Origin of the sequence: Mammaliicoccus sp. P-M59 (assembly GCF_022386135.1) — a bacterium.
Classification (GTDB): Bacteria; Bacillota; Bacilli; order Staphylococcales; family Staphylococcaceae; genus Mammaliicoccus; species Mammaliicoccus sciuri_A.
Map to the genome: position 1 here is coordinate 1 of NZ_JAJNJJ010000002.1, position 115,343 is coordinate 115,343.

Below are 115,343 nucleotides of genomic sequence, written 5' to 3' on the forward strand. Positions count from 1 at the left end.
GTTCTGGCTGCTCTGGTTGCTCTGGTTGTTCTGGTTGCTCTGGTTGTTCTGGTTGCTCCGGTTGTTCTGGCTCTTCTGGTTGCTCTGGTTGTTCCGGTTGCTCTGGTTGCTCCGGTTGTTCCGGTTGTACTGGCTCTTCTGGCTTCACAGGTTTGTTACCATTACCGTCACCTTTTTGCCAATCATATTTTAAAAGTTTTTTACCAGACCATGTAGTACCTTCTGGTGCAGTTGAATTGTTTGAAAAATAAAATTCATCCATACTTTGTTGTTGTTTAATATTATCCGCAAGTAAAACTGGGACTGCTACTGTATAACCATAACCTTGCTCTACATCCATAGAAACAGTAACTTTCCCTTTAGAGCAAACGACTTTTATGTTGTATTTATCCGCATCTTTAATTGTATTTACGAGCGTATAGTTATTTTTAGCAACACCATAGTGTAAATTTAATCCATACTTTTCAATTGCTTCACAGTTATAATATGCATCTGGATAATTTTCAGAAATGAATTCTACAGTATGTCTGCCTGACTCCTTAAATTGAGGCGTTGAATACATATGTAAAATATCACTTACCCCTTCTTTATATTCTTGAACTGGCGTAAGAGATTCTGTATATCCAGTATATGTACTTACTTTAAGATTTAATGTATTATTTGTTGATACAAAATTATCATTAATCAATAATCCAACTTCTCGAGAAGTGTTGTTTTCCCAAATTGGTGAAGTTGCTTTTGTAACAATATTTAAGTTTGCATTTATGTCAGTATGTGTATCAAAGTAATTATCAGCAGTAAATATTAATTTGTTGTTCTCATAATTAACATTTCCTAATAATTCCCCTTCTTTATCATAAACATCTAACATCTTTGATCCACTATACTTATTCATATAATCTGGTAGCTTTATTTCAAACTTATCTCCAGGCTTTGCATTAGGATTAAATGTCATATTTAAAGCTAGATTAATATTTGTATTGTAATCAATAGTACTTCCATTCTCAGGAGATAACATCTTAACACTAATGTCTTGAATAATTGATTGATTGTCTGTTTCTGCTGAAGTTGCAGTCATTCTATCTGTATTTTCATTACGTTCATTATTTGAATCTGTATTTGCAGTTTCATTTGGTTGAGTGATATTTGATTCCATGTTTTCTTCTGTTGTATTTGAAGTTTGATTGCTGTTTGGCTGTATTTCTTCTGTTGTTGCTTCATTTACACTTTCTGATTCTGTATTTTTATCATCATTTTGCAAGCTTTCTTTATTTTCCGCTTCGTTAGTGTTAGTGTCTGTGTTTTCCGTCATGTTGTTTGCGTTATTTATAGGATTTTCTTCACTCGTTGTACTTTCTTCGGTCATAACATTTTCAGTAGCATGATCATTCTCAGCTGCTTGCGCTTCTTGATTGACCCCTAAAAATATTAGTACCCCTAATAATACTGATCCTGTGCCAATAGAGTACTTTCTAATACTAAACCTTTGTTTATTAATTTTCCTTTCCACCTTAACTTCCCCATCCTTTTATCAAAACGTAAAATATGAAGTTTGCTTTGTAAATGATGTAAATATACACAATAAACTTCAGAAAAATTATACAATACATTTTGTAAAATTTTCAAGTACTTTTTATATAATTTTATAAGAATTCGATATTTTATTTAATATTTACGTTACAGTTGTTTTATTTATAAATAATTGTATGAATAAAAAATGTTAACAATGTAAAAACAAATATTTCCGTATATTAATTTAGTTTTATTCAAAGAATCTTGCTTATACACTATTTATTTTTATCGTATTAATTTAGCTTTATTAATATAGTTCTTATATTATTTTCCTACTATCCTTAACTACAAAATCAACAGTATAAGATTATTTTTTTAGTTTTTTAAAATAGTTATTTTAAGTGGAATTAAAGAACACTCACAACTAATTGGACACTCTAGAATTATCGTTATTTGTCACCCATTCATTAAACGCTTACAATATAATATGAATCTAAATGTGTACTTGAAATGTGGTGGGATTATTGTTAGAAAGACATGTGAAATTAATGAGGCTATTACTTTTAAATCGTGATAGTTATTTAAACGGGACTGAAATAGCTGACTATTTGAATGTTTCAAATAGAACGGTAAGAAGCGATATTAAATATATTAATAGTGAAATTAAAGATGTCATTATCAGTATTAAAGGACGTGGTTATCAATTAAATCACGAGTTATATCAAACTGAAGAGATAGAATCCATTCTGAATCAATATACGGAAAAGAATGGTCAAACGCTTATCAAAATGGCTTATCAATTATTAATGTATAAACAATCTGTTACGCTTGAACAATTATCTGAAGACTATGCTTTAACGAAGAATGAACTCATCGATCATCTAAATCAAATTCAAGCTTGGTGTGAATCATATGACGTTGCAATTAAACTTGTTAAAAGAAAAGGCGTTACGGTAAGTGGCAATGAAATGGATATTCGCAACGCTATTCTTCATTTAAACCAACTCTCTACAAACAATGTTAAGGTAGAGGACTTCATTTTGAATGAAATCCCAAAAGCGCATAGCGAATTAATGATGCATATTATGGAACAACATTTAGAGCGTAACCATATTCAAACTTCAAAAGTACATATTAAACAGTTGCTCGTACACCTGATCATTATTTTCAAAAGAATCCACGATACAACAGAACAATGGGATATTAATCAAGAGGCATTGGCCATTTCCCGGGCAATTATAGAAGACATTAATAGACAGCTTAAATACACTTTAAGTGATGAAACAGCGAAGTTATTTTCATTTTTTATTAGCTATTATTTTGATAAATATGATCTTGGCTTCAAACAAATATTTATTCAAAGTTATATTGAACGTTTAATTTATCAAATGAATGCCAAAGTCGGTATAGATTTTATGCAAGATGCTGTACTTCGTGAAAATGTTTATTCACATTTCAGCAGAACATATTTGCGTATCGTTAAGAACGTTTATATTAACAATCCACTTACAGAGGATATTAAACAGCAATACCCGTTTGTGTTCAACGCATTATATGAAACGGTTCATTTATTGGAAGAAGATGCACAACTTAATTTAAGTGAAGATGAGATAGCCTTTTTAGCGTTGCATTTTCAATCATCAATAGATCGTAATGTACAAGATCAATTTAATGTGGTTATTACTTGTTATTATGGACTTGGTATTTCAAGCTTGTTAGAAGCAAAAATTCAAAAGTTAAACCATAAAATTAATATTACGGATACGATTAAACTTGAAGACGTTTCAACTTACCCATTTTCTAATACGGATATACTCGTTACAACACACGAAATTGATATGACACATATCCCTAGTAACGTACAAGTTGTTCAAGTATCGCCTTTATTTTCAGAAGAAGATGCACATAAATTTCAAACCATTTTAAATCAAAAGCAAAACCCTATTTTAAATAACGACGCATTATTGCCTATCGACTTTCTATCGGTACCAATCGAAACAGACATACATTCTACTGTCGATATATTCCAACATGCGGAACGTTTGCTTAATCAACAACATGCAATATCAAGTGGGTATATTGAAAGTGCATTAGAAAGAGAGAAGTTCTCATCAACTTATATTGGAAATGGCATTGCTATTCCACATGGCGACCCTACTAAAGTCTTTAAGTCACATGTACTAATGTTTAGACTCCAACAAGATATATCATGGAAACAACATAAAGTTCATTTAGTATTCTTCTTATCTATTGCAGACAAAGATAAACAAGTAATGAAGAAAATCATACACAGTATTGCTGCATTAACAGAACAAGATGTTAAACATTTACTAAAATTAGAAGATGAACCATTCAAACAATATATTATTGATTGTTTTAAAGAATAATTGCCACTACTAACGGCAATTATTCTTTTTTATGTTTCAGTGAATGCGTTTACAATTGAATTAAGAAGGAGCTGACGTTATGAAAATTTTAGCAATTACATCTTGTCCAAACGGGATTGCACATACTTATATGGCTCAAGAAAAATTAGAACAAGCCGCAAAAGAAATGGGCATAGATATTAAAGTAGAAACACAAGGTGGTGTCGGTGCAGAAAATGTTCTGACATCAAAAGAAATTAGAGAAGCGGACGGTATTATTATCGCTGCTGACAGACAAGTCGATTTATCAAGATTTGACGGGAAACGATTAATTAACGAAAGTGTTAGAGAAGGTATTCACAACCCTAAATTATTAATTCAACGCATCATCGATCAAGATGCGCATATTCATCATGAAAAAGGTGGCAATAAACAAACAGATGATGACGAAGATCAAAAAAGCGGTCTACAAATGGTCTACCAACATTTAATGAATGGTGTTTCATTCATGGTGCCATTTATCGTAGTCGGTGGTTTATTAATGGCCATTGCTTTAACTTTAGGTGGGCATACAACACCTGAAGGACTTAAAATTCCTGATGATTCATTCTGGAAATCTATTGAAAATATCGGTAGTTTAGCATTTAGCTTTATGGTTCCAATTCTAGCTGGTTACATTGCAGTTAGTATTGCTGATAAACCAGGTTTAGTACCAGGTATGATTGGTGGTGCAATTGCTGCTGATGGTAGCTTTTACGGAAGTGAAGCTGGTGCAGGATTCTTAGGTGGTATTGTTGCTGGTTTCTTAGCAGGTTATATTGCTAAATGGATTAAAAATATTAAAATTCCTAAAGCAATGGCACCGATTATGCCAATTATCATTATTCCTATTATTTCTTCAATTATTGTAGGACTTATTTTCATATTTGTTATCGGCGCACCGATTGCCAGTATTTTTGAAGGCTTAACAACATGGTTAAAAGGTATGCAAGGTACAAATAGTATTATCTTAGCGCTTATTATCGGAGCTATGATTGCATTCGATATGGGTGGTCCAGTAAACAAAGTTGCTTTCTTATTCGGATCAGCTTTAATTGCTGAAGGAAACTATGCCGTTATGGGTATGGTTGCAGTAGCTGTATGTACACCACCTATTGGTTTAGGTCTTGCTACTTTTATCAATAGACGTAAATTTAATAAAGGTGAAATTGAAATGGGTAAAGCATCATTTACAATGGGCTTATTCGGTATTACTGAAGGTGCTATTCCATTCGCCGCACAAGACCCATTACGTATTATTCCCGCAAATATGATTGGTGCAATGGTTGCAGCAGCTATTGCAGCTATAGGTGGCGTTGGCGATAGAGTTGCACATGGTGGTCCGATTGTAGCTGTACTTGGTGGTATCGATAAAATACTATGGTTCTTTATTGCTGTCATCATCGGAAGTAGTGTTACAATGCTTGTCACACTTTTATTAAAGAAAAAAGAAGCAACCGTTGCAACACCTGAAATGGAATCATCTAATAGTGGTATGACAACATCATTTATGGGATTAGATGAAGATGATAACAATCAAAAAGAATCATCAAATGATGAAACTCAGACAGAATCAGAACAAGTCTTTCACGAAAAAGTCATCACAATAGAAGACGCTGAAATGTCTCGAGATGACGCAATCGATAAACTAATTCACAATTTAAAACATCACAACTTTATAGACGATGAAAAAGCGTTAAAAGAAGCTGTATTGAAACGCGAATCAGAATCAACAACAGCAATTGGCATGAATGTAGCCATCCCACACGCTAAATCAAACTTTGTCAAACAGCCTGTCGTAGCTGTTCTAAATAACAAACAAGGTGTTGAATGGGAAAGTTTAGATGAAACACAACCTAAGATCATCTTCTTAATTGCTGTACCAAATGATAGTAGCGACACACACTTGAAGTTATTACAAAGACTGTCACGTACGCTTATGGACGATGATACTAGAGAAAAATTAATCAACGCTGAAAGCACAGAAGCTATTTATAACATTTTGAAAGAAATTTAATTTAAAAATCCTGGAACGAATTTGTTCCAGGATTTTTTTATGTCTGATATACCTAACTGCATTGCTCTATTTCGTGATACTTCTCACCTATCTTGCGTGCCGCTTCTCTTCCACCCATAATATTTCTAGCGAAAGGTCCCAATTCTAAATCAGCTAATCCACCTGATACGAATAAATTCGGCAACCATTCTAAATGTTTACTGATTTCAGGATACCCACATTTATTGAGTGGTGCTTCATACTCATGAATTAAACGATTTAATATCGGTTGAGTTAATAAAGTATTATCAAACCCTGTTGCCAATAATATATGGTCATAATCCATATGTTTCCCATCAACTGTTATGATTTGATGATTGTTAATATAATCTAATTCATTGAGATGTATCGTTAGTCTGCCCTTTTTCACATATTTCTTTAATCTAATGAATAACTCTTGTGGCATCGAACCTTTATGACGTTCTTTTAAGACAATATCCATCTTCTCTTCTGGATCTATTACTTTTGAAAAGCTTGCCATATTTTTAGGTCCTAACCACCCTGGATCAGCATCAAAATCATGAATTTCTAACGGCTTGTTCGTCCATAAATGCACATGCTTTTCATCATCATGATAAATTAATTTTAATGCTAAATGTGCTGCTGATATCCCACTTCCAACAACATGAGAACTTTCATTAAATTGAATATTTGCATCTTCAAAAATATGTTGTACATCTGGTGCATGCTCATACATTTTTGGAATCTTTGGCTTATGGTTACAACCAGATGCGATGATGACATTCTGTGTATAAATCATCTCCCCCGATTCTAATACGACACACCAATTATCTCGATATTTCTTTATATCTACTGCAGTATCTTTAACATGACATTCATGTAATCGGTAATATTCAACTTGTTCTGCTGTATGGTCCATAAACATATCTCTTTTCGGTCTCTTATACTTACCATAAATGCCACCTGCATAATCCATTTTCTTAAAATATTGTTTTAAATGAAAAGGATTAGGGTGAACATGGTGTACGATTGGAGATCTTAAATAAGGCATACTAATATTTTGCGTTCGATGATCAAATTGATGACAGAACACATCGTGCGGGTCAATAATTGTTAAGTCTTTATTTTTTAATCCTTTAACTTTTAATTCTAATGCTATCGTTATCGCGTGGATACCACCACCTACTATCGTCCACTTCATCTTATCACCTTTATTCTTTTTAAATCGTAATCAGTACGTTTTATATCATAACCGATTTTACCTATCGTTTGCAACTGAACATTTATACAAACTTGACATCGATTATTAAAAACTATACATTGATAGTAATTAAATAGATGCACTAGGGGTGTTTTTTTAACTGAGATGAGTATGAACTCGAACCCTTTGAACCTGAACTAGATCGTACTAGCGTAGGAAAGTGTTTGTGAAAAGAATTTATAGGGATGACTATGCCCTTTTTATAAATATCTTTGTTTTTACACAACTTTCTTACGAGAAGGTTGTGTATTTTTTTATTTAAAATTCTATATGGGAGTGTTACATATGACAAAGACAATTTTAGTAACAGGTAGTAGTAGAGGATTAGGCGCAACAATCGCACGTACATTAGCATCTGAAGGACATCAAGTCATCATTAATTATCATAATAGTAAAGCGTTAGCAGAACAGTTAGTTGCTGAAATCGGTGCAGAACAAGCGATTGCTATTCAAGCGGATGTGACAAATCGTTCTGAAGTTGACCAGTTAATTGACGAAGGTACGAAACATTTTGGAAAAATTGATGTCGTTGTCAACAATGCTTTAGTTAACTTTAAATTTGACCCAGTAAAACAAAAAGCATTCGTCGATCTTGCATGGGAAGACTATCAACAACAAATTGATGGCACATTAAAAGCAGCATTTAATATCGTGCAAAGTGTTGCACCACAATTCATTGAAAGAAAACAAGGTGCTGTCATTAGCATCGGTACGAACTTATTCCAAAATCCTGTCGTACCTTATCACGAATATACAACTGCGAAGGCTGGTTTAATTGGTTTCACGCGTAATATCGCTGCTGAATTAGGTCAATACGGCATTACAGCCAATGTTGTTTCAGGTGGCTTACTCAAAACGACCGATGCCAGCTCTGTAACAACACCTGAAGTATTTGACTTAATTGCTCAATCAACACCTCTTAAAAAAGTCACTTCACCACAAGATGTCGCAAATATGGTGAGCTTCCTTGCTTCTGATAAAGCAAGTGGTATAACTGGCCAAAATTATACTGTAGATGGCGGCTTAACAATGAACTAGAATTCCAAAAGAGAGATAAGGAGAATAGAAATGCGTAATTTAAGAAGTGATCAACTCAATATTGGTGTCTTATTATATGGCTGTGGCCATCATCAAGCTGCATGGCTTATGGAAGACTCCTCTATCGAACAGATTGGTGATATCTCTTATTATCAATCATTAGCACAACTATCAGAAAGAGGTTTATTAGATGCCGTATTCTTTGCAGATAATCAATCATTCCCTGCAAAGTCAGATAGCGAATTACCTACATTCTGGTTAGATCCAATTGTGAATTTAACTGCTATATCACAAGTTACACAACATATTGGTCTAGTTTCAACAATATCAAGCTCATTTTCAAATCCTTATACTGCTGCTAGGCAAATTTTAACGCTCGATCATGCGACGAATGGTCGTGTTGGTTGGAACTTAGTAACATCTATGACAGATATAGAAGCTCAAAATCATAGTATGAAAGCTTTACCTCAGCATGATGCTAGATATCATAAAGCTCAAGAATTTGCTGAATTGATGGACAAACTATTTACATCTTGGCATAAAGAAGACTTCGTTCATGACCGTCATAACAATAAAGTGATTAATCATGAGCATGTGCATGCTTTTCATCATTCTGGCGATTATTTCCAAGTAAATGGACCTTTATCGACACCAAGTAGCCCACAAGGGAAACCTGTCGCTATGCAAGCTGGTGCATCCAAACAAGGTATTGCATTAGCCGTCAAACATGCAGATGCAGTTTATTCAGTTTCATGGAATTTGAAACAAGCGAAAGCTTATAGAAATAAATTAAATACGGCCATCAGCGAAAGTGATACACCTGAGAAATATATTAAAGTCTTCCCAGGATTAGTTACTTATGTTGGCGAAACACGAGAAGAAGCACTGCTCAAAAAAGAAAAATTAGATAAAGCTTTACCAATTGAAAATGCCATCAAACAATTAAGTACGTTTGTTAGACAAGATTGTTCGAAATGGGCATTGGATGAGCCTGTCCCAGAACTGCCACCTGTAGAAGCGTTCGATGGTCCAGTAGGTAGATATGAAACAATTTTAGAAATTATAGAAGATACCGACCCTACAGTGAGAGAATTATTAGGTTATCTCAATGCAGGTGGTGGGCATCTCACATTAATAGGAACACCTGAAGAAATAGTAGATGAAATGGAGCTTTGGTTTAAGTCTGGTGTTGCAGATGGCTTTAATTTAATGCCACCTACCTTACCACATAGTCTTGAAGATTTTGTAACATACATCGTTCCAGAATTACAACGACGTGGACTCTATAGAGAAGCTTATTCAAGTCAGACATTTAAAGAACTTTTAAATGTCCATTAAAAAATCAAATAAGATAAATAAATGACAACAACAACTGAAATAGAACTAAACAATGTAGACATGAAGACTAATTCTGCAGCTAAAGCTGGATAATTATCATATTCTTGCGCAATAACTGAACTGTTCACGGATGTTGGCATCGCTGAAGCAATAAATAATGTTTGTGCGATAATGCCATCTAACCCCATGCATTTTATGATGACAAATGCGATGGCTGGTCCAACAACTAATCTTATAAAGATATAAATATAAGAAGATGACCATTTAAAATTAAGTTTAATATTGGCAATTTGTGCACCGAGAAGAATTAAAGCAATCGCAATCATAGCATCAGACAAATAACTGACAGTCGTCCACATGAACTCAGGAATTGGAATATGATTATAATTTAAAATAATAGCAAGAACGAGTGCATATATAATAGGCATCTTAAAGTAATTGAGTAATGCTTTAAGTTTACCTAATTGAACAGATTGAATTGCGAAGACACCATATGTAAACGTGAAGACATTTTGTAGCGTTAATACAATGACTTGTGCAGACATTGCGAGTGGATCACTTTTAAATACAATATCATTTAACGGCGCACCGTAGTTACCAGAATTAAAGAAGAGTACACTGTTTGTTAAAGTCGTCTCTTTACCCTTATCTAAATTTTGCATTTTGGCGATAGCAAAAGCGACGATATATAGAGCAATTATGTATATGACGAAGAATACGATGATTAATAATAATAAATTTACTGCTAACTCAGCTTTGTAAAACTTCGCAAAAATAAATCCAGGCACAAACACATTGATATTTAATTTTGCGAGCGTACGTAAATCAAGTTTCACACGCTTTTGAAGCACATAACCTAACGCTGTCATTAGAAAAATCGGTGCAACAACCGTTAGTAAAATATTGAGCATTTCAGACAAAAAGACACCCCCACGATGTTTAAGATAAGTTTTTGATAGTAATATCATAACATTCTTAGAAAATCGTTGGGGCGTCTTTTTAAAATTGCAAATAATCGTGTGCTGTATGTGAGAGAATGATACAGGATTTGAATCATGTTATGGGTTGGATGTGGGATAGAATTGGGTTTTTGTGGAACTTGTGAGTTTACTAGGGTATTAACTCACATCTGCGGCAATCTTGTGTGTTTACTCCGAGTTTAACTCACATGTTTTGCAATCTTGTGAGTTTACTACCTCTTTAACTCACATCTTCGGCAATCTCGTGTGTTTACTACCTCTCTAACTCACATCTTCGGCAATCTCGTGTGTTTACTACCTCTTTAACTCACATCTCAGCCATTATACTCATTTCATCATTACTCAATTTATAAAATATACACTACGACTTCATGAACCTCTTTACTAAACCTCATCATTTATATAAAAAAGAAGAATCTTGGACAAAAATTCATTTGTCCAAGATTCATTCACACTAGTAAATATAATGGTTTCATTATATTTGTATATGCTCGTAATTGAATTATATCATGTCTTCCAATTACTACCAACTACTTACACTTACTACATTAAAATACAACAAATTTTATCATTATACATATTTGAATTTTTAGTAAATTCAGTTTATTTTATTGAAAACCATTTTCATTTGTATTATGATTTTATTTAATATGTTTTTTTAGAAATTATTTTAATCAACAAAGGAGCGTCAATCATGAGTGAAAATAGCAATCTTGTAACTTCTACACAAAATATAATTGAACAAGCTTTATATAAATTAGGGTACGATGAAGGTCTTTTTGAATTGATTAAAGAACCTGCTAGATTTTTAAGAGTTCGTATTCCAGTTAAAATGGACGATGGATCTGTAAAAACTTTTACAGGATATCGTTCTCAACATAATAGTTCAGTGGGACCTACTAAAGGTGGCGTCCGCTTCCACCCTGATGTAGATGAAAATGAAGTAAAAGCATTATCTATGTGGATGACTTTAAAATGTGGTCTCGTAAACTTACCTTATGGTGGTGGTAAAGGAGCCATTCAATGTGACCCTCATAGCATGAGTCAAAATGAATTAGAAAGATTGTCACGTGGATATGTTAGAGCAATTGCTCAAATCGTTGGACCTACTAAAGATATCCCTGCACCCGATGTATATACGGATGCTCAAATCATGTCTTGGATGATGGATGAATATAGTATTATGCATAAAGTTAACGCGCCAAATTTCATTACTGGTAAACCCATTTCATTAGGCGGTTCACTAGGTCGCGAACAAGCAACAGCTTTAGGTGCTGTAATTACGATTGAAGAAGCGGCTAAGCGTAAGCATATTAATATCGCAGGTTCAAAAGTTGTTATACAAGGATTTGGTAATGCTGGTAGCTTTATCGCTAAAATCCTTCATGATAAAGGTGCAAAAATTGTATGTATCTCAGAAAGTCGTGGTGCTTTATATGATCCAGAAGGTTTAGATATTGATCATTTATTAGAGCTTCGTAAAGAACACGGTAGAATCACACCTCTATTTGATAACATTATTCCGAACGATGATATATTTGGAATTGATTGTGACATTTTAGTACCAGCAGCTTTAGCAAACCAAATCACCGCACAAAATGCAGGAGATATTAAAGCAAGTATAGTAGCAGAAGCGGCTAACGGTCCTACAACACAAGAAGCAACACGTATACTGACAGAAAATGATGTCCTTTTAATTCCGGATGTACTAGCCAGTGCTGGGGGTGTAACTGTTTCATATTTTGAATGGGTACAGAACAATCAAGGACTTTATTGGTCTGAAGAAGAAGTGAATCAGTTATTAAAAACTAAGATTGTCGAAGCTTTTGACAAAGTATATGACATTTCACAAAAGAGAAAACTAGACATGAGATTATCAGCTTACGTTGTAGGTGTTAGACGTACAGCAGAAGCAACACGATTCAGAGGATGGGCTTAATAATTAGAATATTAAAGAAAAAAGCAGGAACCTCACTTGTGGTTCCTGCTTTTTACTATATTAACTATTCAAAATAGTGATGTGCTTTAAGGAATTTTTCTGCGATTATGGCGGGCTCTTCTTTTTTACCGTCTGCTTGATAATTCAATTCTTGCATTTTTTCAGTGGATACTTTCCCAACTAATTTTTCTATAGATTTTTTAGCTTTTGGATTATGTTTCAAATATTCATTTGTTGCTAATGGGCTGGCGTCATATGGTGGGAAGAAGTGACGATCATCTTCTAGTGTCACTAAATCATAAGCAGCTATTCTACCGTCTGTTGTATAACCAAGTGCTGCATCGATGCTTTTATTCTTCAATGCATCATATACAAGTCCGATTTGCATTGTTCTAATATCTTTAAATTCAAATCCGTATGCTTTTGAAAAAGCTGGATAGCCGTCCCCTTTTCTCTTAATCCATGTAGGGTCACTTGCTACTCTTAGTTCGTCTTTATGCTTTGCTAAATCTGAAACTTTTTTTAAATTGTACTTTTCAGCCGTTTCTTTAGTGACTGTAAATGCGAAGGTATTTTCAAATCCATATGAGTCAAAAAATGTTTGATCAAATTTCTTTTGAAAACCTGTTTTAACAGCTTTCTCAGCTTTTTTAGTATTTGTAATGGGTTCAGAGTTTAAAGCACCTACTAAATCAGTACCTGTATATCTTGTCGCGGATATTTGCGCATTATCATTTAATATCGCGTTATGTTCAATTACCGCAGAACCAAGATTATTTACAATTATCGGTTTTACTTGTCCTTTTGTATCATGCTCGATTTGTAAGCGAATCATATGCGCCATGATTTGAGACTCGCTTGTAGCAAGCGCCGTAATTTTCACTGTATCAGACGATGCGCCACCTAAGCCTGGTAAAGTACAACCGCTTAATAATAATGTACAAATTAAAATTAAAGTAAGTTTTTTAAATTTGATAACGATTCTCCTCCATTTTATGTATATTTGTATAGTATTATATTAGCATAAATTGATTGCCTTATTTTTCTACCATTTGGAAAAAGATTTTGAAGCGGATTGTATAACAATGTTTAGTTTATATTCAATTATACAACTGGTATAATGTGTATTAAGATAAAATATATCATTAAACATATAGACGCACGGAGGATAAATGAATGGACGACTCATTAAGAAGCAAAAGGAAGAATGAACATATTCAGCTGGCATTAGATACGTATTCACCAGTTAGTACTGATTTTGATAAAGTACAGCTTATACATCAATCCATTCCTTCTATTAATAAAAATCAAATTGATTTATCAGTAAAGTTTCCGCATTTCACTTTTAAATACCCTATTTATATCAATGCGATGACGGGTGGAAGTGAAAGAGCAGCAACTATTAACAAAGAGTTAGCTCAAATCGCTAAAGCTTGTAACATACCTATGGCAGTAGGTTCTACACATTCAGCCCTAAAAGACCCTAACGCTGAATCAAGTTTCACAGTAGTACGTGACGAAAATCCTGAAGGTCTAATATTCAGTAATGTCGGAGCAGATATTGAATATGCAAAAGCTAAGAAATCTATAGAACTACTAAATGCTGACGCCCTACAAATTCACGTCAATGCACCTCAAGAACTGATAATGCCTGAAGGTGATACTGAATTTGAAAATTGGCTAACAAACATTCAAGAAATTCAAGATAATATTGATATACCCGTAATCATTAAAGAAGTTGGTTTCGGTATGAGTGCTGAAACGATTCAAAAAGTTAAAGATATTGGTATTCAATATGTAGATGTTAGTGGTAGAGGCGGTACGAATTTTGCGGACATTGAAAATCAAAGAAGACCATTAAAAGATATGGCATTCTTAAATCAATGGGGACAAAGTACTGTTCAAAGCTTATTAGAAGCACAATTATTAAATGCAGATATTCACATATTAGCAAGTGGTGGCGTTAAAAACCCACTCGATGCCATTAAGTCTCTTGTACTAGGTGCAGAAGCTGTTGGCTTATCTGGATATGTTCTCAAATATTTAGATGCTTATGGCGTAGAAGATACAATTGAACATATGAAACAATTTATCGAACAAATGCATGTCATTGCTAATTTATTGAATGCATCAAACGTATCTGATTTAAAATCAGTCAGCTATGTATTGTCTCCAGAATTACAGACATATGTAGAACAACGCGCGAAATCAATTAAAGCTTAATCAGAAAAACAGCTTTTCCACTTCTCGAAAAGCTGTTTTTTATATGTTTATAATATCTTTTACATCATTCATATTTTCCGCAATTTAATATTCATTTTCATTGTAAGTTAAAAGTGATAATATTAAAGATATATATTAAACACATCTTTAAAGTACATGTGTACTTTTCTATATTGTACAACTTAAAGGAGAGATTATTATGGCTGATCAACATATACCATCTTTATATTATACGGAAGCTTCAAAAAGTGCTGTCCCACTACTTGCGCATGAACAACACTTGCAAACTGTAACAGCTGAACCTTGGCTCAAAATTTCTGATGAAGGTCTTCAATTAGAAGGTTTATGCTTTGATAGAAATCATAATCTATTCTTATGCGAAGTATTTGGCGGGACTATTTTCCGCGTTGATTTACCTGAGAAAAAAGTTAATACAGTATTTAAATCTGAGAAAACTAACCCGGCTTCTGTTAAAATACATAAAGACGGACGATTATATATGTCTTATTTAGGTGACTTCAAAAGTTCTGGTGGTATTTTTGCGACTGATGCAGACGGCAAAAATCCACAAAGTATCGTTTCAGATATCGATACAGAATATTGCGTTGATGATTTAGTATTTGATAGTAAAGGTGGATTCTACTTTACTGATTTTAGAGGATACTCTACAAATCCACTTGGTGGCGTATATTATGTTTCACCTGATCATCAAACAATTACACCGATTATTCAAAATATCGCAGTAGCAAATGGGATTGCATTAAGTACAGATGAACGTGTACTATGGGTAACTGAAACAAATGCGAATAGATTACATCGTATTTCACTAGAAGAAGACGGTGTGACAATTGAACCATTTGGTGCATCTATTCCATATCATTTTACAGGTCATGAAGGCCCGGACTCTTGTTGTATTGATAGTGATGATAACCTTTATGTTGCTATGTATGGTCAAGGTAGAGTACTTGTCTTTAACAAAAGTGGTTACCCTATTGGGCAAATATTAATGCCAGGTCGCGATCAAGGGCATATGTTAAGATCGACACATCCTGCATTTATACCAGGTACAAATCAATTAATCATTTGTGCCAATGATATAGAACGTGGTGGCGATTCTTGGTTATTTACAGCGAAAGGCTTTGCAAAAGGTCATAATAGCTATCAATTTCATTAAAAATTGTAATAATTACACATTAATTAGTTAAAGTTTTTGAATATATGGTGACAGAGCTTTATAATAATAAAGTGTTTAACAAAAATAAAATAAGAAATACTAAAGGTGATTGAAAATATGGCACAAATAGGATACGGGGAAGCAAATGGGAAAGTTATTTTAATAGGAGAACATGCTGTTACTTTTGGACAACCAGCAATAGCGATTCCATTTACAACAGGTAAAGTGAAAGTAACGATCCAGTCTCTTAACGCTGGTGATACTTCATATATTAATAGTGATGTATATGAAGGCACGTTACAAACAGCTCCTGAACATATTAAATCTGTTATTTCAAGATTTATCGATAAACATCATATCGAAGAGCCTATAAATGTTAAATTCGAAACAAATCTTCCCCCTTCAAGAGGATTAGGTTCCAGTGCTGCTATGGCTATCGCCTTTGTAAGAGCAAGTTATGATTATATAGGAGAGCCTCTTTCTGATGAATTATTAATAGAAGAAGCGAATTGGGCAGAACAAATCGCGCATGGTAAACCGAGTGGCATCGATACACAAACGATTGTCTCTAATAAACCAGTATGGTTCCAACAAGGAAAAGTAACAACTTTGAAACCACTATCCATAAACGGCTATATGGTCGTGATAGATACAGGTGTTCAAGGTTCTACTAAACAAGCAGTCGAAGATGTCCACCAATTATGTGATCATAACGAACAATATATGCAATATATAGAGCATATTGGTACGCTCGTATATGATGCTAATGAAGCAATCGAACATCATGATTTCACAAAATTAGCACACGTATTTGAACGTGCACAAGAAAATTTACGCAAGTTAACAGTTAGTCATGACAATATTGAAGCATTACTTGAAATAAGTAAATTACAAGGTGCAACTGCTGGTAAACTTACAGGCGGCGGCCGTGGTGGTAGCATGATTGTACTCGCTCAAAATCTCGACATTGCTGAAAAAATTGCAACAAGTGCTGAAAAATTCGGTGCTCATCATACTTGGATTGAAAATTTAGGAGGTTAACGAGATTGAATATGAGTGGTAAAGCCCGCGCGCACACAAATATTGCTTTAATTAAATATTGGGGAAAAGCCGATGAATCACTGATCATCCCCATGAATAATAGCTTATCCGTTACGCTTGATAAATTTTATACAGAAACAAAAGTAACATTTAGTCCTGAATATACGAAAGATACACTCGTTCTAAATGGTGAAGAAGTAAACGAAGAACAATCGAAGAAAATTTATCAGTTTATGAACCTTGTAAGAGAACGTAGTCAAACTTCACACTATGCTTATATTGAAAGTGTCAATTATGTTCCTACTGCAGCAGGTCTTGCTTCATCAGCAAGCGCATTTGCAGCCCTCGCTGCAGCTTGTAACGAAGCGCTTAACTTGAATATGTCTGATAAAGATTTATCAAGATTAGCTAGAAGAGGTTCAGGCTCAGCTTCTAGAAGTATTTTTGGTGGATTTGCTGAATGGGAAAAAGGTCATGACGATGAAACATCGTATGCACACGCAATTGATGCACAAGATTGGGAAGAAGATTTATCAATGGTATTTGTTGTCATCAATAACCAATCTAAAAAAGTATCTAGTCGTTCAGGTATGTCCCATACGAGAGACACATCTCGTTTTTACCAATATTGGTTAGATCATGTTGATGAAGATATTGCATCAGTTAAAGAAGCCATACGTAATAAAGACTTCAAACATTTAGGTGAAGTCATCGAAGAAAATGGCTTACGCATGCACGCTACTAATTTAGGTGCACAGCCACCTTTCACATACTTAGTACCAGAAAGTTATGAAGTTATGGATATTGTACATCAATGTAGAAAAGCTGGATATCCGTGCTATTTTACAATGGATGCAGGTCCAAATGTTAAAATATTAGTCGAAAAGAAAAACCAGCAATTTATAATAGACGCTTTACTTAAATCTTTTAATAAAGAACAAGTTATTGCGAGTGATATTACAAACACAGGAATTGAAATTATTGAGTAAGGAAGAGATATAATGATTCAAGTCAAAGCGCCAGGAAAGCTGTATATTGCTGGAGAATATGCAGTAACAGAGCCTGGATATAAATCTGTCTTAATTGCAGTTGATCGATTTGTGACAGCAACAATTGAAGATACGAATTCATCATCAGGATTTATCCATTCTAAGACTTTACATCATGAGCCGATTACATTTACAAGAGAACAAGACAAAATCATCATTTCTGATAATGATGCTGCAGATCAGCTTAAATATATTACACAAGCTATAGAAGTCTTTGAACAATTTGCTAAAAGTTCCAATGTAACATTAAGACATTATAACTTAACAATTGATAGTAACCTTGATGATGCATCTGGTCATAAGTATGGTTTAGGTTCTAGTGCAGCAGTATTAGTATCTGTTATCAAAGCTCTAAACGAATTCTATAACTTACAATTATCAAATTTATTTATTTATAAATTAGCTGTTATCGCTAATATGAAATTACAAAGTTTAAGTTCTTGCGGTGATATCGCAGTAAGTGTTTATACAGGTTGGTTAGTCTATAGTACTTTTGATCACGTTTGGGTCAAACAACAAATAGAAGAAACATCTGTAATGGACGTCCTTTATAAAAACTGGCCAGGCTTACACATCGAACCACTTCAAGCACCAGAGCATATGGAAGTATTAATCGGTTGGACAGGTTCACCCGCTTCTTCACATCATTTAGTAAGTGAAGTTAAACGCTTAAAAGCAGATCCAACAATATATACACAATTTTTAGATCAATCACAGAAATATGTCGAACAACTTATTAAAGCATTTAAGACAAACAATATACAAGGTGTTCAAGATACAATTAGAAAGAATCGTACTGTCATTCAATATTTAGATTCATTCGCTACAATTGATATCGAAACACGACATCTTAAAAAATTATGCGATATCGGAGAATCATACGGTGGCGCAAGTAAAACATCAGGAGCTGGCGGTGGCGACTGCGGTATCACAATTGTAGAAAACGATAGAAATAAACAAAAAATATACAATGAGTGGTCAAGCAATGGTATTAAGCCACTGAACTTTAGTATTTATCACGGACAATAAAATGAGAAAAGCTAGGACTTTGAACAAGTCCTAGCTTTTTTGTGGAATAATATATGGGGAACCGTGGGGAATGTTGCTAGTTAGGGCCGTCTTGCAATATTCGGGGCTTCTATGTTGCTAGTCATGCCCGTCTTGCAATATTCGGGCCTTTTATGTTGCTAGTCAGTCGTGTCTTGCAATATTCGCAGCTCCTATGTTGCTAGTCGTGCCCGTCTTGCAATATTCGGGCCTTCTATGTTGCTAGTCATGCTCGTCTTGCAATATTCACGGCTTCTATGTTGCTAGTCATGTCCGTCTTGCAATATTCGCGGCTCCTATGTTGCTAGTCATGGGCGTCTTGCAATATTCACGGCGGCTATGTTGCTAGTTAGGGCCGTCTTGCAATATGCGGCGGCCCTATTTATCTAGTTTGAGCAGTCTTGATAAATACAACGCCCCTATTTATCTAGTTTGATCAGTCTTGATAAATACAATGCTCATATTTATCTTGTTTGGTCTGTCTTGATAAATACAATGCTCATATTTATCTTGTTTGGTCTGTCTTGATAAATACAACGTCTCTATTTATCTTGTTTCGCCAGTCTTGATAAATACAACGCCCCTATTTATCTTGTTTGGTCAATCTTGATAAATACAACGCCTCTATTTATCTTGTTTCGCCAGTCTTGATAAATACAACGCCCCTATTTATCTTGTTTCACCTGTCTTGATAAATACAACTTCTCTGCCCCCATCTCTCATACCTCTTTATTTATATTTATTCATCATTTCTTGGGAAATGTGGCAATAATCGTCTGGGCATTTTGATAAACGGTCTTGGTGTTCTTCTGCGCTTCGTACATAATTCTCTAATGCTTTAACCTCAACTGCAATTCGGTCTGCATCGCTTCTATTTGCTATAAATTTACGTGCAGTTTCTAAATGATGATCTTCTTCACTATAGACTCCTGTTCGATATTTCAACCCAACGTCTTCACCTTGTTTGTTCACACTATATGGGTCTATAATTTCAAACAAGTATGCCATCAAATCTTCTACACTAACGATTGCAGGATCAAATACAGTCTTTACACATTCTGCATAACCATCGTAATCACCTTCAAGTGTACGGCTACTTCCATTCACTCTACCCGCTTCTGTCTTAACTACACCGGGTAACGTCTTTACAAAAGCTTGTACGCCCCATAAACAACCGCCTGCTAAATATATCGTTTCCATAGCCAACTCCCACTACACTTTTATATTAAGTGTTTTTGATTATTACAATTCTATTATTAAATCGATTTTTAAGATAGACTATATACTTAAACCATTTCAAATAGCGCCATCTATGTGAATATCTATCAAAGTAATTATACTCTTTAACCACTTTCCAACTTCCTGGCAAAATATCTTTTAACTCTGCGACATTATTATAACCAAACTTAAATAATGGTTTACTAGAAAGTTTAGAGACAGATGGATGATTATTTGTATGTTTAGTCATAAACTTTGAACAAAATTCAGAAGCAATTACTAAATGATGCTTATCAAATGACTGAGCAATCTCTTTATACAAAGCTTCAACTTCTACTTTCTCAAAATACATTAACACACCTTCAAATATTATTAAAATATCACTATCTTCTTTAAAATGTACATTACGTTTAACATCATCAATCCAAGTATAATCAAACATAGACTTATTAATCATTTTATAAAAATATGTTTCATTAAAAAATCGTCTTCTAAGATTTATACTTTCAGGTACATCAATATCAATCCATGGTATCTTGTTCAATTTCAAGCGACTGAGACGCGTATCTAGCCCGCATCCAATATTGATAATAAATGGATGATTAGAATCTTTAATAAAATTAATCACAATTTCATCTAAAATTTCTGTCCTAATACTAATACCAAGCTGCGTTAGCCAATCCACATATGTATCAAGCACAGGATTGTCTATTTCTTTTATTATTTTAACAGATAAAGGATCATTAATAATTGGCATATCACTTAAAGTCTCTTTTGCCTTAACAGCAATCGGTATTAGCATAGATTCTGGTATCCCTTTCAACTCCGACATATCTTATCCCCCACTAGAATTTTAAATTTATTATTACACATTGTAAAAAAATGTCAATTTAAACTTTGTTTTCTTTTGAAAAAGGTTATTTAAATTATGATAAAATACAAACAATAATTTAACAGACATAAAAGAGTTATTTTAATTTAGAAATCAAATTGGAGGTTTACTATGAAATTAATTGCATATAACGACAATTATTATAATAAAGTGCAGTCATATCAAATGGATCATTCACAACTTCAGTTTACAAAAACACCGAAAGAAAATATTGAACTGGCAGCACAAAATAAAAATAGACATTGCATATTGGGATTATCAGAAGATGACAAACTGGCTGTATTCTTCGTCTTGCATGAACATAGCGAATTTACAAAGTACTTTTCAACACCAGATGAATCCACAATTTTTGTAAGATCATTATCAACAGATAAACGCTATTTAAGACAAGGCTATGCAAAACAAAGCTTGCAACAACTCAATCATTACTTATTAGAACATATGCCACATATAAAACACATTGCACTCTTAGTAGATATTCCAAATCAAATTGCATATGAGCTATATATTAAATTAGGCTTTGTAGATACCGGCGTAGAAATAAATAACGATGGTGACTTAACAAAATTAATGGAGAAGGATTTATTCTCCCCTAATTCTTAACTCATTCTTAACTATCATTAAATAACTTTTAACTGCCTATTTTTTTGAAATTTATATATTATAATCAACTTATCAAATGATTGGAGATGGTTATATATGAAATTCAAAAAATTAATTCCTGTTACTTTATCTGCTGTTATTCTAGGTTTTGGTGCGGTTAGTGTTACTGATTCTCATCATGCTGATGCTAAAACACATTCTCAAAATGGATTAACGCTTCATGATGATACGCGCTTACCTTTCCATACTGATCAAGATTTAGCTGTTCTACTTAATAAAAATACTGACGCTTTAACTAAACAGCAACTTATTGATTATTTTAAATTATTAGGCTTTAAAAATGTAGGACAAGTTATTAAAACGGCAGAAAAACAAAATATCGATGTTTCAGCTTTTCATAAGTACAGAAATCATAAAGGCTGGAAATAATAATATCAGAAGTTGAATTTGGGAATGATTAAATTCCCTTTCAACTTCTTTTTGTTTTTGAATAACATTAATACTTAAAAACAATTAATTGTACATAACAACTAAACATTACCATACAATTTGAGAAATTTTACTTTTTTATTTAATCAAAGTTTGATAAAATCTTAATGCATAAATTAATTTAATGGAGGAATACAATATGGAAAATATAGAGAGACAAGAGTTATTACAAGATTTTAAAACTAAGCTTTTACGATTAAATACTAATTTTAAATTTCTATGTGGACATGTTGCTAATAACAATGGTTACTCATTAAATTACCTGAACTTATTGTATTTTATTAGTGAAAATGAAGGTATGACATTAGCTGGACTTGCTGAGTCTCAAGACATGGATAAAGGGAATTTAAGTCGTTTGTTAAATGGTCAAATTAAAGAAGGCTTCGTAGAAAAGAAAATGGACAAGGAAGACAATAGAAAGATTCATGTATTTATAACAGAAGTTGGTCGTGAAAAAATTAAAGAATTAAACAACATATGTATTAGCAATTTAGATCACTTACTAAAAATAATACCTGATGATGAATTTACAAGTTTCATTTCAACTTTAGATAAATTAGACAACCATTTCGGTAATTACGCGAAAGAAATTAAAGAAGGCGAATTACAAATTTAACTTTCTCAAAAAATAACAGTCAACATAACTCCATTTCCACCTCGAACTCACATTAAATGATAGATAAAAACGATTTCATATTATTTTACAAAATCAAACAATTGAAAAATGCAACTTTTTTGATACAATATAATGAGGATAAAAATGTGCATTCATATCAAAATTGTTCCATATCAACTAGATACATTCAAATTGACATATCATATAAATAAAAAAAGAGAATTAGAGGAGATAAGAAAATGGATTATAGAGTACTATTGTTTTATAAATATACAACAATTACTGACCCCGAAACTTTTGCAGCAGAGCATTTAGAATTTTGTAAAGACCTTGAACTTAAAGGACGTATTTTAGTAGCAACTGAAGGTATTAACGGTACACTTTCAGGTACGAAAGCTGACACAGATAAATACATGGAACAAATGAAAGCAGACGAAAGATTTGAAGGCATTACATTCAAAATCGACGAAGCAGAAGGACATACTTTCAAAAAAATGCACGTGCGTCCAAGACCAGAAATCGTAGCATTAGACTTAGAAGAAGATGTAGATCCTAGAGAATTAACTGGTAACTACTTATCACCAAAAGAATTTAGAGAAGCTTTATTAGAAGAAGATACAATCGTCATTGATGCAAGAAATGATTACGAATATGACTTAGGACACTTCCGCGGTGCAATTCGTCCAGATATTACAAGATTCAGAGATTTACCAGACTGGATTAAAGAGAATAAAGAACAATTTATGGATAAGAAAATTGTCACTTATTGCACAGGTGGTATCCGTTGCGAAAAATTCTCAGGCTTCTTATTAAAAGAAGGTTTCGAAGATGTTAGCCAATTAGAAGGCGGAATCGCAACTTACGGTAAAGATCCAGAAACTAAAGGTGAATTCTGGGACGGTAAAATGTACGTATTCGATGAAAGAATTAGCGTAGACGTAAACCAAGTTGAAAAAACAGTAGTCGGTAAAGAATGGTTCGACGGCACACCATGTGAAAGATACATTAACTGTAGTAACCCAGAATGTAACCGTCAATTCTTAGTTACAGAAGAGAACGAACACAAATATCTTGGTGCATGCTCACACGAATGTGCATCACACGAAAGAAACCGTTACGTAAAAGCACACAACATTAGCGAAGAAGAAAAAGCAAACCGCTTAGAAAACTTTAAAGCATTAGTATAATTAAACATCACTAAATAAACCCCCTTACTAGTCACGTAGTAAGGGGGTTTGGTGATGCCTATGGAAATTATGTTATGCATTTATTATATGCATCATTCCATAATTTGTAAATAAATATTTTTTTAACTCCTATTTATTATTTAAATAAATGCGAGATGACATTACGTTCTTGATCTGATTCTGCGTCCATATATTTATCAATGAGTCGTGTATCTATATTTGCGATTTCATTTAAAAATTTTGGACTTACTTTTAAGTCATTTAATAAAAATTCTGGTGTCATAACCTTCTCTTTAAAGTAAAAATTTAATAAACTATTTATTTTAACTGGTTTAGGTAACTTGATTTCCTCATCAAGTGGCTCTTTTCGTCTATAACCCTTTTTATTTACAGATTCCCAAAAATATCTATTTTGAGTTTCAGTCAATAATCCTAAATAATAAGCTCTCAATTCTATAGATTGTATCGAAACAAACCACTTTTCTTTTAATATTTTCATATGATCTGGATTAGATTTTTTAGTAAGCTTATTAAAATCCTCTATAAACTCAGCTTCTGGTAATAAGAACTCAGCTGCAAAGATATTAGCTTCATTTTCTAATTGTTTATACTCCGCTTGTGACAAATTATCAAACTGAATATGTCTGTGTAAAAGTATATGACATAGTTCATGCGCTATATCAAAATTCCTTCTTACAGCTATGCCTTTATTATTACCTAATATAATATATGGTATTTCGCGATTTGACCAAAAACTAAATGCATCTGCATCATTATCAATATTTTTTTCAAATATCATGATGCCTGATTTTTCTAAATTAAATAATAAATGATTATTACTATAATTTCCTAATAATTTTTCCCTACTTATACTTGCACATTTTTTTATAATTTTAATACGATCTAAATCCTCTAATGATTCTATCAAGTCATCCAACTCATCAATTAATGCTTTTATTTCCATTAATGGTGATTTAACATATGCTAGTAAATAATTGGTTAAATTCGATACATAATTAGCCTGATAATGTTGTTTGTTTAATAACTTAGTAGATACCTTATAGCTTACAGCTCTGAACGCAATCGTTTGTTTTTCAACAGATTTTTCCTTAAGTATCTTAGGTTGATCACTTATAAAATAACTTGTTTGTACATTAAATAAGTTTGACAATTCATATATCTTATTAATTTCAGGCATCATATTTTTCACTTCATATTGCCATATAGCTTGCTCACTTACACTAACCTTTTCAGCAAGTTCTTTCCGGCTATAACCATTAAGTGTTCGCACACACTCAAGATTGCTACCTATAAACATTCGTTTCACCTATTCCTTAATCCTTATTAGATTCATCTTCATCTTCTTCTGTTATATGTCTATATACTTGATCCTCAATATGATTAGACTTTACATGAGCATAAGCATCACTAATATACATTTCATTTTCTTTCTCTTTTCTAACCTCAATATAATCCTTATATCCTGCAACAATACCTTTTACAATTGAATCCAATAAATTAGAATTAATAGAAATCATATTATCACCTCTTGAAGTTTAAAATAATTATCTTCAATATACACTATAAAAACTGTAAATTCAAAGCATTTTATAAAGTGATATAAGATGTTTTCTATTAAAATTAAAGTCATTACGTATTAATTCTCATTATTTTAAACAAAAACTACTTTTCGTTTACTCCGCTTCATTTTCCCGTTTTGATCTACAAATTGATAATTCGTGAGTACAGTATTTGTCGTTTTGACCAGTTTAATATTATTAATGGTTGAAACTTTCTCTGTAATGGCAAAAAAGTTAAACATATATTTATACTTGCCTGAATCGTTTTTAAATTTCATATATCTTTTTTTATTTTTATTTACTTTATATACCGCAACGACTCTGCCATCACAAGGATGTATGCCGATAATATAATTGACTTTTTTAGCTACTTTTTCACTGATTTCTAATCGTGTAACGATTTCTTTTTTTATAGTTTTTGAAGTTGTTGAATACGTTAATGATGCTGGTATGTTATTTTCTTTACTATCTATGCGCAACTTTACAATGAGTATGTTATAGTGCCCTAGTTCATTAATATCAATATATTGAATATCTGTATGATGTTGGATTGTATTGAAATCTCCATATATTTTTGCATTAATTTCATCGTTGTCCACTTGAAATCCATTTGTATAATTATACATTTGATTATAGGATACAACCCCTCCATAATTGACTGGACTAAATACTGTATATTGATTGAGCATTGTCTTTACAGTGATTTGTGCTTCTCTTTCTGTTATATCCGTCATAAATACGACTGGTGTGATATACGATGAATTTTCGATATATGCCTTTGATTGTTTGTGACTATTGATGATAGGAATCTTATCAATATCCTGTGCAGTCAAATTTCCTTGGTGATACCCTATGTATAAAAGCGCATTTTGTTCATTATCCAGTAGTCCATATACGTAATACTGACTAAATGCTTTAATATTCTCCATTTGCAGTAGTATTTCATTGTCTTTATCACTTTGAATATTAAGTTTCTCAGGTACTTTAAAATTTTCATATAATGTTTCTGAAAAATCATCTTCATACTTCTGATAATATAATGAATCAAATCTCTCTAATAGCTTTATCCCGGAATTTCGTACATATACAACTGACTTTCTCGTATGCTCATATAATTCACTTGCAAGTAAATTTTGTACATAAAGTGACCTTAAAATTTTCTGTGTATATTTATCTATATCTTTTACTTCGATAAAAATTTTTCCTTCATTAATTTCTTGTTCAAATGTTACTTTATGTTTAAAGTGCTTATAATCTCCTTTAGGAATTTTGACTAATATTTTACTTCTATGATGTGGTATAGATCTAACTGATTTTAGTACAAAATAATGATGATAACTAAAATAAGTCCAAGCCGCACTTTTTAAATATTGTTTGATGCTATTCATCATACTTTCCACATCTCTATAGCGATCATAATAAACGCTATAAAGTGACTTAAGTGTCCCTTTTCTTTTATGATCACTAATACGAAATGTAATCCATTGATGTGATTCTGTATTGAGCAATGTTACATAATACGAATGCTTATTACTTGAGAATGTTAAAGATAATAATATCTCATCCGGTTTCAGCAAATTTTTAATTTCTGTTTCAAGAATTTTTGAAAATTCTTTGCTATGTGTATTAACAAAATCTTTACCGTATAACATATAAACCATCCCTCGTTTTAAACAATTATATATTAAGATTTTATTATTTCTTTATTTATATATCATAGCAAAATTTTTATATTAAATGTATGAATATTTATACTTTATTCCATAAACAAACTCAGAAATCCATAAATTAGATTTCTGAGTTTGTTCAATCTTAGATCATTCTATTAAAACGAAATAACGCCTATTATCCCAGCAACAAATATCATAAATACTGAGGAACCTATTGCCCATTTCATAACAACTTTTTGGTTTGTACCATAATCTATGCCTAACATACCTACTAATAAATAACCGGCAGCGTATAGTGGACTTAATACGTGTAATGGTTGTCCGAGTATTGAAGCTCTTGCCATTTCAGCTTTTGCTACTCCGAATTGTTGGGCAGATTCTGCTAAGATTGGCAAAATACCATAATAAAATGGATCATTAGCCATAAAGTATGTGAATGGCATACTTAATATTGCGGTAATAAGTGCGAAATGATTACCCATTGATTCAGGAATAACATTTACTAATGCTTTTGCCATCTCATCTACCATTTCTGTACCATTCATAACCCCTGTGAAAATTCCAGAAGCAAACACTAAACCTACAACTGCTAATACATTCCCTGCATGACGTTTAATTAATTCAGATTGCACTTCAAGACTTGGATAATTGATTAGTAATGCAGTCGCAAAACCAATCATGAATAATACTGGAATTGGTAAGAAACCTGTAATCAATGCGATTAGTAATAATATAGTTAAAAGTGCATTAACAATAACAATTTTTGGTCTTAATAATGCTTTTTCATCTTCATCTGTACCGTTAGAATTATGCATTTCATCAAGTGTTAAACTTAAATGATTTTTAATACCGACTCTTCTTCTTTCTTTAACACCTAATACGTAAGCTGCAAATACAGCGAATAATATACCAGCTATCATTACTGGAATAATCGGTGTAAATACTTCTTCAGTCGTTAACTGTAGAGAAGAAATCGCTCTTGCAGTTGGACCACCCCATGGCGTCATATTCATAACACCAATAGATAGCAATGCTAACGTTGATAATATGTATAAATTCATGCCCATTTTCTTATATAGAGGAAGCATAGCCGTAACAGTAATAATAAACGTTGTCGTGCCATCTCCATCTAACGCAACTAGTGATGCTAAAGCAACTGTTCCAATTGTAATCTTAACTGGATCACCTTTAACAGCTTTCATAATTGCTTCAATAACAGGATTAAATAATCCTGCGTCAATCATAACCCCAAAGTATAAAATTGCGAATACGAGCATAATACCCGTTGGTGCCACTGTTAAAAGTCCATCCACCATATATTCGCCTAATTTAGAATAGAATCCCCCAATCAGTCCGAAAACTGTTGGCACTATAATTAATGCTGCTAAAGCTGACATCTTTTTGCTCATAATGAGAATCATAAAAATGATAACCATTATAAATCCAAGTATTGCCAAATTCATGTTGTAGTACCCCCTCTATTGTATTTTATAATTGTAAGCGTTTTTATAAATATTCGCAATAGACTATTTTAAAAATTTTCAGAATATTAATAACCTTATTCTAATATACAAAAAAACCGTCCAATTTTTGGACGGCTTCTTTGCTAGATTTTACGATCTATTCAAAAGTTTATATAATTTATAAAATACTGGTCGGATAGGCTTAATAAAATCACCAATTAATTCTTCTACATGCCCATTAAATCCACTTTTGAATTTAATAACACCCGCATCTTCTGCGTTTTCTGTAAAATCACCCGTAATACCATAAAAGTTATAACGGTCTATATGGTGTTCTTTAGCAAATTTAATCATTTCCCATTGAAGTTTGTATGCTCCCATAAATCTATTAAATTTAGGATTAGATCCGCTAGATAAATAGTACACTTCATGGTCATTATAAATATAGAGTGCTGCTGCTAAATTAAGTATGTCACCTTCTATACCTCTTAAAATTTCGCTTTCTTTTATTTTTCCTTCAATACTATTTAGCTTTTTCTCATTTTCTTGCTTTCTCGTCTTATTCTTTTTAGAATTTGGACTTTCTTTTAAAGCTTCTTCGATACTTGTTCTTTCTATATTTAATTTTTCTTTCTCAAAAATCAAATTACTAATATAATCATTCAAGTCTATATAAGCAAGCTTTATACATGATTTACCTTTGTACATTTCTAGCATTTTTTTGAAATACGCTTCATCTCTAAAAGAAAAGCCGTGTTTTTCTTCTGCCATTTGAAATAAACTGTAAAATAAACTCACTTCTGAAACTGGTAACTCTCGTACTTTCACACCCATCTCTTCAGTCTTCTTAATATTTCGTCTTGTCTTATATTCCATATCATTTAAGACGTCATCTAGAGATTTATTTTTAAGATCTAATACCGAAATCCACCTAATTTGTCGTTTATCTGAATAACCTATGCTATATCCTTCATGCTTGTAACCGAGTTTATCCAAATTATGAATCAAAGCCCGATTATTATTCGACTTCAAAATTTCTCCACTATGATTTCTAATATTCTCAATAACATATGGATCTACAAGTACAAATAAACAATTTCTTTTTCTTAAATATTTAGTTAAATTCTCAAAGAAAAAATTAACAAGCTCTATATTGTTATAATCCATTACCGGACCTCTATGACTATAGAAATATTTAAAGAACTTTAAAGACTGTGCTTCTGTTAATAAACATGCAGCAATGATATTTTGCTGACTGTCTTTTACCCCAACTAAATGACAGTCGGCATTTGTAAGATTTCGATAATTATATTGTTCAGCCGATTGCGTATAATGCGAAAAATGCCCCTTCACAAATAAATCAAATTCCTCAACTTCCAAATTTACAAATTCCACAACAAATCCCCCCATAATTGTATATCTACTTACAATAATACACCAATTATGGAATTAAATGTAACTTATAATAAGATTATTCCACTTTAATATGTTTGATAAAAAAATCTAAACACTATTGTATTTTATATAAAAAACCGCCCAAATATTATTTGGGCGGTAATGTGATTAATTATTTAAAGCTAATTTAATATGTGCTAAATGATGTTCTTCATGCCATGATAATTTCGCGATTTTAAAAGCTACTGTTGTTTCACCATTATCTTCATGAATGAATGCGCGTTTCAGCTGTTCTTCAGACAAACTTCGTCCTACTGCAACAATCCGTTCGTTTATACCTTCTAACATTCTAAGAGAACATTCGATAGGTAATTCATTATCTGGTAATTCAATCCATTTTTCTTGATCAAATCCAACTATTGTCGGCTTTCTATCATCGGTTAAAGCAATCTTCAAACGTTGATACATATTCAATTGAGAATCGGCTATATGATGGACAAGCTGTCTAACTGTCCAACTACCTTCTCTATACTTTTTCTTTAATGCTTCGTCGTTTAATCCATCAACAACTTTTCTTAATCGATTTGCGTAGTTACCAATCTCATCTAACCACTGATTAATATCATTCATTGTTACTTTTTCAGGTAATTCTAATTCTCCAATCGGAAATCTTACATCCACAATAATCACCCTTTTCATTAGATTAAATTCATCTTTATTATAGGTTATATTTACGTTAAATGAAAATTAAACAGGACGCCTCGTAAAGTAATTGATTAATTTTCAAAAAAACAGGAACACCCATTGGCGTTCCTGTCATAAGATTCATATTTATTTTGTAATTTTCACTTTACCGACTGAGTTATCTTTACTTTTGGCTGACACTTCAAATTTCAGGCCATGATTCGGTAATAATACACCTGCATCTTTTTGTCCTTGGTTTGAGTAATCTTGACTATCATCGAATACAGGATTTTTCTTCGTTTTATTATCATGAAGTTTATAGCCGTCTTCGTTTTTCAATTTTAATTTAGGTTGGTGATCTAAACTGAATGCTGCGTCTCTAATTTGGAATTGTGTTGTTGCTGGATCATCAGCTACACCTTTTTTCTTCCAATTCAATGCATTTTGGTCAGCATCTACAACGCTTATGAAACCTTGTCCTTGGTGTGAACTTACGTTGTTATCTGAGAAACTCTTATCAACGTACCAAACTGTTAAACCTTTGTTGTAAGACATTGTTCCGCCACCGCGTTTAATGTGTTGTAATCCTTTATCTGGTCCTGTAAAGTTTCTCCATTGTAATAAATAGTAGTTCTCATCATATCTATTGCCATCACTTTGTTCAAAGCCTTGTAAATCAAATTTCGCTTTATTTTCTGCATTATCACTGAAGATTTTTTGTCCATCTTCTGAAGTTACTCTAACTTTATCGACAAACCAACCTGGGTTTGTTTCAAATTTATCTGTTACATATAAGAATCTTAATTTCACTTTTTTGCCATCGTATTTTGATAAATCAAATTTAGCATTTACATATCCTTCAGACTGACCATCAATACCATTGCCTTGGTTCTGACCACTCTCTGATGGATCATCATTGTTCGTAATATTACCTGCTACGTTTTCCCAATTTTGACCATCGTCTGTAGATACTTGAACATAACCATAGTCAAATCCTTGTTCTATATCATACCAAGTCTTAAATTTTAACTTACTTGATTTAGCAGAACTTAAATCTAAATCTGTTTCCATTGAATATTGTGAATCATCATCTGCGCCACTCCAGTATGCTTTCTTACCTTGAAATGGCTTTTGAATTAATGTGGATTTATCAGGGAGTTTAACTTTAATTGCATCATTGTTTGTTCCTTTAGTAGACGCTTCATCTATAAGTTCTGACGTTTCACCTTTAAATTCAGATGCATTGATTTCATTACCTGTTTGCCAATTACCACCATGTAATTGTTGAAGGATTTCTTTCATGTATGGATCAAATCCAGTCGGTTCAGTACCTGGAACAGTACCTGCCCAACTACCTGATGACATAATAGACCAGAATGAAACAGGTTCTCCTTTACCTGAATACTCGGTATCATATTCATCTGGTAATCCTAAATCGTGTCCAAATTCATGAGAGAACACACCGGCTGCTCCATCTTCAGGTTGAACTGTGTAATCAATTGCTGCTAATTTCCCATCAAATTGATCAAGCCCAGAATCAGTGCCTGGAATTGTATAAGGTTCACCTTTATCATCAATATCAAGTGACCATCTATGTGACCAAATAGCATCTGTTCCTAATTTACCGCCACCTGATTCTTCACCAGGTCCTGCATGTACAATCATAATGTGATCAATGATACCATCTTTCTCATCATAAACACCGTCACCATCAATATCATCACGATCCCATTGGTCATAATCGCTTAAATTAATATCTGGATCTTTCGCTGCTTGTTCTAACGCTTCTTTAATCAATTCTTTCGGTTTACCATCGCTGCCACTCTCGTCTGGCACATTTCCACCATAATAACTTGCAGGGTGTTTAGCTTTATACCAACCATGCACTTTTCCATCTATATCATAACTACCGCCAGATTGGTTTTTGTAATACTGTTTCATACTCATTAAATTCTCGCCATTTGGACCTTTATAGCCATTTTCTCCAAATACCATATCTTGAAAATGCGAAACTGGATAATCATCATAGTACATATCTGTTTCATCTTTCGTAATCGAACTATGTGGATAATCTGGAAATTCCATCGCTAATACTAACACTTTATCTTGTCGTACTTTACCTTTATATTTTTCTTCTTCAACATTATCAACACGTTTACCGTTGTTTTTCTTTTTATACATTTCTTTTTGATTCTTATTTAATGGTTCTAAACGCTTACCATTGTTCCCCTTGTTATACTTCTTATCAAAAAGTCCTTTATTCGGTATGTATTTTTGATGATATTGTTCACCTTTGCCATCCATATACTCTCTGATTTTTTCATTTTTCTGTTCAGGTGTTTCAGTTGATTCAATGACGCCTTCTTTTTCTAATGTTTCGAGTAACCTGTCTTCATTTGGTGCGACACTATTTGCAGATGCTTGAGTAGCAAATGCAGGTAGTGCAATTAGAGCACTCAATGAAGCAACTGATAACTTTTTCATAAATAAATTCACTTTAAAAAATCCCCCTTATCTATCTAATCTATATACATTATATACATATTCCCATAAAATAGTAGTAAGAATTCAAAAAATTCTAATTTTTCTTTTTAATATATCTAAATAATTTACCTCCGTATAATTTTACTTTATGAAAAATTATACGGAGGTATATTGTTAGTTATTCTATAATAAAATGATGTTCTTTCAAGTCCCTTACAGCATTGTCTAAAATCTTTTCAGTGTGTGCAGAAATTGTATGTAAATGAAGGTTATCTGTTAAATGTGCTAACATTTGTCCTTCAAACTTTTCCATTTCGCTTATAAATTTAGATAAGTCTTCGTACGTTTCAATCATTAAATCCGCTTTAATACTGCCATATACAGGATGATCAATTGCAACATCATCAATCATTGCCCCGTTATCCAATATAAGCTTTAACTCTTCTTCCATTCGGTCATTATCATGTTGGCAAACAATGACACGTTTATATCTTTTACCGCATTGTACATTATTAACAACATAACCACGACTTGTTGAATCAATATTATAATTTTGTGATTTCAATATAGAAATATCTTTCACAATAATCTGTCTCGAAACATCAAATTGTTGACTCAGTTGTTTACCGCTAATCGGTTCATCTGAAGATTCGAGTAATTGTAAAATTTGTTCTCTTCTTTTAAAAGGGTTATTCATTTCACTGATCTCCTCTTATAGCTGTTTTTAAATGGTGCAAACAAGTATCTATGTCATTTCTAGTCGTAAATTTTCCAATAGATAAACGTATATATTGGTCATACGTTTTCTCAAGTATTGAATCTATTTTAACTTGTAAACCACTACTTAACAATGCGCCATGACCACATGCAGTGCCTGTTGAAACACATATATTTCTATTCGACAAATATTGCATAATATATTGTCCTTCATATATCGGTGTTAATACTGCAATAATATGTGGTGCTTGCGCTTTGTAAACAATAGGTGTAAATGATAAGTCACTTAATTGTTCGATGAAGTATTGTTGTAAAGTATGCATCTCGTCAATACTAGGTGTTATTGATAATGCTTTTGTCATCGCGATAATACTTGGTGAATCTATTGTACCATTTTGTGTATACATTTCATGAAAATAATGTTGATTTAACGGCTTTACATATTCATGATTCATCATTAACACACCCGAACCTTTTGTACCGTGAAACTTATGTCCTGAAAAAGCGTATGAACTGAACAATTTTACATTAATATCATTTAATTTATGAACTGCTTGTACGCCATCAACATGCATTGGAATATTGTAATCCTGTGCAATTTGACTCAATGCTTCAACAGGTAATATGTATCCAGTCTCAGAATTAACATGTTGTGCAATGATGAGCACGACATCATCTGTCATGAAGTCAGTCGTATGTTCTAAATCTATTTCTCCATTATTGTCTAAAGGCAACATAATCATTTCAAATTTATCTTGATAAACTTCTAAAGCGGCATGTATAGAGGGATGTTCATAAGGTGAAACGAGTACTTTACCGGCCTCCATCTCTTTCAAAAAACTATGTATCGCAATTTCATTTGCATGAGAACCGCTTCTTGTATAAATCACTTCTTTATCTGTTGAAAAGTAATCCTTTATAAATTGTTTACACTCATCCAATAACTGTCTAGTATGTATACCACCTATATGTAAACTTTCGCTATTGTAATATGCTTCGCGCTGTATATCTTGATAGACATCCATCACTTGGCTATCAATCCTCGTAGTTGATGCATTATCTAAATAAATCAATTATAATCCCCCTCTTGTTATTTACGTTTCATTGTGTCAATATATTGTATATAAAATGATAACATATATGTAAAGTAAGGTGTAAACTTTGAGAAAAGTCATTGTAGTAGGTTCTGGCATCGCTGCATTAGCAGCTATACAGTCATTTAATGAGCAAACTGAAATTTATTGCATTACGAAAGATAAACTAAATCAACATAACAGTTCACTAGCTCAAGGCGGGATTTGTTGTTCTCAATACGAACATGACAATGGCCATGCGCATATTGTAGATACATATAAAGCTGGTAATGAACTTGGAGATATTGATGTCATACAATCCATCATCCAACATAGTCATTGTTATATCGAGCAACTCATTCAAAATGGATTGAATTTTGATACAGTTACAAATCAACAAGATTTAGATTTCGCGATGGAAGGTGCGCACACTCGACCACGCATATTACATATTGGTGGAGATCAAACGGGTAAATATTTAACGCACCATTTGATGAATCAATTATCATCCAAGCATATTAAGATTTATGAAGAAACTGAAGTAATCGATTTGTTGAAAGATACAGAACATGCTGTTTGTGGTGTACGTGCACTTGATAAACATGGACAACAACTTGATATCATAGCCCATGATGTCATTTTGGCTACAGGTGGTTACAGCAATTTATTCCCTACGCATTCCAGTGCGTCCAGTTCAATAAGTTCAGGTCATGTTATCGCGCATCATCACGGCATTCCGTTAAGACATATGGAAATGATTCAATTTCATCCCACTTTACTCGGTAAGCCCGGACAAACATACGGTTTAGTTTCTGAAGCAGTAAGAGGTCATGGTGGTATTTTAGTCAATAGCCTTGGGGATCACTTTATGAAAGATAAGCATCCTTTAGGCAGTCTCGCTCCTAGAGATGTGACAAGTAGAGCCATCTTTCAGCAACAACAACTTGGTCATCAATGCTTTATCAATATTGAACAGGTTGAAGCATTTTCTAATAGATTTCCAACGATTTATCAAAATGTCATTGAACATTTTCCAGATGAATATGCGCATCATCTCATTCCAATTACACCTGGTGCTCACTATACAATGGGTGGCGTAAAAACAGATATTTATGGTCGAACGAACTTGAGACATTTTTACGTTATAGGAGAAGCGAGTAATACGAATTTTCATGGCGCAAATCGTCTAGCCAGTAATTCCTTACTTGAAGCACTTGTTATGGGACACCTTTGTGGAGAAGCTATTCATCAATCTGAAATAAGAGATATTCATGTTAGTGAATCTGAGCAACGACTGATTCCTAAAATAAGTGATGAAGACTTACAAGGTCTTCGTCAACAAACTTTTAAAGTGTTAGGTATAGAGCGTAATGGTCCAGACATCACAGCTTACTTAAATTCAATACAAGATTGTCTAAGCAATGCGATGACTTTAGCTGAATGGACTCAATCAGATTGGCAGAAATATATAGAAGTAAAGACTTTAGAAATGATCTCAATATCAGCTTTAAGTCGTTCAGAATCACGCGGTGTCCACTACAGATTAGATTATCCAAATACTGAACCAACACTACAACATACTGATATCGAAATACTAATGGAGGATTCAATTCATGCTAAACAAGTTATACGTCCAAGAAAAACTCAAACAATTTTACCTTGAAGATAACCATTATGGTGATTTATCTTCAAGCTTATTCGATGCCACTCAACAAGGTACATTAACACTTTTAAGTAAATCAGAAGGCATATTTTGTGGTGAAATGATCATTCAAGAAAGTTTCAAACTGATTGATGATGCTATAACCACCACTTTGTTCGTTCAAGACGGTACATTCATAGAGAAGGGTCAGAAGCTCGCTGTTATTGAAGGTAGCATTTCGACACTCCTGACGATGGAACGCATCACTTTAAATTTAATTCAAAGAATGTCCGGTATCGCTACAGCTACACATGAAATCGTCCAAAAAGTTCAGCATACAAACGTCAAAATTGTAGATACGAGAAAGACAACGCCAGGATTAGGTATGTTCGAGAAACATTCAGTATTTATTGGTGGTGGCTATAATCACCGTCGAACGCTTAATGACGGATTAATGTTAAAAGATAACCATATCAGTTTCAGTCCATCGATTCGCGAACTTGTTGCTAAAGCTAAACAACATATCGGACCAATGGATAAAATTGAAATAGAAATTGAAGATGAACATAGTTTAGAGGAAGCCATTTTATCCAATGTGGATATCATTATGTTTGATAATTGCAAACCAGAATGGATAAAGGCACATATCGCGAAAGTGCCTGGACATATACAAACTGAAGCATCCGGTAACATCAATATTAAAAATGTCGTCGATTACGCTGAAACGGGTGTCGATTATATTTCTATAGGTTCGTTATTTTATGAGCAACATGCATTAGATATCTCTGCAAAGGTGGTTATATAAATGTTTAATCTTACAATTGAGAATGCCCAATCTATTCCTGAAAAGTACATTAAAATGTCTCATCAAGAACTTGAAGACAAAATTAAATCCATTAAAGCTTCATTAGGTGATCGTTTATTTATGCCAACGCATCACTATCAAAAAAATGAAGTTGCTCAATTTGCTGATATTATGGGAGATTCTCTTGAACTTGCACGTATTTGTAAAGAGAATACAAAGGCTCAATATTTTGTCTTTAATGGTGTGCATTTTATGGCTGAAACTGCCGACATCTTGACTGATGATAATCAAGATATTTACTTACCTGATTTATCTGCAGGTTGCTCTATGGCAGATATGGCAAATATTGAACAAGCGCTCCATGGCTATGATATATTAACGAATCGTTTAGGTGATAATATTCTCCCGCTTACTTATGTGAACTCGACTGCTGCGATCAAAAAATTCGTCGGAGAAAATGGTGGTTCTTGTGTGACAAGCGGTAATGCTGACAGCGTGATTCAATGGGCTTTAGATCAAGATAAACGTATATTATTTTTACCTGATCAACATTTAGGTCGTAATACAGCTTATAAATTAGGTATTAAACTTGAGGAAATGGCCGTCTGGGATCCAATACAAAAGAAACTAGACTTCGACGGTCGTGATGAAGATATTAGAATCATCTTATGGAAGGGACATTGTTCTGTTCATGAAAAGTTCTACCCCATTCACATTGAACAAGCGCGAAAAAAAGATCCAGACGTGAATGTTATTGTACATCCAGAGTGTCAATTTGATATTGTACAAATGGCAGACTATGCAGGTTCAACTAAATATATAATCGACAAAATAAAAAATGCGGCGAAAGGTTCTCATTGGGTGATTGGTACTGAGATGAACCTCGTACAACGTTTAAAAGAGACTTATACAGATATTACAATTGAATCACTTAATCCACTTATGTGTTCATGCTTAACTATGAATAGAATTGACTTACCTCATCTCGCATGGTGCTTAGATAAAATCATTGCCGGAGATCGATCAAATATTATTAAAGTAGATAAAGAAACATCGCATTTTGCGAAACAATCATTAGAACGCATGTTAAGTATCGTATAAAAAATAACCTTTCACCTACAATATAATCGAGGTGAAAGGTTATTTAATATTAAAATGGATTTCGATTGAGCCACTGACCGCCATCCATTGTGATACAATCGCCATTGATATAAGCCGCTTCATCTGAGAATAGAAATCTTGCTAATCCTGCAATTTCTTCAGGTTGACCCATTCTACCTACAGGAACACTATCTAATGTTTGTTGTCTGGCATCTTCAGATAACGTTAACTTCTTAGCACCACCTGTATTATCAATTGGTCCAGGTGCAATCGCATTAACCGTAATTCCGTATTTAGTTCCCCATTCAACTGCTAATGTTCTCGTCATAGCAAGTACACCTGCTTTGGCACTTGCTGAATGTATCACACCAGCACCAGCTGTCCAAGAATATGTTGCTACAATATTCAATATACGTCCTTTATGACCACTCTTAATCCATTCTTTACCTACTGCTTGCGAACAATAGAAAGTCCCATTTAACACAATATCTATAACTGAATTCCAACCGTTATACGATAAATCTTCTGCTGCACAAATGAAATTTCCTGCTGCATTATTGACTAATCCGTCTATTTTACCAAATGTTTTAATTGTTTCATCAACAGTATACTGAACACGTTCTGGATCACGTACGTCCATATCAATACATAATACTTGTCCTTCTTCTTGTTCCATATCCTTTTTCGCTTCTTCAAGTCTTTCAAGTGAGCGTCCAGTTATGACAACTTTTGCACCATCTGCTGCAAATCTCGTTGCCATCGCTTTACCCATACCACTGCTACCACCCGTTACAATGATCACTTTATCCTTCATATATATTCTCCTCATATTTACTATATTAAAATACTTGTATTTAGTAAGCGCTTACATATAGTGTACAATAAGTTGCAATAAAGGACAATTAAACAGAAGTTATACGCTACATCAAGCTTTAAAAACATTTATTAGTATAATAAATAGACCTTTGAACTTTATAAGCTCAAAGGTCTTTCAATATATTAATATCCTGAACCAACTTCTTCTCCATTTTCATCATACTCAGTCACTTTACCATCATCATCTATAATATAAGAACCTGCTAAATTGCCATCTTTATCTTCAAATGAGAAGCCCCATTTACCTTCGTCTGTCTTCTCAGGTTCTTTATACGTATACTTATCTGTATCTAACAGTGAACCTTCATATGATTCTACTTTATCAATAACATTGTCACGTGTTACTTTTTCAGAACTACTGTCATCATCTGAATCAGAACCATCATTCATAGAAGTTGATCCATTAAACATTTTCACAGTTTTTGCTATTTGTTCATCAGACGCATCATAAAGCTTAACGACTTTCGGATTATTTAAAATCTTTTCAGACTCTTGTTGAGAGTACTCATTATCTTCTAACCATCTTCTATCTTGGAAATGTGAAGGTACGTTATAAATAGAAATCGTACCATCTCCATTATTCTTATACACAACTTGTCCAGCAGCAGTAGGTGAACCTGCTAAAAGATACATACCTTTAGGATATTTCACAGTATTTGCTTTATTATATGGATTCAAATACTCACCCTCAAGATTATGAAATTGAAGATCTGCATTCATTTCACTTTCATCCATATTTCGATAGCTCGGTAAAGCCGTTAACCATACTTTCGCATAATATTCATCTCTATTCGTATTCTCGTTAGAAGTGTTGTTGTCTTGATTGGATTCATGATGATTACCATCATTAGATTCATCTTTATTCGAGTTATTATTTTCTGAACCATTAGACTGATTATCCTGTGATTCACTCTTTTGTGCATTTTCAGATGACTTGTCATCATTTGAATCTCCACCAATACTAATCGTACAACCACTCAACAACACAACCGACATAAGTACAAGACCAGAGAACAGTTGCTTCTTCAAAAGAATCACTCCTTTATTAATTTATAATATATTCGCTAAATAATTTAAAATAAGTTATATACATGTTCTTTACTATTGTAACAAATACGTTGTAAATTGAAATGTATACGGAGATATTTCACTTAAAAGAATGTGTTCCCAAAAGCCTTTTTATTTATGATTAAGCCTTCTTAAATTTATTAAATGCTGTATGTGCAATAATGATGACTGTAATCAATATTCCTACATATCCTACAAATGGATAAATGGTTGCAACTAATGAACCAAATGGCAATGTACCCCCTAGTATAAAGATAATGCCTAATACAATTGTAACGATGATATCAAATCTATTATTGATATAGCGCATCACTTCATTTTTAACGAGCCAATACATTGGCGCGGTTGTTGAGAATATACCTAAAACAATACAAATTGCGAAGAAGAGCGCAACGATTGCATGGATTGTACCACCTATATACAATACTGGCACTTCTAATTTAATGACATCATTATAATAAACGAGCATCGCAACAACCATCATAATAACCGTTAACATTAAACCAGATCCTCCACAAATTGCAGCAGCCACCGCTTCTTTTTTACTATTTGCTTCACTACCTAATTGTGTGAAAAATACTGTACCTGCTAGCATGTTATAACAGAAGAAGAGTATTGCCGATTGCCAAAAATGACTAGTCGGTTGTAAGTCTTTAGCTGCTTGAGGTAAATGATCAAATGATGGCAGGTTACCAACTTGTGTAATAAACACATATCCACATATAAAGACAGTTAATACAACGATGACAGGACCGATTAAACCAATAATATCAATCAATTTATTTAATCCTAGAATAACTGTAATCATTGCTAGTATGCCCATTCCTAAAAATCCTACAGAAGAAGGTAATTTGAAATGTTCAGATACAACTGCCCCTGTACCAGAAATCATAATCACCACAATACTAAATATGAATAATAAAGCGAAATACTCTATAATTCTCCCGAAAAAGTTACCACAATAAACTTTAAAAATATCGCCAGGCTGACTTAATTTCAACTCGTGACCTTTAACCATAATCATAGAACCTAATAAGCAAAATAGTACTGCAGAAATCAATGCACCAACTATCCCTACTGGTCCATATGACGCAAAAAATTGCATAACTTCCTGACCTGTTGCAAACCCAGAACCAATTAAATAAGCTATATATGCACCACTTAATTTAATAACATTTTTCCAACTGAATCCCATCTATATCACTCCTTACCATCCTTGGCCTTCGACCTTGTAATTGTTAAGTTGTCCTCGTTCTAATTCTTCAATTGTTTCTTCTAATATATTTAATGCTGTATTTAATTCTTCATCCGTAATCACTAATGGTGGTTGGAATCTGAGCACACTACCTGCTATAGCGATAATGACTACACCACGGTCAAAGCATCTATTACAAATTTTTAATGCGGCTTCAGAATCCTTTGTCTTGGATGATTTATCAGAAACAATATCAATTCCGATTGATAACCCTTTGCCACGTACATCTCCTACACAATCAAATCTTGTTGCCCATTCTTTCATGCGCTTTTTGGCAACTGCACCTTTTCTTTCAGTTTCTTGAATTAATTGCTCTTCTTCTAAAATTTCAATCGTGGCAAGTGCCGCCTCACAACAAACTGGATTAGCACCTGTTGTAAATAAGTGAGCTGGTGCATCCAGTGCTTCCATAATCTCTTTTCGACCTACAATGGCTGACATCGGCATACCACCTGCAATTGATTTGCCATAAGCAATAAGATCCGCTTCAATATTAAAATGTTCAATTGAACTAAACTTACCGGTGCGACCAAATCCTTGTTGAATATCATCTAAAGCAATTAAAATACCATGTTCTTTACACAAATCAGACAATGCTTCAAAATATCCTGGCACTGGCTCTAACAAACCGCCATCCCCTTGAAATGTTTCAATCATAATACAAGCTACTTCTTCTGGAGGCACATATTTTTCAAACATTTCTTTCAAAGGTGCAAGATATCCTTCAACAGTCTTCGGTTCATTTTCTTTGTACATACCACGGTAATTATCCGGATAAGGAATATGATAGAACCCTGGTAATAATGGACCAATTTTACGTCTCATATTCAAAGAAATAGTTGAAGCTGTAATCGAACCATATGTAGATCCATGATATGCATTTTCAAAACTAATAATATATGGACGTCCCGTATAGCCTCTTGCAAATTTAATCATTCCATCACAAGCATCAGAACCAGTTAAACCAAACAGAACTTGTTTCTCAAAATTACCTGGAGATAATTTACATAGCTTTTCAGATAACTTTGTAAGTGGTTCATGGTGCATATACGCTGGTGTGTAATGAACCATTTTAGAAGCCTGTCTTTGAATAGCTTCAACTACTTTTTTAGGCGTATGTCCTACATTTTGTGAACTAGCACTCGATAATAAATCAATATATTTCTTTCCTTCTACATCAATCAAAGTTGAGCCATGAGCTTCTTCAATGACTAATGGATAATAAGGAATACGCCCAGCTTTAGCAAAATATTGTTTATCCCTATTCATAACATCTTGTACTTTTCCCACAAAAATTCCCCTTTCCTTAAATAAAAATTCTTATTATTTAAGCATATTATCAATTAGAAACATCAAAGTAAATAAACATTTCGGAATTTTCTGACTTTTGTGTTAAAAAAAGGAGTAAATATACAATTTCAGCCACTTTAACATTACTTTTTCTTTTGAATAGTTATGTTTCCGAACTGTTTAAATCTCTTCACATTCCCTAAGTGACGGGTTTTTGTGCATATTTGTACGTTGTTTTTTAATTGATTGACAGTTATGTATGATTTTTTGCTTTATAGGGAATTTTTAACATAAATGGGTTAAGTTTATTTATACTTAATGTATCTTAAAAGGAAAGAGGTTTTGCAAATGGATATCGCTGGTGTTATTACAAGCATTATTGATTTAATCAAGACTTGCATTCAAACTTTCGGTTAATTTTCAGTTTTATTGCATTAAAAAGGCAGAGGAAATATTCAATCTTTTGATTGTTTCCTCTGCTTTTTTAAATATATAGTTGTAAAATACAAATGATTTTAGTTTAATGTTTTAATTTGAAAAGGTATTATTGATATAACTATATTCTTTCAATAGAATAAATGAAACACTCATTCTTAGTCCTAATTCTGGGAGGATTCTTATGAAAAAATTAATCATCGCCATCGTGATAGTAATCATCGCTGTTGGTTCAGGCGTATTCTTTTATGCATCTAAAGATAAGAAAATAAACGAAACAATTGATGCCATTGAAGATAAAAACGTTAAGCAAGTCTTCAAAAATAGTACTTACCAATCTAAAAACGATAATGGTGAAGTAGAAATGACAGACCGTCCTATTAAGATTTATGACAGTCTCGGCGTCAAAGATATCAACATTAAAGATCGTGATATCAAAAAGGTTTCAAAAGACAAAAAGCAAGTCACAGCAAAATATGAACTTCAAACGAATTACGGCAAAATTAATCGCGACGTAAAATTAAACTTTATTAAAGAAGATAAAGATTGGAAATTGGATTGGAATCAAAGTGTCATTATTCCAGGCATGAAGAAAAATCAATCTATCAATATTGAACCATTGAAATCAGAACGAGGTAAGATTTTAGACCGAAACAATGTAGAGTTAGCCACTACAGGAACAGCACATGAAGTTGGCATTGTTCCTAATAATGTTTCGACAAATGATTATAAAGCAATCGCTGAAAAATTAGACCTTTCAGAATCGTACATTAAACAACAAACAGAACAGGACTGGGTTAAAGATGATACATTCGTCCCTCTTAAGACTGTTCAAAATATGAATCAAGATACAAAGAATTTTGTTGAGAAGTATCATCTCACAACACAAGAAACAGAAAGTCGACAGTATCCGCTTGAAGAAGCAACAACGCACTTGCTTGGTTATGTTGGCCCTATTAACTCAGAAGAATTAAAGCAAAAAGCATTTAAAGGTTATAAAAAAGATGCCATCGTCGGTAAAAAAGGGATCGAAAAACTTTACGATAAAGAACTTCAAAATAAAGACGGGTATCGTGTCACAATTATTGATGATAATAATAAAGTGATAGATACATTGATTAAGAAAAAGAAAAAAGATGGCAAAGATATTAAATTAACCATTGATGCCAGAGTTCAAAAAAGTATTTATAACAACATGAAAGATGACTACGGTTCAGGGACTGCTATTCATCCACAAACAGGCGAATTGTTAGCACTTGTCAGCACGCCATCTTATGATGTTTATCCATTTATGAACGGTATGAGCGATGAAGATTATAAGAAATTAACAGAAGATGATAAAGAGCCACTTCTTAATAAGTTCCAAATCACGACATCACCAGGTTCTACTCAAAAAATATTAACAGCTATGATTGGCTTAAATAATAAGACGTTAGACGACAAAACAAGTTATAAAATTAACGGAAAAGGCTGGCAAAAAGATAAATCTTGGGGTGATTACAACGTCACAAGATATGAAGTTGTTAATGGTGATATCGACTTAAAACAAGCTATTGAATCATCGGATAATATCTTCTTTGCGAGAGTTGCACTTGAATTAGGAAGTAAAAAATTCGAAGAAGGTATGAAACGTCTAGGTGTTGGTGAAGATATCCCGAGTGATTATCCATTCTATAATGCACAAATTTCAAATAAGAACTTAGATAATGAAATATTGTTAGCTGACTCAGGTTATGGCCAAGGTGAAATATTGATTAATCCAGTTCAAATTCTTTCAATATACAGTGCATTAGAGAATAAAGGTAATGTGAATGCACCACATGTACTGAAAGATACGAAAAATAAAGTCTGGAAGAAGAATATCATTTCCCAGGAAAATATTAAATTGTTAACAGACGGTATGCAACAAGTCGTCAACAAAACACATAGAGAAGATATTTATAGATCATATGCCAACTTAGTTGGTAAATCAGGTACAGCTGAACTCAAGATGAAACAAGGTGAGACAGGACAACAAATAGGCTGGTTCATTTCATATGATAAAGATAATCCAAATATGATGATGGCTATTAATGTGAAAGATGTTCAAGATAAAGGTATGGCAAGTTATAATGCCGAAATATCAGGAAAAGTGTATGACGATTTATATGATAACGGCAAGAAAACGTATCGTATTGATAAATAAACAAACAGAGCAGCATCCAATTACGGATGCTGCTCTGTTTGTTATATCTTTAAAATATATTCATAAGAATCCTTGATATATATAGTAATGCAAGAATTAAACTACATATAAATACCATGCTCATATATTTTTTCTTTTTAGGCTTTGCTGCTTCTATTTCGTCTTTATTCTCTAGATATTCTAGCAATTCTTTCTCTATTTCCTCATTAATATCTTTGTCATGATTTTCACTCACAACTATCCCTCCACGACTACATGTTCATCTTTAAATTTATATTATTACAATTTCTGTAAAAGGACAATCTTTACTTTTGTTATTTATAAGTTATCAACATTAGTATCTTTTTTCAATTTGTGAGCACCTTCTTTGATTAATCGTGCGCGATAGTTTAATATATAATCAATCGCACACGATAGAAAGGAGTATTTTATGGATCACAATATGAAGCTAGCCAATCAAGTATGTTTCTCAGCATATAATGTAAGTCGATTATTTGCTCAATTTTATGAAAAAGAACTTAAGTCATTTGGTTTAACTTACTCACAATATTTAGTCTTACTTTCATTATGGGAAGAAAATCCTCAAACATTACATTCGATTGGTCAGAAATTGGACCTTTCAAGCAACACGCTTACCCCACTTCTTAAAAGATTAGAACAATCAGGATGGGTTACTCGACAAAAATCAGACCAAGACAAAAGACAATTAATTGTTTCATTAACTCAAAAAGGAAAAGAACAAAAACAACCTATTTATGATGCCATCTCTAAATGTATATCAGAAGAAATGGATTTAGAATTATACAAACAAACGAAAGACATTATGGATCAATTAGAAACAACTTTAAGAAAGCAATTAAATAAATAATATATAAAGGATGATAAACTATGAAAAAATTTGATGTTGTATTTATAGGTAGTGGCCATGCTGCATGGCATGCTGCGTTAACGTTAAAACATGCTGGCAAATCTGTAGCAATTATAGAAAAAGACACGATAGCTGGTACATGTACGAATTATGGCTGTAATGCCAAAATCTTACTTGAAGGACCTTATGAAGTTCTAGAAGAAGCTAGTCACTATCCTCAAATTATTGAATCTGATCAATTACATGTAAACTGGGAGAACTTGATGCAATATAAGAAAGCTGTCATTAATCCTCTTTCTAATACGCTTAAATCTATGTTTGAACAACAAGGTATTGAAGTAATCATGGGTGCCGGTAAATTAGTAGATGCTCATACAATTGATGTTGAAGGCACACCTATTCAAGCAGAGAACATCGTTATTGCCACAGGTCAACATAGTAATAAATTAGATATAGAAGGTAGTGCATTAACACATGATAGTCGTGACTTTTTATCTTTAGATAAAATGCCAAATAACATCACATTTATTGGTGCCGGTATCATTAGCATCGAATTCGCTTCAATCGCAATTAAATCTGGCGCTGAGGTTCACGTCATCCACCATACAGACAAACCATTAGAAGGCTTTAATGAAAAACATATCGCTAAATTAATTCATAAATTAGAAGCAGAAGGCGTACAATTCCATTTCAATGAAAATGTTCAATCAGTCCAACAAGCTGGCAACAGTTACAACGTTACAACAGAATCTGGACTTAGCATTGACACTGAATATGTACTAGACGCAACAGGTCGTAAACCAAATGTACAAAATATAGGATTAGACGAATTAGGCATTGAATATAGTGAAAAAGGTATTCGAGTTGATGATCATTTAAGAACAAACATACACAACATATATGCAAGCGGAGATGTATTAGATAAAACAATTCCTAAATTAACACCAACAGCAACATTTGAATCTAACTACATCGCGTCTCACATATTGGGCATCAATCCAAACCCTATTCAATATCCAGCAATACCATCAGTACTATACTCATTACCAAGACTTTCACAAATCGGTGTTACTGTTAAAGAAGCAGAAGATAACGAAGCATATACAATAAAAGACATACCGTTCGGTAAACAAATGGTATTTGAATATAAAAATGAAATAGAAGCAGAAATGACAATTATATTAAACGCAGACAAACAACTCGTAGGCGCAGAAATCTACGCAGACGACGCAGCAAACTTAATCAACCTACTCACATTTATCGTTAACCAAAAACTAACAGCCAAAGACCTTAATCAACTCATCTTTGCATTCCCAGGCTCATCAAGCGGCGTGCTAGATTTATTAAAAGTAGCAATGATGTAATATTAAAAAACAGAGGTAAGACTACCGCCACTAATACGGAAGACTTACCTCTGTTTTTGTTTTGGAAAATCACTTCACTTTTTTGGATAAAATGACATTTCTTCGTATATAAAGCGCTTACACAAATTGCTAAGATTTTTATATACAAAACTACACGGGGTGATTACATGCAATTTTTTGAAATTAACAAAATTCCTAACAAAGGAATTCCACTTTCAACTCAAAGAAAGTTATGGCTTCGACACTTTATGAAAGCTTTCTTTGTAGTATTCTTTACATATATGGCAATGTATTTAATTAGAAATAACTTTAAAGCTGCTCAGCCATTACTAAAAGAAGAAGTCGGTCTGACTACTTTAGAATTAGGATATATCGGGTTAGCGTTTAGTATTACATATGGGCTTGGTAAATCATTACTTGGCTATTTTATAGATGGTAAGAACACTAAGAAAGTTATTTCATTCTTACTTGTTTTAGCAGCACTTGCTGTTTTAATAATGGGCTTTACGCTTAGTTACTTTGGTTCTATTTTAGGACTATTCATTGTTTTATGGGGATTAAACGGTGTGTTCCAATCAGTTGGTGGTCCAGCTAGTTATTCGACAATCTCAAGATGGGCACCACGTTCGAAAAGAGGACGTTATCTTGGATTTTGGAATACTTCACATAATATCGGTGGTGCAATAGCCGGTGGACTTGCTTTATGGGGTGCACATACATTCTTTAATGGTAGTGTTGTTGGTATGTTTATCTTCCCTTCAGTCATTGCTTTAATTATAGGTATTGCAGGTTTATTCATTGGTAAAGATGATCCTGAAGAATTAGGTTGGAATCGTGCTGAAGAAATATGGGAAGAACCAATTGAGCAAGAAAATATTGATTCAGTTCATATGTCAAAATGGGAAATTTTCAAAACTTACATATTAAAAAATCCGGTTATTTGGATTTTATGTATTTCAAACGTATTTGTTTATATAGTACGTATAGGTATAGATAACTGGGCACCTTTATACGTATCTGAACATTTAGGATTCGGTCAATCTGACGCTATCAATACCATATTCTATTTTGAGATTGGTGCACTTGTTGCTAGTTTATTATGGGGATATGTTTCCGATTTACTAAAAGGACGTCGCGCTGTCGTAGCAGTTGGTTGTATGTTTATCATTACATTTGTAGTTATACTTTATACAAATGCTACAAGTGTTGCTATGGTTAATATCGCTTTATTTGCATTAGGTGCATTAATCTTTGGACCTCAACTATTGATTGGTGTTTCATTAACAGGATTTGTACCAAAACGAGCAATCAGTGTTGCTAACGGTATGACAGGATCATTCGCTTATTTATTCGGTGATTCAATGGCCAAAGTAGGACTAGCTGCTATTGCAGACCCTAAATCAAAAGGATTAAATGTATTTGGATACACACTTAGCGGTTGGACAGATGTCTTTATCGTCTTCTACTTCGCTTTATTCATTGGTATCATTTTATTATGTATCGTTGCATATTATGAAGAAAAGAAAATACGCTCATTAAATATTTAATATAAAAAAGGAATGGATTTTAACCCATTCCTTTTTATTTTTTCATATAATCACTTGGTGATACTTCTAAATATTTTTTGAATTGATAACTAAACACTTTATATTCTGAAAATCCTACCATGTCAGCTACTTCATAATGTTTATAATGGTGTTCTAGTAGATGAAGGGATTTAAATACTCTATATCTATTTAAGTAATCTAATATTGTAATACCTACTTCTTGTTTAAAAATCCTCATAAGATAGCTTTCACTTGCGTCAAATTGACTAAGCATTTCTTTCACTGATTGTTTATCATGATAATGTTTACGGATATATTGAATGATTTTATTTACATAATAGTCATCATAATCAACCTCTTTTAAAGGTTTGAACACTTCTATATCTACTTTTTCTTCTTGATCATCATACTTTTCATAAATCTTATTGAGTATTTGTTTTAATTCTTGTTGGTTAATAGGTTTAAGTAAATAATCTGTTACTTTATGTTGAATGCCTGCTTTCATATATTCGTAATCGTCATAACTAGATAAAATAATTTTCTCACAAGAAATGTCTTTAATGTTCTCTAGTAATTGTATGCCATTCATCTTAGGCATTCTAATATCAATAATCACAAGTAGTGGATGATTAAGATGAATTAATTCCAGTGCCTCTTCTCCGTCTTTTGCTAACAATACTTCATTGAAATTATAATCAGACCATTGTATAGAAGACTTCAAACCTTCTCTTATAATTCTCTCATCATCACAAATAATAACTGTATGCATAATACTCACCTACCTTTAGGAATTCTTAGAGCAATCATTGTGCCTTTATTTTCAATTGAATAAATTTTTATTTTTGATCTTAAACCATACTTCAAGATTAATTTATGATTTAAATGGTTTAATCCTAAATGTGTTGTTTCATAAACAGAAAGATTTAAATTTTCTCGCGTTAATCTTAGTTGTTCTTTTGACATGCCATCCCCATCATCTTTAACAATAATAAGAAGATGATGCGCGTTTTCTCTTATTCGAATATTAATTGTCAAATCATGTTCACGTTCATTATGTTTGATCGCATTTTCTATAAATGGAAATATACACATTTTATCGATTTTCATTTCTTTAATATCAGAAGGTACATCGATTAATAATTTTATTTTGTCGTCAAATCTTACATTTTGAATTGAGATATATTTCTTTATATATAGGAGTTCATCTTTAACAAGTACATTATCAGACTTAACTCTTAATGAATATCTCAGCATTTCTGATAGTTGTTGCAAAATTTCTTCCGCCTTGTTCGGAGAAGTACTTACAAGATATTGTATCGTTTGCATTGTATTGAATAAAAAATGCGGGTGAAATTGTCTTTCTATTTCTTTAAGTTGAATTTCTCTCAATGATTTTTCTGTATCTTCAATTGAATGAATTAATGCTTCATTGGATTCAAACAAATCATAAACATACTTATTAATTTCTTCTAGTTCACTCGTACGAGATAAAGGTTCATATGTTCCGAGCTTTCTTTCTTTAGCGTATTTAATTCGCTTAATAATTGATTCTATATCTCGCGTTTGAACTTGAGAAATTTTACTAGAAGAAATGTAACCAAATATAGTTAAAATGACGAATGTTAACAACATAATTGATAATAATTTAAAACCGTCATTCAATATTTCATGTATATCTTTTAATAAAACAATGTGTGCATTTAACTCAGGTAGATATTCACTTTTATAAACATAGCCAAATTTAGATAATGTGACTTTATAGTTTGACGGGATCTTTTCATAATTTGAATACAAGACATTATCATAACTATCTACTAATAATAAATGTTGATTATTTTTATAATGCAATTGATTCAAATAAGGTTGTTCTTCTATGTATATCGAAAGTTTATAATAACCATTGTTAAACTTTATATTTTGACTTTTTATGCGAAGTAAATTCGATAAATTTTTGTCTTCATAATTATTCGTCATTTTTATATCATGATTTTCTAATATATAAATCATGGTAGCATCTTTTATGTGAATCGAGTCATTAATGAGACGACGTATTTCTGTTTTATCATGATCATTCTTAGGATTTAAAGATTCAAATTTGTGTTTATCATTCTTAATGGCTTTTGTAACTTTTTGATTTAATGACGTGACAATATCTTTACTTTCAACTATATTATGCTTCAAACTATTTATTTCAATCATTCTGTATACGCCTAAAAATGTTGCAAATCCTATTAATATAATTAAAAATGCCGGTAGTATAGTAGTGATAAATAAAGATTTTCTAATCATACGTTGATAAGGTTTAGTTGGTATCATTGAATCAACTCCAAAAATTGCTTTCTTGATAAGTGACTAATGTCCTCATCTTTAATAACAGGTATTTCCCTGAACTTTGCTGCAACTTGCTTATTTTGATTAAAAACATCTTTTCTACCAGACTGAATTTTATACTCATCTGCTATTTTTTGTTGAACTTTTTTACTTTGTAAATAATTAATCAGTTTTTTACTTTTCGGATTAATATTTTCTTTTTTTACAAGTGCGATGCCGTCATGATTCAACATTGTACCTTCACTTGGATAAATCATTTTCAAAGGATAACCTTTATTAATATAAGCTTTAGCATCCGATTCATAACTTAAACCAGCATAATATTTACCTTTTGCTACTTCTTGAATAACTTTAGAAGATTTATCAACTTTATTTGCAGAAGCCATAAAATCTTTTACGTCATCAACATCATGGTTGATACTTTCAATAGCTTTCATATGCTGATATCCTGTCGTTGTTTCTAAAGGATTAGAATAGACCACTTTACCTTTCAATTCATCTGCATGTAAGTCTTTATAACCTCTAACTTTAATATTTCCTATTAAGTCTTCGTTCACAACAATCGTAGTTGGCATTAATATGAAATCTGATACATACGGAACTTTTTGTTTAGCATATTTCATATACTTCTGATTTTTCGATTCGTATACTTCAAAATCATCTGGATGTTCAATCATTTCTGACAAAACACCACCAACCACAATATCCCCTAGTTCATCTTCATCTGATTGATGTATTTCCCTTAATAATACTTGTGTAGAACCCTGCTTTAGTTCAACTTTAACATTTTCAGTTTGCTCAAAGTCATTTAATAAAGAACGTATTAATTCTCTAGGATACGGAGAATAAACAGTTATCGTTTCTTGATGATTGTTTAATTTCTCACAGCCAGAAACAATCAATAATAAGCAAACTAAAACAAAAAATTTTTTCATACTTTTTCTCCCGTTTATTGTTTTTCATTTACTACTCTTGAAATTATTTTATCATTTGGAATAAATTATCAATATGTTTTTTTACATATTACAAACAAAAAACACTAGGTTATTCTATTTGAACAACCTAGTGTTTAAAAGATTATATTTTTATAGTCTCTCCTACTCAGACAAATGCACCATTTTATCTGCACTGTCTGTGAATATGCCATCAACGCCCCAGTTTGCTAGTTGGTTTGCGCGAGCTGGTTTGTTTACGGTCCAAACGTTTAATTCATAACCCGCTTCTTTGACCATTCTTACTTTTGCTTTTGTGAGTTTGGCATCTTCTGTATTCACTATCTTCGCATTGCAATAGTCTAACAATGTTCTCCAGTCTTCTTTGAATCCTGTTGTATGGAAGATGACGGCTCTTTTATATTCTGGCATGATTTCTTCTGCTAGTTTAACGAGTACAACGTTAAAACTTGATATGAGTACTTCTTGATTTTGATTTAAGTTTGCTAGTTTTTCTTTAACTTGTTTTACCATACTTTTAGATAGGGCCAGTCCATTCGGTCCAGTGACGCCTTTTAATTCTACGTTTAAGTTCATGTTATATTCATTCGCTATTTCTATAACATCATCGAATGTTGGTAAGTGTTCATCTTTAAATTTCTCACCATACCATGATCCTGCTGATGCTTCTTTTAATTCTTCATAGTTTAATGCTGTTATTTCCCCGGACATACTTGTTGTACGGTCTAAATAGTCATCATGAATGATGATTAATTGTTCATCTTTTGTAATACCTACATCTAATTCTAGCCAATTTACGCCTTCTATTTCTGAAGCCGCTTTAAAAGATGCTATTGTATTTTCTGGAGCTTTACTAGGTAATCCTCTATGTCCATATATTGTTAACATATTACCTCTCCTTGCGTTTTTTATTTTTAATTTGTTAATTTTTTGATTCTTAGGGTATATATTTACAACAAACATCCGTAGAATCAGCATAACTGTATTATCACATTAATGGTCTGTTTATTGCCAACAAAATGTGTAACTTATTTTTAGGAGGGTATGGTTATGGCTAGTGAAACAATTACAATACATACGAAACAGGATATTATCGATTATGTGAACGAACGGAAGACGACAAAGCGTACGTCACTATTATTGATTATCGTATTAGGTACAATATTTTTAGATGCTTATGATTTAACAATATTAGGTACAGCGACTGATCAACTTACGCAAGAATTCAAACTTTCTCCAACTTACTTATCATTTATTATGACAGCAATGCCATTCGGTGCATTATTTGGTGCTGCGATTGGTGGATTTTACGCCTATAAATTAGGTCGTAAATTGATTCTATCTGTCTCACTTATCTCTTTAATCATCGGGGCGATTGGTGCCGCGTTATCACCTGCACCAGCTATTTTATTATGTTTCAGATTATTAATGGGCTTTGCGATTGGCATGGATAGCCCAGTTGCTTTTACATTTATAGCAGAAATCAGTAATAAAAAAGATAAGGGCCGTAACGTCAACTATTGGCAAGTTGTTTGGTATATCGCCGTTGTATCTTCGGCTCTTATCGTTATTTTATTATATTCTCTTGGAACTGGCGCTTGGTTATGGCGTTATTCTGTAGCTCTCGGTGCATTGTTCGCAACGATTATACTCGTATTAAGATTATTTTATTTAAGCGAAAGTCCATCATGGTCAATGAAAAATAAAACCTTAACAGAAGCGAGTAAAGAACTCGAGAAGAACTACAACATCAATGTGAATATCGAGCCCAATAAAGGTGAAAATGAATCATTTAGTAAAACAGAAGTTAAAAATCCTTTACGTACGTTATTTAATAAACGCTATCGAAAAAGAACAATATTAGCGACTTCCATTGCAACATTACAAGGTATGCAGTACTACGCAATCGGGCTGTATATTCCTTTAATCGCAATTTATATTATCGGAGAAAATAAAATCGAATCTCTATCAGGTACTGCACTCATTAATATCGCGGGTATCATTGGTGGTTTAACTGGTGCATTACTCACAACAAAATACGGCGCACGTAAGTTAACAATTGCTGGGTTTAGTATTGTCGGTACAGCCATGATTATTATAGGTTTATTTTATGGACAAACCTATACATGGTTAATCGCGTTAATGGTCGCATTCTTCCTATTTGGACATTCAGGTGGACCAGGAACTCAAGGGAAAGCAATTGCCGCCCTATCATACCCTACAATCCTACGAGGTAAAGGAACAGGCTTTGTAGAATCCGTAAGTAGATTTGGTAGTATGTTTGGTACATTTATTTTCCCAATTATATTAGCTAATTTAGGATTGAATAAGACAATGCTGCTATTAGCATTAGTACCTATAGTTGGACTTATCATTACAACTTATATTAAGTGGGAACCAGTCGGTAAAGATGTCGAATACGAAGATCAATATATAGAAAAAGTTTAATACAAAAAGCAAAAGCCTAGGACGTCTTGAGAGATGTCCTAGGCTTTGATACTTATAAAGTTCAATTTTTGCTATCTTGTGAGTTTACTGCACCTTTAACTCACATGTTTGGCTATCTCGTGAGTTTATTCCGCCTTTAACTCACATCTTTTGCGATCTCGTGAGTTTATTACTTCTTTAACTCACATCTTTCACGATCTTGTGAGTTTATTACCTCTTTAACTCACATGTTTGGCTATCTCGTGAGTTTATTACACCTTTAACTCACATCTTTCACAATCTTGTGAGTTTATTACCTCTTTAACTCACATGTTTGGCTATCTCGTGAGTTTACTCCACTTTTAACTCACATGTTTCACGATCTCGTGAGTTTACTACATCTTTAACTCACATCTTTTCAGCAATACAACTCATACTCAAAAAATACACCTAAAAATTTCAAAAGCCTAGGACGTCTTGTCCTAGGCTTCATTTATTATTCTTCTGTTTTATATGTTCTAATGTGATCTGCGATACTGTGTAAGTATACTTTTGAATATGGGTCTTGTCTAAGTTCGCGATCGAAGTCGAATTCTTGGTTATCAAATCTATTAAAGAATGTTTCGTATTCTTCTACAGATAATTGTTCTCTTGATGCAAGCATGTCTAGGTGTTTTTCTTTATCTAGTGCTTTATCATAACCTTCTACGATTGAACCACTAAATATTTCACCTACTGCGCCTGAACCATAACTAAATAGACATACTTTTTGTCCAGCTTGGAATGTATGGTTTTGTAATAAAGAGATTAAACTTAAATACAATGAACCTGTATAAATATTTCCTACGTCTCTATTCCATAATACAGAATCTTGATATGCATCCATTAATCTGTTTTTAATTGAATCTTCTACGTTTTCGTTTAAAATAGTCTTGAAGGCTTTTTCGCCCATTTTAGTAAATGGAACGTGGAAACAGAATGATTCAAAATCATTTACTTCATGACCTGTACGTTTAGCGTATTCATTCCAAACTGTGTTGAATGATTCAATGTATGCATCTTTAGATAAAGCACCATCTACGACAGGATATTTTTCAGAAGTTGGTCTCCAGAAATCATATACGTTATTAGTATATGCAACGCTATCGTCATTTAATTCTAAAATTCTAGGATTATGACTTAATAATAAAGCGACTGCTCCTGCACCTTGTGTAGGTTCGCCACCTGAATTTAATCCGTAACGTGCGATATCAGATGCGATTACAAGTACTTTCTTGTTTGGGTTGTTTGATAAGAAATCTTTAGCAAGTTGGATAGCTGCTGTAGCTGAGTAACATGCTTCTTTCATTTCGATACAACGTGCAAATGGTTGAATATTTAATTGGTTATGAATTTCTATTGATGCTGCTTTAGAATGATCAACGCCTGATTCAGTCGCTACGATCACCATGTCGATATCTTTTTTATCTTGTTCAGATAAAATATCTTGAGCTGCGTTAATACCCATTGATATAATATCTTGGCTCACTGGATTAACGGCCATTTTATTTTGTCCGATACCAATTTTAAATTTATTTGGATCTACTCCACGAGCATTTGCCAAATCTTCCATACTTACATAAAAACTTGGGATGTAAAAATCTAATTTATCAATACCTATTGCCATAATAATTTCCTCTCAATATGTTATTTTATATATTGAATGATATCAAACTACATTAAATATTGACAATTATTAATAAATAAATTTTTAAGGAGAACATTAAATATGAATAAAGTTGTAATCGTAAGTGCTCAAAGAACACCTGTAGGAAAATTCAGAGGAAGGTTGAGTAACTACTCTGCAGTAGAATTAGGGACTGCTGCTTTAAAATCTGCAATTAATAAAATTCAACTAGATCCTAAAGATATAGAAAATGTGATTTTCGGTAACGTTGTTCAAGCAGGTACGGGACAAAATGCTGCTAGACAAATTGCTGTAAATGCTGGTTTACCATACGAAACACCTGGTATGACAGTAAACGAAGTTTGTGGATCAGGACTTAAATCTATCATCTTAGGGAAACAACTTATTCAACTTGGTGAAGCAAATGTTGTTGCTGTTGGTGGCGTTGAAAGTATGACAAACACACCAGACCTTATTCTTAAAAAAGGCGACGCACCTGTTAAAAGTTTCATGCATGATGGTTTAACAGATGTCTTTCATAATATGGCGATGGGCTTAACTGCAGAAGCAATTGCAACTAAATATGATGTAACACGTGAAGAACAAGATGCGTTTGCTTTAAATTCACACTTAAAATCTGATAAAGCAACTAAAGCTGGTAAATTTAACGAAGAAATCGTTTCATTAGAAGATGTTAATGGTGAAACAATGACTTCAGATGAATTAATTAGACCAGAAAGTACAATGGAAGACCTTGCAACATTAAAAACAATTTTCAAAGAAGACGGTACAGTGACTGCGGGGAACGCTTCAGCATTAAGCGACGGTGGTTCTGCTTTAATTTTAATGAGTGAATCATATGCGAAAGAACACGGCTACACAATCTTAGCAACTGTCGGACAACACGCTGAAATCGGCTGTGATCCATTATACATGGGTTACGCACCTTTCTATGCTGTAGAGTCACTATTAAACAAGACTGAAAAATCAATTCAAGATATCGACTTAGTTGAGATGACAGAAGCATTCTCAGCACAAAGTATTCCTGTTAAAAAGAATCTGAACATTCCAGATGAGAAATTTAACATTTATGGTGGTGCGATTGCTTTAGGTCATCCACTAGGATCAACAGGCTCAAGATTAGTTACAACGCTTGCACATGCCCTAAAACAAGAAGATAAGCAAACAGGTATCGCGACTGCTTGTATCGGTGGTGGCTTAGGCATAGCATTAATGATAGAAAAAGGAGTAGGACTTTAATGAAACCTTTAACGAAAGATTTCAGACACTTATCACGACATGAAAAAATTCAACAATTAAAAGATCATGGTTGGATTAAAGAAGAATCTGAGCAAATATTACTCAATAATTCAGAAATAGATAAAGAACTTTTAGAGAATTTAATCGAAAATGTCATTGGTCAAGGTACCCTACCAGTAGGTGTCTTACCTGAAATTATAGTAGAAGATAAAGCATACGCTGTACCTATGATGGTTGAAGAGCCTTCAGTAGTCGCAGCAGCAAGTTTCGGTTCTAAACTTTTCAACAAATCTGGTGGTCTTAAAGTTGTTCAAAGTGACAATATTAAATTAGGTCAAATCGTATTTGATAATGTTACAGATACTGCTCAACTATCTAAAGATATTTTAAATTTAGAATCAGATATCCACCAAGTAGCCGATCAAGTCTACCCTTCTATCCTTAAAAGAGGTGGCGGTTACCGTAAAATCGAAACAGATGAATTCCCTGAAGAAGGCATGCTTTCTTTAAAAGTTCATATCGATACGCGTGATGCAATGGGTGCTAATATTATCAATACCATTCTTGAAGGTATTGCACATTATTTAGAAACGCAATTAAGTGATACAAACATACTAATGAGTATCCTTTCAAACTATTCAACAACATCTGTTATTCGCATTGAAGGTAAAATTGCCGTTTCAGATTTGGATAAAGGTGATGTAAGTGGTGCAGAAGTCGCACACCGTATGGAAAGAGCATCTGTATTAGCGCACATCGACCCATATAGAGCAGTCACACATAATAAAGGTGTTATGAATGGTATTAGCTCAGTTGTATTAGCTTCAGGTAATGATACAAGAAGTGTTGAAGCAGGTGCACATGCTTATGCAAGTAAAGACGGACAATATAGAAGTTTAACAACTTGGAAATATGATAGAGATAACCAATTCTTAATAGGTGCTATAGAATTACCATTAACACTTGGCATTATTGGCGGAAGCATAGACCTCTTACCAATATCTAAAGTTACGTTAGACTTGCTAGGCGTTAAAACAGCACAAGAATTAGCACACATTGTAGCAGCAGTCGGACTCGCACAGAACTTTTCAGCATGTCGTGCACTCGTATCAGAAGGTATACAGCAAGGTCATATGAACCTACACTATAAATCATTAGCAATTAAAATCGGTGCAAAAGGTAATGAAATCCAACTTATAACAGAAGCACTTAAAAATATGGATAAGCCAAACTTAGAAGCAGCACAAGGATTACTGTATGAGATGAGAAATAACTAGAAATTTGGTGAGATTGGGTGGATTTCGGTGGAGTTCGGTGCGCTAACGATCTTGTTTCACTTTCTTGAACGTTAGAATTTCTAACGACCTTGTTTTTGAGTCTTGATCGTTAGACATCTCATTTAGTGTAAAATCACTATATTTCACCTATGATTCAGTCCGCTAACGATCTTGTTTCACTTTCTTGATCGTTAGAATTTCTAACGATCTTGTTTTTGAGTCTTGATCGTTAGATATCTCATTTAGTGTAAAATCACTATATTTCACCTATGATTCAGTCCGCTAACGATCTTGTTTCACTTTCTTGAACGTTAGAATTTCTAACGATCTTGTTTTTGAGTCTTGATCGTTAGCGCCACAATAAAATCATAAAAGAGCCTAGAACAGCAATGTACATCGTTGTTCTAGGCTCTTTCTTTGTTTATCCCGAATACCCATTTGACATCTTCTTACAATACGCATTAAGATAGTGAAGTTGATTAAAAAAATAGGAGAAATTTATCATCATGAAAAACAAACTGACTTTTAAAGAAAATATATATATTGGATCCTTACTTTTTGGCTTATTTTTTGGAGCGGGTAATTTAATCTTCCCTATTCATTTAGGTCAATTGGCGGGATCGAATGTTTTAACGGCCAATATTGGTTTCTTAATTACTGCGATTGGTTTACCGTTCTTAGGTATTATCGCAATTGGTATTTCTAAAACGAATGGAATTTTCGAGGTAACGACACGTGTGAATCGCAAATACGCTTATATCTTCACAATATTACTTTATCTTGTAATCGGACCGTTCTATGCGTTACCTAGACTTGCGACGACATCGTTTGAAATTGCATTTACACCGTTTATTTCAGATTCATCTGTCACATTATATTTATCGATATTTAGTATTTTATTCTTCTTAGTTGCTTGGTTTTTCTCAAAAAAACCTTCAAAAATTCTAGAATATATCGGTAAATTTTTAAATCCTGTATTTTTAGTCCTTTTAGGCTTATTGATTTTATTAGCGTTTATTAATCCAATTGGACAAGTATCAAATGCTAATATTAATCCTGATTATGAAAATAGCGCGTTATTAAAAGGGTTCATTGATGGTTATAATACGTTAGATGCTTTAGCTGCACTGGCATTCGGTATTATCATCGTATCCACTATTAAAAAGTTAGGTATTACAAACCCAAATCATATTGCGAAAGAAACGTTTAAATCTGGTACGATTAGCATTATTTTAATGGGTATTATTTATAGTTTATTAGCATTTATGGGTACGATGAGTTTAGGTCATTTCAAAGCGAGTGAAAATGGTGGCATAGCTTTAGCTCAAATCGCACGATATTATTTAGGTGATTACGGCATCATATTACTATCTCTAATCATTATCGTAGCTTGTTTAAAGACTGCTATAGGCTTAATCACAGCCTTTTCAGAAACATTCACTGAGCTATTTCCAAAGCAAAATTATTTAATGTTTGCAACAGTTGTAAGTATTATTTCATGTATATTTGCTAATGTTGGTTTAACAAAAATTATTGAATACTCTACTCCAGTATTAATGTTTTTATATCCATTAGCGATTACAATTATTTTGCTAACATTATTCAGTTCATTCTTTAATCATTCAAAAATTGTTTATCAATTTACGACATACTTTACAATGATTGCTTCATTTGTTGATGGTATTAAAGCAAGTCCTGAATTCATCGCAAATACAAGTTTTGCACATGCAGTTATCACTTTTGGCGAAAAATTCTTACCGTTCTTCACGATTGGAATGGGTTGGGTATTACCAGCCGTTGTCGGATTTATTATAGGTTTCATCGTATATCAATTTAAGAAATCATCATACAAAACAGCATAATATAAATAAAAGCAAGTTACCTCGTTTATGAGATAACTTGCTTTTTTATTTAAATATTTATTTGTTATAAGGTTGTCTGCCCATTACGTATTTAAAAATTTGAAATTCTCTTAATAAAATTCCAATCCCGAGACAACATCCCACAATAAACAGTAAAGATATTGGAATAAAGATGAATGTTTGTTCTTCAAATATACTTGTATATTGGAACATATATTCCAATATAATAGGATGTAGTAAATAAACAAAAAATGAATATCTACTAATCAATTCAACAGAACTAAACATAAATTCATCAAACTGTGTGCTAAAGTTAATTAAAATTAAAAATGCAAAAGTAATATATAATAAAATACGATAGTCCATACTACTAACCATCCAATAATCATGTTCTCCTACAAACACAAAGGCTATGTATGCAACGATAGCTAAAAATACAATTAAAGCGATGTATTTCGATACGAAAGCTTTAATAGCTTGATAATTATGACCTACGTAAGAACCTAAAAAGTAATAAAATAACCAACCAATTATAAATGTTTCAGGACTAAATGGATAATAGTGACTTATAAATTCTCTAACAGGTTCAACATTTTGGTAGCTATACAAATAGATTGTATTGATCATAAACGAAATGATAAGGCTCCATTTTGAAAAAAGTATTTTTGCGTTTATTCGATAGATAATCCAATTTAGTAAGAAGAACTGAATAATGATTACAATAAAATAGCCATACCAATTACCTTGAATAACATTTTCTGTGTATTGCGTTAGGAATGAATCGTTTAATTTAAGTGATTCAGAATAGCTATAGAATGCACCCATAATTAAGTAAGGTAATAATATATATTTTAGTCGTGTTCTTAAATAGCCTGTTTTTAATTTATCATTATAATTGAGTGTCGTTAATAGTTGAGACAATATAATAAATGAAGGTGTCCCGATAATTAAGATCATTCTGATCCAATATAAGACTTGTAATTGCAGTTCATCAGGTTCATTTGTGTTTGTAAACTCGGTAAAAACATGTGTTAGTACAATTAATAAACATAAAAATGTTCTTAAATATATAAATTCAATATATCTTCCTTTACTCATGATTAAATCCTTCCCATTTCTTAACAAGCTTTTTAAAAGCGTCATCACTTACCATAACTCTTGGAATGTAAAAATTATCACTATCTGGAACAACTGCTTTTTCTTCCAATGTAAATCCATACTTGATTGATGTATCGTGATCAAGTTGTTTAATTAATTTATCGTTTGCTTGACCGTACGGATATGCGATCGCTTGTTCATTTCCATCTAGTTCATCTTTAATATAGTTCGTACTTTTATCGATATCCTGTTTAATGTTCCCCTTTTCAGCATATGCTACAAATTTTGATTTTTCTTTTTTCATAGTATGCATATCATGTGTATGCGAAGCAAAATCCCATAGACCACTATTCTTCATTTCGAGTAATTCTTTTTTAGGAGACATACGAATATTATGAAAATCAGGGTCACCTACATGATCTGTTATTACAAACCCAGTTCCTTGGACATCGTATTTTTTCATAATTGGAAAGGCATTTTCATAAATACTTTGATCCATATCATCAAAATTTAACCACACGCAATTTTTAGGGAACTTACCTTTTTCTTTGTAATGAATGAATTCATCTAAAGATAAAAATTGAGCATTCTTTTCTTTTAACCATTTAATATGAGATTCGAATTGCGTGTCAGTGACACTATAAATTTTCAATTCTTTACTATTTGAGAATGCTGATAATAATTTATCTATCCATGTGTCTTCTCGTACGCGGTGATAGTTTAATGCGAGACATCCATTTTTCTCGCCACCAAGTGTTTTTTGTTTCTTAGCAAGTACTGATTGATCACTAGAAATGAACATGAATAATATCAAAGCTATCATCATCGACCACTTAAGACTCATCTTAATAATTCTCATGTGGTACAGCTCTCTTTCTTCTAACGTTGAATAGAAACGTAATCATCAAATATACTGCAATGATGATTGACCCAATCACAAAATAATTAAAAATCGAGACAATGTCACCTTTCTCAAGATTCAATATTACTCTTACAATTTGTATAAAATGATTGTCTATCGGTAATAACGAACCTACCATTACAAATAATACTGTTATGCAATATAGCCATAATATTGATGATGCTATAAATACGATTGACTCTCTAAAAATATTTAAATTTGATTCTACTCTTTTATGTTCCCTCTGTCTGGACTTGTCCATGTAGCAAACGCTCCTTTTTTTCTTTTAAGTGCTTTTGGAAATGCAACTACGACAACGATTGCATTGATTAACCAATAAAAAGTTGGATACCAACTTAAAAATATGAGAAATAAATTATTTTTTCTTTCATATCTACTATCAATCAATAAAGAAATAGTAAATTGAATGATGTTAATAAACGTCAGTAAGAATGCTGATATTAAGAAGATATTTAATTGATAATTATAGAAGTAGTAATCCAAGAAGTTTAATCGAAGTAGTGTGTAACATAAGATAACAACTATGCCATATACCCATATTACAGAAAGAATTTGTTCAATAAATAACAACCATAATGAAACGTTTCTTACTTTAAACATGTTCTTAAAATCTCTTAAAATCACTTCATGTCCACCTTGGGACCATCTTACCCTTTGTTTCCATAACCCCTTAAATGTTTCAGGCACAAGCATCCAACATAATGCTCTCGGTTCATATTTTATTTTGTATCCTGATAAATGAAACTTCCATGACACTGCAATATCTTCAGTAATCATGTCCGTATCCCAATATTGATTCTTCTCTAGTGCTTGTTTATTAAATAACGTAAACACACCAGATATCGTATTAACAAATCCGTTAATCGTTTGTGCTCTCTTTATACTGCCTATCATGCTTGCATATTCGATTGTTTGAATTTTCCCTAGTAAAGTAGATTTATTTCTAATACGTGGGTTCCCTGTTACTGCTCCGATTGTTGGATCATCAACCAAACTTTCCACCATATAATACGGTGCATCATCGTCGATAATCGTATCTGCATCCACACACATCAAATATGGGTATTGAGCATATTGAGCTGCAATATTTAACGCATTTGCTTTACCCCTATTTTCCTCTAAATTAATAAACTTAATTTTGTACACTTGTTTAAGTCTTAATAATTCTGCCTTTGTATTATCCGAGCTCCCATCATTAACAGCAATAATTTCTTTGATCGGATATGAGAGGTCATTTAAATTCTTAATCGTTTCTGCAATGGTACTCGCTTCGTTGTAACAAGCGATAATAAATGAAATCCCTTCTTGTGGTTGATAGTTAATATGCTTAGCTTTCAATTTTCTTTCGATAAAAACGTAGTAAATCAAAGTCCCGATTATCCAAAAAATCGACATAGCAATTGGATAAACGATAAAAAATAACAATAAAAGTTCCATAATCCCTCTCCCTAACGAACGGTAGTTTGTAAAAATAGTATATCATTTTCAGAGAAAAAGGCAATGCGTAATTTATTGTGTGAAATGTAAACGTTTTTACGAGTGATTTTTAGTGTATTTTCCTGTATAGTTATTCATAGGAAGTAAAGGAGGCAAATGAAGTGAATAATACATCTGAGAAACTCATTCAAATAAGTATGAGAACCTTTTCTGAAATGGGCTATTATGGAACATCACTAAATAATATTGCCAATGAATTAGGTATTAAAAAAGCAAGTTTATATAACTATTTCAAAAGTAAAGATGAATTGTATGAACAATGTATTGAAAGATGTATGAATAAAGGTATGAAATTAATCAAAAGTATTGATACACAACCTCATAATGCTCATGAAGAACTCACAAAGTTTTTTCAAGAATATATTTATGATTCAGAGTACTTAGTAAAATTCTACATTCAATTATCATTTGCACCATCCAACTTTACAGAGATGATTTTAGAGCATAATAAAGAACTTGCAGTCGTATTTAACAGTAAATTAGTAGATATCCATAAAAATAGTGAATTCAATATAAATCGTGAAGATTTTATTCTATTTATTAATATGTTTGTATACGGATGGCTTTATAGAAAATCATTTGTACAAAATAACGTTACACCTGAGAATATCATTAAAGAATTTGATCAACATATTAAAATATTAATGAATCAGTCCAATGCTGATAATTCATAAAAACTTATAATAACGCGCCATATCAATTAGGATATGGTGTGTTTTTTTTATTGGTTAATCATTTACAAAAAGTTCCGCAAAACCAAAAAACACATTAACTTTAATTGATTTTCAAAACCATTCTTTTTGTGTATAATTTGTTTCAGAAAGTAAACAAATTAATTATTATTTTGTATTTCCAATAATTAAATTACTTTTTTTGTTATTATTTTATATTTTCTGGGTATTACATATATAGCTATACTAGAGAAAGAGGTAGAACCATGGTTAACAACAACGGGAAAGGCTATTATGAAGATATTAGTGATGATTTGTTATATGTTTCACAGTCTATTAGCCAAAAAATCTCATCTGAAGAGTTTAATTTATCAGATGAGAAAGAAATTATTAAAGGCATCCTAGAAAAGTTGGAAGCTCAATCTTCAGAATAATTCGCTATATACCGTCATAACGACTGCTCAGACAATCAAGGCAATCGTTATGATTTTATTTTTTATACAGACATATTTTAAGCGGGTACTCTATTGAGTAATCCCGCTTAAAATATATGCTTAATTGTATTTTTCCTACTAGGTGTATTCCCTATTTCTCCGTATATCTCGGGTTATCTTTATTAAGTGCCCAATTACCTGTTGTTAAATATGAGGCATAAGCAGACCAGCAAACATACGGGATTAATAATAATCCTGCTGTCTTATTCACTTTATAAAATTGAACAGTTGTTAATATGACTGCGCTCAATAATACATAACTTTCAATCAGCGCTGTGCCTCTTAATTTATATTTGAAATACAGTATTGACCATAAGTAATTTAAACCTAATTGACTATAATAAGCTGTCTGTGTTGATTTAGCTGCGCGTTCTTTCGTTATAATCGAATGTGCGATACCCATGCTTAAATATAATATCGGCCATACAATTGGGAATATATAACCCGGTGGTGAAAATGGTGGTTTTTTATTTTTAGAATAATCTTTACGTGCATTTTGAACAGCATATTTACCGATTAGTCTACCACCAACTAACGGTGCTGAAATGATACCAACGTATTTTAATATTTTACTTATTTTCATACAGAACCACCTTTTCAAAAGTTTGATGTCTAGTATATATACCCGAAATTGTCTATCATTAAAATAAGAACTTTTTTAAAAGGAGCAATACAAATGAAAATATTAATTTTAGGTGCTACAGGCAGAGTTGGACAAGAAGTATTAACACATGCACTATCGGACGGTCATGACGTAACCGTACTCGTTCGTGATAAAAATAAATTAAATGTCGATCATCAATCTGTGAGACTAATCGAAGGAAATGTATTAAATCCAAATGATATTCAAAAAGCAGCTGAAGGTAATGACATTAGTGTAAGTGCATTAAGTACAGATGGCTCCACTACATTATCAGAAGCTATGCCATTAATTATAGATACAATGTCACAACAAGGCATTAAACGCATCATTACAGTAGGTACTGCTGGTATATTACAAAGCCGAACTGACAAGAATTTATTGCGCTATCAATCAAACGAATCAAAAAGACGAACAACCCGCGCAGCAGAAGAACATCATAAAGTTTATACAATACTTAAAGATTCAGATTTAGATTGGACAATCGTATGTCCAACCTATTTACCAGATGGCGAAAGAATCGGACAATACAGAGTCGAACGAAACTACTTACCAGAGAATGCTGTAAAAATATCTGTCCCAGACACAGCAGACTTCGTTTACAATCAAATATCGTCTGACGAATATATCCAATCACGCGTTGGAATAGGATATTGAAATAGAGTGTAAAAATGCCCCCAAATGTTGCTAGATATCCTCGTCTTGCAATATTCGGAGGTTCTATGTTGCTAGTCATGCCCGTCTTGCAATATTCGGGGCTTCTATGTTGCTAGTCAGTCGTGTCTTGCAATATTCGCAGCTCCTATGTTGCTAGTCATGCTCGTCTTGCAATATTCGCAGCTCCTATGTTGCTAGTCGTGCCCGTCTTGCAATATTCACAGCTTCTATGTTGCTAGTCATACGCGTCTTGCAATATTCACGGCTTCTATGTTGCTAGACATCCTCGTCTTGCAATATTCGCGCCTTCTATGTTGCTAGACATCCTCGTCTTGCAATATTCGGGCCTCCTATGTTGCTAGTCATACGCGTCTTGCAATATTCGGGGGTTCTATGTTGCTAGTCATACCTTTCTTTCACACCTCTCCTACCTTCATTCACAAATTTGTAAAATATTTCTAAAATAATTGAGAATAATAATCATTTCGTATTGCGCTAGCATGGAAATTTTTGTATATTATGGGTATCATCCAAGAAAGGAAGTTTTACATGAATAAAAACTTTATCAACTTTAGAACGGGATTAGTAAAGTTACCTGTTATTATCGCAGGTGTATTTTTCTTATCTCATCCAACTGTCACTCATGCCAGCGAGAACAATGCATCAACTGAGTCAAACGCAGCTGTAGCTCATGAAGAAACACATACTTCAAATGAATCAAATAATATAGAGAATAAAGACAATTCAACAAATACAAATGAAGCGACAAATTCAGTTGAAGCAAACAAAGAAACAGATAGTAATGCTGCTAACGAAGCTAATAGTGAGCCAACAGCATCACCTTCTGAGCATAATGTAACTGAAAATACTACAAGTAATACAACATCAAGTACTAAAGAAGATACAACTCAACCTGCACCTACTTCAACAGAAAATAATGCAACAGCACAACCTACTCCGACAGCACTTACTGCCGAAGAAGAAAAAGAAGATGCATATTTCACAGATCCTAATTTCCGATATGATACTTCAAAAGACCCTCACTTTGATGAGGATGGTGCTTTAATTGATACTCGTAGAAAATTAGAAAACTATGAGGTCCGTAACAGAACTGCTTATATTTATGTGGAAAATGGTAATTATAAAGGTCAAATCGAAAACTTAAAACATGCTAATGGTACTGGATTAGTTATTGGAGAAAATTATATCCTAACAGCAGGTCATGTTATTTATAGTAATAATTACCCAAGAGGATATTTAACTGGTGGGTATGTTTCACCAGGTAGACATGGTGAATTTGAAAAGTTTGGTCGCTACAAAATTAAAGCAATGCATGTTATGCCACAATACATTGAATCTCCATTGCAACGTTATGATATCGGAATTATTGAAGTAGAACCACATAATGATATGCCAGAATCTATAAGTGAAATAAACCCTTATAACATTAAACCATTTAAGAAAGAAATGCTTGGTAAAAAGATAGAATCACAAGGTTATCCAGTTGATTTAAATGAAGAATCAATAGACCAATATTGGGTTGATGGTACTATCATTCAAAAACAACCTAAAGGAACAGTTGAATTATCGATGTACGGATATTCTGGACAATCTGGAAGTCCTATTATTCTTGAAGGTACTGACGATGTTATTGGTGTATTTAGTTATGATACAACAGGCAATGAATATGGAACTTTAATGACTCCTATAACACATGAAATTTATAACTGGATACAGTCTATTATTAATAAAGACGGTAAAGTAGAAGATCCAACTCAACCAGCTGAGCAACCTAAAGCGGATGAACCTACTAAACCGGCTGAGCAACCTAAAGTAGACGAACCTGCTAAACCGGCTGAGCAACCTAAAGCGGATGAACCTACTAAGCCAGCTGAGCAACCTAAAGCGGATGAACCTACTAAACCGGCTGAGCAACCTAAAGTAGACGAGCCTACTAAACCGGCGGAACAACCTAAAGTAGACGACACTACTAAACCGGCGGAACAACCTAAAGTAGATGAGCCTACTCAACCTGCTGAGCAACCTAAAGTAGACGAGCCTACTAAATCGGCGGAACAACCTAAAGTAGACGAACCTGCTAAGCCAGCTGAACAACCTAAAGTAGACGACACTAAACAAGCAGTAAAAGCTACTCAAATAAATAATACTGAAAAGAAAGTAACTGCTACTCAAGTATCTACATCTCATGCTCAGAACAAAACTCAATCAAATGCTAAGCATGATAAGAAACAATTACCAAATACAGGTGAAAATGAAGTGATAACTACAACATTATTCGGTACATTATTCGCAGTATTAGGTAGTTTATTATTCTTCAGAAAACGTAAAACTGATAAATAATAAAATATCCCCTAAGAGATGTTTCATATGAAACATCTCTTTTTATGCTTTCACACTTTTTGAAGGAATCGTCGCCCAACATATAAGCAATAATATAAATACAATTGCTGGGACTAGAAACCCAATGTGAAATGCCATTATATGATTGTGTATAGATATTGTTGCGACGACTGTAGCGATCAATGCGGAACCGAAGCTAGATCCAATATTTTCTACAATATTAATCGTAATACCTGCTTGTGGTAATTGTTCGTCTTTTAAATCTGCATAAGTATTTGTCGTAAATGGTAGTAGTATCCCACCAACACTTATACCTCGTAATAAAAGTAGCATACTCAATATAATGATTGATGTGTTGCCGTCTACAAATACAAATGGTATTGAAGCAACAATCGATAATATTAAACTTACCAATATCACTTTTTTAGCACCATAATGATCTGTTAATTTACCAATCAAAGGTCTCGCTAATAACATACCAATTCCTTGAGGCATTAATGCAATAGCCGCTTCAATCGTATTAAAACCTTTAAAATTCTGAAAGAACAGTGGGAAAATAATCATCGGTCCCATAATCGCTAAATTGGCTAGAAATAAGCCGCTACTTGAAGCTGCATAGTTACGATTTTTAAACAAATTAGTTGGTAATACGGTTTGATAATCCTGAACTCGATTGTATATCAAATAAATCATGATAAGTATAATACTCGCCAATAGCACGAGCACAGTTTCAATATTTGTAAATGAAGCTGTTTCAGTAGCATGTGTAATGCCGTAAATTAACGTAATACTGATTAAAGATAAATTAATTATGCCAAACCAATCTAGTTTCTTACCTTTATTAAAAGGTTCATATGATGGTAATCGTTTAATCATAACTGGTGTGATAATGATCATGACAATGATATTCAAATAAAATATCCATTGCCATGAGACATAATGAATAATAAACCCACCAACTACTGGACCTAATATAGGACCAAGTATCATAGGAATACTTACAATAGCCATAACTCTACCAATTTTATCTTGGCCGGTTGTCTTAACAAGCAGTGTAGCCATCAGCGTTGAAATGATACCTGCACTAAATCCTTGAATGAGTCTAAATAGAATAAAGCAAAAGATATTTGGACTTAATCCAGTTAATACTGAAATGATTCCAAACGTAACGACAGCACTAATATATACTCGTTTACCATCAAAATGGTCCATTAACCAACCAGAAAACGGCACAGCAACTGCCATAGCAAGAATATATCCCGTAACACCCCATTGAATAAAATTAAGGGATGTATCAAAGTATTTTGTTAAATCATCAATCGCAATATTAATCATTGTTGAATCGAGCATGGGCATAATAGCACCTAAAGCAATGGCCCATGCCGCTATCATTGTGCTTTTAGGAATGCGTTCTAATTGTTGAGAAGACATAAATTAACTCCTTTATATTTTGTTTCCACAGAAACATTATAAGAGTGTTTTGTTTCCTAGTCAACAAAAATGATATAAGCAGAAATTTTGTTAGAGACAGAATCCCGAATAATGTCCCTTAGAGATGCCATTCAAAAAAGCTGAGACATGGATGTCTCAGCTTTTATCTACATTCTATTCAAGCTTTTTCTTTCTCAATGACTTGATCTAAGTAGTCACTATATTTATCAAAAAATCGATTCAATGTTTCAAATTCTTCTTCTGTTATATCATCAAAGAATGGTTTGTCTCTTTCTAAAAATTGATCATGCAATGCTAAATGACTGTTATATATTCGGTTTCCTTCTGCTGTTAACTCAAAGTATATTTCTTTTTTATTGTCATCTTTTTGATATACCGTAATCGCATTTTTCTTAATGAGTTTTTTCGTTAATTTACTTATTGCGCCTCGTGTCATAAATAAGTCATCTGATATTTTTTTAACATTTGGATTTTCTATATTATGGATAGCTTCTATACAATGAACTTCTGAGGACGTATATCCAGATAAAGCTTTTTCCATTTTAGGTTTATTTAGCCAGACAATTCTATTTTGTACATGACCCATTTTTTGCATTAAAGACTTTACTTTATTCATCGCTAAATCCCCTTATATTCAATCTCATATATGATAATTCACTTTACACATACTTTTCTTCATAGTAACAGAAATGATAAAAAATCAATAGTTCATTCAATTGTCTTTATCATATTCTAATCTTTTTAGACTAACTAAAGTATTAAAATAATAATTTTATATAATTTATCGTGATTTTTTATTATTATGTTCTATCATTGACAAACCGTTCAAACCTCCTATAATTGAGAATGATTCTCACTATATAAATTATTTGAAAAGGAAGTTGATCTTTTTGGAAATCGTATATAACGAACAGATACAAGAAATACGTCAATATTTTCAAGATTTTTCTGAAGAAGAAATAACTACTTTATACGAGAAAGCATACCGTGAAATCACACGACGTATTGATCAATTATCAAATTTTGAAGATATTGATCAAGATGTCATTTATGATGATGAACGCTTAGTACACGAAATTCAAGACTCTATTCGTAATCTCACTTTGAGCTATATTCAATTCGAACGTGATCATCAACAATATGGTCACCGTTATCAAAATATTTTTGAGTTTGTTGAACAAGAGAATATATCGGATGTCTTTTTTGAACAAAGTGTTACTGAGGGACATCCTTTTCATCCCATGACTAAGACAAAATTAGGATTCTCTATTGATGATGTTATTAAGTTTTCACCAGAATTTAGACAAACGGTGAATGTCATTCCTCTATTGTGCAATAAAGATTTTATAGATGAAATTAATATCTATCAATCACCTGCATTAGAAACTTTTAAAGAGAAAGTTGATACATATTGTAAAGCACATGGCATTAAATTTGAAAACTATGCATTACTGTTTATTCATGAATGGCAATTGAAACATTTTCTGTTACCACAGTTTGAAACATGTTTCGAACAACAGTTCATGATTCCGTTATTCGATTTAGCAGTTGAAAGTAATCCATTATTATCTTTTAGAACTTTAGAAGCACAAGAATTAAATTGCATCGTTAAGACTGCTGTCAATGCACAAGCGACAAGTGCAGTAAGAAATGTGTCACCCGCTTCTATACGTAACGGTATTATTCTCAGTGATGTTGTGGAAGGCATTTATCGTTCAAATGGTTATGATAATAGCTATATTCAAAAAGATTTAGCAGGCAGTTATTTAAACATCAATCAGGCACACGCTAATAAATGTAGCTTTATGTTAAGAAGTCGTATACCTGAACAGAAAGGTGCTCACCAATTAGTAAGTGGCAGTCTGATTACTGATAGCTTTGTTTCAAGAAAACCTATACTCATTGAATGTATTGAAACAATTATGCAAACACAAGACATGTCATTTGATTCTGCAACTCAATTATTCTTAACAGAGTATACACATAATTTATTAGAAGCTACTTATAGATTATTGCTTGAAGAAGGTATTAGTTTAGAAGCACATATGCAAAATAGCACTGTCATTATTAAAGACGGCATGCCTATCTCTATTTATATAAGAGACTTTGGTGGCGTGAGATTATACGAAAGAAATATAGATATCGATGATTCAACAGGTTTGATTACTGACTCATTTGAAGATTTGTTATCTGTATTCTCTCATGCAGTCTTATACAATCATCTGTTCCAGCTTATACAAGTGTTGGCTACTTATGGCTATGACAGCACAAAAGGTTATCAAATCATTCGAAATATGATAGCCGATCATCACGTTCATAGTGCACCTGACATCAATATTTTAAAACAACCAACCTTTAACATTAAATCATTGTTAAAAATGAGAATCTTCGCTGAAGGTTACGATTATCAATATACAAATATCAATAACCCGTTATATATGGAGGCCAAATAAAATGAGTTGGACTAAAGAGGTATATCAACATACAGATAAATATGAACATCACTATATCGAGCAATGTATTCAAGACAGTATTCAAACAACATTTAAGAAATTATTAACATGCTTATATGAAGAAGTAACACCTCCTATACATCATGTAGAATCCATTAAAACAATCACTACTTTATATATTACCGATTCTATATTTATCACTTATGATAAAGCGAACCATCGCGTACAAATTACAGATGATACAACAACTCGCTTTGTTCAAGATCCACTTGAATTAATAGATTGGCTTAATCATTTTAGCGATGAACATCACGATTACCACAAATTGCGTGTTGAAATTGAAAATCATCTCATCAACCAAGCCATTAGCTTTATTCATTGTTCTTATACATCTAAAAGTGACCACCCATTATTACATAGTGAGCAATATGTGATTACAGGACATAACATTCATCCATGCGCTAAGACAAAGTTAGGATTGTCTTTCAAAGAAGTTATGCAATATTCACCTGAATATAATCATGCATTCAAATTAAACTGGTTATTCGTGAAAAAAGGCTTTCTCTATAATAATTTAGAAGCTTCTGAGATAAAAACATTTGCTAACTTTAGTGGTTATTTAGGAGAAATTCCTGAAGATTATGATTTGATACCCGTTCATCCGTTTCAATTCGAACATGTTATACCACAAGTTTATGCAGAAGAGATTCAATCTCAAAATATTATACCGCTTCAACATACTGGTGGACTCGTAAAAAGTACTTCATCATTTAGAACCGTTTGTCCTTTAGATACGATAACACCGATTATCAAATTGCCCGTCAATTCACAAATGACGTCAACAATACGTTCTATTAGTAACAACAGTATTATTAACTCTAAAAATATTGGTGAATATTTCAAATATATTTATAAGACTGACGACCGTCTTAATGAAATCAGCTTACCTGTTTTAGAATATGGCGGAATGACTTACATTCATGACGAAGTAGATAAACAGCGTAACCTGTCATTCATATTGCGAGAAAATAATACACAATATATACCTGCTCATGCATCACTTTATACAGCGACATGTTTGTTTGAGTTAAATGAACATCACCAAAAAATTTACGTCGATATGATTGAAACAGCTCGAGCAACAGCAACGCCGATTGCTTGGTTTGACCAATATGTTTCATTACTCGTTGAAACCGTGTTAACACTTATGACGAAATACGGTGTCGGCTTAGAAGCACATCTACAAAATATGTCATTTGAATTTATGAACGGTATGCCTACACGACTGCACGTACGTGACTTTGGCGGATTACGAATTGATGCTTCTCGCGTTCCTGAATGGTTAGAACTTAGCAACGCTTTAACAAATGCAACGACTGAAGGTATGTATGAGAAAGTACAAAACACATTAATGAGTAATCACCTCAATACACTTGTGCATCATTTTAGCGAAGATTATGCATATGATCCAAACATGCTATGGCTACGTATTAACCGTACATTTAAAGCCGTATTCGAAAATTTATTATCACAAGACATTCAACATACAGAAGCAGATATTAAAGCCTTTTACAAAGAGACTATAAACGAGAAAGCGTTATTAACGATGCGCGTATCTAATAAAGATCAAGATATTTATATCCAAAAAGCCAACCCACTTCTCATTAATGATGAAGTTAAAGTTTAATCCTTATCATCGTTTTGTCAGTTCTCAGTTTATAGCTCGAACAATCGATTGGGTAGATATCATCGCATTAAATTGGATAACGTTACAAATGACCGGCAGTGCTGTTTACATTGCATATATTAATTTTGCGCGTTTAATGCCACAGTTAGCATTTGCTTTTATAATCGGTAAAATCATCGATACAGTTAGCTCTACTAAACTCATGTACATCATCCATTGTGCGAATATGTTATTCACAGTATGTGTCGTCTATGCTTTTTGGCAAAAATGGAATATCTACCTCATCCTTTCAATTATTATGGTGCGTTCATTTTTCCAAGCAATCGATACAATTCAAAGAAATGCACTTATACAAAGTTTTGTAACACCAGACAAGCTACATAAAGCAATCAGTTTAAATGCTTTAATCTTAAATATAGCTAGATTAACTGGTCCATTTATAGGTGGGATATTATTAGCTCAACTGAATTCTAATATTGTATTATCCCTACCTATTATTGGGAGTTTGATGGTTATATTATTTAACCAAACTTTGCCAGAGGTCCATCACGAGAAGAAGACACGTCATAAAATATGGTCGTACTTAAGACAACAACCTGTTATTGTCATGCTCATGTTGTCTAGTGTCTTATCAATGCTTTTTGGATTTTCGTATACGATAATTCTGCCAAGCATTGTAGATGAACAATTTGGCAGCCGTACGATGATTTATTCACTCTTTACTGCCATGATTGCTGCTGGTTCTATTATGATTTTAGTCATGTTTATGCGCACTAAAAATATGAACACGATGAAAAGTTTGAAACGATGGGCAATGATATTTACGTTAACCATCATATTATTAATGTTTATTCATGATACATATTTATATGCAGCTGTCTTATTAATAATGGGATTGGCATCACAAGCGTTTAGAACGACCAATCGAATACTTGTTCAACAGCTTGTTGAAGCTAAATATAGAGGGTCTGTATTATCCATTTCAATGATGGACAAAGGTTTCATTCCACTTGGTGGTATATTACTAAGCTTTATCTTTGAACAGTTCAATTTACAAATTGTATATATAACAATGGTTGTTGGACTGCTCATCATGGTCATCTGTGTCATGTTTATGATAAATAAGGAGAATCAATATGGAAAGAATTAAAGAAGTGTTAACAGACAGTAATCACGATTATTATATATATGATTTAACCGAACTAAAACAGCGCATCAATTGGATTAGATCTGTCACGAAACACGATATTTTCTATGCAGTGAAAGCCAACTCTAATATAAAAATTTTAGAAACACTCGCACCTTTTGTTTCTGGATTTGAAGTTGCTTCTACTGGAGAAATTGAAAAGGTTCGATCTATTTCAAAAGAAATTCCAATCATTTACGGCGGACCTGTAAAGACGAAACAACATTTAGAATATGCTTTAGATGAACAAGTGAAATCTATTCAAGTAGAGAGCCTCTTTGAGTTAGATGCATTGCAAGCATTGCTTCAAGACAAACAACAAACAATCGAAGTGATGATTCGCATTAATTTAAGTAACATTCAATCAACAGCTAAATTAAAAATGGCTGGTGTCGCGACACAATTTGGTATGCCCTACAACGATCTAGATGAAGCCATTCAAATCTGTCACGACACAGAAGAAATTACTTTAACAGGTTTCCACTTTCATGCTATGAGCAATAATTTAGATGAGGATGCGCATGTCACATTCATAGAAAGTGCCCTTAAATTTACGCAACAATATCAATCACATTTACCGGAAGACTATGCGATTAATGTTGGTGGCGGTATAGGGATCGACTACGATGATCAAACATGTTTTGATTTTGATTATTTTGCAACACGTATCCATCACCTACCACGCTTAACTTTTGAACTTGGTCGTTTTATTACAGGTCCAATAGGTTATTATGCCGCTCATGTTTACGATATTAAATCTATGCATGATCAAACATTCGTCTTATTAAACGGTGGCACAAATCATTTTAGATTTCCAAAAGCGTGGCAACATCATCAACCTTTTGAAGTCATTCATTCGCATTCAACATCTAACAGAATAAAGTCCATTAATAATGATACGGTCGTATTAGCCGGAAAATTATGTACACCTAATGATGTATTTGGTCTCCCCTATGATATTGAAAGCATACAAACGGGTGACTGGGTCGTCTTTAAATATGCCGGAAGTTACGGATATGACATTAGCCATTTACAATTTTTATCTCATGAACTGCCAGTTATTGAGTATATTTAAATATATTTTATTTAAACTGAAAGTATATTCCAAAAATATATTGACAAAAAAAGGTAATATTTTATAATTGAAAATGAAAATCATTATCATAATTCAACTTGAGAAAGAGGTTAAAGAAATGAGAAAGCTTTTATCAGTTATAGTAGTACTTGTTGTAATGCTCGCAGCTTGTGGTAATAAACAAGAGGCATCTTCAGACAAAGATACGCATGAAGTGAAACATGCGATGGGAACGACTAAAGTACCTAATAATCCTAAACGCGTTGTTGTATTAACTAATGAAGGTACAGAAGCACTCGTTTCAATGGGCGTTAAACCTGTTGGTGCTGCTAATTCATATGCTGGTGATCCGTGGTATAAGCATTTAGAGAAGAAATATAAAGACATTGAACCTGTTGGTGGAGAAAGTGAAATCAACTTAGAAAAAATTGCGAAACTTAAACCAGATTTAATTATCGGTAATAAATTCAGACAAGAAGCACAATACAAGAAACTTTCTGAAATCGCACCTACTCTATTCTCTAAAGAACTACGTGGTGACTGGAAAAACAACTTTAAATTATACGCGAAAGCTGTAAATAAAGAAGATAAAGGGAATGAAGTCTTAAAGAATTACGATAATCATGTTAAAAAAGCAAAAGAAGAAATTGGAGATAAAGCAAACTCAGAAGTATCAATGGTTCGCTTTATGCCAGGTGATGTAAGAATTTATCATAAAGATACATTCTCAGGTGTTATCTTAGACGAACTTGGTATTAAACGTCCTAAAGGTCAAGATAAGAACGACTTTGCGGAAAGAGGTCTTACAAAAGAACGTATTGAAGCAATGGACGGAGATTACATCTTCTACTTTACTTTCCAAGAAGATGATAAGAAAGTTTCAGCATTAGAAAAAGAATGGGTAAATGATCCTGCCTTTAAAGAATTAAATGCTTCTAAAAAAGGTCATGTTTATAAAGTAGATGATGCTGTTTGGAACACTTCAGGTGGTGTATTATCTGCCAATATGATGATTGATGATTTAAAGGAAAAATTAAATGAAAAATAAATATCTTTGGTTATTTCTCCTATTTTCAGGTATGTTTATCGTACTATTCATATTAAGTATGATGCTTGGCTATAAACATTTTACCTTTTCAGATATATGGCAACATTATATCCATGGAGAAACAATTAAAGAGCAACGTGTACTGACACAACTAAGACTACCTCGCGCAATATTGGGCGGGGTTGTCGGTGTTTTAATGGGTATTAGTGGTGTAATGATCCAAACCATTACACGAAACCCTTTCGCAAGTCCTGGCATTATGGGAGTTAATAGTGGTGCTAGTTTAATGGTTGTAATTACGACTGTTGCGTTTGGGATGAACGGTGCATTTCAACAAACCATTATGGCTTTTATCGGTACCATCATCATTGCAACTTTAATTATATTAGCCACAACATTACCATTTAAGCCATTTAATGCGATGGAATTAACTTTATTTGGAGCAAGTATTAGTGCTTTTTGTATGGCTATCACTCAAGGTCTACTGATCTATAACGAATCAGCTATAGAAGAATTAATATATTGGTTAAATGGTTCGGTAGCGAATAAACATATTAATATTTTAATGTACATATGGCCATTTATTATCGTTGGTTTAATCATATCTATTTACATGGCCAAGCCGCTTAATCTTTATATGCTAAGTGATGACGCATTAAAAGGACTTGGAGCTAAAATATTATCCATTAAAGTATTCACGATGATTGCTGTTGTTCTATTAAGTGGATCTGCCGTGGCATTAGCTGGTCCCATCGCCTTTATAGGACTGATTACACCTCATGTTGCGAAATTGTTATGTAAATCTCATAACCATTTTATCGTCATACCTTTATCAGGTGTTCTAGGTGGTTGTCTTCTATTATTAAGCGACATTTTAAGCAGATATTTATTAATGCCGAGAGAATTGCCAGTCGGTATTACAACAGCTCTTATTGGTGCACCAATATTCATTTATTTAATTCTTAATCGTAAGGAGTTAACAGAATGAAGAAATTTATCATACTTATTATCATGCTCATGTTAACGACTTTACTCACACTCATGCTAGGTGACAGCTTTATCGCACCTCAAAATGTATTAAGTGGCTTATTTAAACTTGGAGATCCTTATACAAACTTAGTCATTAATACTTTAAGACTGCCGAGAGTCTTATTAGCAATTGTAACGGGTGCAGCACTCGGTATTGCAGGTTGTGTCTTACAATTTATTACGAAAAATCCATTAGCATCACCTGATGTGATTGGTATATCACAAGGTGCTAATGTTGGTTCATTAGTATTTCTTATTGTTTTAACAACAAGTACCGAAGCTTTATTATTACCAATAGCTTATCAGCCTATCTTTTCAATGCTTGGTGCGATAATTGTTACGGCATTATTATATTATTTAGCAATGCGAAAAAGTTACAAACGAGATCGTCTCATACTCATTGGTATAAGCTTTAATATACTTTGCCAAGCAATTGTGATGTTCCTAATATTAACTTCAAGTAAACGAAGTGCTCAAGCTCAAATTTGGATTACAGGATCTGTTCATCAAGCAGAATATCAACAAGTCATGATTGTAGGAAGCATCTTACTTATCGTTATGTTTGTACTGACATATTATGCACGTTCATTTGATATTCATTACTTAGGTAGAAATTTATCATTAGCATTAGGTAATCCGTATCAACACATATCTGTCATTGCATTAATATCAATGAGTATCTTAATTGGTATATCTATGAGTTATGTAGGTGGCATACAATTTGTAGGGTTAATCGCACCACACATCGCACTTAAACTCGGTGCACATCAATTTAGAAATCGAATATTTTATAGTGCTATAATCGGCGCCATCATACTATTATTAAGTGATTTAATCGGTAGAACACTCTTCTTACCAAAAGAAATCCCAGCAGGAATCTTTACCGCACTCATCGGTTCACCATTCTTTATGTATTTATTAATCAAGAGTAGAAAATGATATATTACTAACACAAAAAGGACTAGAAAATTTTCTAGTCCTTTTTGTTATCTATCTTGATATGACGATTCGTTGTCTCTTGGCTTTACTCTGGACTTAAGCCACGACTTGGGCGATCTATTGGCTTTACTCTGGACTTAAGCCATGACTTGGGCGATCTATTGGCTTTATTCAGGACTTAAGCCATGACTTGGACGATCTCTTGTCTTTATTCATCACTTAAGCCATGACTTGGACGATCTCTTGGCTTTATTCAGGACTTAAGCCACGACTTCGACGATCTCTTGGCTTTACTCATCACTTAAGCCATGACTTCGGCGATCTCTTGGCTTTACTTAGGACTTAAGCCATGACTTGGGCGATCTCTTGGCTTTAATCAGCACTTAAGCCACGACTTGGGCGATCTCTTGGCTTTACTTAGGACTTAAGCCATGACTTTTGCGATCTCTTGGCTTTATTCATCACTTAAGCCATGACTTCGACGATCTCTTGGCTTTACTCATCACTTAAGCCATGACTTCGACGATCTCTTGGCTTTACTAAACCCTCAACTCAATCAATACTCATCTTGCCATAATATCTTTTGCTATACGGATTTGTTTATTTCTTTCTTCTGTCACTAACTTTAAATCATTGTTAGATATTATATTCATCACTTTAACAGCATAATCTGATGATACAATTGCATGTCCTCTCATATGTCCTGTTGCGATTGCTTGTGCGTATACACGTGCTGCATATTTACTTTGTTCTGTTAGTGACCTTTGTGATAATTTATTCGCCAAAAATCCAGCTTGTCTAAGTTCATAAGCACTAATTTGCCCTTCTTTTCTAAGTTGTAATTTGTGTTCTGTTTCTGAAATAATTGTCTGTTTGTCTTCTTCATTACCTATATCTATATCATCAATAAATCTCTTAGCATTTGTAATCGCCCACTCGACAAGTTCTTTCTGTGTCAGATCTTCTAACAATGTTTCTAAAGTTATTCGTTTCTCAATATCATCTTTAATTTTCACTTTATATTTGGAAGGTATTTCAACTTTATGAGCTTTCTTAAGATCTCTTTCATGTTCATTCCATGCATACTCCTCTAGATCCATAAAATGTCCTCCTTAGTATGACGATTGTTTAAATGCTTTCAATTAAATTTATAAAAAACACCAGCTACATCATCATAGCTGGCATTATATTATCTTTGTATTTGATCGGCATTTTCAATGGCTGTTATTTTACCATTCTTTGTCGTTATTAATATTGAGAAGGAATTGTTTGGGTTATCATCATATACTAACCCATCGTTATTTACTATAGTTGGTGTTCCGTGAACGGATTTAAATGCTTCTACTGTTACATTTGTTGGTGCTACGTATATATGTTCTGCTTTATCTTTACTATTATATCTTACGGCTACGTTGCCATATTTTTCAGCTTGAGATTGTCCAGCTTCTATACGTCCATCTGACTTTCCGAATTTCTTTTCAATGGCATCTCGTGACAATCCAATACCTACTCCATAAAATCCGCTTCTTACATCAGCATTCATAAAGCCTTGGCTAAATTGAGTCGTTTGGACATCGATGCTTGGTGGATCGCCTTCTGGTTCCTCAGAATCATCACTGGATTCTTTGTCATAACTTTCCTCACTACTCGGTTCTTTATCAGCTGTTTGTTGATTACTAGAAAATTCAATACGATTATCACCAGCAATAAATTGATATGCGATGAAACCAAATACACCAACGATTAAAAGTAGTAATACTAATATCATTCCCGAAAATATCTGTTTCAAATTCCTTCCTCCGAACTGTCATTTTCATAAAAAGTTTATAAACGTATTGTAATTTATATCCTTTGTGGTGAATATATTTTAAGTTTACTTTATTGTTATAAACTCATATTACTAGCTTACCATTTTTCTTCTCCGACATCTTCGCCCCAATCAAACTCTTCTTCTTCATATCTTCCACCATCTGCTACAAATTGTCTCAGACGTTCCTTATATGAATTAGGTTTTTCTACTATAATTTGATTAGGTTTTACTTTCACGATAAGTTCATCACCAATTTTCATACCTGCTTTTTCAAGCATCTCTTTAGTGATACTGATAAATTGTCCATTGTCATTTTCATATACTTTAGCAGATTCATTGTTCATCGATTCACTCACGGATATCACTCCTTTATCATGCTATCAAAGATATAATAACACAAAAAGAACACCACATATAGACGGACTATACGTGGCGTTTATACCTTACACCAACACTTCTGTTTTATTTTCTACGCATTGTTGGACTGATGCTGCTACTTGATCGACGACTCTTTTTTCTAATGAATTTGGTATGACATAATTCGCATTGAGTTCGTCTTTATGAATGGTTGCTGCTATGGCTTTTGCTGCTGCTATTTTCATTTCAGTTGTGATATGTTGTGTCTTGGCATCTAATACACCTCTAAATATACCCGGGAATGCTAACAGATTATTAATTTGATTTGGATAGTCTGAACGACCTGTTCCAACGATTGCTGCACCTGCTTCATATGCTTCTTCCGGATATATTTCTGGTGTTGGATTCGCTAATGCAAAGATAATTGGATCGTTGTTCATTGATTGAACATGTTCTTTTGATAAGGCTTTTGGACCAGATACGCCGATAAACACATCTGCATCTTTAATGACATCTTCTAAAGTTCCTTGGATATTATCAAGGTTTGTATATTCAGCAATTTCTCTTTGCGCATCATTCAACCATTCTTCTGATTTATTTAAGACGCCTTCTAGACTAACAAGCGTAATGTTTTGATAACCCGCTTCTAACAATAATTTCGCAATCGCAATACCTGCTGAACCTGCACCATTTATAATGATTTTCGCATCTTTTTCTGCTTTATCTACAACTTTAAGTGCATTGATCAGTGCTGCAAGTACGACGATTGCTGTTCCATGTTGATCGTCATGAAATACTGGTATATCTAATTCTTCTATTAAACGCTTCTCTATTTCAAAACAACGAGGTGCCGAAATATCTTCTAAATTGATACCTGAAAAATTAGGTTGTAACGCTTTAATGATTGAGATGATTTCTTCAGTATCTTTCGTGTCTAATGAAATTGGAAAAGCATCAACATTCGCAAGTTTTTTAAAGAGAATGCTCTTACCTTCCATAACAGGAATGGCCGCTTTTGGACCGATATCACCTAAACCTAGTACTGCTGTCCCATCTGTAATAACTGCAATCATATTGCCTCTTGCAGTCAATGTATTTACTTTTGTTTCATCTTCAGCAATTGCTCTACATACTGCCGAAACACCTGGTGTATAGACAACACTTAAGTCTTCTTCTGAAGTCACATCTACTTTGCTCGTGATTTCAATTTTACCTGCGCGTTCTTGATGTAAATTTATAGATTCACCGTATTCATTACTTTCAGTCATTTTTAATTACTCCTTATTTATTTATATTTAGCTTAATAATTTTAATAAAAGTGATGCTAAGATTACGGTAGATACACCACCGATTCTAGTAGCCACTTGTGCAAACGGCATTAATGCCATACGTTTAGATGCTGATAATATCGCAACATCTCCTGTACCACCTAATCCACTATGACAACCTGTTACGATTGCTGCATCAACAGGATACATCTTCATTAATTTTCCTACGAAATAACCAGATAACATCATGACGAAAACAACTGACGCACATACGATAACGTATGCTGGTGTTACAATCTTCACAACGTCTTCTAATGGAATATATAGCATACCGAGACCGACCATTAACGGCCAAGTTAAACTTGTTGATATAAATTTGTATAAATTATGTGCTCCGTCTTCCATTTTGTGTGGCATCACTTTAAGACACTTAATTAATGTTGCAAATAAAATCATAATAACCGGTCCTGGGACACCAATGAATTTCTGACCAAGCGTACCCACAATAAAGAATGTACAAGCAATGAGTAAACCTGCACCCATTAGTGAGAAATCAATGACTTTCTCTTTCTCTTCATGAACTTCATTACCATCTTCAGACTTTACTAACTTCCCATTTCCTGAAAGATGTTTTTTCTTTTCACCTAAACGCATCATAAGTCCCGCACTAACAACTGCAAAAATATTCCCAATAACAGCTGCTGGAATCATTTGTGATACGAATGATTCTGCTGATCCACCTAAAATAGATGAATATGCAATAGATAATGGAAGTATCCCTTCACCAATACCGCCACCGATAATTGGTACAACGATATAGAAGAAAGTATGTTGTAAATCATATCCAAACAATAATCCAACTAACATTCCTGCTACGACAGCTAATACTGTACCCACTATTAAAGGTACAAACATGCGTGTGAAACCTTGAATTAACATTTTTCTATTCATGCCTAAAATACTGCCGACTACTAAACAAGAAATATAGAAATACAAGAAATTAGACGTCTTCATCAAAGTCGTAACGGCTTCCATTGAAGATGTATTAATCACATTTAAAAATACTAAAATAGAAGGTACAAGCAATGCTAATATAGCCGGACCACCTATTTCTATTAATATAGGAATTCTCTGCCCTAAATCACCGAGCAACATTCCTAAAATCATGATGACAGCAAATCCACCAATCATATCTGCTGGTAATGTATTGTATACAGATGCTGTTAATATAATCGCAGCTAAGACAATGTATAACGGTAATGGTAATACACCAACTTTAGCTTTCATTAATTTTTCCCATAAGCTTTTTATATTATTTTGGATAGGTAACTCACTCTCGGTAACCGCTTCCAAATTGGTCTTCGTATTCATTTTTATCCCCCTTAATTGATATAAACTCATTTTATGAAAACGCAACCAAAAATTATAGCTTATGAAATTTTAATTATCTTTTTGTAATTAAAAAAACCAAACGAACCGAATCGTTTGGTTTTTTATTGAGATATATCATGACATATATCCTTGTAAATATTTTAAGTTGTCTTTGTTTAACTTGTAGAAGTATATCGGTCGGCCAATACCATATGTTAAAGACTCTTCCAGCACTTCAATATCGGTTAAGAATTTTAAATATTTTCTTACAGATACTCTTGAAATATTAACTGCTTTAGAAATATCATCTGTTGAAAATGCATGTTCTTCAAAGTCATTCATCTTCTCAATGATGCTTTGTAATGTTTCTTTTGTAACGCCTTTTGGCAATTTCAGTTCTGAATCATCTGTAACAACTTGTTTATTCAAGAACTCTGCGTCAATATCTGCTTGTTTAATTTGCTGATTGCCTTTAAAGAAAGTCTGTCCTTGTTTGTATTTAAGTAAAGACTGCTTAAATCGTTCAAATTCAAATGGTTTAATTAAATAATCTACTGCACCATATCTGAAGGCTGTCTGAATATCTTCAGCATCTGTAGCAGCTGTTATCAATATCGCATCTACTTGATAACCTTGCTCTCTTACATATTTCAAAAAAGTTAAGCCATTTTCTTCTGGCATGTATATATCTAACAATAATAAATCGATTGTCTTTGACTGAATGACTTCCATTGCTTCTGTTACATTCTGTGCAAAATCAACTAACGCTCCAGGATCTACTTTTTCTATAAATTGACGATTGATTTGCGCAACCATTGGGTCATCTTCAACTATAAGTATATTTAACATTTATCTTCGTCCTTTTTCGGATAGTTTATAACAACTGAGAACTGTACATTTCCTGCTTCATGCGCATTGATTGATATTTGACCATCAAGCTTTTCAACACTTTGTTGAACAAGGTGTAAACCATACCCTCTATTCTCTCCTTTAGAAGAAAAGCCTTTTTCAAATATATGTTCATCTAGTTCATGACTTAGACCTACGCCTGAATCTATCACATCAATCATTAATTGATCCTGTTTATAGTTCAAGTGTACGTCAATTGTTTTCTTTTTAAGTGATGATGATACTAATGAGTCTATACTATTATCTATTAAATTACCGATAATGGTAATCACTTCATGTGTAATATGTGAATCTTTCGGTTCTGGTATCGTAGCATGATTCACAATAGAAAGCTTGATTTGTTGTTCGCGTGCCAGACTAAGCTTACCAATTAAGAATCCAGCTAGTGCAGCATCTTTAACTTTCGATGTGATATCTCCACTTTCTTGACTACCGAGTTCTACAATTTCACGTATGTACTGTTTTAAATCATCGTAATGTTCCATCTGCAACATACCAGAAATCACATGCAATCTATTACTAAATTCATGTGATTGGGCTCTTAACGTATCTGCATACGTCCGAACACCTACCAACTGCTCTGATAATTTATGCACTTCTGTCTTATCTCTAAACGTTGATATCGCACCTACAATGTCATTATTCACGATTAATGGTACTCTATTAACCAATATCTTTACGCCATTAATATCTTGCTCTTTATCAAGTTCAGGCTTTCCAAACTCAACAATCTTAGGCAATTGCGTCGAAGCCATATAATCATTAATTGGCATACCTATAGGATCTCCTTTAAGACCTGCTTTCTTAAAAATATCCATTGCAGACTTATTGACCAGATTAATTTTACCTTCTTTATCAACTGCTACAATCCCTTCATGAACAGACTGTAACATCGTATTACGTTCACCTAGAATTTTCGCGATGTGAGAAGGTTCAAGTCCTAACAAAATACGCTTAATATAAATCGATAATAAATACGCACCGATAGCACCGACAATTAAACCAATTACAGATCCAATAATAATTTTCTTATTACCATCCGCCAAAGCCTCGTATACCGTCTGCATAGGCACACCAACCGATACCGCACCCACTTGTTTACCATCAGCATATATAGGTGTAAAAGCACGCATCGTTAAACCAAGCGTACCTCTTGCAATAGACGTACCAGGTTTACCATGTAAGACGTCCCCTTCATCGCCACCTTTAAAATGCTTACCAATCAACTTCTCATTCGGATGAGACTTTCTAATGCCATTCATATCCATGACAACAATAAAACTCACGTCCGTTGTTTTTTGAATCTTAGACGTATAATCTTGAATTTTATGATCATCGCTATCCTCAGCCAAAGACTTCTGCACAACCTCAGAACCCGCAATCGCCTTACCAATAACCTCCGCCTTCTCCTTTGTCGTACTATGAATCGTATCCTTAATCGTATTACTGATCAATAAACACGTAATTAATAAAGAAAATAACACCACAATACAAACCACAATAATCACAAGCGTACTCAACCTTAATCTTTGCTTCTTCAAAACATAACCGCCTTTAGTAAACATTACAAATGTTATTAATTATTAAGAATATATCATATTCTTAGTTTTCATATAATAAATCATTGGAAATTATCTAAAGTTGAATTTTTATGGATCGTAATTTTACATTTTATTAACCTTGAGAACAATTTTTGATAAAATATAGACAAATATCATAATTTTTGGAGGTAATATTTTGAAAAAACAAATCGAAGTTGTAGGTGCAATTATCTTTAATGATGATAAGGTACTTTGTGCACAAAGAAATGAAAATATGAGTTTACCTCTTATGTGGGAATTCCCTGGTGGTAAAATAGAAAAAGGTGAATCTGAAATAGAAGCTTTAAAACGTGAGATCAGTGAAGAGATGTTATGTGATCTTGAAGTTGGTGATAAAGTTACTTCTACTTCTTATGAATATGACTTTGGAATTGTTAACCTTCATACATATAAATGTAAATTGAAAGAGAAAATGCCTACACTTACTGAACATAAAAATATTCAATGGCTTGATGTTAAAGATCTTGAAACTTTAGAATGGGCACCAGCCGATATACCTGCTGTCAAAATCATTGTAGATGAGGTATAAATATGAACAATTTATTAGAAGACTTTAATCAGTCGCTACACAAAGGGTTTATAGATCGTACAATTTCACATAAAGGTAATTTCATGCCGAAATTGTTGGTTAATAATAATGAAGAAAATGTGCTTTCAACTATTATTAATGAACTACATAAATGTAAGACATTCACGATTTCAGTCGCTTTTATCACAGAAGGTGGATTAGCAAGTTTAAAATCGCATCTATATGATTTAGAAAAAAAAGGTGTTCGAGGTAAAATTATTACTTCGAATTATTTGGGGTTCAATACGCCTAAAATGTATAAAGAATTATTAAAGCTTAAAAATGTAGATGTAAAATTAACTGGTGTTAGTGGATTTCACGCTAAAGGATATGTATTTGACCATGAACATTATTCATCCATGATTGTCGGAAGTTCTAATTTAACTTCTAACGCTTTAAAAGTTAACTACGAACATAATATCTTACTTTCTACTCAAAAGAATGGGGATCTCGTTTATAATGTTAAAGCTCAATTTGATGAACTATGGCATAATAGTACGCCTCTTTCTGATGAATGGATTCAAGATTATGAGAAGACATATGACGCGCGTAATTTAAAAGAAGCCTATCGCATTACCGAGCAACAAAATGAAATCCAAAGAAATATTGATGAAGCAGTTAGAATCGAACCTAACATTATGCAAAAAGAAGCATTACATTCATTAACTGAACTCAGAAAAGAGCATAAAGATAAAGCACTGATTATTTCAGCTACTGGTACAGGAAAAACAATTCTCTCTGCATTAGATGTGAGAAGTTACAATCCTAATCAATTTCTTTTTATCGTTCATAATGAAGGCATTTTAAAAAGAGCCATTCAATAATTCAAAAAAGTACTGCCATTCGCACAAGATGAGGACTTTGGCTTACTAACTGGAAAGCAAAAGCATACTAACGCTAAATATTTATTTGCAACGATTCAAACATTATCTAAAGAAGATGTTTTTAGGCAGTTTGATGAAAAATACTTTGATTATATCGTTTATGATGAAGCACATCGATCTGCTGCCTCATCATATCAAAAGGTATTCAATTACTTTACACCTGATTTTGTACTCGGGATGACCGCAACACCTGAAAGAACCGATAATTTAAATATATTTGAAATGTTCGATTACAACATTGCTTATGAAATTAGGTTACAAAAAGCGCTGGAAAGTGAAATACTATGCCCGTTCCATTATTTCGGTGTTACAGACTATGTTCATAATGGGCAATCTACAGATGATTTCAGTAGTTTAGCAGATTTAACTTCTGATGAAAGAGTTAAACATATTCTAGAAAAGACACAATACTATGGCTATTCTGGTGATACGCTTAGAGGACTTATTTTCGTAAGTAGAAAAGACGAAGCATGGGAACTCGCTAAAAAATTAACAGCTCTTAACGTACCTTCGCTTGCATTAACTGGTGAAGATAATATGGATAAACGACAAGAAGCAATCGAACAACTAAAATCAGGAGAAATCAATTACATTATTACCGTTAACTTATTTAACGAAGGTATTGATATTGCACCTGTAAATCAGATTGTCATGTTAAGGGAAACAGAATCAAGTATTATCTTTATTCAGCAGCTTGGTAGAGGTTTAAGAAAAGCGGAAAGCAAAGAATATTTAACGGTTATTGATTTCATAGGTAACTATAAGAAAAACTACCTCATTCCAGTCGCATTATCTGGTGATCAATCACAAAATAAAGATAATTACAGAAGATTTATAGCGGATAATACTGCATTAACAGGTGTTTCTACTATCAATTTTGAAGAAGTAGCTAAGAAACAAATATATGATTCACTGAAACAAGTCAATTTGAGTTCAGCAGCTCACATTAAACAGGCTTTTAATGAAGTTGAACAAAGAATTGGTCGAACGCCATTATTAATGGATTTCATTAGACAGAATTCTATAGAACCTAGCGTGATATATTCTAGTGATAGTACTTATAATAACTATCATGAATTCCTCGTCAGATTTAAGAAAATTGAAGACACATTAACTAAAAATGAAAGTCTCAACTTAACATTCTTGTCTCGAGAAATCGCACCAGGCTTAAAAAACGTTGATTATACAATTTTAGAAGCTATTATGAGAAGACCTCATAAAATACATGAGCTACTACCAATCGCACAACAAATTGATTCAAACGTTACAAACGATGACATTCAAACAACCTTAAAAATTTTAGACCATCGTTTCTTTAGCGTTACAATAAACAAAACGTATGGTAACCCTATTATCAACATAATCGATGATGAAGTTAGACTGACTGATACATTTTCAGCAGCACTAGAAAAAACAGAGTTCAAAACATACGTTGATGACATTATCGAATTAGCTAAATACAATAATATGGTTCATCACGGTAGCCAAAACGGCCTACTACTGTATAACAAATATACAAGAAAAGACTTCGTTAAATTACTAAACTGGAAATCTGATGAGTCTGGAACAATTAACGGCTATAAATTCGGAAATAATACTTTACCAATTTTCATTACATATCATAAACAAGATGATATCAGTGATAATACAAAGTACGAAGATGAATTCCTAAGCCCTGACGAACTCAAATGGTTTACAAGAAGTAATCGTACATTAGAATCAAAGGAAGTCCAAAAAATCCTAGCACATCAAGAAAATAATATAGACATGTATATCTTTGTAAAGAAAGAAGACGTGGCAGACGGGAAAGAATTTTATTACCTGGGAAAAGCCCACTACAATAAAGATTCAGCAGAACAAACAATCATGCCAAACGCTAAACAACAAAATATCGTCACAATGACATTATCTATGGAATCACCTGTAAAAGACGAAATATATAGATATATCATAGAGGCGTAGGAAAAAGTCTAGGACATTAATGTTCTGGACTTTTCTATAGTATGAACCACTTTCATTGTTAATCACCCGCTTCTTGTACTTTAACTAAATTATATTAAACACTCTTTCATTTGTGCTATGAGTATTAAATTATTACAAAAAAACAACCATTCCCAACTATTAATCAAGTTTACGGAATGATTGAAATTATCTTTATTTTAATATAAGCAAGTTCAAGTGATAGTGATTAACTCTTAGTATTAAATAACTTAACGCTTATGAAAGTATCTACAAAATCTTTAGAAAGGAGCAGCCTTTTGTGATTCCAATTGTCGATGCAATTAGGCTGATAATGGATTTCGGTACTTTTATCGTTGTTATCTTAATCGGCTTAGTCATTACAATTGTGAAGTTAAACTCTAAAAAGTAACCACCTCTAACTTTGACAGGTTAAATGGTTACTTTTTAATCAACAAAATAACCACCATCTCTCGAACCTGCTCACTGGCAAACGTGTTTCACCACGTCGCTATTTTATAATTAAATTATACAATAACCCGTAATATTATGTCTATAACAATCAAAAATTATGTTACAAATACTGGTAATTTGGTATAATATAACAGAGCAAGTTGGATTGATAGTGGCTAATCTCTATTTAAGGGGTGATGCCTATGATGTTGGTTTTTGCTCCTGGAAAGGAGTAGAATGACTGATTATGAAATTCTAATGGTTGTCATATCAATCATTGGTTTAATATTAATTAGCAACAATCAAAAAAAGTAACCATTCCAACTTTTGACGGAGTTCTGGAATGATTACTTATTATTGTTCTAAATACTATGGTCACCGTCTTTCGAACGGGCTCATTGGGCAACGTGTTCCACCACGTTGTCCTTTTTCATTTACATAATATCATAATTTGGTATATTTTGTCTATTTTATATGTTCTTTGATTTCTTAACACCTATCTCTCTTTAAATCGCATTATTGCTAAATTTAAAAAGACACTTGCTGCTTTTGAGATATCATAATGTTTATTATATGCAATTGCTACTGTGTTCTTATAAACGAACTCATTTAATTTGAAGTACTTTACGTTTTGATGTGATGATTTCATTTTCACACTTGCTGGCACGACTGTTATGCCTAATCCTTCGTTTACTAAGTAAAGTGCATTATCTACATTAATTGTTTCTACTATTGTTTGTGGCTTCAAATCATGATCTTCAAAAAATGTATCTGTCACTCTGCGTAATGTCATATTGTTCTTAAGCAGTATAAATTTTTCTCGATTCAATTTGTTAATCGCAAATGGTAGTTTATGTTCTGAAGATTGTATATATTTCGCTAATGGATTCTGGTCTGGAATGGCTAAATACAATGCTTCTGTATATAACGTCTCGTAGTCTATTTCTTCATTATTGATTGGTAATATGGTAATGCAAATATCTATTTTATGTTCTGCAAGTAGCACTTCTATTTGATTCGCGCTGTCTTCTATTAATTCAACTTCGATACCTGGATAGTTCTTTATAAATTCAGGCAAAATATTATATAAAGTATGTGATGCTAGAAATGGGTTTACCCCTATTTTTAAGCGTCCTTTTTCTAAATTGGCGATTTCTTGTAATTCATAAGCCATTTTTTGAGAGATATTCTCCATTTCTTCTGCATAAGCTAAATAACGTTCTCCTGCGTAAGTTAATGTTAAAGGATTACTTTCTCTATCAATGAGTTTAACCCCTACTTCTGATTCTATATCTTTCAAAAATTTACTTAAATAAGGTTGTGAAACGTATAAATGTTTAGCTGCATGCGAAATGTTTCCAAATCTCACAATAGCCTCTAAATATGATTTAGCATGTAATTTGTTCATAGGTTCATGTCCCCTTTATGTCTATCTTTATAAGCGTAACCCCTTATGATACTTGCTTTCATACACCTCTATAACTAATTAGTTATCACGCTAATAACTAAACAAGTCTTTTACTTTAGGCGATTTCAGGCGAATAATAGTATATGTAATCACATAAATCGTAATTGTTATAGGGGGATTTTATGGAAACAATAGGTACGATTGGCATCATTATAGGTATCCTCTTCATTATTTATTTATCAATGAAAGGTTATTCTATTTTGGTTATAGGGCCAATAGCTTCAATCATTGTTATTCTAACAAATGGCTTACCGTTCTTTAATTCTTTAGTCGGTACTGAAGAATCGTATATGACTGGTCTCGCCGGTTTTATTATTAGTTTCTTTGGTGTATTCATTCTAGGTTCACTACTTGCGAAGTATATGGACCAAAGTGGTGCAGCACAATCTATCGCTGAAAAAATCATTAGCAAAGTTGGTACAAACAATCCTTATTCTATATTAGTAGCAATCTTCTTAATTACTGCTATTTTAACATATGGTGGCATTAGCCTGTTTGTTGTTGTCTTTGTTATTGTGCCTTTAGCTAAACCATTATTCAAGCAATTAAATATCGCTTGGAACTTAATTGGTATTCCAATCATGTTAGGTTTAGGTACGTTCACGATGACGATGCTCCCTGGTACACCGTCAGTACAAAACGTTGTCCCTACTAAATATTTAGGTACAACATTAACAGCGGCACCTTTATTAGGTATTATCGGTGCAGTTGTCGCAATAGTATTTGGGTTATGGTATATGAAATATGCATTAAATAAAAGTCTTAAAAAAGGTGAAACATTCGATGACTTTAATGTCGAACAAGACGATTCTGATCAATCTAAAAATAAAACACCGAACTTTTATTTAAGTATTTTACCAATTATCGTGTTAATAGTAATTAATATTGTGGGTAGTATATTAAGAGTAGACAATGTTATTCTGATTGGTTTAGCAGTGTCCATTATCTTATCAGCTATACTATTTTATCAATATATTCCTAAACAAAAAGCAATTATTAATGATGGTGCAGTAAGTTCTATCTTACCAATGTTCTTAACCGCTTCAGCTATCGCATTTGGTACTGTTGTCACTTTAGCACCAGGATTTGATGGTATTAAGACTTTCATCTTAAATATACCAGGTAATCCATTAATTAGTTTATCTATCGCATCTGCATTATTTGGTGTGATAACAGGATCTGCATCTGGTTCACTAGGTATCGTGATGCAAGCATTCGGTAAACAATATGTTGATATGGGACTCGATCCAGATGCTATTCACAGAGTAGCTACAATGTCTTCATCAATATTCACAGTTATGCCTCACACAGGCGTTGTATTAACATTCTTCGCTTTAACAGGCTTAACACATAAAAACGGCTTTAAATATTTATTCATTACGAACACAGGTGCAAACTTACTCGCACTTATCGTTGTTATTTTAGCATCAATTATTCTATAAAATTCAGGAGGTTTTACATTATGAGAAACGTAATCGTAACAGGATCAGGACAAGGTATTGGATATGCAATCGCACAAGCTTTTGATAAAGAAGGTGACCGTGTATTTATTTTTGATATGAGTAAAGAAGTAGCGGATAAAGCAGCACAATCTTTAAACAACGGTGTGGCTTATCAAGTAGACGTAACAGATGAACCAACTATTGAAAAATCAATTAAAGAAATCACTGAACAATATGGTCCAATAGATGTACTTGTTAACAATGCAGGTATTCAATTTATTTCTAAAGTAGAAGACTTCCCATTAGAAAAATGGAACCAAGTTATCGGTGTTATTCAAACAGGTACATTCTTAATGACTAAACACGTATTACCAAGCATGAAACAACAGAAAAAAGGTCGTATCGTTACAATTTCATCAGCACATGGTGAAATGGCAGACCCATTTAAATCAGCTTACGTTGCTTCTAAATTCGCTCAAATTGGATTTGCTAAAACAGTCGCACTTGAAGTTGTAGCAGATGGAATTACTTCAAACGCTGTATTACCAGGACCAGTTCGTACTGCTTTAATTGAAAATCAACTTGCACACTTAGCAGAACAAGACAATTCTACTGAACAAGAAGCAATGGAAAAATACATTACAGGTAAAATGCCAATGAACCGTTTATTAGAACCATCAGAAATTGCAGATACTGTCATATTCTTAGCATCAGATGGTGCTTCAGCAATTACTGGTGAAACAATCAGTGTATCAGGCGGTTCTAACGCATAATTTATAAACAAACAAATTATCTAAGGAAGTGTTCAAATGGCTAATTTAAAAGATCAATTAATCGGAACTTGGAAATTAGTAAGATATCAAGATGAAACTGAAAACGGAGAAATCTTTTTCCCATTAGGTAAAGATGCAACAGGATTTATCATGTATAACCCAGACGGCTATATGTCAGCACAATTAATGCAACAAGGCCGTCCAGCATATGAATCAGGAGATTTACACACAGGTACTCAAGATGAAATGGCTACAGCAGCACACGGATACGTAGCATACTCAGGTAAATTTGAATTAGATGAAGAAAATTCTACAGTGTACCACACAATGGAAGTAAGTATGAACCCAACATGGTTAGGAGAAACACAACCAAGAATCTTCACATTAGAAGGCGATACACTAAGTATCATAAACGGTAACGTTCCCAACCAAAAACTCGTTTGGGAACGTGTGAAATAATTAAATAATAATGATGAGAAAACCGGGACTAGCATGGAAGTCCCGGTTTTTTTCTGTTTTGAGATGGGAGGATGGGGCTGGAAGGCGGAGTGCCTGGTAGATCTTTTGGGGAGGCTGATGGATCTGGGGAGGATTGGCGGGTTGGCGGATGGAATTAGGAAAAGTGAGCGCTATGTTGCTAGATTGGGGTGTCTTGCAACATACGGAGGTTCTATGTTGCTTGTTTAGGGTGTCTTGCAACATACGGAGGTTCTATGTTGCTTGTTTGGGGTGTCTTGCAACATACGGAGGTTCTATGTTGCTTGTTTAGGGAGTCTTGCAACATACGTAGGCTCTATGTTGCTTGTTTAGGGAGTCTTGCAATATACGGAGCGGCTATTTATCTTGTTTGGCCAGTCTTGATAAATACAAGCCCGCTATTTATCTTGTTTAGGTAGTCTTGATAAATACAAGCCCGCTATTTATCTTGTTTAGGTAGTCTTGATAAATACAAGCCCACTATTTATCTTGTTTGGGGTGTCTTGATAAATATAAGGTCCTGAACATTGCTAGTTGCACCTCACTTGCAATATTCAGCCTCCCAACATTGCTAGTCGCACCTCTCTTGCAATATTCAGACCTCCAACATTGCTTGTCGCACCTCTCTTGCAATATTCAGACCTTCAACATTGCTAGTCACACTCCACTTGCAATATTCAGACCTCCAACATTGCTAGTCACACTCCACTTGCAATATTCAGCCTCCCAACATTGCTTGTCGCACCCCACTTGCAATATTCAGACCTCCAACATTGCTAGTCGCACTCCACTTGCAATATTCAGACCTCCAACACCCCCATTCCGGCCTGCCCACCTTACATTCTCGTTAGACCTTCCATACATTTCTATTGTATAATTATGGTATTAATTTTCGCTCGGAGGTAATTTTCATCTGTGTCTAAAATGTATTTTTATGTAAAAGTTAAGCGCTTGGATGGACGTGTTCTGAACTATCAATTGCCTAATGATTTACAGGAAGCGATGCGTATATATCGAAAAGAAAATCCGAAGACTTGGACTAAGATGTTCAAACATGCTTTAATCAACATTCCTTTAGAACCATATAGCGCAAAGAATCATTATCGACCATTAATTGGTGTCGGCTTAATTAAAAATGTATTCTATCTTAATAAACCAAAAGCACTGCGAACAAGAGGTCAGTTTCTAACATTTGATAATTGGTCAAAGAAAGGTTGGAAACACTTTTGGAGAAGCTCTGCTTTTTTAAGACACGATCATAAATTGAAGTCTAAGATTAATATCATGTATCAATACTACCAATGGAAAAAATGGTATAAGAATAAGGCTAGGACATAATGTAATGTCCCAGCCTTATTCTGTTTATCAACCCACTATCTCCTATCATTTCACCGATTGTTCTAAGCTATTCGGTAAAACATTTCCTTGTTGTTCTATATTTAATTCTTCTTTGAGTTGTTTATTGTACTGCTGCTTTAGTGTTGATTCATATTTATGTGACCATTGTTTTAGACTGACGTAATACAGAACGCCCACTACTATGACGAGCGCTATGACCACTGGCCAAAACAATGGTGAAACGATATTCTCCTGTGAGGCTAATCCTATCGGTGAGAACAATACGAATGTAAAGATCATTGACCCAAATAAGACTACTGTCACTGGAATGGTATATTTCCATGGTGTCATATCTACTTTAGGATTTGGTTTGAATTGATAAGGTGTACTTAATGGCTTAATTGCTCCAATAACAATCATTAAAAGTACTTCAATGACAAACAATAATCCTTGTATGTAAATAAAGTTAATCGTCATCTCATAATGGAAAAACATCGGCAAGCCCCATATGAGTAAATAATAAACAATGACATGTGAAATAATCACGATTTTAGGTCCGATAGCTGGAATTCTTTTTGAAAATATACCTACCAGTACTATTGCGATGATAGGTATATTGAAGAATCCTGTAAATTGACGAATAATTGTCCATAAGCCTTGTGGTGCATTCATTAACATTGGCGAAATAAAGAAGGTGATAAGTGCCAAGATTACGCCGAACCATTGACTCACTCTGATCATTTGTCTATCAGTCGCTTCTTTATTGATGAGTACTTTATAAATATCATAAACAAACAATGTTGATGCACTATTGAGCAACGCATTGAAGCTTGAGAATACTGCACCTAATAGCACAGCTAAAAAGAAACCATTTAAAAATGTCGGAAAGACATCTTTTGTTAAAGTTGGATAAGCTAAATCCATATTCTTTAATCCTGAACCGTATAAATGATATGCGATAACGCCTGGTATCATCATTAAGAATGGTACAAGAATCTTAAGAAAGCCTGTAAATAACGCACCTTTTTGACCTTCTGCTAAACTTTTCGCACCGAGTGTTCTTTGAATCACATATTGATTCGTACCCCAGTAGAATAAATTAGCAAAAATCATACCTGTAAAAATCGAACCAAATGGCACGTCATCATGTTGTGACCCGATTGAATTAAGCTTTTCTGGATGTTCTGTAGCGATTGTCTTCATGCCAGCTAACATACTGCCATCGCCAAGTGCAATAAATCCAAGTATCGGTACCAGTACTCCGACAATCAACAAACCGATACCATTTAATGTATCCGAAATTGCAATTGCTTTTAACCCACCAAGAACAGCATACAGCATTCCGATAATACCGATCACCCAAACGATGATCCAGATTGATTGTTCATATGTAATGCCAAACATATTGGGTATATCAAAAATTTGTATCACAGCTAATGAGCCTGAATACAGTACTGAAGGAATGGTAATAAAACCATAACCCACCATAAATAACACGACAATTAATAGTCTCGTTTGATGGTCAAAACGCGTATTTATAAATTCAGGAAGCGTCGTAAAGGCGCCTCCTAAATATTTGGGTAATAGAATGGTTGCTAATATAATGACTGAAAATCCAGCTGTTACTTCCCATCCCATACTTGATAAGTTATTCTGATAACCTTGTCCGTTTAATCCTATTAATTGCTCAGCAGATAAATTGGTAAGAATTAAGGCACCTGCGATAAATCCACCCGTTAACCCTCTGCCACCTAAGAAAAATCCGCCAGAACTATTTACTGTATTCTTCGTCTTATAATAAGAATACCAAGCGACAATACCGATAAAGAATGCACATGAAACAAGTGTAAAAGCTACATACATATTGATGACCACCTCTTCAGAAGAATAACAGCTTTAACTGTTTTAATCGTTCTTAACTATGTTGCTTTGCATAACTTAATCCAATTTTTTCTCGTAATGTTCCTTCGTTATAATCTTCTTGTACTAATCCTCTATCTTTTAATATTGGAACCACTTTATCTACAAATAATTGGAATTGTGTAGGATTGAGTGGTGCCATAATATTAAAGCCATCTGCAGCACCTTTCGTAAACCATTCTTCCATTCTATCTGCAACATCTTCAGGCGTCCCAACGATAATATGATGACCTCTTGCGCCAGCTACATGTTTCATAACATCTTCAAGTGTAGAATGATGTTTCTTAGCTGTTTCTTTAATCAAATCAACACGACTTTGAATATTGTTTCCTTGATCTATTTCAACATCCTCAAATGGTGTATCTAATTCATATCCACTTAAATCTGTATCACCTAAATAAGAAGATAGTAATTCTAACCCCATTTCTTTCGGAATCAAATCTTGCAACTCGTTATAATTTCTTTCTGCCTCTTCTCTCGTTTCACCAATAAACGGGAATATTCCAGGCATAATCACAACATCTTGGTGATCGCCTCTTTTTTCTTTAACTTTACGTTTTAAATTTTCCGCAAAACGCACAGCTGCATCCACATCATTTTGAGCGGTAAACACGACTTCTGCATACTTAGCCGCAAAATCAATGCCTTTCTTAGAAGAGCCAGCTTGCACAAGTAAAGGGTGAATTTGAGGCGGTTGTTCAATATTTAATGGACCTTTCACACTGTAAAATCGTCCTTTGTAATCAATCGTCTTAGGTTGATAATCAGGCAATAATCTACCTTCATCATGTAACTTTTCAGGATTCACATCTTCCCATGAATGCCATAACTGTTTAGAAACTTCTACAAATTCATCCGCTTGCTCATACCTTAAATCATGATCCACATTATTTGTTCCATTAAAATTTGATGCAGTCGCATTAATTCCAGAAGTAACAATGTTCCAACCAGCTCTACCATTACTATAATGATCTAAAGAAGCAAAGATTCTTGCTAGATTGAACGGTTCAGAATATGTCGTTGAACCCGTTACAATTAGACCCAAATGCTTCGTTTCTCTAGCTACAATAGACATGAGTGATAAAGGTTCGAAAAATGAAAACATATCAGGATGTGTCTTCTTATCTACATACAAACTGTCTGATACAAACAAGAAATCAAACTTAGCCTTTTCCAAAATCTTTGCCTGTTCAATCGTCTTCTCTAAATTCATACCACCCTTTTTGATAGACTCAGGATGTCTACTACTCGCAACATGATGTCCAAAACCTGTTAAAAAATATCCTAATTTCATTCTTTTCATCTTTGTTCCCCTCCATTATTTATTATTCCGATTGGATTAATAAGAAATATCTTACCATTGTCTATTTATAGAGTCAATTTACAATTTTCAAAAAATTTATTTTTAAAAATAAAAATACCTACCAACATCAATTATTGGTAGGTATAGATAAATTCAATTTATATAAAAAGTCGAAAACTTATTTTTTCTTCTTTTTCTCTTCCATAATCGCAAGAATAATAAAGCCAACAATGAATACAGGAATGAATGCAGCAATAAACATCATTTGAAACACCTCTTATCTTAATATTCTTTATATCATGCTTATCATACCAAGAAATAAGATAAGGTCATAGTAAACAAGTGTGGTGGGATGGGAAATTAATATTTACTACGACGCAAACATTCTAGATAAGGTGTTAAGTATGTTATCTAAATCTTTTTCATTAATTTCAACGTCTTCGGCTACGTAATTTTCTAATATAGAGAGTACTGAAGCGACATATGCTGCGATGATAATATCAATATGTGATGAATCATATATATGCCCTGATTCTTTAATATGTTGTTTGATACCTTCTGACATATTCTTTTTTAATATATTTTGTATAGATGCTTTCTTATTAGATATCACTTGAGAAAATGCATCTTTATATTTATCTACAATTTTTATCAATTCTTTTAAACATTTCTCTGGCGAGAGTGTTATATCTGTAAAAACTGCTTCATGTTCTATGATGTAATCTAAGCATGAGGACAACAAATGATATTTGTCTTCAAAATGGGCATAAAAGGTTGTTCTGTGCACCATTGCTTCATCACAAATTGCCTGTACTGTTATTTCATCGAAACTTTGTTTTTCTAACAATGTGATAAGTGATGTGTGCAATAGTTTGTATGTCTTTTGTACTCTTAAATCCCATTTATTATATGATTTCATTTGTAAATCCTCCTTTGTATTCATTTTGGCATTTATGATTTTTTAATGAGTTCTGCCAAAATTTTATTAATGCTTTCAATATTTTTACTTTGTTGTTTCAATATATCCAAAATTTCTTCTTTATTTTGTTCATCGACTTCAATATGCTGATCTATTAATGGACTATTGATATGCATATTCGTTTCGGATGTAGGTTGATGATATGTTTGATTTTGCTTAGCTGTATGTTCTAAATCACGACCTTCGATATCAATATGAGGAATCAGTTTGCTTAACCACGCTGGTACAAACCATGTTGCTTTTCCTAATAAAGTTGTAAGTGCCGGAATTAATGTTAATCGTACTATAAATGCATCAAACAATACACCTAAAGCTAATGACAGACCCATTGATTTAATAATTGGATCTTCTTGGAATACAAATGCGATAAATACTGAGAACATAATCAATGCTGCTGCAACGATAACTGGACCACTCTTTTTAATACCTAATTTTACGGCCAGTTTATTATCTTTAGTCTTATTATATTCTTCATGTATTCTCGACATTAAAAATACTTCGTAGTCCATTGCTAGTCCAAATAATAAACTGATGAGAATAACAGGTAACATCGCAAATAGTGGACCTGGTGTATCAATACCGAATAGTTCTGACATGACACCATCTTGCATAATAAGAGTTGTGATACCCATACTTGCTAATAGCGATAGTATAAATCCTAATACAGCTTTTAGAGGTACGAGTATAGATCTAAATACAACCATTAATAAAATGAACGCTAGTGCGACTATGACGCTCGCAAATAGTGGAATACTCTTATTAATTTTCTCTGCCATATCAATGTTGATTACACTTTGACTTGATACTTCCGTTTTGAAGTTATAATCTTTTTTAGCATCATCATTATAGTCTCTTAAATCATGTACTAATTGATTCGTCGTTTCGTCATTTGGTCCTTTTTCTGGAACGATAATTACTAAAGCATAATCTTTATTCTCGCTCATCATAGGCGGTAAGACAGTATCAACATTTTTGATGTCTTTTACATCTTTCGTTAAACTTTGTAAATCTTGTTGAAGTGCCTGCATATCATCTTTTTTATTTTTCACATTCACAAGCATCGCGATTTGACCGTTATAACCTTCACCGAATTTATCAGAAATAATGTTGTATGCTTTATGTTGTGTTGTATGGCTAGGATTCATGCCATCATCAGGAATACCTAAACGCATATCTTTTACTGGAATAATCGCTAATACAATGATGATTAAACCTACAAGAATAGCCAATAACGGCTTATTAACAACGAATTTTGACCAGAATGAATCTGCATCATTTTTATTTTGAACGTTCTGTTTATTAGGTTTAATATGCTTATGGAATATACCAACTAATACAGGTACTAACGTAATCGCTGTTAACATAGCAAATATGACGCTAATAGCTGCAACTAAACCTGTAGTCGTTAAGAAATCGATGCCTAACACTGATAAACCTAATACAGCAATTAAGACTGTAACACCTGCAAATACGACTGCACTACCAGCAGTTCCCGTTGCTAAACCGATTGCTTTTATTGTGTCAGGTTCATCTCGCTTAATTTCTTTATATCTCGAAAGAATAAACAATGCATAATCAATGCTTAAAGCTAAGCCAATCATAACAGCAAGCGTTAACGTTACATTTGGGATATCGAATGCTAATGTAAATAGCGATATAATGCTCACACTTGTACCTAATCCTATAATTGCACTGAGAATTGGTAAGCCTGCAGCAATTAATGACCCAAATGTTATTAATAAGACGATAAACGCTACTGCTACACCTACTATTTCAGAAGTAGCACCTACATCTGTAGTCTTCATACCTGTTCCAGTATATTCAACTTGAACATTATATTTATCTTCTAAATCATTAAATTTGTCTTGTACTTTATCTCTTGAATCATCTGATAATGCCGTTGCAGATACATCATAATAAACTTCTGCTATAGCTGTTGTCTTATCAGAACTAATTTGTTTCATTTCATATGGATCAGATATTCTATCAACTTTTTTGTCATCATCTTTAATACTCTTCAATGAATCTTGAATATCCTTTGAAATATCAGGCTTAACAATGCCCTCTTTATCTTCTGATTTTATAACGACACGAATTTGTGCCTTATCACTATCTTGATTAAAATGATCTTTAATTTTATTATTCGTATCGACTGATTTTAAATCATTCATCGTTAAATCATTATCAAACTTAGGGTTCGTAAGTAACATTGGTACTAATACTGATAAAAGTATAACCAACCAAATAGTAGCCCCCCAACCTTTATGTTTAGCCATAAAAGTCCCTATTTTATACAATACATTTGCCATAATCTTCCTCCTAATTTCGATTGTAGTTTAAACTATATTGACATAACTACAAGATAATGGAGTACTCACTTAAATAGTAGAGATAATTAAGGGCAAAATGTAAGATAAACTACATTAGAGCATGTAATGTAGTTTTAAATTTAAAAAAACAGCCAAGGCTTGTGCTATGCCTTGGCTGTAACTCTCTATTCTTTATTTACACATTTATTATTCAAACAGTGCTTCAAATGCTTGCGCTTGTATTGAACTTGCATGCTTCAATTGACTTTCTCGTTTAACATCAGCTAATGTAGGGTCCGCTTCTATCTCTTTTAACGCATGGATTAATTGATCTTTATGTTCTAACGAGAATTGATTTTCTTTCGCAATATAATCTGCATTATGCACTGTTTCTTTATATCCTAAAATCAATAACTGGTGCTCAAATGCTACTTTAATAGCATCCAGAATTTCATTACCTTTGTTAATATCTAAATAAATGTCGCATGTTTCATACAAAGTATGAATTTTCTCTTTAGTTGCTACAGGATATAGCGTGACATTATGATATTTATTAAGTTGAAGTAACTTTTGAGACATCTCAGTAATAGCAACAATATGAAATTGATATTGCGGATGAGCTTTAACGATATCTTCAATATGTGGAATCTGATCAGAGTTCGTTAATGTAAGTACATTGCGCGCTTCTTTATGATTATTTTTGAACTCGTATACATAACCTGCTTTCGCAATTCTACTTTGATGTTCAGATTCTACAAGTTCACGTACTTTATTGTATTCCTCGTTACTTGGTACTAAAATTTTACTACCTCTTGTCTTATCAGCTAACATAAGCTTCATATTTCCCGGTAAATTATCTTTCATTTGTTCTTGCCAATACAAATAGTCGTGTCCTTCTTCTTTTAAATCATGAAGGACTGCAAAAGGTATAGCTAAAGAATTGATTAAAAAGCTTTCTAAAGGCATTTCACTCATTTTCAAATAAAATATGACAAACTGTACTTTTGATTGAAAGATATATTCTTTATCATTCCATTTCAACATAATATCATTCGTTACAAAATTCTCACTTATGATTTCTTCATTTCGATCATTAAACCATCGTTTAACAATGCGTTTTTGATTATCATCAACCATTAATTGCGCATACTTTAAACCTTTATTATTATAATAATCAATGACTTGCGTCCTACCTTGTTTGTTCAACCATTCAATTCGCTCAACTATTCTAAAACCGTAGTTCTTCTTATATATAATTCTACCTTTTACTTCGCCCATATTTTTAATTTCTGCTGAATTATTATTACCTTCAATTTCCCAAAATCTTGGCAATGGCACTTGGTTAAAGAATAAAGGTTTTGAAGCATGATCATCATTATTTGCGAAAAACTGATAAGGTGTTATGACATTTGAAGGTAAGAAACCATCTTCTTCAATGACAATGGTCTGTACATTCACCTTTGCGTTCTCAAATGTTTTATAAAGTCTTTGTGTTCGTATATCGAAAGATTCAAATAGATTAATCATGTAGCACCTCTTCAATTAAGTGAAACCACTTTTGTTTAATATTGTCAGTCTTGTATTGTTCAGCAAGTTCATAAGATTTCTCATGAAATGATGAAGTATCATTTTTGAAAAATTGAACAACTGCATTGGCTAAATTATCGACGATTTCTTGTTCTGATTGGTGACTTTTATCGAATGGAATTAAATAACCATTTTCATGATGACTGATAAATGTCGTGTTTCCATAATCGACATCAAATCCTATCATCCCTAATCCAGAGCCGACAGCTTCCATCAATGTTAACCCGAAACCTTCGCTCGTTGAACCTGCGAAAAACAATTCATAATTCGCATATACATCTTGTAACTTCACATGTCCTAAAAGTTTGATATAGTCATTTGCTTCATTTTCATCGATTAATTTTTGAAGCATGTTTCTTTCAGCGCCTTCTCCGTATATATCAAATATCAAATCTGGAATAGATTGTTTTGCTTTGACAACGGCTTTTACTAACCAATCTATATGTTTTTCACTGGCTAATCTTGATGCCGTTATGACTGAATAAGGCTTTCTATTATCCGGTACAATCACATCATGAATACTACCAACAGGCACTGTATAAATCTTTGGAAGGTTGCCGTAATATTGATTAAATTGATTGCTGAGAACTGTTTTTTGTCGGTCTGTTGCTGCAATATAAAAATCAATTTCTCTTGAATGAGAAAATACATATTCATAATAATTATTCCATAGAATATAATCATCAGTTGTTGAATTTTCACTATAATGTTCAGCATGAATGACAACACCTAATTGAGACTCGCCTTTATTTTGAATAACAGGTTGAGCCATTCCTTTAGACCGGTCAATAAGCACAATATCCCTTGAAGTTAAATGCAGACATTTCATGAAATAAGCTACAAATTCCTCTTTAGAATAGAAAATTTGATCCTTAAACATATATAACTGACCGTTATTATTTAAATACTCGTTATAAGCAATAGAACCATCTTCATTATAGAATTGTCTCATATAAACTTTCGCTCTATTTTCATGTGGCGCATAATATTCCGAGAATGTTCTAGTGTAAGTATAGAAATCTTTCCTGATTAACTTTCCTCGAGAAACAAATTCTGCTCTATCCACATATGGCTTACCTTGTTCCTTTAGAAAACATGTCACGTATGTTTGATTCGTTTCACTAAACAACTTTACTATTTTTTTATTTTCTTCTCGACGTGTTATTTTCATATCAAGCGTATCAATTAAATTATTTATGGTATAAGTAGTAGGTGCAATTTTAATATCTGTAAAATATTGATATATCCAAATAATTTCATGATCATAATATCCCATATGACTTGTTAAAGTTTGAATGTTCTCACGTGTCATAAAGTCTAAAAATACAAATTTCAAACTTTCCTTTTGTTCACGTAGCATCTTAGCTCTATAAAATTGGGCATATTCGATGCCGCTACTTGCCCAACCAATACTATAATTAATATTATATATTGTCATAATAAGTCCCGTCCTTACAAATTATCATAATTATAAAAATTACAAACAAACTAACCTTCCGCAATTCTCTTTTTAAATAATTATATAATATTTGCATTTAATAAAACAAGCTAAGAGTGCAATCTCTTAGCTTGTTTTTAAAATTACTGATTATCATGATTATTTTTACGGCGACTTCTAAATAACAAAGCACCACCAAAGACTGCAAGTAAGCCACTCATCAAACCAGAATTCTGTTTAGTTTCACCTGTATCAGGTAACTTTTCATCATCAGAAGACTGATCACCATTATGATCCTTAATTTCATTAGAATCTGCATCTTCTTCAATATGATTATTTAAAGTATTTACTTCATAATTATCATCTTGAACAACATTGTTTATATTAGTATCAACTTTATTTGAAGTCTCATCTATATTCATAGCGTCACTTCCAATTTCGCTCATTGAGTCACTCATGCTTTCTGATGTACTTTCACTTGTTGATTCACTTGTACTTTCTGAATCACTTTCACTTGTTGATTCACTTGTGCTTTCTGAGCCACTTTCACTCATTGAGTCACTCATACTTTCAGAACTGCTGTCGCTTGTTGACTCACTCGTACTTTCTGATGTACTTTCACTCGTTGATTCACTTGTACTTTCTGATCCACTCTCACTTGTTGATTCACTTGTACTTTCTGAACCGCTGTCACTCATTGAATCACTCATACTTTCTGACTCGCTATCACTCATTGAATCACTTGTACTTTCTGAGTCACTTTCGCTTGTTGATTCACTAGATGATTCTGAAGTTATTTCTTCATATACATAAACTACAGTTTGCGGATCTCTAGTATAAACACCTGATTCACTACCATTAACTTCTTTGAGTTTATAATTACCAATTTGCTCTGGATGTGTCGAACTATAGTCTTCTCCTACTTTGCCATTCAATACTGTATCTGGTTGTATTGGGTTTCCATTCTCATCCACATATCTCACTGTTACATGACCGTCTGCTTTTTGATACACGTACGTCACTGTTTGATTGTCTCTTGAATATTCTCCTGTTGGGTTGCCTTCTGTTCCTAAATAATTGTATTCATTGATTTGTTCTGGATGTGTCGAACTATAGTCTTCTCCTACTTTGCCATTTAATACTGTATCTGGTTGTACCGAATTACCATTCTCATCCACATATCTTACTGTTACATGACCGTCTGCTTTTTGATACACGTACGTCACTGTTTGATTGTCTCTCGAATATTTACCCTCTGGGTTACCTTCTGTTTCTAGATAATTGTATTCATTAATCTGAGTTGGATGTGTCGAACTATAGTCTTCTCCCACTTTGCCATTTAAAGTTGTTGGTTCTTGAATTTTATTACCTTCTTCATCCACATATCTTACTGTTACATGACCATCTGCTTTTTGATACACATATGTCACTGTTTGATTGTCTCTTAAATATTCACCCTCTGGGTTGCCTTCTGTTCTTAAATAATCATATCCTTCTATTTCGCTTGGATGTGTCGAACTATAATCTTCTCCCACTTTGCCATTCAAAGTTGTTGGTTCTTGAATTTTGTTTCCATTCTCATCCACATATCTTACCATTACATGACCGTCTGCTTTTTGATACACATATGTCACTGTTTGATTGTCTCTCGAATATTCTCCAGTTGGGTTACCTTCTGTTTTTAAGTAATCGTATCCTTCTATTTCGCTTGGATGTGTTGAAGTGTAGTCTTCTCCTACTTTGCCATTTAAAGTTGTTGGATTTTGAATTTTGTTTCCATTCTCATCCACATATCTTACCGTTACATGACCGTCTGCTTTTTGATACACGTACGTCACTGTTTGATTGTCTCTCGAATATTTACCCTCTGGGTTACCTTCTGTTTCTAGATAATTGTATTCATTAATCTGAGTTGGATGTGTCGAATTATAGTCTTCTCCTACTTTGCCTTTTAAAGTTGTTGGATTTTGAATTTCAGTGCCTTCTTCATCCACATATCTTACTGTTACATGACCGTCTGCTTTTTGATACACATATGTCACTGTTTGATTATCTCTTGAATATTTACCCTCTGGGTTTCCTTCTGTTTCTAGATAATTGTATTCATTAATCTGAGTTGGATGTGTCGAACTATAGTCTTCTCCCACTTTGCCTTTTAAAGTTGTTGGATTTTGAATTTTGTTTCCATTCTCATCCACATATCTTACCGTTACATGACCGTCTGCTTTTTGATACACGTACGTCACTGTTTGATTGTCTCTTGAATATTTACCCTCTGGGTTTCCTTCTGTTTCTAGATAATTGTATTCATTGATTCGCTCTGGATGTGTTGAAGTGTAGTCTTCTCCTACTTTGCCATTTAAAGTTGTTGGATTTTGAATTTCAGTGCCTTCTTCATCCACATATCTTACTGTTACATGACCGTCTGCTTTTTGATATACATATGTCACTGTTTGATTATCTCTTGAATATTCTCCCGTTGGGTTGCCTTCTGTTCTTAAATAATCATATCCTTCTATTTCGCTTGGATGTGTCGAACTATAGTCTTCTCCCACTTTGCCATTTAAGGTTGTTGGATCTTGAATTTCAGTGCCTTCTTCATCCACATACCTTACCGTTACATGACCGTCTGCTTTTTGATACACGTACGTCACTGTTTGATTGTCTCTCGAGTATTCTCCCGTTGGGTTACCTTCTGTTTCTAGATAATTGTATTCATTGATTCGCTCTGGATGTGTTGAAGTGTAGTCTTCTCCTACTTTGCCATTTAAAGTTGTTGGATTTTGAATTTCAGTGCCTTCTTCATCCACATATCTTACTGTTACATGACCGTCTGCTTTGTGATATACATATGTCACTGTTTGGTTATCTCTTGAATATTCTCCCGTTGGGTTGCCTTCTGTTCCTAGATAATTGTATTCATTGATTCGTTCTGGATGTGTTGAAGTGTAGTCTTCTCCTACTTTGCCATTCAAAGTTGTTGGTTCTTGAATTTTGTTTCCATTCTCATCCACATATCTCACTGTTACATGACCGTCTGCTTTTTTATACACGTACGTCACTGTTTGATTATCTCTTGAATATTTACCCTCTGGGGTACCTTCTGTTTCTAGATAATTGTATTCATTAATCTGAGTTGGATATGTCGAGCTATAGTCTTCTCCTACTTTGCCATTCAAAGTTGTTGGTTCTTGAATTTTGTTTCCATTCTCATCCACATATCTTACCGTTACATGACCGTCTGCTTTTTGATACACATACGTCACTGTTTGATTATCTCTTGAATATTCTCCCGTTGGGTTGCCTTCTGTTCTTAAATAATCATATCCTTCTATTTCGCTTGGATGTGTCGAACTATAGTCTTCTCCTACTTTGCCTTTTAAAGTTGTTGGTTCTTGAATTTTGTTTCCATTCTCATCTACATACTTAGAAATAACTTGTCCGTTTGCTTTAACAAAGTAATATACAATATTTTGACCACTTGTTGTAAACGTTACTGTATCTGTTTGTCTATCAAATTGAGTTTCATACGATGCTGTCACATTTACAAAATCATACCCCTGATTATATAAAGCATTCTTTTTATTATCTATTGTTGCTTTCCCTTTAATATCACCTTCATACTCAATCGCAGGTGCTATTTCTTTTCCTGTATCTTTATCTACATATTTCACATTAGCAACACCTCTTGCTACATATGTAAATTCGGTAATTTGGAATTCTTGTCTGTTTGTGTATGCACCTGTAGACCCTGATAAAGCTAGCGTATAACTTTGATTAGGATCGATATATTCAGTCATATCTTTAATGAAATCGTAAGATTTATTTTGAGTATCTGTATACGTAATTTTCATTATTTTTGTTTTACCGTCATATTCAACTAATATATCAGTAAATTTATTTTGAATTGGTCCACCAACAAATTGCATTGTATCTTCATCTGTAACTGCCATGTTGTTTTTATCTGTAGATACGAATGCTCCCATTGTTTTTGTACGATTTTTACCAAATTCTTCAGGGTCTGGTACAAATGTAGCTTCTCCCGATCCGTTATACCAAGTATCTAACTTAAATCCAAATGCTTTAGGCAGTCCGCCGATACCAAGTCCTCCACCATATGAACCTATATCGTTAATCGAATTTGGATGGAATACAATACCGATTCCATCAGCACCTTTATTAGCTGCATTCTTATTCCCTAAATTTACTTTCCCTTTTAATTTAAAGCTTTGGGACATATCAATTTTACTATTTAAAGAAAAACTACCTTTTTTACTTGGTTCATCTGTAGTTAGAGTTACTATGCCAGTATTTTTATCGTACTTTGCATCCCCGTTTAACTTGAAATAATCTGTGAAATTATCTTTTGTTACTGTTGATGTGTTAGATTTAGCAGCGTTTGTAGCAGCTACACTCGCAACTTTCATACTTTGCGTATTCGCTTTAACACTTGCGACCTTTTTAGCAGTCTTCGTTTCTGTCACTTCAGGTTGAGTTGTATTGCTTACTTGAGTGTTTGTTTCTGACTTTTCCGGTTTTGTTGTTTCAGAAACTTTTTGTTCTTTACTTACTGTTGTTTCTGATTGCTTTTGTTTAGGTTCTTGTACTTCTTGTTTATTACTTACTTGAGATGAATTTTGTTCTTCTGTTCCCTGTTTTGTATCTGTAATTGTTTCTTTTGTTTCAGTTCCCTTTGGTTCTGACACTTCTGTTTCTTCATTGTGCGTCTCTTTTGGTTCTTGTTCTTTTGGTGATTCTTGTTTCTCATTAACATCTGTCGTTTCTATTTCTTTAGTAGCAGCCGTTTCAACTTGCTGTGATTCTTCTGTTTCTTGCGACTCTTCTGCTACCGGTTCTTGAACTTCAGATTCTTGCACTTCTGGTACTTCTTTTGTTTCTACTTGCTCTGTATCTTGTATCGTCTGTTCATTTCCCTGTTTTGTTCCCGTTACTTCTTCTTGCTTACTTTCTTGTTGCTCTGTTCCCTTAATTGTCGTTTGGCTTTCGTTCGTAAGTTTAGCTGCTTCTACTTCTCCATTACTAGAGATTAAAAATATCGCCCCGATTGCAACTGAACCAATACCTACTTTGAACTTTCTAATAGAAAATTTAAGATCCCGTTTTATTTTTCTCATCTTTCTTTTTCCCTTCACTATTTATAAATATTCTGTTGTTAATTATGTTTCACTCAAGTTTACATATTATACTATTTATACCTAACTAATGGTAGTTATTTTTGAAAAAATTTTAAAATATTTTTTAAAATGTTATCATTACTAGTTTTGTCAAACTTATTTTATAAACGTTTTTATTTAAAAATTAACTTCTTTAATGATTTTATATTTTAAAAACAACAATTGTGATGTTTTTCTATAACGTTTCCAAATAACCTATCATAATGAATTGATATTATTTAACTTGTTTCTCGTATAGTATAGTGATTTTAAAAGGGGGAATTTTTGATGAAGATTTTTGATGCACATTTTCATATTATTGATTTTAATTATGAAGTAAAAGAGAATAACGGCTATATGCCACCGAGTTATCTAACTGAGGATTATCAAGAAGAAACACAAAATATGAATATTGCTGGTGGTGCAATTGTATCCGGTTCTTTTCAAGGGTTTGATCAACAATATATACTTAAAGCACTAAGTGACTTAGGACCTGAATTCTGTGGTGTGACCCAATTGCCTTATAACGTTTCAGATGAAGAAATTGTTTCTTTGAATGACAAAGGCGTTCGTGCTTTAAGATTTAATGTTAAACGTGGTGGATCAGAGGACTTAGCACATTTGAGTGATTTCGCTAAACGTGTACATGACTTAGTAGGATGGCACAGTGAATTGTATATTGATTCAAAGAATTTACCAGACATTGAAGAAACGATATTATCTTTACCAGCCGTATCTATTGATCACCTCGGTCTGTCTAAGGAAGGTCTTCCAAATCTGTTAAGATTAGTCGACAAAGGCGTTCATGTAAAAGCAACAGGTTTCAGTAGAGTTGATTTAAATGTACAAGATACATTGAAAGAAATTTATCAGGCAAATCCAGATGCACTTATGTTTGGTACAGATTTACCATCAACACGTGCACCTAAACGCTTTACTTCTGAAGATATCCAACTCGTTCAAGATACTTTTGACGAAGCCGCAGCTCATAAAATATTTTATCAAAATGCTAAAGAATGGTATCGAAAGTAGAATGATACTGATAGTAATATAATAATTCAGTTTGTCTAGAAGTTTATATTTGGGAAAGATGTGAGTTTGTTCAGTCTTTAACTCACATCTTCTTCAATCTCTTGGCTTTACTCAATACTTAAGCCATGACTTTCGCTATCTCTTGGCTTTACTCACACATTAAGCCACGACTTGGACTATCTCTTGGCTTTACTCAACCATTAAGCCACGACTTCACTCATCTCTTGGCTTTACTCAACCATTAAGCCACGACTTCAGCCATCTCTTGGCTTTACTCAACCATTAAGCCACGACTTCAGCCATCTCTTGGCTTTATTCAGTACTTAAGCCAAGACTTGAGCCATCTCTTGGCTTTATTCAATACTTAAGCCATGACTTGGACAATCTCTTGGCTTTACTCAACCATTAAGCCACGACTTCGCCTATCTCTTGGCTTTACTCACACATTAAGCCACAACTTCAGCCATCTCTTGGCTTTACTCAATACTTAAGCCATGACTTCGCCTATCTCTTGGCTTTACTCACACATTAAGCCACGACTTTCATCAAATCCTTCACTCACATATCTCCATCTCCTCAATGTGTTTAATTTCAAAGTATAAGATTTCAGCTATATAATAGTAATTGAGATAAAAACTATATAGAAATGGAGTTTTGGTTATGAGTATATTTACTGATCAAGAGAAAGTAGACATTTTAGGAGATATAGTAAGTATTCGATCTGTTAATGATAATGAAATTGAAGTATGTGAATACTTGCAGAAATTATTAGCAGACCATAACATCGAGTCCGAAATCATTAAAATTAGTGAAACGCGTGCAAATCTAGTTGCTGAAATTGGTGAAGATGGTCCAATTTTAGGTGTTTCTGGTCATATGGATGTCGTTTCTGCTGGTGATGAAAGTAAATGGACATATGATCCGTTTAAACTGACTGAAGTAGATGGTCAGTTATTTGGTCGTGGCTCTGCTGATATGAAGTCTGGATTAGCTGCGCTTGTTATCAGCATGATAGACATACATGATCAAGGTTTATTAAAGCATGGTAGAATCCGTCTACTTGCAACGGCTGGTGAAGAAATTGCTGGTGAAGGTGCAAAAGCATTTCACGACAAAGGTTATATGGATGATGTTGAAGCACTCGTTATTGCTGAACCTTCCCAAGATAGAATTATTTATGCACATAAAGGCTCAATGGATATTCGCATCACTTCTCGAGGAAAAGCATCACACAGCTCAATGCCACATCTTGGATTTAATGCCATTTCACCGCTTGTAAAATTTATTTATAAAGCAGATGAAGGATTTACGAAATTCAATCAAACCAATAAACTACTTGGCGAACCAATTATGAATGCGACTATCTTCAATGGTGGTAACCAAGTTAACTCTATCCCTGAACACGCAGAGTCGGAATTCAATATTCGTACGATTCCTGAACATGATAATGATCAGTTCATTTCATATTTTAATGAAATTTTAAAACAAATAGAAACAGATAAGACAGATATTGAAATTGATACGTATATGTCTAGACCACCCGTTTACACAACAGGTCAAAATTCATTAATCGAGTTAGCTGTGAAAATGGGCGAAAAACATTTAAACACAACGCTTCCAACTGAAGCATCGCCAGGTGTTACCGACGCATCTGATTTATTAGTTTCTAAAGATGAGAACTTCTCATTTATAATGTACGGACCTGGTACAGTAGACCAAGCACATCAAGTAGATGAACATGTATCTAAAGATGCCTATCTTAAATTTATTGATTTATATACAGAATTCTTCCCTAAATACTTAGAAAAGTAATTCATTATAACCGGAGTGATAAACGTGAATACACAAATTCAACAACTTAAAAACATCATTGATTCATCTCAAGACATTACATTTTTTACGGGAGCAGGTATTTCGGTTGCTAGTGGTATACCTGACTTCCGCTCACTCGGTGGGTTATATGATCAAATCTCAGAAAATGGCTATTCCCCAGAATATTTATTAAGCACTGATTATTTACAAAGTGACCCAGAAGGATTTATGGACTTTTGTTTTCAATATTTACTCTTCACCGATAAAGAACCGAATATCGTGCATCAATGGATAGCTCAACTCGAAAAAGACCATCGTTCACTCGGTGTTATTACACAGAATATAGATGGTCTTCATAGCAATGCCGGCAGTCTAAATACAGATGAATTACACGGCACTTTAAATCGATTTTATTGTACAAAATGCCATCAAACATATACTAAATCTTATGTTATTGATAACCACTTACACCGTTGCGAATCATGTGGTCATACCATTAGACCAGACATCGTATTATATGGTGAAATGCTAGATCAAGACACAATATTCAAAGCATTAAACAAAATAAGAGAAGCAGACACACTCGTAGTACTCG

Annotated in this window: 91 protein-coding genes, 3 pseudogenes and 1 riboswitch (1 of these 95 running past the window's edge); of the genes and pseudogenes, 47 read left to right on the forward strand and 47 right to left on the reverse strand. The window is 33.2% G+C overall.

The window, feature by feature from the left end; translation table 11 throughout:
• On the reverse strand, positions 1–1,510 hold a 1,510-nt coding region (locus LQ617_RS16070), incomplete at its 3' end, for a YSIRK-type signal peptide-containing protein (RefSeq protein WP_239739802.1).
• Positions 1,511–2,060: 550 nt separating this feature from the next.
• Between LQ617_RS16070 and LQ617_RS05140 the strand changes: the two genes are divergently transcribed.
• From LQ617_RS05140 to LQ617_RS16135, 3 genes and pseudogenes are all read left to right on the forward strand, one after another.
• Positions 2,061–3,899 (forward strand): BglG family transcription antiterminator, encoded by a 1,839-nt coding sequence (locus LQ617_RS05140; RefSeq protein ID WP_239739803.1) that lies wholly within the window; start codon positions 2,061–2,063, stop codon positions 3,897–3,899.
• A 79-nt stretch (positions 3,900–3,978) separates the two neighbouring features.
• Positions 3,979–5,434: pseudogene (locus LQ617_RS05145) on the forward strand (PTS fructose transporter subunit IIC); the annotation flags it as partial.
• A gap of 65 nt (positions 5,435–5,499) precedes the next feature.
• A pseudogene (locus LQ617_RS16135) lies at positions 5,500–5,934 on the forward strand (PTS sugar transporter subunit IIA); the annotation flags it as partial.
• Positions 5,935–5,986: 52 nt separating this feature from the next.
• On the opposite strand, the gene LQ617_RS05150 reads toward LQ617_RS16135, so the two are convergent.
• Positions 5,987–7,135 carry an NAD(P)-binding domain-containing protein gene (locus tag LQ617_RS05150; protein WP_206167273.1) on the reverse strand — a complete coding sequence of 383 codons (1,149 nt, stop codon included), beginning with the start codon at positions 7,133–7,135 and terminating at the stop codon, positions 5,987–5,989.
• Between the two features lie 134 nt (positions 7,136–7,269).
• A riboswitch (TPP riboswitch) is annotated at positions 7,270–7,371 on the forward strand.
• Between the two features lie 109 nt (positions 7,372–7,480).
• Between LQ617_RS05150 and LQ617_RS05155 the strand changes: the two genes are divergently transcribed.
• Both LQ617_RS05155 and LQ617_RS05160 read left to right on the forward strand, forming a co-directional pair.
• A complete protein-coding gene (locus tag LQ617_RS05155) occupies positions 7,481–8,233 on the forward strand; it encodes a 3-oxoacyl-ACP reductase (RefSeq protein WP_196308036.1) in 753 nt (250 codons plus the stop codon).
• Positions 8,234–8,263: 30 nt separating this feature from the next.
• Complete coding sequence (locus tag LQ617_RS05160) at positions 8,264–9,571, forward strand: NtaA/DmoA family FMN-dependent monooxygenase (protein ID WP_239739805.1); 1,308 nt, start codon at positions 8,264–8,266, stop codon at positions 9,569–9,571.
• Here the strand turns inward: LQ617_RS05160 and LQ617_RS05165 are convergent.
• Positions 9,568–10,491 (reverse strand): AEC family transporter, encoded by a 924-nt coding sequence (locus LQ617_RS05165; protein ID WP_239739806.1) that lies wholly within the window; start codon positions 10,489–10,491, stop codon positions 9,568–9,570. The genes LQ617_RS05160 and LQ617_RS05165 overlap by 4 nt on opposite strands.
• Before the next feature lie 754 nt (positions 10,492–11,245).
• Here LQ617_RS05165 and LQ617_RS05170 point away from each other — a divergent pair.
• Positions 11,246–12,490, forward strand: coding sequence for a Glu/Leu/Phe/Val family dehydrogenase (locus LQ617_RS05170; RefSeq protein WP_239739807.1), 1,245 nt, complete (start codon positions 11,246–11,248; stop codon positions 12,488–12,490).
• 64 nt (positions 12,491–12,554) lie between these two features.
• Here the strand turns inward: LQ617_RS05170 and LQ617_RS05175 are convergent, their stop codons facing one another.
• Positions 12,555–13,466, reverse strand: coding sequence for an osmoprotectant ABC transporter substrate-binding protein (locus LQ617_RS05175; RefSeq protein WP_204255501.1), 912 nt, complete (start codon positions 13,464–13,466; stop codon positions 12,555–12,557).
• Between the two features lie 200 nt (positions 13,467–13,666).
• Here LQ617_RS05175 and fni point away from each other — a divergent pair, with 200 nt between their 5' ends.
• The 5 genes from fni (at position 13,667) to LQ617_RS05200 (ending at position 19,006) form a co-directional block, all read left to right on the forward strand.
• The gene (gene fni, locus LQ617_RS05180) at positions 13,667–14,713 is read left to right on the forward strand and encodes a type 2 isopentenyl-diphosphate Delta-isomerase (RefSeq protein ID WP_025907581.1); all 1,047 of its coding nucleotides are present in this window, start codon (positions 13,667–13,669) and stop codon (positions 14,711–14,713) included.
• A gap of 199 nt (positions 14,714–14,912) precedes the next feature.
• Positions 14,913–15,887 (forward strand): SMP-30/gluconolactonase/LRE family protein, encoded by a 975-nt coding sequence (locus LQ617_RS05185; protein ID WP_037589209.1) that lies wholly within the window; start codon positions 14,913–14,915, stop codon positions 15,885–15,887.
• Positions 15,888–16,004: 117 nt separating this feature from the next.
• Positions 16,005–16,928, forward strand: coding sequence for a mevalonate kinase (gene mvk, locus LQ617_RS05190; RefSeq protein WP_037589207.1), 924 nt, complete (start codon positions 16,005–16,007; stop codon positions 16,926–16,928).
• Positions 16,929–16,933: 5 nt separating this feature from the next.
• Positions 16,934–17,917 (forward strand): diphosphomevalonate decarboxylase, encoded by a 984-nt coding sequence (mvaD, locus tag LQ617_RS05195; protein WP_239739809.1) that lies wholly within the window; start codon positions 16,934–16,936, stop codon positions 17,915–17,917.
• Positions 17,918–17,929: 12 nt separating this feature from the next.
• Positions 17,930–19,006, forward strand: coding sequence for a phosphomevalonate kinase (locus tag LQ617_RS05200; RefSeq protein ID WP_239739810.1), 1,077 nt, complete (start codon positions 17,930–17,932; stop codon positions 19,004–19,006).
• Positions 19,007–19,753: 747 nt separating this feature from the next.
• Here LQ617_RS05200 and LQ617_RS05205 read toward each other — a convergent pair.
• The gene (locus LQ617_RS05205; RefSeq protein WP_239739811.1) at positions 19,754–20,224 is read right to left on the reverse strand and encodes a peptide-methionine (S)-S-oxide reductase; all 471 of its coding nucleotides are present in this window, start codon (positions 20,222–20,224) and stop codon (positions 19,754–19,756) included.
• A 25-nt stretch (positions 20,225–20,249) separates the two neighbouring features.
• On the reverse strand, positions 20,250–21,074 hold the full coding sequence (locus tag LQ617_RS05210; protein ID WP_239739812.1) for a class I SAM-dependent methyltransferase: 825 nt from the start codon (positions 21,072–21,074) through the stop codon (positions 20,250–20,252).
• A gap of 171 nt (positions 21,075–21,245) precedes the next feature.
• On the opposite strand from LQ617_RS05210, the gene LQ617_RS05215 reads away from it, so the two are divergent.
• The 4 genes from LQ617_RS05215 to trhO all read left to right on the forward strand — a co-directional run bounded on the left by LQ617_RS05215 (position 21,246) and on the right by trhO (position 24,029).
• Positions 21,246–21,737: a GNAT family N-acetyltransferase gene (locus LQ617_RS05215; RefSeq protein ID WP_204253224.1), complete on the forward strand. Its 492-nt coding sequence runs from the start codon at positions 21,246–21,248 to the stop codon at positions 21,735–21,737.
• A gap of 96 nt (positions 21,738–21,833) precedes the next feature.
• Positions 21,834–22,166, forward strand: coding sequence for an SPIN family peroxidase inhibitor (gene spn / locus LQ617_RS05220; protein ID WP_204258699.1), 333 nt, complete (start codon positions 21,834–21,836; stop codon positions 22,164–22,166).
• 199 nt (positions 22,167–22,365) lie between these two features.
• Complete coding sequence (locus LQ617_RS05225) at positions 22,366–22,842, forward strand: MarR family winged helix-turn-helix transcriptional regulator (RefSeq protein WP_037589193.1); 477 nt, start codon at positions 22,366–22,368, stop codon at positions 22,840–22,842.
• A gap of 239 nt (positions 22,843–23,081) precedes the next feature.
• Positions 23,082–24,029, forward strand: coding sequence for an oxygen-dependent tRNA uridine(34) hydroxylase TrhO (gene trhO / locus LQ617_RS05230; protein ID WP_037589192.1), 948 nt, complete (start codon positions 23,082–23,084; stop codon positions 24,027–24,029).
• Between the two features lie 136 nt (positions 24,030–24,165).
• Here the strand turns inward: trhO and LQ617_RS05235 are convergent, their stop codons facing one another.
• The 9 genes from LQ617_RS05235 to LQ617_RS05275 form a co-directional block, all read right to left on the reverse strand.
• A complete protein-coding gene (locus LQ617_RS05235) occupies positions 24,166–25,347 on the reverse strand; it encodes a spr1629 family repressor/antitoxin (protein WP_037589191.1) in 1,182 nt (393 codons plus the stop codon).
• Positions 25,348–25,363: 16 nt separating this feature from the next.
• On the reverse strand, positions 25,364–25,567 hold the full coding sequence (locus LQ617_RS05240; RefSeq protein WP_239739813.1) for a hypothetical protein: 204 nt from the start codon (positions 25,565–25,567) through the stop codon (positions 25,364–25,366).
• Between the two features lie 134 nt (positions 25,568–25,701).
• Positions 25,702–27,270: a hypothetical protein gene (locus LQ617_RS05245; protein WP_239739814.1), complete on the reverse strand. Its 1,569-nt coding sequence runs from the start codon at positions 27,268–27,270 to the stop codon at positions 25,702–25,704.
• A 164-nt stretch (positions 27,271–27,434) separates the two neighbouring features.
• The gene (locus LQ617_RS05250) at positions 27,435–28,742 is read right to left on the reverse strand and encodes a CitMHS family transporter (RefSeq protein ID WP_037589187.1); all 1,308 of its coding nucleotides are present in this window, start codon (positions 28,740–28,742) and stop codon (positions 27,435–27,437) included.
• A 150-nt stretch (positions 28,743–28,892) separates the two neighbouring features.
• Positions 28,893–30,137 carry an aminoacyltransferase gene (locus LQ617_RS05255; protein WP_126476564.1) on the reverse strand — a complete coding sequence of 415 codons (1,245 nt, stop codon included), beginning with the start codon at positions 30,135–30,137 and terminating at the stop codon, positions 28,893–28,895.
• 168 nt (positions 30,138–30,305) lie between these two features.
• Complete coding sequence (locus LQ617_RS05260; RefSeq protein WP_058612126.1) at positions 30,306–30,818, reverse strand: YfiT family bacillithiol transferase; 513 nt, start codon at positions 30,816–30,818, stop codon at positions 30,306–30,308.
• A gap of 150 nt (positions 30,819–30,968) precedes the next feature.
• Positions 30,969–33,305, reverse strand: a complete 2,337-nt coding sequence (locus LQ617_RS05265; protein WP_239739982.1) for an immune inhibitor A domain-containing protein — start codon at positions 33,303–33,305, stop codon at positions 30,969–30,971.
• 178 nt (positions 33,306–33,483) lie between these two features.
• Positions 33,484–34,002 (reverse strand): transcription repressor NadR, encoded by a 519-nt coding sequence (locus LQ617_RS05270; protein ID WP_037589185.1) that lies wholly within the window; start codon positions 34,000–34,002, stop codon positions 33,484–33,486.
• Position 34,003: 1 nt separating this feature from the next.
• The gene (locus LQ617_RS05275; RefSeq protein WP_239739815.1) at positions 34,004–35,095 is read right to left on the reverse strand and encodes a cysteine desulfurase family protein; all 1,092 of its coding nucleotides are present in this window, start codon (positions 35,093–35,095) and stop codon (positions 34,004–34,006) included.
• Positions 35,096–35,183: 88 nt separating this feature from the next.
• Here LQ617_RS05275 and LQ617_RS05280 point away from each other — a divergent pair, with 88 nt between their 5' ends.
• From LQ617_RS05280 to nadA, 3 genes are read left to right on the forward strand one after another with little or no spacing between them, the layout of a single operon-like run.
• Positions 35,184–36,758, forward strand: a complete 1,575-nt coding sequence (locus LQ617_RS05280) for an L-aspartate oxidase (RefSeq protein WP_239739816.1) — start codon at positions 35,184–35,186, stop codon at positions 36,756–36,758.
• Complete coding sequence (gene nadC / locus LQ617_RS05285; RefSeq protein ID WP_037589181.1) at positions 36,709–37,542, forward strand: carboxylating nicotinate-nucleotide diphosphorylase; 834 nt, start codon at positions 36,709–36,711, stop codon at positions 37,540–37,542. The genes LQ617_RS05280 and nadC overlap by 50 nt, the downstream gene beginning before the upstream one ends.
• On the forward strand, positions 37,543–38,643 hold the full coding sequence (gene nadA / locus LQ617_RS05290; protein ID WP_037589180.1) for a quinolinate synthase NadA: 1,101 nt from the start codon (positions 37,543–37,545) through the stop codon (positions 38,641–38,643).
• A gap of 49 nt (positions 38,644–38,692) precedes the next feature.
• Here the strand turns inward: nadA and fadH are convergent, their stop codons facing one another.
• From fadH to LQ617_RS05310, 4 genes are all read right to left on the reverse strand, one after another.
• Positions 38,693–39,457 carry a 2,4-dienoyl-CoA reductase gene (gene fadH / locus LQ617_RS05295; protein ID WP_037589179.1) on the reverse strand — a complete coding sequence of 255 codons (765 nt, stop codon included), beginning with the start codon at positions 39,455–39,457 and terminating at the stop codon, positions 38,693–38,695.
• A gap of 185 nt (positions 39,458–39,642) precedes the next feature.
• Positions 39,643–40,548, reverse strand: coding sequence for a hypothetical protein (locus tag LQ617_RS05300; RefSeq protein WP_481816969.1), 906 nt, complete (start codon positions 40,546–40,548; stop codon positions 39,643–39,645).
• A gap of 160 nt (positions 40,549–40,708) precedes the next feature.
• Positions 40,709–41,782, reverse strand: a complete 1,074-nt coding sequence (locus LQ617_RS05305) for a YkvI family membrane protein (RefSeq protein WP_239739818.1) — start codon at positions 41,780–41,782, stop codon at positions 40,709–40,711.
• Positions 41,783–41,794: 12 nt separating this feature from the next.
• Positions 41,795–43,132, reverse strand: a complete 1,338-nt coding sequence (locus LQ617_RS05310) for an aspartate aminotransferase family protein (protein ID WP_204186194.1) — start codon at positions 43,130–43,132, stop codon at positions 41,795–41,797.
• Positions 43,133–43,751: 619 nt separating this feature from the next.
• Between LQ617_RS05310 and mecA1 the strand changes: the two genes are divergently transcribed.
• Positions 43,752–45,752, forward strand: a complete 2,001-nt coding sequence (gene mecA1, locus LQ617_RS05315) for a PBP2a family beta-lactam-resistant peptidoglycan transpeptidase MecA1 (protein WP_239739819.1) — start codon at positions 43,752–43,754, stop codon at positions 45,750–45,752.
• Positions 45,753–45,801: 49 nt separating this feature from the next.
• Here the strand turns inward: mecA1 and LQ617_RS05320 are convergent, their stop codons facing one another.
• Entirely contained in the window at positions 45,802–45,987 is a 186-nt protein-coding gene (locus tag LQ617_RS05320; protein WP_037589173.1) for a hypothetical protein, read from the reverse strand.
• 195 nt (positions 45,988–46,182) lie between these two features.
• Here LQ617_RS05320 and LQ617_RS05325 point away from each other — a divergent pair, with 195 nt between their 5' ends.
• The 3 genes from LQ617_RS05325 to uhpT all read left to right on the forward strand — a co-directional run bounded on the left by LQ617_RS05325 (position 46,183) and on the right by uhpT (position 49,531).
• Entirely contained in the window at positions 46,183–46,620 is a 438-nt protein-coding gene (locus tag LQ617_RS05325; protein WP_126476574.1) for a MarR family transcriptional regulator, read from the forward strand.
• Between the two features lie 20 nt (positions 46,621–46,640).
• Positions 46,641–47,984, forward strand: coding sequence for a dihydrolipoyl dehydrogenase family protein (locus tag LQ617_RS05330; RefSeq protein ID WP_126476575.1), 1,344 nt, complete (start codon positions 46,641–46,643; stop codon positions 47,982–47,984).
• Between the two features lie 167 nt (positions 47,985–48,151).
• Entirely contained in the window at positions 48,152–49,531 is a 1,380-nt protein-coding gene (gene uhpT / locus LQ617_RS05335) for a hexose-6-phosphate:phosphate antiporter (protein WP_037589170.1), read from the forward strand.
• A 34-nt stretch (positions 49,532–49,565) separates the two neighbouring features.
• On the opposite strand, the gene LQ617_RS05340 is transcribed toward uhpT, so the two are convergent.
• The 4 genes from LQ617_RS05340 to LQ617_RS05355 all read right to left on the reverse strand — a co-directional run bounded on the left by LQ617_RS05340 (position 49,566) and on the right by LQ617_RS05355 (position 53,703).
• Positions 49,566–50,300: a response regulator transcription factor gene (locus LQ617_RS05340; protein WP_037589169.1), complete on the reverse strand. Its 735-nt coding sequence runs from the start codon at positions 50,298–50,300 to the stop codon at positions 49,566–49,568.
• 5 nt (positions 50,301–50,305) lie between these two features.
• The gene (locus tag LQ617_RS05345) at positions 50,306–51,847 is read right to left on the reverse strand and encodes a sensor histidine kinase (RefSeq protein WP_239739821.1); all 1,542 of its coding nucleotides are present in this window, start codon (positions 51,845–51,847) and stop codon (positions 50,306–50,308) included.
• A complete protein-coding gene (locus tag LQ617_RS05350; protein ID WP_204255488.1) occupies positions 51,844–52,797 on the reverse strand; it encodes an extracellular solute-binding protein in 954 nt (317 codons plus the stop codon). The genes LQ617_RS05345 and LQ617_RS05350 overlap by 4 nt, the downstream gene beginning before the upstream one ends.
• A gap of 162 nt (positions 52,798–52,959) precedes the next feature.
• The gene (locus LQ617_RS05355) at positions 52,960–53,703 is read right to left on the reverse strand and encodes a glycerophosphoryl diester phosphodiesterase (RefSeq protein ID WP_126476579.1); all 744 of its coding nucleotides are present in this window, start codon (positions 53,701–53,703) and stop codon (positions 52,960–52,962) included.
• A 162-nt stretch (positions 53,704–53,865) separates the two neighbouring features.
• Between LQ617_RS05355 and LQ617_RS05360 the strand changes: the two genes are divergently transcribed.
• On the forward strand, positions 53,866–55,263 hold the full coding sequence (locus tag LQ617_RS05360) for an MFS transporter (protein ID WP_239739823.1): 1,398 nt from the start codon (positions 53,866–53,868) through the stop codon (positions 55,261–55,263).
• 475 nt (positions 55,264–55,738) lie between these two features.
• Here LQ617_RS05360 and LQ617_RS05365 read toward each other — a convergent pair whose 3' ends face one another.
• Positions 55,739–56,908, reverse strand: a complete 1,170-nt coding sequence (locus tag LQ617_RS05365; RefSeq protein ID WP_196307698.1) for a hydroxymethylglutaryl-CoA synthase — start codon at positions 56,906–56,908, stop codon at positions 55,739–55,741.
• A 102-nt stretch (positions 56,909–57,010) separates the two neighbouring features.
• Here LQ617_RS05365 and LQ617_RS05370 point away from each other — a divergent pair, with 102 nt between their 5' ends.
• The 3 genes from LQ617_RS05370 (at position 57,011) to brnQ (ending at position 61,307) form a co-directional block, all read left to right on the forward strand.
• Positions 57,011–58,168 (forward strand): thiolase family protein, encoded by a 1,158-nt coding sequence (locus tag LQ617_RS05370; RefSeq protein ID WP_239739825.1) that lies wholly within the window; start codon positions 57,011–57,013, stop codon positions 58,166–58,168.
• Positions 58,168–59,445, forward strand: a complete 1,278-nt coding sequence (locus tag LQ617_RS05375) for a hydroxymethylglutaryl-CoA reductase, degradative (RefSeq protein ID WP_126476583.1) — start codon at positions 58,168–58,170, stop codon at positions 59,443–59,445. The genes LQ617_RS05370 and LQ617_RS05375 overlap by 1 nt, the downstream gene beginning before the upstream one ends.
• A gap of 503 nt (positions 59,446–59,948) precedes the next feature.
• The gene (gene brnQ / locus LQ617_RS05380; protein ID WP_037589161.1) at positions 59,949–61,307 is read left to right on the forward strand and encodes a branched-chain amino acid transport system II carrier protein; all 1,359 of its coding nucleotides are present in this window, start codon (positions 59,949–59,951) and stop codon (positions 61,305–61,307) included.
• Positions 61,308–61,364: 57 nt separating this feature from the next.
• Here brnQ and LQ617_RS05385 read toward each other — a convergent pair whose 3' ends face one another.
• From LQ617_RS05385 to pgaC, 4 genes are read right to left on the reverse strand one after another with little or no spacing between them, the layout of a single operon-like run.
• A complete protein-coding gene (locus LQ617_RS05385; protein WP_239739827.1) occupies positions 61,365–62,405 on the reverse strand; it encodes an acyltransferase family protein in 1,041 nt (346 codons plus the stop codon).
• Positions 62,398–63,264 (reverse strand): intercellular adhesin biosynthesis polysaccharide N-deacetylase, encoded by an 867-nt coding sequence (icaB, locus tag LQ617_RS05390; RefSeq protein WP_239739829.1) that lies wholly within the window; start codon positions 63,262–63,264, stop codon positions 62,398–62,400. The genes LQ617_RS05385 and icaB overlap by 8 nt, the downstream gene beginning before the upstream one ends.
• Positions 63,251–63,568 (reverse strand): intracellular adhesion protein IcaD, encoded by a 318-nt coding sequence (gene icaD, locus LQ617_RS05395; RefSeq protein WP_078099638.1) that lies wholly within the window; start codon positions 63,566–63,568, stop codon positions 63,251–63,253. Before icaD ends, icaB begins: the two co-directional genes overlap by 14 nt.
• Positions 63,532–64,764, reverse strand: coding sequence for a poly-beta-1,6-N-acetyl-D-glucosamine synthase (gene pgaC, locus LQ617_RS05400; protein ID WP_239739831.1), 1,233 nt, complete (start codon positions 64,762–64,764; stop codon positions 63,532–63,534). Before pgaC ends, icaD begins: the two co-directional genes overlap by 37 nt.
• Before the next feature lie 161 nt (positions 64,765–64,925).
• Here pgaC and LQ617_RS05405 point away from each other — a divergent pair, with 161 nt between their 5' ends.
• Positions 64,926–65,498: a TetR/AcrR family transcriptional regulator gene (locus LQ617_RS05405; RefSeq protein WP_239705544.1), complete on the forward strand. Its 573-nt coding sequence runs from the start codon at positions 64,926–64,928 to the stop codon at positions 65,496–65,498.
• Positions 65,499–65,761: 263 nt separating this feature from the next.
• Positions 65,762–65,929, forward strand: coding sequence for a hypothetical protein (locus LQ617_RS05410; protein ID WP_185805772.1), 168 nt, complete (start codon positions 65,762–65,764; stop codon positions 65,927–65,929).
• 151 nt (positions 65,930–66,080) lie between these two features.
• Here LQ617_RS05410 and LQ617_RS05415 read toward each other — a convergent pair whose 3' ends face one another.
• Complete coding sequence (locus tag LQ617_RS05415) at positions 66,081–66,572, reverse strand: TspO/MBR family protein (protein WP_126476588.1); 492 nt, start codon at positions 66,570–66,572, stop codon at positions 66,081–66,083.
• 93 nt (positions 66,573–66,665) lie between these two features.
• On the opposite strand from LQ617_RS05415, the gene LQ617_RS05420 reads away from it, so the two are divergent.
• Both LQ617_RS05420 and LQ617_RS05425 read left to right on the forward strand, forming a co-directional pair.
• Entirely contained in the window at positions 66,666–67,286 is a 621-nt protein-coding gene (locus LQ617_RS05420; protein WP_239739832.1) for an NAD(P)-dependent oxidoreductase, read from the forward strand.
• A gap of 549 nt (positions 67,287–67,835) precedes the next feature.
• Complete coding sequence (locus LQ617_RS05425; RefSeq protein ID WP_239739834.1) at positions 67,836–69,647, forward strand: trypsin-like serine protease; 1,812 nt, start codon at positions 67,836–67,838, stop codon at positions 69,645–69,647.
• Positions 69,648–69,689: 42 nt separating this feature from the next.
• On the opposite strand, the gene LQ617_RS05430 is transcribed toward LQ617_RS05425, so the two are convergent.
• Both LQ617_RS05430 and LQ617_RS05435 read right to left on the reverse strand, forming a co-directional pair.
• A complete protein-coding gene (locus LQ617_RS05430; protein WP_239739836.1) occupies positions 69,690–71,078 on the reverse strand; it encodes a DHA2 family efflux MFS transporter permease subunit in 1,389 nt (462 codons plus the stop codon).
• Between the two features lie 178 nt (positions 71,079–71,256).
• On the reverse strand, positions 71,257–71,715 hold the full coding sequence (locus LQ617_RS05435) for a MarR family transcriptional regulator (protein ID WP_206166597.1): 459 nt from the start codon (positions 71,713–71,715) through the stop codon (positions 71,257–71,259).
• A 274-nt stretch (positions 71,716–71,989) separates the two neighbouring features.
• Between LQ617_RS05435 and LQ617_RS05440 the strand changes: the two genes are divergently transcribed.
• The 7 genes from LQ617_RS05440 to LQ617_RS05470 all read left to right on the forward strand — a co-directional run bounded on the left by LQ617_RS05440 (position 71,990) and on the right by LQ617_RS05470 (position 80,516).
• The gene (locus LQ617_RS05440; RefSeq protein ID WP_239739838.1) at positions 71,990–73,552 is read left to right on the forward strand and encodes an IucA/IucC family protein; all 1,563 of its coding nucleotides are present in this window, start codon (positions 71,990–71,992) and stop codon (positions 73,550–73,552) included.
• 1 nt (position 73,553) lies between these two features.
• Positions 73,554–75,239: an IucA/IucC family protein gene (locus LQ617_RS05445; RefSeq protein ID WP_239739839.1), complete on the forward strand. Its 1,686-nt coding sequence runs from the start codon at positions 73,554–73,556 to the stop codon at positions 75,237–75,239.
• Positions 75,220–76,389, forward strand: a complete 1,170-nt coding sequence (locus LQ617_RS05450; RefSeq protein WP_239739841.1) for an MFS transporter — start codon at positions 75,220–75,222, stop codon at positions 76,387–76,389. The genes LQ617_RS05445 and LQ617_RS05450 overlap by 20 nt, the downstream gene beginning before the upstream one ends.
• Entirely contained in the window at positions 76,376–77,500 is a 1,125-nt protein-coding gene (locus LQ617_RS05455) for an alanine racemase (protein ID WP_239705585.1), read from the forward strand. The genes LQ617_RS05450 and LQ617_RS05455 overlap by 14 nt, the downstream gene beginning before the upstream one ends.
• A gap of 118 nt (positions 77,501–77,618) precedes the next feature.
• Complete coding sequence (locus LQ617_RS05460; RefSeq protein ID WP_239739843.1) at positions 77,619–78,548, forward strand: ABC transporter substrate-binding protein; 930 nt, start codon at positions 77,619–77,621, stop codon at positions 78,546–78,548.
• Positions 78,538–79,536, forward strand: coding sequence for a FecCD family ABC transporter permease (locus LQ617_RS05465; protein WP_204188257.1), 999 nt, complete (start codon positions 78,538–78,540; stop codon positions 79,534–79,536). Before LQ617_RS05460 ends, LQ617_RS05465 begins: the two co-directional genes overlap by 11 nt.
• Positions 79,533–80,516 carry a FecCD family ABC transporter permease gene (locus LQ617_RS05470; RefSeq protein ID WP_196308209.1) on the forward strand — a complete coding sequence of 328 codons (984 nt, stop codon included), beginning with the start codon at positions 79,533–79,535 and terminating at the stop codon, positions 80,514–80,516. The genes LQ617_RS05465 and LQ617_RS05470 overlap by 4 nt, the downstream gene beginning before the upstream one ends.
• 563 nt (positions 80,517–81,079) lie before the next feature.
• Here LQ617_RS05470 and LQ617_RS05475 read toward each other — a convergent pair.
• The 7 genes from LQ617_RS05475 to dcuS all read right to left on the reverse strand — a co-directional run bounded on the left by LQ617_RS05475 (position 81,080) and on the right by dcuS (position 87,772).
• Positions 81,080–81,616, reverse strand: a complete 537-nt coding sequence (locus LQ617_RS05475; protein WP_239739845.1) for a putative immunity protein — start codon at positions 81,614–81,616, stop codon at positions 81,080–81,082.
• Between the two features lie 89 nt (positions 81,617–81,705).
• The gene (locus LQ617_RS05480) at positions 81,706–82,305 is read right to left on the reverse strand and encodes a hypothetical protein (protein ID WP_239739846.1); all 600 of its coding nucleotides are present in this window, start codon (positions 82,303–82,305) and stop codon (positions 81,706–81,708) included.
• 116 nt (positions 82,306–82,421) lie between these two features.
• On the reverse strand, positions 82,422–82,682 hold the full coding sequence (locus LQ617_RS05485; protein WP_126477395.1) for an AbrB/MazE/SpoVT family DNA-binding domain-containing protein: 261 nt from the start codon (positions 82,680–82,682) through the stop codon (positions 82,422–82,424).
• Between the two features lie 87 nt (positions 82,683–82,769).
• Positions 82,770–83,951 (reverse strand): NAD(P)-dependent malic enzyme, encoded by a 1,182-nt coding sequence (locus tag LQ617_RS05490; protein ID WP_037589142.1) that lies wholly within the window; start codon positions 83,949–83,951, stop codon positions 82,770–82,772.
• 27 nt (positions 83,952–83,978) lie between these two features.
• On the reverse strand, positions 83,979–85,322 hold the full coding sequence (locus LQ617_RS05495; protein WP_239739847.1) for a 2-hydroxycarboxylate transporter family protein: 1,344 nt from the start codon (positions 85,320–85,322) through the stop codon (positions 83,979–83,981).
• A gap of 135 nt (positions 85,323–85,457) precedes the next feature.
• Positions 85,458–86,171 carry a response regulator gene (locus LQ617_RS05500; RefSeq protein ID WP_239739849.1) on the reverse strand — a complete coding sequence of 238 codons (714 nt, stop codon included), beginning with the start codon at positions 86,169–86,171 and terminating at the stop codon, positions 85,458–85,460.
• Complete coding sequence (dcuS, locus tag LQ617_RS05505) at positions 86,165–87,772, reverse strand: DcuS/MalK family sensor histidine kinase (RefSeq protein ID WP_239739851.1); 1,608 nt, start codon at positions 87,770–87,772, stop codon at positions 86,165–86,167. Before dcuS ends, LQ617_RS05500 begins: the two co-directional genes overlap by 7 nt.
• Before the next feature lie 196 nt (positions 87,773–87,968).
• On the opposite strand from dcuS, the gene LQ617_RS05510 reads away from it, so the two are divergent.
• From LQ617_RS05510 to LQ617_RS05520, 3 genes and pseudogenes are all read left to right on the forward strand, one after another.
• Positions 87,969–88,361: a (deoxy)nucleoside triphosphate pyrophosphohydrolase gene (locus LQ617_RS05510; protein ID WP_037589136.1), complete on the forward strand. Its 393-nt coding sequence runs from the start codon at positions 87,969–87,971 to the stop codon at positions 88,359–88,361.
• Between the two features lie 2 nt (positions 88,362–88,363).
• Positions 88,364–91,246 (forward strand): annotated as a pseudogene (locus LQ617_RS05515) (DEAD/DEAH box helicase).
• Between the two features lie 298 nt (positions 91,247–91,544).
• Positions 91,545–91,655, forward strand: a complete 111-nt coding sequence (locus LQ617_RS05520; protein WP_126477406.1) for a putative holin-like toxin — start codon at positions 91,545–91,547, stop codon at positions 91,653–91,655.
• A gap of 537 nt (positions 91,656–92,192) precedes the next feature.
• Here LQ617_RS05520 and LQ617_RS05525 read toward each other — a convergent pair.
• Positions 92,193–93,104 carry a LysR family transcriptional regulator gene (locus tag LQ617_RS05525; protein WP_037589134.1) on the reverse strand — a complete coding sequence of 304 codons (912 nt, stop codon included), beginning with the start codon at positions 93,102–93,104 and terminating at the stop codon, positions 92,193–92,195.
• A 182-nt stretch (positions 93,105–93,286) separates the two neighbouring features.
• Here LQ617_RS05525 and LQ617_RS05530 point away from each other — a divergent pair, with 182 nt between their 5' ends.
• The 4 genes from LQ617_RS05530 (at position 93,287) to LQ617_RS05545 (ending at position 97,194) form a co-directional block, all read left to right on the forward strand.
• On the forward strand, positions 93,287–94,606 hold the full coding sequence (locus LQ617_RS05530; protein ID WP_126477411.1) for a GntP family permease: 1,320 nt from the start codon (positions 93,287–93,289) through the stop codon (positions 94,604–94,606).
• Positions 94,607–94,623: 17 nt separating this feature from the next.
• Entirely contained in the window at positions 94,624–95,379 is a 756-nt protein-coding gene (locus LQ617_RS05535; protein ID WP_037589131.1) for an SDR family NAD(P)-dependent oxidoreductase, read from the forward strand.
• 36 nt (positions 95,380–95,415) lie between these two features.
• Positions 95,416–95,838: a lipocalin-like domain-containing protein gene (locus tag LQ617_RS05540; RefSeq protein ID WP_037589130.1), complete on the forward strand. Its 423-nt coding sequence runs from the start codon at positions 95,416–95,418 to the stop codon at positions 95,836–95,838.
• 942 nt (positions 95,839–96,780) lie between these two features.
• Positions 96,781–97,194, forward strand: coding sequence for a DUF7679 family protein (locus LQ617_RS05545; protein ID WP_481816971.1), 414 nt, complete (start codon positions 96,781–96,783; stop codon positions 97,192–97,194).
• A 45-nt stretch (positions 97,195–97,239) separates the two neighbouring features.
• On the opposite strand, the gene LQ617_RS05550 is transcribed toward LQ617_RS05545, so the two are convergent.
• From LQ617_RS05550 to LQ617_RS05590, 7 genes are all read right to left on the reverse strand, one after another.
• The gene (locus LQ617_RS05550) at positions 97,240–99,057 is read right to left on the reverse strand and encodes a solute:sodium symporter family transporter (protein ID WP_239739854.1); all 1,818 of its coding nucleotides are present in this window, start codon (positions 99,055–99,057) and stop codon (positions 97,240–97,242) included.
• 52 nt (positions 99,058–99,109) lie between these two features.
• Positions 99,110–100,417 carry an LLM class flavin-dependent oxidoreductase gene (locus LQ617_RS05555; protein WP_239739855.1) on the reverse strand — a complete coding sequence of 436 codons (1,308 nt, stop codon included), beginning with the start codon at positions 100,415–100,417 and terminating at the stop codon, positions 99,110–99,112.
• A gap of 370 nt (positions 100,418–100,787) precedes the next feature.
• On the reverse strand, positions 100,788–101,336 hold the full coding sequence (locus LQ617_RS15980) for a TetR/AcrR family transcriptional regulator (RefSeq protein ID WP_037589126.1): 549 nt from the start codon (positions 101,334–101,336) through the stop codon (positions 100,788–100,790).
• 32 nt (positions 101,337–101,368) lie between these two features.
• The gene (locus LQ617_RS05565; RefSeq protein ID WP_126477454.1) at positions 101,369–103,705 is read right to left on the reverse strand and encodes an MMPL family transporter; all 2,337 of its coding nucleotides are present in this window, start codon (positions 103,703–103,705) and stop codon (positions 101,369–101,371) included.
• A gap of 207 nt (positions 103,706–103,912) precedes the next feature.
• Entirely contained in the window at positions 103,913–105,232 is a 1,320-nt protein-coding gene (gene gtfB, locus LQ617_RS05570) for an accessory Sec system glycosylation chaperone GtfB (protein ID WP_239739856.1), read from the reverse strand.
• Entirely contained in the window at positions 105,225–106,730 is a 1,506-nt protein-coding gene (gtfA, locus tag LQ617_RS05575; protein ID WP_239739857.1) for an accessory Sec system glycosyltransferase GtfA, read from the reverse strand. The genes gtfB and gtfA overlap by 8 nt, the downstream gene beginning before the upstream one ends.
• A 143-nt stretch (positions 106,731–106,873) precedes the next feature.
• The gene (locus LQ617_RS05590) at positions 106,874–111,865 is read right to left on the reverse strand and encodes a MucBP domain-containing protein (RefSeq protein WP_275590249.1); all 4,992 of its coding nucleotides are present in this window, start codon (positions 111,863–111,865) and stop codon (positions 106,874–106,876) included.
• Between the two features lie 327 nt (positions 111,866–112,192).
• Between LQ617_RS05590 and LQ617_RS05595 the strand changes: the two genes are divergently transcribed.
• The 3 genes from LQ617_RS05595 to LQ617_RS05605 all read left to right on the forward strand — a co-directional run.
• Positions 112,193–112,936, forward strand: coding sequence for an amidohydrolase family protein (locus LQ617_RS05595; protein WP_239739858.1), 744 nt, complete (start codon positions 112,193–112,195; stop codon positions 112,934–112,936).
• 660 nt (positions 112,937–113,596) lie between these two features.
• Positions 113,597–114,748 carry an ArgE/DapE family deacylase gene (locus LQ617_RS05600; RefSeq protein ID WP_239739859.1) on the forward strand — a complete coding sequence of 384 codons (1,152 nt, stop codon included), beginning with the start codon at positions 113,597–113,599 and terminating at the stop codon, positions 114,746–114,748.
• Positions 114,749–114,772: 24 nt separating this feature from the next.
• Positions 114,773–115,343: the 5' portion of an NAD-dependent protein deacylase gene (locus LQ617_RS05605; RefSeq protein WP_239739861.1), read on the forward strand. 158 nt of this gene lie beyond the right edge of the window; 571 of the gene's 729 nt are visible here — the first part of the coding sequence; it begins with the start codon at positions 114,773–114,775; the stop codon falls past the right edge of the window.

Bases quoted from the DNA above. Each gene is read 5' to 3' on its own strand.
- LQ617_RS05240 (WP_239739813.1), bottom strand. From the start codon at position 25,567: ATGATTTCTATTAATTCTAATTTATTGGATTCAATTGTAAAAGGTATT.
- LQ617_RS05415 (WP_126476588.1), bottom strand. From the start codon at position 66,572: ATGAAAATAAGTAAAATATTAAAATACGTTGGTATCATTTCAGCACCG.
- LQ617_RS05215 (WP_204253224.1), top strand. From the start codon at position 21,246: ATGAAATTAATTGCATATAACGACAATTATTATAATAAAGTGCAGTCA.
- LQ617_RS05170 (WP_239739807.1), top strand. From the start codon at position 11,246: ATGAGTGAAAATAGCAATCTTGTAACTTCTACACAAAATATAATTGAA.
- LQ617_RS05265 (WP_239739982.1), bottom strand. From the start codon at position 33,305: ATGAAAAAGTTATCAGTTGCTTCATTGAGTGCTCTAATTGCACTACCT.
- LQ617_RS05360 (WP_239739823.1), top strand. From the start codon at position 53,866: ATGGCTAGTGAAACAATTACAATACATACGAAACAGGATATTATCGAT.
- LQ617_RS05385 (WP_239739827.1), bottom strand. From the start codon at position 62,405: ATGAGTAAAGGAAGATATATTGAATTTATATATTTAAGAACATTTTTA.
- LQ617_RS05475 (WP_239739845.1), bottom strand. From the start codon at position 81,616: ATGGATCTAGAGGAGTATGCATGGAATGAACATGAAAGAGATCTTAAG.
- LQ617_RS05355 (WP_126476579.1), bottom strand. From the start codon at position 53,703: ATGTTAACAATATATGGACATAGAGGATTACCTAGTAAAGCTCCAGAA.
- LQ617_RS05460 (WP_239739843.1), top strand. From the start codon at position 77,619: ATGAGAAAGCTTTTATCAGTTATAGTAGTACTTGTTGTAATGCTCGCA.
- LQ617_RS05155 (WP_196308036.1), top strand. From the start codon at position 7,481: ATGACAAAGACAATTTTAGTAACAGGTAGTAGTAGAGGATTAGGCGCA.
- fadH (WP_037589179.1), bottom strand. From the start codon at position 39,457: ATGAAGGATAAAGTGATCATTGTAACGGGTGGTAGCAGTGGTATGGGT.
- mecA1 (WP_239739819.1), top strand. From the start codon at position 43,752: ATGAAAAAATTAATCATCGCCATCGTGATAGTAATCATCGCTGTTGGT.
- LQ617_RS05350 (WP_204255488.1), bottom strand. From the start codon at position 52,797: ATGAAAAAATTTTTTGTTTTAGTTTGCTTATTATTGATTGTTTCTGGC.
- LQ617_RS05495 (WP_239739847.1), bottom strand. From the start codon at position 85,322: ATGAATACGAAGACCAATTTGGAAGCGGTTACCGAGAGTGAGTTACCT.
- LQ617_RS05425 (WP_239739834.1), top strand. From the start codon at position 67,836: ATGAATAAAAACTTTATCAACTTTAGAACGGGATTAGTAAAGTTACCT.
- LQ617_RS15980 (WP_037589126.1), bottom strand. From the start codon at position 101,336: ATGAAATCATATAATAAATGGGATTTAAGAGTACAAAAGACATACAAA.
- LQ617_RS05185 (WP_037589209.1), top strand. From the start codon at position 14,913: ATGGCTGATCAACATATACCATCTTTATATTATACGGAAGCTTCAAAA.
- LQ617_RS05325 (WP_126476574.1), top strand. From the start codon at position 46,183: ATGGATCACAATATGAAGCTAGCCAATCAAGTATGTTTCTCAGCATAT.
- spn (WP_204258699.1), top strand. From the start codon at position 21,834: ATGAAATTCAAAAAATTAATTCCTGTTACTTTATCTGCTGTTATTCTA.
- LQ617_RS05530 (WP_126477411.1), top strand. From the start codon at position 93,287: ATGGAAACAATAGGTACGATTGGCATCATTATAGGTATCCTCTTCATT.
- LQ617_RS05225 (WP_037589193.1), top strand. From the start codon at position 22,366: ATGGAAAATATAGAGAGACAAGAGTTATTACAAGATTTTAAAACTAAG.
- pgaC (WP_239739831.1), bottom strand. From the start codon at position 64,764: ATGGAACTTTTATTGTTATTTTTTATCGTTTATCCAATTGCTATGTCG.
- LQ617_RS05250 (WP_037589187.1), bottom strand. From the start codon at position 28,742: ATGAATTTGGCAATACTTGGATTTATAATGGTTATCATTTTTATGATT.
- nadC (WP_037589181.1), top strand. From the start codon at position 36,709: ATGCTAAACAAGTTATACGTCCAAGAAAAACTCAAACAATTTTACCTT.
- LQ617_RS05270 (WP_037589185.1), bottom strand. From the start codon at position 34,002: ATGAATAACCCTTTTAAAAGAAGAGAACAAATTTTACAATTACTCGAA.
- LQ617_RS05305 (WP_239739818.1), bottom strand. From the start codon at position 41,782: ATGGGATTCAGTTGGAAAAATGTTATTAAATTAAGTGGTGCATATATA.
- icaB (WP_239739829.1), bottom strand. From the start codon at position 63,264: ATGAGAATTATTAAGATGAGTCTTAAGTGGTCGATGATGATAGCTTTG.
- LQ617_RS05545 (WP_481816971.1), top strand. From the start codon at position 96,781: ATGTATTTTTATGTAAAAGTTAAGCGCTTGGATGGACGTGTTCTGAAC.
- LQ617_RS05235 (WP_037589191.1), bottom strand. From the start codon at position 25,347: ATGTTTATAGGTAGCAATCTTGAGTGTGTGCGAACACTTAATGGTTAT.
- fni (WP_025907581.1), top strand. From the start codon at position 13,667: ATGGACGACTCATTAAGAAGCAAAAGGAAGAATGAACATATTCAGCTG.
- mvk (WP_037589207.1), top strand. From the start codon at position 16,005: ATGGCACAAATAGGATACGGGGAAGCAAATGGGAAAGTTATTTTAATA.
- LQ617_RS05330 (WP_126476575.1), top strand. From the start codon at position 46,641: ATGAAAAAATTTGATGTTGTATTTATAGGTAGTGGCCATGCTGCATGG.
- LQ617_RS05420 (WP_239739832.1), top strand. From the start codon at position 66,666: ATGAAAATATTAATTTTAGGTGCTACAGGCAGAGTTGGACAAGAAGTA.
- LQ617_RS05160 (WP_239739805.1), top strand. From the start codon at position 8,264: ATGCGTAATTTAAGAAGTGATCAACTCAATATTGGTGTCTTATTATAT.
- gtfB (WP_239739856.1), bottom strand. From the start codon at position 105,232: ATGATTAATCTATTTGAATCTTTCGATATACGAACACAAAGACTTTAT.
- icaD (WP_078099638.1), bottom strand. From the start codon at position 63,568: ATGGACAAGTCCAGACAGAGGGAACATAAAAGAGTAGAATCAAATTTA.
- LQ617_RS05525 (WP_037589134.1), bottom strand. From the start codon at position 93,104: ATGAACAAATTACATGCTAAATCATATTTAGAGGCTATTGTGAGATTT.
- LQ617_RS05435 (WP_206166597.1), bottom strand. From the start codon at position 71,715: ATGAATAAAGTAAAGTCTTTAATGCAAAAAATGGGTCATGTACAAAAT.
- LQ617_RS05550 (WP_239739854.1), bottom strand. From the start codon at position 99,057: ATGTATGTAGCTTTTACACTTGTTTCATGTGCATTCTTTATCGGTATT.
- LQ617_RS05430 (WP_239739836.1), bottom strand. From the start codon at position 71,078: ATGTCTTCTCAACAATTAGAACGCATTCCTAAAAGCACAATGATAGCG.
- LQ617_RS05500 (WP_239739849.1), bottom strand. From the start codon at position 86,171: ATGTTAAATATACTTATAGTTGAAGATGACCCAATGGTTGCGCAAATC.
- LQ617_RS05370 (WP_239739825.1), top strand. From the start codon at position 57,011: ATGAATAAAGTTGTAATCGTAAGTGCTCAAAGAACACCTGTAGGAAAA.
- LQ617_RS05340 (WP_037589169.1), bottom strand. From the start codon at position 50,300: ATGCATACAGTTATTATTTGTGATGATGAGAGAATTATAAGAGAAGGT.
- LQ617_RS05540 (WP_037589130.1), top strand. From the start codon at position 95,416: ATGGCTAATTTAAAAGATCAATTAATCGGAACTTGGAAATTAGTAAGA.
- LQ617_RS05375 (WP_126476583.1), top strand. From the start codon at position 58,168: ATGAAACCTTTAACGAAAGATTTCAGACACTTATCACGACATGAAAAA.
- LQ617_RS05205 (WP_239739811.1), bottom strand. From the start codon at position 20,224: ATGGAAACGATATATTTAGCAGGCGGTTGTTTATGGGGCGTACAAGCT.
- LQ617_RS05590 (WP_275590249.1), bottom strand. From the start codon at position 111,865: ATGAGAAAAATAAAACGGGATCTTAAATTTTCTATTAGAAAGTTCAAA.
- LQ617_RS05555 (WP_239739855.1), bottom strand. From the start codon at position 100,417: ATGAAAAGAATGAAATTAGGATATTTTTTAACAGGTTTTGGACATCAT.
- gtfA (WP_239739857.1), bottom strand. From the start codon at position 106,730: ATGACAATATATAATATTAATTATAGTATTGGTTGGGCAAGTAGCGGC.
- LQ617_RS05595 (WP_239739858.1), top strand. From the start codon at position 112,193: ATGAAGATTTTTGATGCACATTTTCATATTATTGATTTTAATTATGAA.
- LQ617_RS05565 (WP_126477454.1), bottom strand. From the start codon at position 103,705: ATGGCAAATGTATTGTATAAAATAGGGACTTTTATGGCTAAACATAAA.
- LQ617_RS05465 (WP_204188257.1), top strand. From the start codon at position 78,538: ATGAAAAATAAATATCTTTGGTTATTTCTCCTATTTTCAGGTATGTTT.
- LQ617_RS05245 (WP_239739814.1), bottom strand. From the start codon at position 27,270: ATGGTTTATATGTTATACGGTAAAGATTTTGTTAATACACATAGCAAA.
- uhpT (WP_037589170.1), top strand. From the start codon at position 48,152: ATGCAATTTTTTGAAATTAACAAAATTCCTAACAAAGGAATTCCACTT.
- LQ617_RS05445 (WP_239739839.1), top strand. From the start codon at position 73,554: ATGAGTTGGACTAAAGAGGTATATCAACATACAGATAAATATGAACAT.
- LQ617_RS05210 (WP_239739812.1), bottom strand. From the start codon at position 21,074: ATGTCGGAGTTGAAAGGGATACCAGAATCTATGCTAATACCGATTGCT.
- LQ617_RS05490 (WP_037589142.1), bottom strand. From the start codon at position 83,951: ATGACTGAAAGTAATGAATACGGTGAATCTATAAATTTACATCAAGAA.
- trhO (WP_037589192.1), top strand. From the start codon at position 23,082: ATGGATTATAGAGTACTATTGTTTTATAAATATACAACAATTACTGAC.
- LQ617_RS05365 (WP_196307698.1), bottom strand. From the start codon at position 56,908: ATGGCAATAGGTATTGATAAATTAGATTTTTACATCCCAAGTTTTTAT.
- LQ617_RS05410 (WP_185805772.1), top strand. From the start codon at position 65,762: ATGGTTAACAACAACGGGAAAGGCTATTATGAAGATATTAGTGATGAT.
- LQ617_RS05470 (WP_196308209.1), top strand. From the start codon at position 79,533: ATGAAGAAATTTATCATACTTATTATCATGCTCATGTTAACGACTTTA.
- LQ617_RS05200 (WP_239739810.1), top strand. From the start codon at position 17,930: ATGATTCAAGTCAAAGCGCCAGGAAAGCTGTATATTGCTGGAGAATAT.
- LQ617_RS05345 (WP_239739821.1), bottom strand. From the start codon at position 51,847: ATGATACCAACTAAACCTTATCAACGTATGATTAGAAAATCTTTATTT.
- LQ617_RS05450 (WP_239739841.1), top strand. From the start codon at position 75,220: ATGATGAAGTTAAAGTTTAATCCTTATCATCGTTTTGTCAGTTCTCAG.
- LQ617_RS05150 (WP_206167273.1), bottom strand. From the start codon at position 7,135: ATGAAGTGGACGATAGTAGGTGGTGGTATCCACGCGATAACGATAGCA.
- LQ617_RS05455 (WP_239705585.1), top strand. From the start codon at position 76,376: ATGGAAAGAATTAAAGAAGTGTTAACAGACAGTAATCACGATTATTAT.
- nadA (WP_037589180.1), top strand. From the start codon at position 37,543: ATGTTTAATCTTACAATTGAGAATGCCCAATCTATTCCTGAAAAGTAC.
- LQ617_RS05600 (WP_239739859.1), top strand. From the start codon at position 113,597: ATGAGTATATTTACTGATCAAGAGAAAGTAGACATTTTAGGAGATATA.
- LQ617_RS05140 (WP_239739803.1), top strand. From the start codon at position 2,061: ATGAGGCTATTACTTTTAAATCGTGATAGTTATTTAAACGGGACTGAA.